87 protein-coding genes are annotated in these 93,548 nt (G+C 59.2%); 41 read left to right on the top strand and 46 right to left on the bottom strand.

What is annotated here, in order from left to right; translation table 11 throughout:
* Positions 1-176: 176 nt before the first annotated feature.
* Together WBG04_RS20815 and WBG04_RS20810 are read left to right on the top strand one after the other, a co-directional pair.
* Positions 177-3,518, top strand: a complete 3,342-nt coding sequence (locus WBG04_RS20815) for a hypothetical protein (protein WP_424316653.1) — start codon at positions 177-179, stop codon at positions 3,516-3,518.
* Between the two features lie 52 nt (positions 3,519-3,570).
* Positions 3,571-5,235, top strand: coding sequence for a tail fiber domain-containing protein (locus tag WBG04_RS20810; RefSeq protein ID WP_424316652.1), 1,665 nt, complete (start codon positions 3,571-3,573; stop codon positions 5,233-5,235).
* A gap of 34 nt (positions 5,236-5,269) precedes the next feature.
* Here WBG04_RS20810 and WBG04_RS20805 read toward each other — a convergent pair whose 3' ends face one another.
* From WBG04_RS20805 to WBG04_RS20765, 9 genes are all read right to left on the bottom strand, one after another.
* Positions 5,270-5,917 (bottom strand): RluA family pseudouridine synthase, encoded by a 648-nt coding sequence (locus WBG04_RS20805; RefSeq protein ID WP_424316651.1) that lies wholly within the window; start codon positions 5,915-5,917, stop codon positions 5,270-5,272.
* 177 nt (positions 5,918-6,094) lie between these two features.
* Positions 6,095-7,339 (bottom strand): UPF0158 family protein, encoded by a 1,245-nt coding sequence (locus WBG04_RS20800; RefSeq protein ID WP_424316650.1) that lies wholly within the window; start codon positions 7,337-7,339, stop codon positions 6,095-6,097.
* 242 nt (positions 7,340-7,581) lie between these two features.
* Positions 7,582-8,250 (bottom strand): ligase-associated DNA damage response endonuclease PdeM, encoded by a 669-nt coding sequence (gene pdeM / locus WBG04_RS20795; protein ID WP_424316649.1) that lies wholly within the window; start codon positions 8,248-8,250, stop codon positions 7,582-7,584.
* On the bottom strand, positions 8,247-10,697 hold the full coding sequence (locus tag WBG04_RS20790) for a ligase-associated DNA damage response DEXH box helicase (protein WP_424316648.1): 2,451 nt from the start codon (positions 10,695-10,697) through the stop codon (positions 8,247-8,249). Before WBG04_RS20790 ends, pdeM begins: the two co-directional genes overlap by 4 nt.
* Positions 10,694-13,360, bottom strand: a complete 2,667-nt coding sequence (locus WBG04_RS20785; protein ID WP_424316647.1) for an ATP-dependent DNA ligase — start codon at positions 13,358-13,360, stop codon at positions 10,694-10,696. The genes WBG04_RS20790 and WBG04_RS20785 overlap by 4 nt, the downstream gene beginning before the upstream one ends.
* Positions 13,360-13,737: a DUF3253 domain-containing protein gene (locus WBG04_RS20780; RefSeq protein WP_424316646.1), complete on the bottom strand. Its 378-nt coding sequence runs from the start codon at positions 13,735-13,737 to the stop codon at positions 13,360-13,362. The genes WBG04_RS20785 and WBG04_RS20780 overlap by 1 nt, the downstream gene beginning before the upstream one ends.
* A gap of 39 nt (positions 13,738-13,776) precedes the next feature.
* On the bottom strand, positions 13,777-14,205 hold the full coding sequence (locus WBG04_RS20775; RefSeq protein ID WP_424316645.1) for a TPM domain-containing protein: 429 nt from the start codon (positions 14,203-14,205) through the stop codon (positions 13,777-13,779).
* 19 nt (positions 14,206-14,224) lie between these two features.
* A complete protein-coding gene (locus WBG04_RS20770; RefSeq protein ID WP_424316644.1) occupies positions 14,225-15,022 on the bottom strand; it encodes a TPM domain-containing protein in 798 nt (265 codons plus the stop codon).
* A complete protein-coding gene (locus tag WBG04_RS20765) occupies positions 15,019-15,648 on the bottom strand; it encodes a LemA family protein (RefSeq protein WP_424316643.1) in 630 nt (209 codons plus the stop codon). The genes WBG04_RS20770 and WBG04_RS20765 overlap by 4 nt, the downstream gene beginning before the upstream one ends.
* A 112-nt stretch (positions 15,649-15,760) precedes the next feature.
* Between WBG04_RS20765 and WBG04_RS20760 the strand changes: the two genes are divergently transcribed.
* From WBG04_RS20760 to WBG04_RS20745, 4 genes are all read left to right on the top strand, one after another.
* On the top strand, positions 15,761-16,249 hold the full coding sequence (locus WBG04_RS20760; RefSeq protein WP_424316642.1) for a hypothetical protein: 489 nt from the start codon (positions 15,761-15,763) through the stop codon (positions 16,247-16,249).
* A gap of 167 nt (positions 16,250-16,416) precedes the next feature.
* Positions 16,417-16,662, top strand: coding sequence for an acyl carrier protein (locus WBG04_RS20755; protein ID WP_424316641.1), 246 nt, complete (start codon positions 16,417-16,419; stop codon positions 16,660-16,662).
* Positions 16,659-17,843 carry an FAD-dependent oxidoreductase gene (locus WBG04_RS20750; protein ID WP_424316640.1) on the top strand — a complete coding sequence of 395 codons (1,185 nt, stop codon included), beginning with the start codon at positions 16,659-16,661 and terminating at the stop codon, positions 17,841-17,843. The genes WBG04_RS20755 and WBG04_RS20750 overlap by 4 nt, the downstream gene beginning before the upstream one ends.
* Before the next feature lie 312 nt (positions 17,844-18,155).
* Positions 18,156-18,326, top strand: coding sequence for a hypothetical protein (locus tag WBG04_RS20745; protein WP_424316639.1), 171 nt, complete (start codon positions 18,156-18,158; stop codon positions 18,324-18,326).
* A gap of 61 nt (positions 18,327-18,387) precedes the next feature.
* Here WBG04_RS20745 and WBG04_RS20740 read toward each other — a convergent pair whose 3' ends face one another.
* The 3 genes from WBG04_RS20740 to WBG04_RS20730 form a co-directional block, all read right to left on the bottom strand.
* Positions 18,388-19,338 carry a DUF6268 family outer membrane beta-barrel protein gene (locus tag WBG04_RS20740; RefSeq protein WP_424316638.1) on the bottom strand — a complete coding sequence of 317 codons (951 nt, stop codon included), beginning with the start codon at positions 19,336-19,338 and terminating at the stop codon, positions 18,388-18,390.
* 84 nt (positions 19,339-19,422) lie between these two features.
* Entirely contained in the window at positions 19,423-20,040 is a 618-nt protein-coding gene (locus tag WBG04_RS20735) for a flavin reductase family protein (protein WP_424316637.1), read from the bottom strand.
* Positions 20,040-20,744, bottom strand: coding sequence for an SDR family NAD(P)-dependent oxidoreductase (locus WBG04_RS20730; RefSeq protein ID WP_424316636.1), 705 nt, complete (start codon positions 20,742-20,744; stop codon positions 20,040-20,042). Before WBG04_RS20730 ends, WBG04_RS20735 begins: the two co-directional genes overlap by 1 nt.
* 99 nt (positions 20,745-20,843) lie before the next feature.
* Between WBG04_RS20730 and WBG04_RS20725 the strand changes: the two genes are divergently transcribed.
* The 12 genes from WBG04_RS20725 to WBG04_RS20670 all read left to right on the top strand — a co-directional run bounded on the left by WBG04_RS20725 (position 20,844) and on the right by WBG04_RS20670 (position 34,346).
* The gene (locus tag WBG04_RS20725; RefSeq protein ID WP_424316635.1) at positions 20,844-21,431 is read left to right on the top strand and encodes a hypothetical protein; all 588 of its coding nucleotides are present in this window, start codon (positions 20,844-20,846) and stop codon (positions 21,429-21,431) included.
* An 18-nt stretch (positions 21,432-21,449) separates the two neighbouring features.
* On the top strand, positions 21,450-21,734 hold the full coding sequence (locus WBG04_RS20720; protein ID WP_424316634.1) for a hypothetical protein: 285 nt from the start codon (positions 21,450-21,452) through the stop codon (positions 21,732-21,734).
* A 48-nt stretch (positions 21,735-21,782) separates the two neighbouring features.
* Complete coding sequence (locus WBG04_RS20715; RefSeq protein WP_424316633.1) at positions 21,783-22,100, top strand: DUF2007 domain-containing protein; 318 nt, start codon at positions 21,783-21,785, stop codon at positions 22,098-22,100.
* Positions 22,101-22,282: 182 nt separating this feature from the next.
* Positions 22,283-23,374, top strand: coding sequence for an undecaprenyldiphospho-muramoylpentapeptide beta-N-acetylglucosaminyltransferase (murG, locus tag WBG04_RS20710; RefSeq protein ID WP_424316632.1), 1,092 nt, complete (start codon positions 22,283-22,285; stop codon positions 23,372-23,374).
* On the top strand, positions 23,371-25,671 hold the full coding sequence (gene murC / locus WBG04_RS20705) for a UDP-N-acetylmuramate--L-alanine ligase (RefSeq protein WP_424316631.1): 2,301 nt from the start codon (positions 23,371-23,373) through the stop codon (positions 25,669-25,671). Before murG ends, murC begins: the two co-directional genes overlap by 4 nt.
* 2 nt (positions 25,672-25,673) lie before the next feature.
* Complete coding sequence (locus WBG04_RS20700; protein ID WP_424316630.1) at positions 25,674-26,597, top strand: D-alanine--D-alanine ligase; 924 nt, start codon at positions 25,674-25,676, stop codon at positions 26,595-26,597.
* Between the two features lie 3 nt (positions 26,598-26,600).
* The gene (locus tag WBG04_RS20695) at positions 26,601-27,569 is read left to right on the top strand and encodes a cell division protein FtsQ/DivIB (RefSeq protein WP_424316629.1); all 969 of its coding nucleotides are present in this window, start codon (positions 26,601-26,603) and stop codon (positions 27,567-27,569) included.
* A gap of 30 nt (positions 27,570-27,599) precedes the next feature.
* Entirely contained in the window at positions 27,600-28,799 is a 1,200-nt protein-coding gene (gene ftsA, locus WBG04_RS20690; RefSeq protein ID WP_424316628.1) for a cell division protein FtsA, read from the top strand.
* Between the two features lie 11 nt (positions 28,800-28,810).
* Positions 28,811-30,499, top strand: a complete 1,689-nt coding sequence (locus WBG04_RS20685; RefSeq protein ID WP_424316627.1) for a cell division protein FtsZ — start codon at positions 28,811-28,813, stop codon at positions 30,497-30,499.
* 214 nt (positions 30,500-30,713) lie between these two features.
* Positions 30,714-31,790 carry a response regulator transcription factor gene (locus WBG04_RS20680; protein ID WP_424316626.1) on the top strand — a complete coding sequence of 359 codons (1,077 nt, stop codon included), beginning with the start codon at positions 30,714-30,716 and terminating at the stop codon, positions 31,788-31,790.
* Between the two features lie 473 nt (positions 31,791-32,263).
* The gene (locus tag WBG04_RS20675; RefSeq protein WP_424316625.1) at positions 32,264-34,099 is read left to right on the top strand and encodes a Na/Pi cotransporter family protein; all 1,836 of its coding nucleotides are present in this window, start codon (positions 32,264-32,266) and stop codon (positions 34,097-34,099) included.
* A complete protein-coding gene (locus WBG04_RS20670) occupies positions 34,086-34,346 on the top strand; it encodes a hypothetical protein (RefSeq protein WP_424316624.1) in 261 nt (86 codons plus the stop codon). The genes WBG04_RS20675 and WBG04_RS20670 overlap by 14 nt, the downstream gene beginning before the upstream one ends.
* Before the next feature lie 297 nt (positions 34,347-34,643).
* Here the strand turns inward: WBG04_RS20670 and leuD are convergent, their stop codons facing one another.
* The 3 genes from leuD to leuC are packed head-to-tail and all read right to left on the bottom strand — an operon-like array spanning position 34,644 to position 37,673.
* The gene (leuD, locus tag WBG04_RS20665) at positions 34,644-35,246 is read right to left on the bottom strand and encodes a 3-isopropylmalate dehydratase small subunit (protein ID WP_424316623.1); all 603 of its coding nucleotides are present in this window, start codon (positions 35,244-35,246) and stop codon (positions 34,644-34,646) included.
* A gap of 46 nt (positions 35,247-35,292) precedes the next feature.
* Positions 35,293-36,225, bottom strand: coding sequence for a TraB/GumN family protein (locus WBG04_RS20660; protein ID WP_424316622.1), 933 nt, complete (start codon positions 36,223-36,225; stop codon positions 35,293-35,295).
* A 23-nt stretch (positions 36,226-36,248) separates the two neighbouring features.
* The gene (gene leuC / locus WBG04_RS20655; RefSeq protein WP_424316654.1) at positions 36,249-37,673 is read right to left on the bottom strand and encodes a 3-isopropylmalate dehydratase large subunit; all 1,425 of its coding nucleotides are present in this window, start codon (positions 37,671-37,673) and stop codon (positions 36,249-36,251) included.
* An 809-nt stretch (positions 37,674-38,482) separates the two neighbouring features.
* Here leuC and WBG04_RS20650 point away from each other — a divergent pair.
* From WBG04_RS20650 to WBG04_RS20640, 3 genes are all read left to right on the top strand, one after another.
* Positions 38,483-39,484, top strand: a complete 1,002-nt coding sequence (locus WBG04_RS20650; protein ID WP_424316621.1) for an aspartate-semialdehyde dehydrogenase — start codon at positions 38,483-38,485, stop codon at positions 39,482-39,484.
* A gap of 98 nt (positions 39,485-39,582) precedes the next feature.
* Complete coding sequence (locus tag WBG04_RS20645; protein WP_424316620.1) at positions 39,583-40,467, top strand: polyprenyl synthetase family protein; 885 nt, start codon at positions 39,583-39,585, stop codon at positions 40,465-40,467.
* A 79-nt stretch (positions 40,468-40,546) separates the two neighbouring features.
* Complete coding sequence (locus tag WBG04_RS20640; RefSeq protein WP_424316619.1) at positions 40,547-41,233, top strand: zf-TFIIB domain-containing protein; 687 nt, start codon at positions 40,547-40,549, stop codon at positions 41,231-41,233.
* 13 nt (positions 41,234-41,246) lie between these two features.
* Here WBG04_RS20640 and WBG04_RS20635 read toward each other — a convergent pair whose 3' ends face one another.
* The gene (locus WBG04_RS20635) at positions 41,247-42,215 is read right to left on the bottom strand and encodes a 6-phosphofructokinase (RefSeq protein ID WP_424316618.1); all 969 of its coding nucleotides are present in this window, start codon (positions 42,213-42,215) and stop codon (positions 41,247-41,249) included.
* Between the two features lie 281 nt (positions 42,216-42,496).
* Here WBG04_RS20635 and WBG04_RS20630 point away from each other — a divergent pair, with 281 nt between their 5' ends.
* Positions 42,497-43,564, top strand: a complete 1,068-nt coding sequence (locus tag WBG04_RS20630) for a lipid A deacylase LpxR family protein (protein WP_424316617.1) — start codon at positions 42,497-42,499, stop codon at positions 43,562-43,564.
* A gap of 23 nt (positions 43,565-43,587) precedes the next feature.
* On the opposite strand, the gene WBG04_RS20625 is transcribed toward WBG04_RS20630, so the two are convergent.
* Positions 43,588-44,463 carry an ADP-ribosylglycohydrolase family protein gene (locus WBG04_RS20625; protein WP_424316616.1) on the bottom strand — a complete coding sequence of 292 codons (876 nt, stop codon included), beginning with the start codon at positions 44,461-44,463 and terminating at the stop codon, positions 43,588-43,590.
* 436 nt (positions 44,464-44,899) lie between these two features.
* On the opposite strand from WBG04_RS20625, the gene WBG04_RS20620 reads away from it, so the two are divergent.
* The 5 genes from WBG04_RS20620 to WBG04_RS20600 are packed head-to-tail and all read left to right on the top strand — an operon-like array spanning position 44,900 to position 47,756.
* A complete protein-coding gene (locus tag WBG04_RS20620; protein ID WP_424316615.1) occupies positions 44,900-45,532 on the top strand; it encodes an RNA polymerase sigma factor in 633 nt (210 codons plus the stop codon).
* On the top strand, positions 45,513-46,082 hold the full coding sequence (locus tag WBG04_RS20615; RefSeq protein ID WP_424316614.1) for a hypothetical protein: 570 nt from the start codon (positions 45,513-45,515) through the stop codon (positions 46,080-46,082). The genes WBG04_RS20620 and WBG04_RS20615 overlap by 20 nt, the downstream gene beginning before the upstream one ends.
* 8 nt (positions 46,083-46,090) lie before the next feature.
* A complete protein-coding gene (locus tag WBG04_RS20610) occupies positions 46,091-46,576 on the top strand; it encodes a hypothetical protein (RefSeq protein WP_424316613.1) in 486 nt (161 codons plus the stop codon).
* An 8-nt stretch (positions 46,577-46,584) separates the two neighbouring features.
* Entirely contained in the window at positions 46,585-47,262 is a 678-nt protein-coding gene (locus WBG04_RS20605; protein WP_424316612.1) for a DUF1573 domain-containing protein, read from the top strand.
* A gap of 11 nt (positions 47,263-47,273) precedes the next feature.
* Positions 47,274-47,756: a rhodanese-like domain-containing protein gene (locus WBG04_RS20600; RefSeq protein ID WP_424316611.1), complete on the top strand. Its 483-nt coding sequence runs from the start codon at positions 47,274-47,276 to the stop codon at positions 47,754-47,756.
* Here WBG04_RS20600 and WBG04_RS20595 read toward each other — a convergent pair.
* The 7 genes from WBG04_RS20595 to WBG04_RS20565 form a co-directional block, all read right to left on the bottom strand.
* Complete coding sequence (locus WBG04_RS20595; protein WP_424316610.1) at positions 47,731-48,747, bottom strand: hypothetical protein; 1,017 nt, start codon at positions 48,745-48,747, stop codon at positions 47,731-47,733. The two genes, WBG04_RS20600 and WBG04_RS20595, sit on opposite strands and share 26 nt — an antisense overlap.
* A 392-nt stretch (positions 48,748-49,139) precedes the next feature.
* On the bottom strand, positions 49,140-50,249 hold the full coding sequence (locus WBG04_RS20590) for a type IV pilus twitching motility protein PilT (protein ID WP_424316609.1): 1,110 nt from the start codon (positions 50,247-50,249) through the stop codon (positions 49,140-49,142).
* A 24-nt stretch (positions 50,250-50,273) separates the two neighbouring features.
* On the bottom strand, positions 50,274-51,356 hold the full coding sequence (locus tag WBG04_RS20585) for a type IV pilus twitching motility protein PilT (protein ID WP_424316608.1): 1,083 nt from the start codon (positions 51,354-51,356) through the stop codon (positions 50,274-50,276).
* A gap of 8 nt (positions 51,357-51,364) precedes the next feature.
* The gene (locus WBG04_RS20580) at positions 51,365-51,772 is read right to left on the bottom strand and encodes a hypothetical protein (RefSeq protein ID WP_424316607.1); all 408 of its coding nucleotides are present in this window, start codon (positions 51,770-51,772) and stop codon (positions 51,365-51,367) included.
* Positions 51,730-52,143, bottom strand: coding sequence for a phage holin family protein (locus WBG04_RS20575; protein WP_424316606.1), 414 nt, complete (start codon positions 52,141-52,143; stop codon positions 51,730-51,732). The genes WBG04_RS20580 and WBG04_RS20575 overlap by 43 nt, the downstream gene beginning before the upstream one ends.
* A 71-nt stretch (positions 52,144-52,214) precedes the next feature.
* A complete protein-coding gene (locus tag WBG04_RS20570) occupies positions 52,215-52,661 on the bottom strand; it encodes a DUF883 family protein (protein ID WP_424316604.1) in 447 nt (148 codons plus the stop codon).
* A gap of 119 nt (positions 52,662-52,780) precedes the next feature.
* Positions 52,781-55,294, bottom strand: a complete 2,514-nt coding sequence (locus tag WBG04_RS20565; RefSeq protein ID WP_424316603.1) for an AsmA-like C-terminal region-containing protein — start codon at positions 55,292-55,294, stop codon at positions 52,781-52,783.
* Between the two features lie 53 nt (positions 55,295-55,347).
* On the opposite strand from WBG04_RS20565, the gene WBG04_RS20560 reads away from it, so the two are divergent.
* Complete coding sequence (locus WBG04_RS20560; protein WP_424316602.1) at positions 55,348-56,157, top strand: MBL fold metallo-hydrolase; 810 nt, start codon at positions 55,348-55,350, stop codon at positions 56,155-56,157.
* Here the strand turns inward: WBG04_RS20560 and WBG04_RS20555 are convergent.
* The 5 genes from WBG04_RS20555 to WBG04_RS20535 all read right to left on the bottom strand — a co-directional run bounded on the left by WBG04_RS20555 (position 56,146) and on the right by WBG04_RS20535 (position 61,877).
* A complete protein-coding gene (locus WBG04_RS20555) occupies positions 56,146-57,063 on the bottom strand; it encodes a YceI family protein (RefSeq protein ID WP_424316601.1) in 918 nt (305 codons plus the stop codon). The two genes, WBG04_RS20560 and WBG04_RS20555, sit on opposite strands and share 12 nt — an antisense overlap.
* 67 nt (positions 57,064-57,130) lie before the next feature.
* Positions 57,131-59,362 carry an ammonia-forming cytochrome c nitrite reductase subunit c552 gene (locus WBG04_RS20550; RefSeq protein ID WP_424316600.1) on the bottom strand — a complete coding sequence of 744 codons (2,232 nt, stop codon included), beginning with the start codon at positions 59,360-59,362 and terminating at the stop codon, positions 57,131-57,133.
* A gap of 99 nt (positions 59,363-59,461) precedes the next feature.
* The gene (locus tag WBG04_RS20545; protein WP_424316599.1) at positions 59,462-60,586 is read right to left on the bottom strand and encodes a fatty acid desaturase; all 1,125 of its coding nucleotides are present in this window, start codon (positions 60,584-60,586) and stop codon (positions 59,462-59,464) included.
* Between the two features lie 98 nt (positions 60,587-60,684).
* Positions 60,685-61,152 (bottom strand): ecotin, encoded by a 468-nt coding sequence (locus WBG04_RS20540; protein ID WP_424316598.1) that lies wholly within the window; start codon positions 61,150-61,152, stop codon positions 60,685-60,687.
* Positions 61,153-61,307: 155 nt separating this feature from the next.
* A complete protein-coding gene (locus WBG04_RS20535) occupies positions 61,308-61,877 on the bottom strand; it encodes a L,D-transpeptidase family protein (protein ID WP_424316597.1) in 570 nt (189 codons plus the stop codon).
* Between the two features lie 278 nt (positions 61,878-62,155).
* Here WBG04_RS20535 and WBG04_RS20530 point away from each other — a divergent pair, with 278 nt between their 5' ends.
* The 6 genes from WBG04_RS20530 (at position 62,156) to WBG04_RS20505 (ending at position 70,074) form a co-directional block, all read left to right on the top strand.
* A complete protein-coding gene (locus WBG04_RS20530; protein WP_424316596.1) occupies positions 62,156-65,788 on the top strand; it encodes a hypothetical protein in 3,633 nt (1,210 codons plus the stop codon).
* 13 nt (positions 65,789-65,801) lie between these two features.
* Complete coding sequence (locus tag WBG04_RS20525) at positions 65,802-66,575, top strand: hypothetical protein (protein WP_424316595.1); 774 nt, start codon at positions 65,802-65,804, stop codon at positions 66,573-66,575.
* Between the two features lie 131 nt (positions 66,576-66,706).
* On the top strand, positions 66,707-67,150 hold the full coding sequence (locus WBG04_RS20520; RefSeq protein WP_424316594.1) for a hypothetical protein: 444 nt from the start codon (positions 66,707-66,709) through the stop codon (positions 67,148-67,150).
* A 147-nt stretch (positions 67,151-67,297) separates the two neighbouring features.
* On the top strand, positions 67,298-69,517 hold the full coding sequence (locus tag WBG04_RS20515) for an NADP-dependent isocitrate dehydrogenase (RefSeq protein WP_424316593.1): 2,220 nt from the start codon (positions 67,298-67,300) through the stop codon (positions 69,515-69,517).
* Between the two features lie 134 nt (positions 69,518-69,651).
* Positions 69,652-69,855 (top strand): type II toxin-antitoxin system HicB family antitoxin, encoded by a 204-nt coding sequence (locus WBG04_RS20510; protein ID WP_424316592.1) that lies wholly within the window; start codon positions 69,652-69,654, stop codon positions 69,853-69,855.
* 12 nt (positions 69,856-69,867) lie between these two features.
* On the top strand, positions 69,868-70,074 hold the full coding sequence (locus WBG04_RS20505; protein WP_424316591.1) for a type II toxin-antitoxin system HicA family toxin: 207 nt from the start codon (positions 69,868-69,870) through the stop codon (positions 70,072-70,074).
* A gap of 105 nt (positions 70,075-70,179) precedes the next feature.
* On the opposite strand, the gene WBG04_RS20500 is transcribed toward WBG04_RS20505, so the two are convergent.
* The 4 genes from WBG04_RS20500 to WBG04_RS20485 are packed head-to-tail and all read right to left on the bottom strand — an operon-like array spanning position 70,180 to position 75,164.
* Positions 70,180-71,439, bottom strand: coding sequence for a hypothetical protein (locus WBG04_RS20500; protein WP_424316590.1), 1,260 nt, complete (start codon positions 71,437-71,439; stop codon positions 70,180-70,182).
* Positions 71,432-72,808, bottom strand: a complete 1,377-nt coding sequence (locus tag WBG04_RS20495; RefSeq protein WP_424316589.1) for an O-antigen ligase family protein — start codon at positions 72,806-72,808, stop codon at positions 71,432-71,434. Before WBG04_RS20495 ends, WBG04_RS20500 begins: the two co-directional genes overlap by 8 nt.
* Complete coding sequence (locus WBG04_RS20490) at positions 72,805-73,968, bottom strand: glycosyltransferase (protein WP_424316588.1); 1,164 nt, start codon at positions 73,966-73,968, stop codon at positions 72,805-72,807. Before WBG04_RS20490 ends, WBG04_RS20495 begins: the two co-directional genes overlap by 4 nt.
* Positions 73,968-75,164: a glycosyltransferase family 4 protein gene (locus WBG04_RS20485; protein ID WP_424316587.1), complete on the bottom strand. Its 1,197-nt coding sequence runs from the start codon at positions 75,162-75,164 to the stop codon at positions 73,968-73,970. Before WBG04_RS20485 ends, WBG04_RS20490 begins: the two co-directional genes overlap by 1 nt.
* A 196-nt stretch (positions 75,165-75,360) precedes the next feature.
* Between WBG04_RS20485 and WBG04_RS20480 the strand changes: the two genes are divergently transcribed.
* Positions 75,361-76,572 carry a NupC/NupG family nucleoside CNT transporter gene (locus tag WBG04_RS20480; RefSeq protein ID WP_424316586.1) on the top strand — a complete coding sequence of 404 codons (1,212 nt, stop codon included), beginning with the start codon at positions 75,361-75,363 and terminating at the stop codon, positions 76,570-76,572.
* A gap of 8 nt (positions 76,573-76,580) precedes the next feature.
* Here WBG04_RS20480 and WBG04_RS20475 read toward each other — a convergent pair whose 3' ends face one another.
* A complete protein-coding gene (locus WBG04_RS20475) occupies positions 76,581-77,447 on the bottom strand; it encodes a hypothetical protein (RefSeq protein WP_424316585.1) in 867 nt (288 codons plus the stop codon).
* A gap of 477 nt (positions 77,448-77,924) precedes the next feature.
* Between WBG04_RS20475 and WBG04_RS20470 the strand changes: the two genes are divergently transcribed.
* Together WBG04_RS20470 and WBG04_RS20465 are read left to right on the top strand one after the other, a co-directional pair.
* The gene (locus WBG04_RS20470) at positions 77,925-79,850 is read left to right on the top strand and encodes a DUF1549 domain-containing protein (RefSeq protein ID WP_424316584.1); all 1,926 of its coding nucleotides are present in this window, start codon (positions 77,925-77,927) and stop codon (positions 79,848-79,850) included.
* Between the two features lie 23 nt (positions 79,851-79,873).
* Positions 79,874-81,163, top strand: coding sequence for a DUF1501 domain-containing protein (locus WBG04_RS20465; RefSeq protein WP_424316583.1), 1,290 nt, complete (start codon positions 79,874-79,876; stop codon positions 81,161-81,163).
* A gap of 59 nt (positions 81,164-81,222) precedes the next feature.
* Here the strand turns inward: WBG04_RS20465 and lptB are convergent, their stop codons facing one another.
* From lptB to nadA, 6 genes are all read right to left on the bottom strand, one after another.
* A complete protein-coding gene (gene lptB, locus WBG04_RS20460) occupies positions 81,223-81,963 on the bottom strand; it encodes an LPS export ABC transporter ATP-binding protein (RefSeq protein ID WP_424316582.1) in 741 nt (246 codons plus the stop codon).
* Positions 81,964-81,982: 19 nt separating this feature from the next.
* Positions 81,983-83,317, bottom strand: a complete 1,335-nt coding sequence (locus WBG04_RS20455) for a hypothetical protein (protein WP_424316581.1) — start codon at positions 83,315-83,317, stop codon at positions 81,983-81,985.
* A complete protein-coding gene (gene kdsA, locus WBG04_RS20450; RefSeq protein WP_424316580.1) occupies positions 83,314-84,138 on the bottom strand; it encodes a 3-deoxy-8-phosphooctulonate synthase in 825 nt (274 codons plus the stop codon). Before kdsA ends, WBG04_RS20455 begins: the two co-directional genes overlap by 4 nt.
* 18 nt (positions 84,139-84,156) lie before the next feature.
* Positions 84,157-84,408 carry a DUF1844 domain-containing protein gene (locus WBG04_RS20445; protein WP_424316579.1) on the bottom strand — a complete coding sequence of 84 codons (252 nt, stop codon included), beginning with the start codon at positions 84,406-84,408 and terminating at the stop codon, positions 84,157-84,159.
* Positions 84,409-84,466: 58 nt separating this feature from the next.
* Complete coding sequence (gene moaA, locus WBG04_RS20440; protein ID WP_424316578.1) at positions 84,467-85,462, bottom strand: GTP 3',8-cyclase MoaA; 996 nt, start codon at positions 85,460-85,462, stop codon at positions 84,467-84,469.
* A gap of 301 nt (positions 85,463-85,763) precedes the next feature.
* Positions 85,764-86,702, bottom strand: a complete 939-nt coding sequence (gene nadA / locus WBG04_RS20435; RefSeq protein WP_424316577.1) for a quinolinate synthase NadA — start codon at positions 86,700-86,702, stop codon at positions 85,764-85,766.
* 110 nt (positions 86,703-86,812) lie between these two features.
* On the opposite strand from nadA, the gene WBG04_RS20430 reads away from it, so the two are divergent.
* A complete protein-coding gene (locus WBG04_RS20430; protein ID WP_424316576.1) occupies positions 86,813-87,691 on the top strand; it encodes an alpha/beta hydrolase in 879 nt (292 codons plus the stop codon).
* Positions 87,692-87,905: 214 nt separating this feature from the next.
* The gene (locus WBG04_RS20425) at positions 87,906-88,253 is read left to right on the top strand and encodes a MarR family transcriptional regulator (protein ID WP_424316575.1); all 348 of its coding nucleotides are present in this window, start codon (positions 87,906-87,908) and stop codon (positions 88,251-88,253) included.
* An 8-nt stretch (positions 88,254-88,261) separates the two neighbouring features.
* Here the strand turns inward: WBG04_RS20425 and WBG04_RS20420 are convergent, their stop codons facing one another.
* The 3 genes from WBG04_RS20420 to WBG04_RS20410 all read right to left on the bottom strand — a co-directional run bounded on the left by WBG04_RS20420 (position 88,262) and on the right by WBG04_RS20410 (position 90,236).
* Complete coding sequence (locus WBG04_RS20420; protein WP_424316574.1) at positions 88,262-88,576, bottom strand: hypothetical protein; 315 nt, start codon at positions 88,574-88,576, stop codon at positions 88,262-88,264.
* Positions 88,577-88,706: 130 nt separating this feature from the next.
* Entirely contained in the window at positions 88,707-89,303 is a 597-nt protein-coding gene (locus WBG04_RS20415; protein WP_424316573.1) for a bactofilin family protein, read from the bottom strand.
* A 51-nt stretch (positions 89,304-89,354) separates the two neighbouring features.
* Positions 89,355-90,236 carry a tetratricopeptide repeat protein gene (locus WBG04_RS20410; protein WP_424316572.1) on the bottom strand — a complete coding sequence of 294 codons (882 nt, stop codon included), beginning with the start codon at positions 90,234-90,236 and terminating at the stop codon, positions 89,355-89,357.
* 118 nt (positions 90,237-90,354) lie between these two features.
* Between WBG04_RS20410 and lpxB the strand changes: the two genes are divergently transcribed.
* Positions 90,355-91,479, top strand: coding sequence for a lipid-A-disaccharide synthase (lpxB, locus tag WBG04_RS20405; protein WP_424316571.1), 1,125 nt, complete (start codon positions 90,355-90,357; stop codon positions 91,477-91,479).
* A 41-nt stretch (positions 91,480-91,520) separates the two neighbouring features.
* Here lpxB and WBG04_RS20400 read toward each other — a convergent pair whose 3' ends face one another.
* Positions 91,521-91,706, bottom strand: a complete 186-nt coding sequence (locus WBG04_RS20400; protein ID WP_424316570.1) for a hypothetical protein — start codon at positions 91,704-91,706, stop codon at positions 91,521-91,523.
* Between the two features lie 16 nt (positions 91,707-91,722).
* Complete coding sequence (locus WBG04_RS20395; RefSeq protein ID WP_424316569.1) at positions 91,723-92,367, bottom strand: RibD family protein; 645 nt, start codon at positions 92,365-92,367, stop codon at positions 91,723-91,725.
* Between the two features lie 39 nt (positions 92,368-92,406).
* Between WBG04_RS20395 and WBG04_RS20390 the strand changes: the two genes are divergently transcribed.
* On the top strand, positions 92,407-92,775 hold the full coding sequence (locus WBG04_RS20390; RefSeq protein ID WP_424316568.1) for a glutaredoxin family protein: 369 nt from the start codon (positions 92,407-92,409) through the stop codon (positions 92,773-92,775).
* A gap of 24 nt (positions 92,776-92,799) precedes the next feature.
* On the opposite strand, the gene WBG04_RS20385 is transcribed toward WBG04_RS20390, so the two are convergent.
* Positions 92,800-93,447, bottom strand: a complete 648-nt coding sequence (locus WBG04_RS20385) for an ankyrin repeat domain-containing protein (RefSeq protein WP_424316567.1) — start codon at positions 93,445-93,447, stop codon at positions 92,800-92,802.
* Positions 93,448-93,548 lie beyond the last annotated feature (101 nt).

Below are 93,548 nucleotides of genomic sequence, written 5' to 3'. Positions count from 1 at the left end.
CTATGTGGGCGACTACACGGAAAGCCTTGTCAGCAGCTCGGGCGCGTCGCTCGCCAGCTTTCCCGGAAGCTTCATTCTTGTTCGCGATATTCCTTCACCACTGCCGGTGCTTTCCAAACTCGTTCCTGCTGCGCCATGAGCCTGGCCTTGATCCCATGTTGAATTTGAAGACCCTCATGAAACCGATTTCCCATGACCCATTTTCCGCGCTCCTGATGGGCTGCGTGAGTCTCGCTCTGGTTTCCACCTCGTTCGCCGCGGGTCAGTCCCGGGCGCAATTCCTCAACCTCTCGACGGCGAACTCGGCCACTCAGGCGAAGAATCCCGGCGTGGCATTCTTCGGTGGCTATATCAAGGCACCCGGCGATCCCCAGTCTGGAGCGGTCGTGTTGCAGGAATGCACTTTCGGTGAGGCATTCTCGCAGTGGTATCCCTCAGATACCTACGGAAGCGGAGTTGTCGCTGCGGCCCTGGCCGCCCTTTATCCAAGCGCCACGACAAGGCAGGGAATCGAGGACAGTGGGGCGCCGTTTCGCTACAAGTGGCTGATGCACGGTGGTGAAGGAACCGACGTCACCGCGTTTGACGCGAACCGGATTGCTGAATTGTTTACCCAGGCCGATCGTGATGCGATTGACGTACAAATCGAGATTCTGAAGAAGGCGGTGGCCGCGAGTCCCTTGGATACCAGCATTCGCAACACACTCCTCGACATCTACTACGACCTCGCGGTGGCTGAGATGCAGGCGGTCAAGCCCATGCTCGCCAGACTGGCGACGTTCCGTCTGGGTTTGGAGGTCCTGCCTCCCGACAAGTTCATCATCGATGAAGAGATCGCCACCTATGAGGAGATCACCGCCGCCATCCTCGAAGCGATCAATCAATACACCGCGCTGCTGAGCGATCCGTTCCCGGGCGTCGATCCATCCAGCCTTGATGATCGCGTCGACTTTGGCGAGATGCCGATGGGACGGTATATCTTTCTGCGCGAGCAGCCGCGCCGCAGCAGCGTGCCTTCCAAATATGCCAATGAAAGTGGCATTCAAGAAGTGCCCCAGCTGGATGAAAACGGGCAAATCGTAACGCCGGGAACCCTCTTTGATGGCTACAAGGATTTGAATACCTTGCTTCAAATCGTCGGCCAACGGCAGCAGCACCTCGCCAGTCTGGCCCGCTTGCGCGGGACCCGGAAAGCTCCGGGCGATGTCGCACTCGCCCGGCAATCCCTCACCCAGGTGGCCGGTGCGGACGTCACCCAATTGCAACTGGTCAAGAGCTGGTTCCCGGAACTGTTTCCGTCCGATCTCAATGCCTTGACGCAAGCGGAGCGCGACGATGTTGCCGCGCGATTGCAGCAGTCCGGCGTCCTGGCCTCGCTGTCGGCGATTGAACTTGGTCGAGTCGATCTGGCCTCGGTCGCGCCGCTGCTGAATGGCAACGCCAACATCCTGGGCTACGATCCAAACTTCCTCCTGCTGGTGCAGGATACGGGCAATCCTTCCAATCCCAAGGAATCCTATGATAGCTTGAAAGACCTGTTGGTCGGCACCAATCAGCCGCTCACGGTGGCGCTCGAAAAACTTGGAACCGAAGTACCACGCGCTGGTGCGAAAGGGGCCTACCTCAACTTCCAGGAAAAGGTCGACGAAGTGGGGGCGGATATCGACAACGCCGACGAACTTTTGGCCGATCGCTTCTTCGCCATTACCGGCTTCGAACCTGACGATGATCCCGGGTTTGATCTGGACGCTCCGAATCCAATGCCCGGCAGCGAGCTCGCTGGAATTCAAGCGACCATTGCGGCGCTTGATGGACAGGCGCTCCTGCGCCAAGACCTAACGGCCGAACTGGACTCTCAATTCAAGGTAGGCGCGGACGGCACGGCAAGCGGCGCAGCGCAGGCGGCGTTCGACAGTGCCGGAGAGAAAGCCGCTGCCATGAGAAAGGCTGGTCAGAAGTACAAGGACACCACCTCTTCGTTTTATGATGAAATGGTCGCGATGTCTGCAGCTTCCGCAGCGGCGCAGGCTGCTTATGAGGCGACTGCCGATACCGCCGCCGCTGCCGGGGGGGTTGGTCTTGATCCAGTGAAAATCATCGGGAGTGCATCAGCGGCGACCGTTACCGCTGCCGCAGGTGTGGTTAACACAGCGATGCAGACCGCCGCCGCTGTTTCCATCGGGAGACAAGAGCAGGCGATCGACTACGCGGCGATCGACTTTGCGGTCGCGACGGAAATCAACGATTCCGCCCTGCTCATCAATCAGGCCGCTCAGGAACTCTCCGCCATCAAGCGTGAGCAGGTGGCCAATCACATGGATCAGTTGTCGGATGCCAGTGCGCGCAATCAAGCGGCAGCACAGGAAGCGGCGCTCCTCGCGGAGCTGGCCCGCATTGTGATCAAACGAGACTCGAACGTCGCCGCCATCCGCAAGAAGTCCTATGCCGACCCCTTGCACTATCACCGCGCGGAGTTTGCGTTGATTGATGCCGACGAATCCTTTCGGACCGCCCAGCTATGGATGTTCTACACCCTGCAGGCATTGAACTACAAATGGCATGGCCAATTCGCCATTGCCCAAGGTTCGAAGTTCTACGACACCTCGACCATCTTCAAATGCCGGAACGCCGCCGAGTTGAATGATCTGCTGAGTCAGATGGTGGTCTGGGATGAGACCCGGCGTGTTCAGACCGTGAATTCCCCACGGCTCATCACCCGGATTTCACTGCGCGAACACGTGCTGGCCCGGAATCCGAACCGCCATGATCCCATTGACCCGTCCGACCCGGGAGTGCGTGGGGACGACACGACGGTTCTTCCCGCAGGGACGTCCCAGGAACTCCTGCCGACCGTGGAGTATTTCCGTAAACTTCTGGCCACGAAATATCTCGATGCCGATGGCAATCTTACCATTCCGTTCAGCACCGCCTTCAGTAATCAAAGAGTGGATCGGGTCGACGGGAACTTCTTTCGGGGGGCCACTTATGATGTAGCCGGCAATATTACCGATCCAGGATTCTGGCGTGAGAAGATTGAATACGTCAAAGTCAACATCGTGGCCGCGGACGCCCCCTCTGTCCCTGTGAATCTGGGTGGCAACCTGACCTATGGTGGGACCATGTATTTTCACACCCGGGTTCCCCCCCGCTCGGACCGCAGCATCGCCGGCCTGCAACCGGGCGATGCTCGGGGCGAGCTTCTCGTTTCACCCTTCCGGTATTGGGTCTCGCCGGACTTCAGCCAGAATTTTGTCCCCGTGTCGGAACACACCCCGTCGATCGCCGTCGCCTACAATCGGTCCTCGGCGGTCATCCAGGGCCCCGATGGCATTCAGGACAACCTTGGTCCCAATTTTCAGGTCAACGCCTTCGCCGGACGAAGCATCGCTGCGTCAGGCTGGGAATTCCAGATCCCACGAATCCACGGCAACGGTTTCGTCGTCAATGTCGACCAGATCGAGGATATCGAACTGATCATCGCCTACAAACACAGCGACCGAATTAAACCGCCCAACTGATGCCATCCGACTACCCGCCTGCCTTCGTCTCCATCCATCAACGAATCACTTCATGAAACACATCAATCACACCTTCCTGAGCCTTTTGCTCGTCGCCGGGTTCGCCCTGCTTGCACCGAACCTTGCCCAAGGGCAGATCAACTACCAGGGCCGCCTTACCAATGCCGTGGGGGCACCTCTAACAGACGGTCAATATCCCATTCAGTTCTCTCTCTGGACGGCCGCCGTCGACGGGGAACAGATCTGGGGGCCTTACATCCTCGATGGCAGCACCGATCCCGGCCACGGTCCGCTCGCTGATTTGGTGAACAGCCGCTTCAATGTCATCATCGGTAGCCGCGACACGGCCGATCGCTCTCTTACCACCAGCATGGCGACCACGCCGACGGCGTATCTCGAAATCAAGGTGGGCTCTGATGCTCCAATCTCCCCGCGGCAGATCATTCTTCCCGCTCCTCGGGCCCTTACTGCGGATATTGCGGATGCTATTCCCAATGTAACGCCGGATGCTTCAGGGGTTAATATCACTGGTGAACTGCGTGTTCCTAACACCCTGAAGGTTGGCCAAATCGACAACACCAATAGGATACTTACCAAATCCGTAGAGTTCTGGGAAGCTGGAGGTCGCGGGGCCCTGTTTCAGCAGGGAAATTCAGTCTTCAGTAGCGCATCTGCGGCTCCCGGAGAACTGGTCTTGCGCACCACCATCGGGAAGCTTCATCTCCAGACGGGAAATACTTCGGCGATGACAATCGATACGGCCAATCGAGTTGGGATCGGCACGACAACACCGACGCAGGCGAAGCTGGTGGTGAAGGGCAATGTGTCGGGCAGTGCCGCAGGTGACTCCGGCTACGCCTATGTGACCTCGTTCCCCGCTATCGATGGCCGCTTCATCAACCAAGTCACCGGAAAGTTCAGTTCGGATGTGGGCCCGACGATTATCAGTGGCACGGTTAATGGGATTCCAGCGCCGTCCAACGCCAAGCCGGCAACGTCGATCTACGCCGACGGTGCCATCTGGTCAGGCACGGCGCTGGTCAGTTCGTCGGACGAACGGATCAAGAGTATCGAAGGGTGTTCTGATGGGGCCAAGGATCTCGACACACTTGTGGGAATTGAAGTGACGGATTATCACTACAAGGACGTGATCGGCAAAGGGAGCGTTCCTCAGAAAAAGGTGGTCGCCCAGCAGGTGGAAAAGGTCTACCCGCAGGCTGTCAGTCTGCAGACAGATGTGGTGCCGGATATCTACCAGATCGCCAAAACCAAAGATGGCTGGGTGGAGCTGGCCACGGATTTGAAAATGGGCGAGCGAGTCAAACTGATCTCGGGCAAGGAAGAGGGTATTCATGAAGTGCTGGAAATTGCGGAGGGCCGATTCCGCACCGCTTTCAAGTCAGAGGACGACAAGCTCTTCGTTTATGGTCGCGAGGTGAATGACTTCCGCACGGTGGACTACGATGCGATCGCCATGCTGAACGTTTCTGCGACGCAGGAACTGGCACGTCGTTTGGAAGCCCAGCGAGCCCTTCTTGCCGCCAAGGATGCCGAAGTGGCTCAACTCCGCGAAGAGAATGACAAGCTCACCCGGAAGGTCACCGTTCTCGATTCACGCGACCAGCTCTTCGAAGCACGTCTCATCCGCTTGGAAAAGTCATCGGCCTCCGATGCTCGATCGAACGGAATGAATATTCAGACCGCGGCAACGGAATAGATCCCGTGAAAAGGAAAGCGGTCTGGACTGCCACCTACCACGCGGGTGCTGACTCGAAGTGCAGCGCTTCACCCGTCCGGGGGTGCGTGAAGCCCAGCTCGATCGCGTGCAGTTTGAGTTCCCCTGACCTACGGCCATTGCCGTAGAAAGTGTCTCCAACGATCGGAATACCCAAGCCCTTCGGGTGGGCGGAGTGCACCCGCAATTGGTGGGTTCGCCCCGTGACCGGCACGAAAGCAATCCGGGTCCTGCCATGCTCGACGCCGATTTTTTCCCAGTGGGTGATCCCGATCTTTCCATGCACCTCATCGTAGATCTGGATCGGCCGGTTATCGACGTCGAGCCGGAAGGGCAGCTCGATGGTGCCGCGATCCCCTTCAAGAATCCCATCGAGCAAGGCAAGGTAGCGCTTGCGGGTTTCCCGGTTTTCAAACTGTCGGGAGAGAATCCGGTGGGCATCGGTATTGAGGGCAAGCAACTGCAGGCCCGAAGTGTCCATGTCGAGACGATGAACCGCAGGTTGTTCGATGCAGCCGGGGTAGAGCATCCTGACGCGCGTGGCGACACTGTCCGCCTTCTCCGGACCCCTGCCGGGAACCGAGAGCATGCCGCTCGCCTTGTTGACGACCACGAAATCGGGATCTTCGTGGACGACATCGAGTCGTGTGTCAGAGGGCGTCATGGGTTCTGGATGGTAGGACTTCCCCTATGGCTTGGCCTTTCCCTTTGCAACCGGGATATGATCGCTTCCTCGTGGAAAGGCAGCTACGAGGGCTGATATTTGCGCCAATACAATCACTCACTCCGTCTGGAGAGGAGTCAACGCTTCGCTTGATACCCCTGTTTTCGGAGCGATACTCTAGCTTGGGTTGTGGAAAAGGGTTTGGTCGATAGCTGCTCGCACATCATCTGGTATTTCGGCGCGGGCGACAAATTTGGGCCACAGGGTGAGTGGTGGTTCGGCGATGAGTGATGGATCGAGATCAACATTCTGGAGGTCGTCGCACAGGTATTCCCGCCGCCCGCAGTGTTTCGCCGGACAACTCCGCCGGATGTTGGGAGCACAGTTTTTATAAGAGCAGATGCGACCAAGGTATTCGCCATCTTGGTCGCAGAGGAAGACATCGGCACCGCAATTGTCGCCGGTCTGCAGGGTCTTTCCGAGTAGGTTCCGGGTGAGCTTGGCCAGCTTTTGGAGAGGTGTCACTTCATCCACTTCAACGAGGATATCGACGTCCTTCGGAATCGACTTCGAGGTGACCAGCGAACCGATCAGGGAGATGCGGTACACGCCGGGCAGTTGGTGAGTTTCGCGGACGAAGTCCATGACGGCGCGAAGGAGATCGGGGCGTTTGTCGGGTAAGGGAGGAGGTTCGAAAATATCGATCCCCCATTCCGGTTCGATCTGGTGGGAGTGGAGCCAATCGACGATGCGTTCGCGCTTCCGTCGCGTCTCGAACCAATGCCAGCGGTGCTTCAGTTCGACGTTGCCGCCGCCAAATAGGATATTCTTGAAACGCCGGAACGCTCCCTTGCCACGAATGGCCCGCGCCAATTGCTGTCGCTGCGGATCGTCCGGCAGTGAACTTACGAATTTCTCGAGCCCGCCGTATTCCCAATCGTCGAATAAATCCTCGGGGAGGTCGATGTAGTTCTGATCACCTAACAGATTTTCAAGTTCCTCGTCACTCTCCGCTGCAACGACTTTGCCAGAGCTCAGGTCGAGGAAGGAAACACATGGTTCGTCCGAATAGCTTGGATCGAACGAGGTCACGAACTCGAAGGCCGATTCGAGTTCCAGCATATCGAGGCGGAGTGAGCGGAACGGTTTCTTCATGGCGTCATCAGTGGTTTGAAGTCCCTCTTCTTCGAGGTTGCGCTGATGGATGAGGTCCCAGCGCTCGAGTTGGTGTAATTCGATGTCATTGGCATTGGTGAGAAGCCATTCATCGAGATCGTCAATGATTTCTCCATCGATGACCGTCACCCGCTGTCTCCGCCGCTTCTGCTTGCCGCCGACAAAGTAGTTTTCCCAGATATAGTTGCCCCGGGCATCGGTGTGAATCTTGGGCTGCTTCTTTTTCTTTTTGCCTCTTCGCGCCATGGGATTTTTGCTTTTGAGGATCCTATCCTGGAAGAGTTTGTCAATTCCCCGGTGGTGGATGGGAGATGAGGGATGGGGGATGGGGGATGATCGCTTGGGTTGATTTACCGTTGTGATCTCTCGGCGTCCCAGCGGAGCGCTCCGGGTATCCTTTCTGACCCGGGAATCGGCGAAGCTGTAGGGATCTTCTTTGGCCCTCAGATCCTCTGTTCGCGTTTCTTCGAGCAGCTTGGACATGCGAACTACAAGAACATGAGTTTATGGGAAACTTGGTCTCCTGTGATTGGGTAGAGTATTTTACGGTCGTCGCCAGGCTCGACGAGCTTTCCTGATGTGAAGGTCCCGAAGGCGGGGAGGATGAGATGGCTGCTTTGTTGGAGGAAGCAGGGGACTCTCATCGAAGGGCCTTTCTTCGTTCCGATCCGGCACAGGGGATGGAGGTGGCCGGAGATGGTGGGAGTGCCTTCAACGACTTCGGCGGGGTCGTGGACGAAGTGAAGTTGTTTTATGTGGTGTGTGGAGCAGGTCTGAAGCCGGGGGATATCGGCGAGCTTGTGAGGAAGTGGATCGTGATTGCCAAGAATGAGGATGACTTTGCAAGGGAGGTCGGAGAGCCACTTGTTGAGGTTTGCCTTGAACGGGGCTGTTAGAATCGAGCGGGAATGAAAGAAGTCGCCGACGATGAGAAGCCGTTGGGTATGGAAATGGGTGACGAGTTTCGTGATCCGTACGAGATCGTCTTCACTTTCACCTTCAGGAACAGGCAGGCCGTGAGCGCGGAAGGTGGCGGATTTTCCGAGGTGCACGTCGGAAAGGATCAGGGTGTGCTCGCTTGGCCACCAGATTGCTCCTTGCGGGTGGAGTTGCAATGCTTCCCCGTGGAAGTCGATATCGAGAGAGGTCGCGGTCATGACTGGAGGGTCTTTTCGGCCTGCTGCTCAAGCTCCTTAAGCATTTCCTCCATGAGGGTCATGGCGTCCTTGGTCGAGATGACCGACGAGAGCCGTTCGGCCCACAGCGGGAAAGCCATCGGGCTGAGTCGATCGAGTTCGATCAGGCGAAAAGGTTTGTTAGAGATGCTGGTGAGGACCTCCTGCATGCGGGAGAATTCGAGTTGGCCTTCGAGAATCTCGCGTTTCGACTGATCGAGGAGCAGGTTCTCGGGATCATAGCGGTTGAAGACTTCGTAGAGCAGGCTGGCGGAGGTTTGGATGCTCCTCATTTGTTTCATCCGGCCGGGCTGGGACTGCTGGATCAGGCCGGCGACGCGGGCGACTTCGCGGAACTTGCGTCGCGCCAGTTCGTGGGTGTTGAGGCAGGCGAGAAGGTCTTCCAACAACTCTTGCGGGCGGAGGGTTTCGCGAAGGCGGGCTTCGTTGAGAGAGAGTGGGGAGGCCGAGGTGAGGCAGAAGCCGTAGTCGTTCTGGGTGACCTGGATGCTTTGCGATTGGCCATCGGTCAGGCGATGGGCGGCGAGGGTGCCGAGGCCCTCGTTCACAAGCCGGCCGGCGAAAGTATAGAAGAAGAGGTGCTCGCCCTGGCGTGAGCGGCAGTGCTCGATCTGAAGGACCTCGTCGGTCGGGACTTGCGACCACTTTCGCTGAATCTCTAACAAGTCATCGATGGCGGCAAGTTCGCGTCGTGGGGGAAGGTCGTCGCCACGGAGGCGGCGGGCAACGGCGTGGGCAAGTTCGGTGGAAAGCGGCATTTTTCCGCCTCCCCAGATGGGGATTTCACCTTTGGCCTTCTTGCTGGTGGACGGGCGGACGGTGGCGACGAGGTCGCGCACCCGGACCAGTTCAAGCAGTCGCCCAGAGAAGAAGAAGGGCGCGCCGGGTTTGAGCTTGGTGATGAATCCTTCCTCGACGGTTCCGAGGCGTTGGCCGTTTCGCAGTCTCAGGCTGATCGCGGTGTCGGAGGTGATCGTGCCGATGTTCATGCGATGCAGCTGGATCATCCGCTTGTCCGTGAAGTGCAGCGTGCCGTTCTGGCGGATGACCTTTTGATACTGCGGGTAAGCTTGAAGGGCATCGCCGCCATCGGAGATGAAGCCGAGCGCCCACTCCCATTCGGCGTCGTTGAGGTGGCGGTAGCTGTGGGTTGAAGCGATTTCACTACGGAATGATTTTTCGTCGAGCGGCTCACCGATGGCGCAGGTGCTGAGGTGCTGGACGAGCAGGTCAAGGGGCTTGTCGAGCAGTCGGCGCGATTCGATTTCACGTGCATCGAGAGCGTCCTGAGCCGCGGCGAATTCGAGGATTTCGAGGGCGTTGGTGGGAATGCAGAGCAGTCGCGAGGCCTTGCCGGGCTGGTGGCCGGAGCGACCGGCGCGCTGGAGCAGGCGGGCGACGCCTTTCGGGCTGCCGATCTGGATGACCTGCTCGACCGGGGCGAAGTCGATGCCGAGGTCGAGCGACGAAGTGCAGACGACGCCGAGCAATTCGCCATTGAAAAGGGCGTCTTCGGCGGCTTGGCGCTCGTCGCGTGAAAGCGAGCCGTGGTGGATGGCGAGGCGGCCCTTGAGCGAGGGATCGGCCTCGAGCAGCGACTGGTGCCAGATCTCACTTTGCGAGCGGGTGTTGGTGAAGATCAGGCTGCTGGACGCCTTGTGAAGGGAGGCGGCGACGCGCTTGACCAGGCGGATGCCGAGATGCCCGGCCCAGGGGAAGCGTTCGATCTCGCGGGGGATCATGGTTTCGACCTTGAGTTCCTTCTTGAGCGCGGAGTGGACCATGACGCCTTGCTGGTGTTTGGCTCCGAGCAGGCTTTGGCGGGCATCATCGAGATTGCCGAGGGTGGCGGAGATGCCCCAGGTGCGGACTTGTGGGGCCCACTGGCGAAGCCGTGCGAGGCAGAGCTCGGTCTGCACACCGCGCTTGGTGCCAAGGAGTTCGTGCCACTCATCGATGATCACGCACTTGAGGTCGGCGAGCTTGCTACGAGAGTCTTCGTAGGTCAGCATCAGCGAAAGGCTCTCGGGTGTGGTGACGAGAGCGAAGGGCAGCTTCTCGCGCAGTTTGGCCTTGCGGTAGGATGAGGTGTCGCCGGTTCGCAAGGCGACTTCGAGCGGTGAGCCGAGTTCGGTGAGAGGTTCCTGAAGCGAGCGGGCGGTGTCTTTTGCGAGGGCCCGGAGGGGCGTGATCCAAAGGACCTGGCATTCCTTGGATGGCTTGGTTGCGGTGATGGCCTCACTGACCGGCCCCATCCAGACGGCGAGGGTCTTGCCAAGGCCAGTGGGGGCGTGGAGCAGCCCGGATTTCCCTTCCGCGTAGGCCTTCCAGGTCTCTTTCTGGAAGTCGGCCGGCTTCCATTTCCGCCGGGAAAAGAAGGCCTCAGTGGATGACGGTTGGGTTTTCACGAGGCGAGGGTGCGGGCGAATTGGAGGGTGTCGATGTCCTCCGGAGACTTGTCGCGCCGGATCGCCTTGATGCGCGGGAAGCGCATCGCGAGGCCGCTGTCGTGGCGCTTGCTGGGACGGATCGAGTCGAAGGCGATCTCGAGGACGATTTGCGGGTCGACGGTGTGGGTGCGGCGCTTGGTTTCGATCGTGGTTTTGCGGAAGTGCTCGGTGAGTTCCTCGATCTCCTCGTCGGTCAGGCCGCTGTAGGCCTTGCCGATGATGCGAAGCTGGCCGTTGCTGTCATCGCGCACGGCGAAGGTGTAATCGGAAAGCACGCCCGCCCGTTTGCCGTGGCCTTGCTGGGCGCGGGTGACGACGCAGTCGAGGGTGACTTCCGCCTTCTTGAGTTTCAGCCATGACTGACCACGCCGGCCAAAGTGGTAGGGGCTGTTAGTGTCCTTGGCGAGCAGTCCCTCGTTGAGGCGGGCCCGTGCCTGCTTGAAGTGGGCGTCGATTTCTTCGGGGCTGTGGGCTTGATGAAGTTTGGCGGACTCGAAGGGTGCGGAGAACGGGATGCGGTCGAGTTCGGCCCGGCGTTTCATGAGCGGCTGCTGCCAGATGGCGACGTTTTTTTGCGAAAGCAGATCGAAAGCAATGAAGCGGACGGGGATTTCCTGCGGGTGGAAGAGGTCGATCTGGCCGCGGTTTTTCTGCTTCTTTCCGAGGCGTTTCTGAAGGTCGAAGAAGGTGAGCTTTTTCCCCTCCTCGTAGGCGATGATTTCCCCATCCAGCACGCAGTCGGGAAGCTTGGTCGCGGCGGCGATCAGGTCGGGAAACTCGGCGTCGAGCGAGCGCAGATCGCGTGAGAAGAGGTGGATGTGGCTGCCCCGTTTGTGCAGCTGGGCGCGGATGCCATCGAACTTATCCTCCAGCCAGACGGCTCCATCGGGAGTGGCGAGTTTTTCGAAGATGGCCGCGGCATCGGGTGCCGGCGAGGCGAGCATGACCTTCAGCGGCGTGCCAACCTGAAGATCGGCTTGGTGGAGCTCGCCATGTTTTGCAAGCAGAGCAGTTTGACCGAGGTCGCCGCTGAGCATGTGGGCGCGGGCGACTTCCTTGGGGTCGGCGGCAAAGGCATCGGCGATGGCTTCTTCCAACAGGCCTTCGCGGCTGCCGATGCGGAACTCACGGGTGAGCACGCGGAGGACGAACTCGACTTCAGCGGGAGGCAGGCCGCAGAGGGTGGTCGCGAGCTGTTGGACGGCGTCGAGCTGAATGCTGGTGGATTGAAGTCTTTCGACCAGCGAGCGAAGATCCTCAGTCGTGAACGAGGCCTGGGATGTTTGCTGCTGGCGGTGAAGGCTTGAGAGAATGCGGGCAGTGCGTGCGGGATCCTGCTGCTGTTCGGAAATCGCACGGTACTCGGCGAGAGTGATCGAGTAGGCTTTGAGAAGTGCGAGCCGGATCGAGGCGAAGCCGAATCCGAGTTTGAGCGAGCGCTCGGAAAGCCAGTCGACGAGGGTGCGCAGTTCGGAGTCGGGGAGCGGGGAAATCAGCGCGGCGAGGAGTTCCTTTTTCTGCTTCTTCGAGGGCAGGGCGGCAATTTCATTGAGGCGTTCATTCAGCAGGCTGAGCGGGCGGTCATTCGCGATCACTTCGGTCGGCGCTTCAAGGCTCTCACGGTGCTTGGGGATGAGCTCGAGTTGGTCGTCGGTGAAGAGTGACCAGGCCTGCCTGCCGGTGGCCCGCAGGTCGGCGGCGAACTCGCGGGTGGAACCGTGAATGGTGTAGATGCTCGCCGGGTCGACGGCTTCGACGAAGGCGAGCAGTTCCCGGTAGTCGGCGTGGTCGGAGAGCGGGAAGACCTCGTCGACCTGGTAGCGGTAGCGTGCGTTCGAGTGAATGCCCCAGCCGCTGATCATCGCGGTTTGTTTGTTCTTCAGTCGGCGGATCTTGGTCGAGCGCACGGCGCTTGGGGGACAGATGATGGCGTGATTTTCAGGAATCGGGGTGCTGATTTTTTCCGCCTCGGGAAGATCGATGCCAAGCTCGCGGCAGGCATCGTTCATTTCGATCACACTTGGATGGGCTTGAAAGGGGAGGTGGTTCTCGCCGAGAAGTGAGGAAAGCTCCTGAGCCTTGCCGAGCGAATAGGCGCAGAGGATCGGCACCTCGCCCGAATCGAAGGCGGCTTGAATGAAGCGGACGATGGATTTTTCGACTTCACTGCGGGCGGGAAAGACATACTCGGGTCGGCCGTAAGTGGTTTCTATCACCAAGGTGTCTGCCTTCACGGCCGGGGCGGCGGGGCAGGTTCGGGTGGCCATGGTTTTGAAATCACCGGTGAAGAGCAGCGATTGATTGTCGCTGATCCGGCGCAGATGGAGCATCGAGGATCCGATGACGTGGCCGGCGGGGTAGAGGTGAAGTTCGAAGCCATCGAGCCGCAGCGCTTCGCCGTCTTCGATGACGGTTAGAGTCTCGCGCTTGAGGCCGAAGCGCCGATGAAGGAGGTGGGCGGTTTCGGGTGAACAGATCGCCTGCTCGGGACGCGAGTGATGGTCCGCATGGGCGTGGGAGATGAAGGCGCGGGTTTGACGGCCACGGGGGTCGAGCCACAGGTCGAGCTCCGGCAGGTAAATGCCAGCCGGTCGCGCCTGGATCTGGATCTCGTCGGGCATCAGGAAAAGTCAGGGCCCCTTCGCAGTCGGATCGGGCCTTTGGCGGTGGAAGGATCGACGGTGTGGCCTTGCTGGACGATCTCGATTTTTCCTGTGGCGACGAGTCGGCGTGCGGCCTGGCGGGTGCGCTCCATCTCCGGTCGCCATGAATCTTCTCCAAAGCATTTCCGCGCCGCTTCGCTCGGGCAAATGGTTTTTCCTGATGCTCGGGATTCGAGAATCCCGATGATGGTGGCTTCGAGTTGCTGGTCCTTCGAGGTGACTCGCTGGCGGCGGCATTTCTCCGAGCAGTAGCGGATCTCGTCCCAACAGTTCTGCCACTTCTTCCGCCACTCGATCTCGCGACCGCAGCAGGCACAGGATTTGACCAATTTCATGCTCCCAACCTCGGCGATCTCCGGCCTGGCGCAACCCGGTCAATCGTAGGCGATTTCGTCGGGGAGCTCGTTGGGGTTTTCGCCGTCGGCAGGCCAGTGGTGGGCCATGGTGTCGGTCAGGGTTTTGACTCCATGAATAAGGGCTTCGCAGCGCTCACCGTTCTTGAGTTCTTCCGACATCGCTAGGGCGAGATTCTCCCAATAGTCTGGCTCAACGACGGCATTCAAGCCCTGATCCCCGAGCACGAAAAAGCGCCGGTGGCGGACCATGACGACGATCAACGCGCCATTGCGTGCCTCGGTCTTCGACATGCCCATGCGGCGGAATGCCTTCCAAGCGTATTTCTCCGGCCGGAAAACCCGCTTCGAGGAAATGACGATGCGAATTTCACCGGTGGTGCGGGTTTCCGCGTTGTGAATTTCACGGACCACCCGCTGTTCCTGCTCTTCTGTTAGAAAGTCTCTCATGCTTCGATTGCTTGGATTCTCACCATCCTCCACTTGCGCCTCCTCCGCCACTCATGCCGCCGCCTCCGCTGAAGCCGCCACCCCCGCCGAAGCCACCGCCTCCACCAAATCCACCCCCGCCTCCACCAAAGCCGCCGCCTCCCCAAGAGTTCCAACCACCATGATCGGATCCGTCGCCGGTGATGACGACGTCACGATCGCGCCACGTGGTGTAGAGAACCCACAACGCGATGACGACGATGAAGATCAGGTGGAAGGGTGGGCCTTTGGACTTCGAGTCGAGGTTCGTCTTTCCCGTTCCTCGGTATTCGCCCTTGGTCGCGGCGATCATCGCATCGACGCCTTTGGAAATGGCCTCGTTGCGTTTTCCGGCCTTCAAGCGGGGCACGATAATCTCGTCGATGATCTGTTTGCAGCGGGCATCCGGGAGGACGCCTTCCATACCATAGCCGGTGTGGATGCGGAGTTTTCGTTCGGCATCAAAGACGAAGAGGATCACTCCATTGTCTTTCCCCTTTTGGCCGGGTTCCCATTTTTCGAAGACCCGCTGGCTGAAGCCAAGCATGTCGTCGTTTTCGGGAATCCGGGAAAAGATCGCGACGAGGATCTGCGAGGAGCTTTCCCGTTCGTAGGATTCAAGTCTCGTGTCGAGCGCTCTGAAGGCCGTCGGACTCAACCAAGATGCTTCGTCATGGATATAGTCAGGCTCCGGGCTGCGCGGCAGGGTTTCGCCAACTACGATGCCTGTAATAGCGAGCCACAGGCCGACGACGAGTCGAAGAGAGATGAGCGCGATGTTTGGGTGGGCGATCCTCATTCGGCATCGCTTCCCTTGTTTCCAAAGTCGAAATCAACTTCAGGAGCTTTCTCCGTTCCGGCTTCGTTTTCGAAATAGGGTTTGGAATCGAAACCAAGCATGCTTGCGAAGAAGACGGCAGGGACCTTCTTGATGGCGGTGTTGTAGACTTTCGAGACCTCGTTGAAGCGTCCGCGCTCGACGGCGATGCGGTTCTCGGCACCTTCAAGCTGGGCTTGAAGGTCCCGGAATCCGGCGCTTGCCTTGAGGTCGGGATAGCGTTCGACGGTGACGAGTAGTCGTTGCAGTGCGCTCCCGAACTGGTTCTGGGCATCTTGAAATTTCTCGAGCATGGCGGCGCTTTCCGGGGCGTTGCTCATGTCGACGTTGACCTTGCCGACCGAAGCACGGGCTTCGATCACACTTTCGAGAGTGGATTTTTCAAAGTCGGCGGAACCCTTGACCGTACTGACGAGATTCGGGATCAGGTCAGCCCGGCGTTGATACTGATTGGCGACCTGCGCCCAGGCGGCGTCGACGGCCTGCTGTTTGCCGACCAGGCCGTTGTAAGTTCCGATGGATCCGAGCACGAGGGCTCCGATCATCGCGGCGATGACGACAACAACGATAAAAAAGGTTTTCTTCATTGATGACCATCCTATCGATCCCAATGCCTTGCTGTCGATTACTCGCCGCGGAATTAATTGGAATGCGGTTTAGATGGTTGCGTGAGGGTTGGTTGTGAGTCATTTTTCCCTGATGACGAAGTTCCTCGGATGCGCAATCGTTGGACTTTCCTCCCTTCTCCTGACTGCTTGCACCAACTACTACGAGCAGCAGCCGGAAGGGTATGTAAGTCAGACGGTGCCGGTGGGTTACACCGTGGCAATGATTGGGGGAGTCAGCTACTGGGTGAACGGCGGGCACTACTACCGCTACTGGCCGAACTACGGCTACGTGGTCGTGCGTCCGCCCTATGGACGGCCGCCTTATCAGCGTCCACCTACTCGGCCGCCTACTCGTCCGCCTCACGGGGGAAAACCGAAGCCTGAGCATCCGATTGCAAAGCCGCCAAGCACTCGTCCTCCCCAGGGAAGACCGCCGACCATTCAGCCGACGCCCTATCCCACGACCCGGCCAAGCGGTCCGTCGACGAGGCCCTCGATGCCGAGCACGCGTCCTGCGACACGTCCGATGCCTTCAGTTCAGCCGGCCCTTCGGCAGGGCGGAGGGAAACTTAGACGGTGAGGACTTAACTGTCTGAGAGCATTCCATGGAAAGGAGGCCAGCTTTCAGCGTTGGTGGCAGCGGTTGTGTGTTTCCTGGCGAACTTGCTGAGGTTTTGTTGAGATTGGAAAGAGGTTGTGACGTGCCGGGTCTTGATCCCGGCCGGGATTGGGAGAATGCTCTGCGAAATGAAGGTCCGCTGTGAACCCGAGGGGGTACTGGAGATGCTGCGCGAGGAGGGAATCCTTGAGCTGCCGTCGGACTGTGGCGTCGAGGTGGACTTGTTTGAGGCGGGTCTTGATTCGATGGCGGTGATGCAGTTGATCGTGGTGATTGAGGAGCGCTTTGGTGTGGCCTTGGGTGTAGGGGATGCCAGCCGGGAGGCGCTGGGGACGCCGACAAGTATGGCGGTAACCATCAATACCAAGGGATGAAAGTTGATGTTCTGGTGATCGGCGGTGGCAGTGCCGGACTGGCTGCGGCCGTGACGGCTTCGCGAGCGGGGATGAAAACGGTGATGGTCGAACGCCATGGCATGGCGGGAGGCATGGGAACGGCGTCGCTCGTGCATACCTTTTGCGGACTTTACTTCATTGATGGTGATGAGGCGCGACATGCGAATCCGGGTTTACCGGAGGAGTTTGCAGACCGGATGGAAATGGCGACAGGTGCCGGACCGGTGAAGATGGGTCGTGTGTGGGTGTTACCGCAGCATCCTGTTGAGTTCGCGCGGATTGCCGATGAGATGCTGCGTGAAAGTGGGGTGCAGGTATTGTTTCACTCGGATGTGATTTCGCTGGAGCCGGGATGGCGGGCGAAGGTGGCATGTCGGGGAGAGATCCGTGAAATTGAAGCGGGTGCGGTGATCGACGCGAGTGGCGATGCCGTCGGAGCCGCGATGCTCGGTTTGCCGGATGATCGGGTGGCGGCGGATCGCCTGCAGAGGCCGGCCTACGTGAGCGGGATTCAGGGCGTGGTGGGGGAGCTGGAGGGGCTGGCTTTGAGTGGTCGGCTGGTGGAAGGCGTGCGATCGGGTGATTTGCCGAAGTCGTCGCTCGGCATGCATTTCCGCAGTAGTGGCCGGAGCGGGGAGGTCTTCGGCACGCTGGATCTATCAGGTGAAGAAACCGGTGGCTATGATCCGACCGATCCAGCCTGTCTTTCCGCGCTCGAGGAAAGCGGGCGAACCGTGACGAATGCGGTGCTGGGTTATTTGAGGAAGCATCAAGAGGGGTGGGGGATGGCCTATGTTTCTCACTGGCCTGCGCGGGCCGGCGTCAGGGAGAGCCGGCGATATCGGGGAGAGGTCATCCTAACAGGTGCCGAGATCCTGGCCGGGGAGAGGTGCAAAGACGAAGTTGCCTTGGCGACCTGGCCGCTTGAGTTACGTGAAACCAATCGTGGGCCGAAGCTGCGCTATCCGGAGGGAGGGAAGGCGTCCGGTATTCCGTCCGGGGCTTTGCGGGTGGCGGGAGTCGATGGTTTGTATGTGGCCGGGCGCTGCATTTCCTGCGATCACGAGGCACAGGCGTCCATTCGGGTGATGGGCACCTGTTTTGCGACGGGCCAGGCGGTGGGTCGGATGGTAGCACGAACGGGTGCCGGATTCGGTTGAGGTACGAAAAGAGCTCGCGTCATGAAGTGTCTTTCTGAAATCAATCCCATATCCATTACTGGATCCGTAGGCTACGACACGGCAGTGAGAACTTCTGCAGCCTGCAAGCTTGATGGTCTACTGGAACCATTGTAGCCACCTGAAGAGTTGAAAACCTTGACTGACCCAAATGGCAAATGGAGCTGCAGGCCCGGCCTACACTCCCCGAAAGACTCCTCTCCCTAACTTGATCGCCCTGCCTCAGGCATGGAAATTTTGACCTCCCCATCTAGGTAGGGCGGCGTTAACGTCTCGAGTCCACCTTTCTTGCCCATGAACGTTCGCTCCATTGCCCGACTTTCCGCTCTAGTCCTTCTACTGCTGTCTCTGAGCGGCTGCCTTACCAGACGCACTGTGACGCAAGGCGGGCAGACGGTTGAGAGTGGCTATGTGGTGACGCGCCCGATCAAAGAGGCGATTCAGAACAGCAAGAAGGACCGCTGACTTGACGAAAAAAGGCTGCCCGCGATCGTGGGCAGCCTGAAAAAGCGGAGTGTCGGATCGTCTACCAGCGCGCGAGGCTGATGCCAAGCGAGACGTAGGGAGAGGGATCGGCATCGCCGAGTTGGTTGGGGAAGAGGTCGGTACCGTCGCGGGTTTGAACCTGCAGTTCATTGGCGAAGGTAAAGCCGGCCGCCGCATGAAGCCAGATTTCGCCGGCGACGTTGTAGCGATAGTAGAGTCCGGAGCGCCACGAGCTGAAGTCCAGTCTTCTGGAGGCGTTCCCCGAGTCGATGTTCCACAGGCCACCATTATTTGTGATTTCGAAGCCGATCTGATTGCGGTCGTTGATGTCGCGCCGGGCGACAAAACGAGGTCCGTAGAAGGAGACAAGCCAGTCTTCGCGGGGAGTCCAAACGAAGCCAATTCCCGGAATCACGAAGGGATCGTGGAGGATGTCCGAGGCAAAGACGCCCCCGCCAACGAGCAGCTTGTCATTCACCTGGTAGGCGGCGGCGATGGCGACATCGAGAAAGAAGTCATCGGAGTCGACATGGTCGAAGTCCGATGAGATTGAGGGACTGATCCAGGCTCCATAGGACCAGGGTGAGTTCGCTGAGGTATTCAAGACGACGATGGGAACGCCGATGCGGTAGAGGTCGCTTTCAATGTCATCAATGACGGTGCCGATGGGCGGGTTGCCGTCGAACTCGAATTGTGAGGCCTCGAAGTTGAGATAGGCAATGGCGGACCAGTCACCGCCAAGTTTGAGCGGCTTGGTCAGGAAGGCTGCAAGGCTGAGTTCCGTGAAATCAAACTCGACCGGCGAATTGTCCAGTTCCATGCCGCTGGAGTAGACGGCTCGAAAATTGAGAACATCGATGAACCGGGAGATATCGAATTCATAAGGATCCGACAGTTGCGGCTCGAGGGCGCTTTTGTCGGCCCAGGCGGGAAGGGCGAGGCCGCAGGCTAGAGCGGCGGAAATGAGTTTCAGCGATGGTCGGGACTGCATGATTCGCGAAGCTTCGCAGGTTGGAAAGGCAAAGCAAGCGTGGTGAACGCTCTTTGGAAATCAGGAGCTATCGCTATCGCGCGCTTACCTGCGGGGTTTTGCGTAGGGAAGCCGGCCGAGCGGTGACACGGTGAAGTAGGTGTCGAGGGCGGTGGAGGCGACCAATCCCATGGCGGCCAGATCGAGCGAGCCGTCGTCCATGACGTGCCCATCCTGACACTGGATCAGGGTGACCCGGCCGACGATGAGCTTGGTGCCGTTGGTGGCGATGTCGATCAGCTCTTCAAGAGTGAGGGCGATCCTCAAGGGTGACTCGGCGACGAAGGGGGCGGGGATGTCTTGCTCGAAGTGCGGTGTTAGACCACTGGCTTCGAACTCGGAGATTTCGTCCGGGTAGCGGGCGGCGCAGTGGTGAGCCTGCTCATAGATGGCTGGCGTGAGGTGGTTGATGGTCCAAGTGCGGGAATCGATGATGTTGGCCAGCGTATGGCGTTCCACGACGTCGGGACGAGTGACCATGCCGAGCAGGGCGGGATTGGAGCCCAGGTGAACGATGCTTGAGAAGGGCGCGAGGTTGGTCCGCCCTTCGGCATTGATGGTTCCGATCAAGGCGACGGGTTTGAGGCCGGGAAGGGAGGTGGCCAGTTGGACGCGTGCGAGCTTGTCCATGGTGGAGAGCTCGGAGGCGGTGATTGATTTCATCAGGCGAAGAGTCGGGTTGAAGAGAGTCCGCCATCCGGACGGAGGGTTTGGCCGGTGATGAATTTCGAGGCGTCGGAAAGGAGGAAGGAGACGAGTGAGGCGATGTCGTCCGGGTCGCCGACTTGCTGCAAGGGATGACGTTTTGCCGAGGCCTCGCGCTTGGCCTCCGAGCCGAGCAGACTACCGGCGAGCGGGGTGTCGGTGAGCGAGGGTGCGATCAGATTGACGCGGATGTGGGGTGCGAGTTCGGCTGCCAGCGAGCGGGCCAGACCTTCGACTGCGCCTTTCGCAGCGGCGATCGAAGCATGAAAGGGCATGCCCTGCGCGACGGCGACCGTGGAGAAAAGGACGATTGATGCGGGAGCGCCTTGTTTGAGCGCGGGCAGGGCGGCTTGGATGGCGTGCACGGCGCCGAGGAGGTTGATTTGGAGGTCTTTGAGAAAGTCCTCGGGATTCATGCGATGAAAAGGTTTCAGCGAGATCGTGCCGGGAAAGTAGACGAGACCGGAGAGACGCTCGGGAAGCTGTGAAGCTTCGAGGGCCGGCGCTTCGGCATCAAAGGGCAGGGTCGAGATGCCAAGTTCTTCGAGTGGGGCGGAGTGGCGGGCGGCAGCGATGAGTGTACGCTCATGATTGAGGAGGTGTTTCACGCTGGCCAATCCGATGCCGGAATTGCCACCAATGACGAGGATGGGTGAGCTCATGGTTGATCGTGTGATGGCTGGGCAGCTTGTCCAGTAGAGATCTGAATCCGAGGAGGGTTGCGTGGCTCTCGTTGACAGTGAGAGTCTGACGACTCTTTAATGAGCGCGGTGCAACGCTTCTTCCATAACCTGACGGCGATGCCAATCCTGCTGCTGCTGACGACCTGCGGGTTGACGAGCAAGGATGGCTGGAAGGCGGCAGTTGAAGTGCAGACGGCACAATTGGGCTACCGGAACTGGATCGTGATCGCGGAGGCCTCCTTTCCTGCGCATTCCCGGCCGGGCACCCGCCAAGTGAACACTTACGAACCGATCCCGGTGGTGCTTGACGAGGTCTTGAGGACTCTGGAGCGGACCGAGCACGTTCGTCCACGGATCTTCATTCCACGCGAAATGCGTGCGGTTGAAAACGATTTCGCGCCTGGGATCGATGGGTATCGCGAAGTGCTTGATGAGGCGCTCCACGGTCACGAGTTTACGGAACTGGATCAGGATTCGCTGATGACTTTGGTTCAGGATGCGCAGAAAAGCTTTGATGTGCTGGTGCTGCGGACGACTACGGCGCTGCCGTACACTAGTATCTTTCTCGAACTTCAACCGGGCTACTGGGATGGGGAGTCTGAAGAGCGCCTGCGGACCGAGATGAAGCGGAGGCGGATGGAAAAACTGGCGTCGCCGGCCCCTTGAGGACAGGTTTCCGCCGCGATGACCAAGGATGAGATACGGGCGGAGCGCGAGAGCGCGTGGATTGGGGATGCCGTGCTGGCGCTGTTTGCGAGGAACTGGGTGCTGCGCGAGCGGGGCACGATGGATGGGGAATGGTTCACCCGGCTGACTTCGAACGATTTCCTGAGTGCTTTTGGAAACCCGACGCGGGTGGAGGCGAAGATCGGGGCGATCTACAGGAAAGATGGCATTGATGCGGCTTTTGCCTGGATGGATGAAGAGTTGGTGCCGCTGTTCCGCAAACAAATGGCGAATCGCGGGTGACCGTATTTCTCTCTCGATTCGGACACGGGCGCTTGTATGAGTCTTGGGATGATCGAACTTTATCGTGATCGGGATTCGTCCCGGATCGGACATTTTCAGAGCATTCTGGAGTCGGAGGGAATCAAAACCTTTATCAGGAATGACACGCTCGCGATCACCGAGGTCTCGATTCCTGTCTTCCTGCCGGCGCTGTGCATTCTGGACCCGGCCGACAAGGACCGCGCCATTGAACTTCTGCGTGGCTTCATTGAGTCTTCCGAGAAGGCCGTGACAACGGAGCTGACCTGCAGTGCTTGTGGTGAGATCAACCCGGGCAATTTCGAAGTCTGTTGGAATTGTGGGCAGGAGATTCAGGAGGGGAAGTGAGACCGATGCGGGGTGGAGGGAATCCATGCCGCTGAGAGGCTTCGAAAGGCGAGATCGCTCGAAAAAGCGTAAAAACCCGCAGTATTTGGGTTTTGGGGATTGCTTGATATTTAGGAAATGTTGCATGTTTCGGGCAGTTCTTGGCGGAAATGGCACCGCCGGGAGTTATCGGGACAACACACATGGAATCGAATGGCGGGCAACCGGGGCTGGTGATTGCCTGCGGTGGCACGGGAGGACATCTCTTTCCCGGCCTCGCAGTGGCGGAGGCTTGGGCGGCACGTGGCGGCAGGGTGGTGCTGCTGGTGTCCGAGAAAAAAATCGATCAGGAGGCGTCGCGGAAGTATTCGCAGTACCGCTTTGAGACGATTCCGGCCGCGGTGAAACCACCGACTTTTTCGCCGAAGATGCTGCCGTTTCTCTGGGGGTTGTGGCGGACGATCGGCCGCTGCCGGGTCATTCTAAAGGACTTTGGTGCGGATGCGGTGTTGGGCATGGGGGGCTTCACTTCGCTGCCGCCGGTTTATGCCGCGAAGAAGTCCGGGCTGCCGGGGTTTGTGCATGATTCCAATGCACTGCCGGGTAAGGCGAATCGTTTGACGGCGCGTTGGTGCCGCGAGGTGTTCATCGGACTGGAGGCGGCACGCAGCCACTTTTCGGGATCCGAGTGTGTGCTGACCGGAACGCCGGTGCGCGAGGAGTTGAGATGTCTGCCGAGTCGGGGGGAAGCTGCGGCAAAGTTTGGCCTGGATCCTTCGAAGCCGACCTTGTTGGTGATGGGGGGGAGCCAAGGTGCGCGGAGGCTCAACACGATCGTGGCGGAGGCGGCTTTTGAAGATGGCGTCCAGGTGCTGCACATTGCGGGTCCGGGCGATGAGCAACGGGTGATCGATCAGGCCGGAAAGCGTGAAGGATACAAGGTGCTGGGATTTTGCGATGACATGCCGTCGGCCTACGCGGTGAGCGATGCGGTAGTCGCCCGGGCCGGGGCATCGAGCATGACCGAACTGGCCTTTCTGGGCCTGCCTTCGGTGCTGGTGCCGTTTCCCTATGCGGCCGACGATCACCAGACCTGGAATGCGAAGGTGTTCTCCGAAGCGGGTGCGGCTTATCTTGAGCAGGAAGCGGATCTGGATTCTGAGAAGCTGGCGACGCGGGTGGGGGAGATGCTGGAACCCGGAAAGCGGAAGCAGATGTCGGATGCGGTTCGAAAGCTGTCGGTGAACGATTCCGCGGACCAGGTCTGTGAAGCGATTTTGAAGGTGATTGAATGAACGAACTTTCCCAACGACTGACGAATTTGTCGAAGCCGCTGCGGATCCACCTCGTGGGTGTGGCTGGCTCGGGCATGAGTGGTCTGGCGTTGTTGTTGATGGGTATGGGTCACCGGGTCAGTGGCTCGGATCGCGTGACGAGTGGTGAGACCGAGCGCCTGCAGGGGCTTGGTCTGCGCTTTTCCTCGCCGCACACCGCCGAGGCGGTGGAGGGTGCGGATGCGGTCGTCTATTCCTCCGCCATCCGGCCGAACAATGTGGCCCTGGTGGCGGCGAAGGAGCAGGGGATCCGCTTGCTGCGACGGGCCGAGTGCCTCGCGGCGATTCTCAACACCCGCAAGGGGATCATCGTTTCCGGAACGCACGGGAAGACGACTACTTCGGCGATGGTGGCGCACGCCTTGCGGGAGGCGGGATTCCGTCCCAGTCACTATGTGGGTGCCGAGATTCCGGTGCTGGGTCAGAATGCACGCTGGTCGGATGATGGCGAATGGATGGTGGCGGAAGGTGATGAAAGCGACGGCACGCTGGCGCTCTATCGGACGGCTTGTTCGATCGTGTTGAACATTGAGGCCGAGCATCTTGATCACTACCGCAATCTCGATGAGATCAAGGAGGTGTTTCGGACACTGCTTTCGCAAACGAGCGGGCCGGTGGTTTATTGTGGTGAGGACGAAGGCGCTCGCTCGGTTTGCGCGGAGCGCGAGCAATCGGTCAGCTATGGCTGGGCGGATTGCGATTATACCGCTACCGAGATCCGTGAATTGCGAGGAGCTACGGCCTTTGCCGTATTTCACGGGAGTGAGAGGCTGGGTGAGGTGGAGCTTGGGATTCCGGGTCGCCACAATGTGCTGAATGCGCTGGCGGCGATCGCGACCTGCGATCGTCTCGGTGCCGATTTCCTTCTGGTATCCCGGGCCCTGAATACCTTTGCGGGTGCGCGCCGTCGCTTTGAGACGAAGTATCTTTCGAAGAAGCTGCGGATCGTCGATGACTATGGCCACCATCCAACCGAGATCGCGGCGACGCTCCAGACGGCGCGCCAATTGAAGCCCGGGCGGGTGGTCGTGGTTTTCCAGCCGCATCGTTTTACCCGGACTCAGGCGCTGGCGGACGACTTCGGCCGGGTGCTTGCCGCGGCGGACGAGGTTTTCGTCACCGATGTTTATCCTGCCAGCGAACAGCCGATTCCCGGGGTGAGTGGGCAGACGATTGTCGATGCGGTTCGAAAGCATGGAAAGATTCCGGTCACTTCGGTTCCCGATCTTCAAAGCGCCCACCATCAGGTTGGCAATGCCTTGGACGATGGGGATATGCTGATCACGCTGGGCGCGGGGAACATCCACGAGCCCGGAACCAAGATTGCCCGGGACCAGAAGATCCTCGAGGAGATTGTCGGCGGGCAGTCCGAAGATGAGATCTCGGTGAAACTCTATGAGCCGATGCGGCGTCACACGACGATGCTGGTCGGCGGGCCGGCGCAGTTTTGGATTGAGCCGCATACTTTCAAGGCCTTTGCGGAGGCGGCGGATTACTGTCGCGAGCGTGGCATTGCGGTGCGGGTGGTTGGTCGCGGCTCCAACCTGCTGGTTCGCGATGGCGGCATCCGCGGTGCGGTGATTCATCCGGCGGGTGGCGAGTTTGCCGAGTGTTATGTCGACGACGACGGCCATGTGGTCGCCGGTGCGGGCGTGCGCTTGAAGAAGCTTGCGAGTGTGGCTCAAGCAGCGGAGATCGGTGGCTTTGAGTGGATGGAAGGCATTCCGGGCAATGTCGGTGGTGCGCTGCGGATGAATGCCGGTGCGATGGGGATCGAGACCTTCGATCAGGTGGTGAGTGTGACTTTTCTCGACGAGGATGGTGAGATTCGGACACGGAGTCGTGATGAGATCACCGCCGAGTACCGCAACGTGCAGGAGCTGCGACGCAACTTCGCATTGCGGGCGGTTTTCAAAGGAGAGCAGGACACGGCGGAGAACATCCAGGCGAAGTGGGACGAATCACGGGCGAAGCGCCGGAAGAGTCAGCCGATCGCGGCGAGTGCCGGCTGTATTTTCAAGAACCCGGTGGAGACCCCGGCCGGGATGCTGGTCGATGAGCTGGGAATGAAGGGCCGCGAGAACGGCAAGGCGGGGGTCTCGGATGTTCACGGGAACTTCATCGTCAATCGCGGTGGCGCGGTGGCGGGCGATGTGCTGGGATTGATCGAACGAATCAAGTCGAAGGCGCGGAGCGAACGAAACATCGAACTGGAGACCGAAGTGAAAATCATCGGTGAAGACGAAAATACATTCTGATCATGTTACCTGATAATCTTCTAATTACGGTACTGATGGGCGGGCCTGGATCCGAGCGGGACGTCTCGCTTGCTTCGGGAAAAGCCGTGCTCAAGGCGCTGCTTGATGCCGGGCTGCGTGTGGAAGGTGTGGATGTGAAGGGCGCGGATTTTGACCTGCCGGAGGGCACGGGGCTGGCCTTCAACGTGATTCACGGAACCTTTGGTGAGGACGGCCAACTGCAGTCGATCCTTGAGCAGCGGGGTGTGCCGTATACTGGGGCGGGTTCGAAAAGCAGTGCGGTGGCTTTTGATAAGAATCTGGCGAAGGCGAAATTCCTCGAGGCGAAGGTGCCGACGCCGGCCTCTGAAATCATCGATGTTTCCTCCGGCGTGAAAATGCCGGAGATGGAGCTGCCATACGTGGTGAAGGCTCCGTGCCAGGGTTCGAGTGTCGGGGTCCACATTGTCAAGGATGCGGCTGCGGCGGAAGCAGCGATGGAGGATGCCGCGAAATATGGCGATGAGATTCTGGTCGAGCAGTTCGTGAAGGGCCGTGAGCTGACGGTGGCCGTGGTGGACGGGGTGGCGATGCCGGTCGTTGAGATCGTGCCACCGGATGGGGTCTACGATATGGCTAGTAAGTACCCTTGGTTGAGTGGGGCGCAGGGAAGCCAGTATTTCTGTCCGGCCGCGCTGGATGAGGCCACGACCCGCGCCGTGCAGGATGCGGCGTTGGAAGCGCATCGCTCGCTGGGTGTGGAGGTTTATTCGCGGGTTGATGTGCTGCTGGACGACGAGGGGAATCCCTTCGTGCTGGAAGCGAATACGATTCCCGGGATGACCGAGACGAGCCTGCTGCCGAAGAGTGCCGCGGCAAGCGGGATGGATTTCACCGCTCTGTGCCTGCGGATCGCTGAGTTGAGTTTGGCTTTGGGTAAAAGATGAACTATGTTTAAGCGCAAGACATCTAAAGTACGCAACCGGCATCAGGTGAAGATGCTGAAGGCGAATGTCATGTCGCCGCGGATTTTCTGGTTCGATGTGCGGCATGCGATGGCGCAGCTCTTCAGGATGACCCTGTGGCTCGCCCTGCTGGGTGCGCTTGGCTATGCGGTCTGGCTGGGGGTTCAGCATGGTTTGGTGGAGAACGAGGAGTTCATGTTGAAGCGGATCGAGCTTTCGGAGAATCCGGCGGTGGATGAGATCCGGTTGCTGAATGTGGCGGGCATCGATCCTGCGGGAAGCTTGTTCGATTGTGATGTCGCGGAGATCGAGGGGCGCTTGCGGGCGCTGCCTGAGATTTCCGACGTCGATGTGCGGCGCGAATTTCCAGGGACGCTGTTTGTTGATCTCAAGGTCCGGGAGCCGATGCTCTGGGTGGCAAACAAGGGCGCAGGCATCATGCCTCGTGATCGGATCACCGGTCTGCTGGTGGACCGCTCGGGGATCGCTTTTCCCTGTCCGCGCGGAATCTATGATGAAGCGCTGGCTTTGCCAGTGATTGCGCTTGGTGACGGCGGGCAACCGCTCAAGGCAGGAGCGAGAGTGGATCATCCGGATTTCGTTCGCGGAATGAGACTTTATTCGGCGGCCGGGGCCTACACACCGGACGCCGAGCTTTGGATCGATACGATCTGGCAGCACAAGTCGTGGGCGAGCCGGATGACGACGCGTGACGGGATGGAGGTGACCTTCGGGCACGACAATCTGAAGCGTCAGATGAGTGATTTGCTTGCCGCGGTCCAGCATGCGCGTGACAAGGGGGCGCGGATTGCGACGATCACCCTGATCGGCTCCCGCAATCTGCCCGTCACTTATCAGGAAGCTCCGCCGCCCAAGGCCATTCTGGTCGAACCGCCCCCTGTCGAGGTTCGTCCAGCAATCGACCCTGATTTGAACCATCTACTCGACCGCTGATCCCCAGTTTTTTCTTTAGGTAAATCCACCATGGCTCGCACCAAAATTCACGTCGGACTTGAAATCGGAACCAGCAAGATTTGCATGGTGGTCGGTGAGGTGAAGTCGGATGGCTCGGTCAAGATCCTCGGGGTCGGCCAGAGCAAGTCCGTCGGGGTAAGGAAGGGTGAGATCTACGATTTTCCCCAGGTCCGTGCCTGCGTGAAGGACGCGCTGGTGAAGGCGGAAGATGCCAGTGACGTGGAGGTGGGTTCGGTTTTTCTGGCCGTCACGGGAGCTCATATCCAGGGGCTGAATAATCGGGGTAGCTTCCGTCTGCCTGATGGTGAGGACTCGATCGATCCGGAACATGTGAACGAAGCCAAGGAGATTGCCCGCTCGGTCGCGATCCCGGCGGATCACGTTTATCTGCACCATGTGATCCGTCGCTTCGGAGTGGATGGTTATGAGCACGCGAGCAGTCCTATCGGCTTGTCCGGGAAGACGGTCGACGCTGACTTTCATATCGTTCACGGCATTCGCTCGCGCATTGAGAATCAGATCAAATGTGTCCGTGAGATGCCGTTGGATGTCGATGATCTGGTCTTTTCTCCGATTGCGACCGCGCAGGTGGCGCTGGATCGGGAAGCGAGGGAGCGTGGGGCGTTGGTGATTGATATCGGGGGTGGGACGACTGACTACGCGCTGTATCTTGACGGGGTGGTGGAAGCGACCGGCTGCATCCCGGTGGGCGGTGATCACATTACCAACGACATTCATTTGGTAACGGGCTTGCCGTTTTCGAAGGCGGAGATCCTGAAGGTGCGGGAAGGCGATGCCTCGGGTGATCCGGCGCGCTCGGTGGGCACGGCCAAGGTGTCGGATGAAAAAGGGTTTTCGGATGCAGAGGTGAAGCGGCAGTTGTTGAACGACATCATCCGCCAGCGTCTTGAAGAAACCCTGCGCCTGCTGCTGGCGCGGCTGCCGGAGGGGGCGATGGAGAAGGTGGGAACCGGTGTGTTCCTGGCGGGCGGCACCAGTCTGATGCGTGGCTTTGGCGAGCTGGCGTATGAAGTTTTCGGGCGGGATATTTACCGCCCTGAGCCACCGGAGTTGAGCGGTGTGCAGGCAAGTTTCAAGGACCCCCAATTTACTACAGCCCTCGGGCTGATTCGTTATGCCCAGATTGTCGAAAGCGAGCGCGCGCCAAAGCGTGGTTTGCTGAGCCGACTGTGGCCTTTCTCCCGCTGACCGATGATACCATGATTGAATTCCCACAAGACCAACAGAACACCATTCCCACTTCTTCAGTGAAGATCGTGGGCCTCGGCGGTGCCGGTGCCAACATGCTTGACCGCGTGGCCCTCGATGGCCTCGACGGTGCCGAGCTGCTGGCACTCAATACCGATATTCGCACCCTTTCCGGCTCCGTCGCCGGTGAACGCATCCAACTCGGTCGCAACCTGACCAAGGGGCTGGGAACCGGAGGCGATCCGGATCTCGGGAATCAGGCGGTGCTTGAAGCCGAGGACGAACTGCGAGCGGCGCTGAAGGGCCGGAAGATCGTATTCATCTGTGTCGGTCTCGGTGGCGGCACTGGATCGGGTGCGGCGCCGATCGTCGCTCGCGTCGCGCGCGAAGAGGGAGCTTTCGTGGTGATGTTTGCCACGATGCCGTTTGTCTTTGAAGGGCGTCGCCGGCGTGAACAGGCTGAAACGGCGCTCAACGAACTGGCGGTGCTTTCGAACGCCTTGGTGACTTTCGACAACAGTCGGATGGGCGAACTGGTGCTCGCCAAGCAGGGGATTCACGAAGCTTTCGCGGCTGCGGACCGGATGATTTCTGAAAGCATCAAGGCGGTGATCCGGCTGGTGGTGCGTCCGGGCCTGATCAACATCGGACTCGATGATCTGATGAGCGCCCTACGGACGACACGCTCGCGTTGTTTGTTCGGATCGGGCATCGCCCGCGGCAAGGACCGGGCGCAGAAGGCGCTGCGAAATGCCCTTTCGAGTCCCTTGCTTGACGAGGGTGCCCTGCTTGAAGATGCGGAGACCGTTCTGGTCCATCTTTGTGGTGGCGAGGATCTGACCTTGTTCGAGATCGAGTTGCTGATGGAGAGCCTCGGCAAGTATGTGCCGAAGAAAGCGCATGTGCTGTTTGGTGCCGCGATTGATCCAAGCATGAGCGATCAGTTGAGCATCACTTTGGTGAGTTCGCTGCCCGAGGAAAGACTGCGCCAAACGCTGCCGCAGGAAACTCGGGCAAGTGTTGCTGCTTCAAAGGTGGCAAGTCTTGAGCCCAGCGTGGGATTTGATGCGAGCGAAGAAAAGGACGAGCCCGAATCTGAGGTGATCGACTTCGTCAAGGAGCCCGAGCCTCCGGCCGAAAAAGATCCGGAACCCGAGGAAGACGAAGCGTGGCTTTCGGAGGATGAGTCCGACGAGCCTGAAGAAGTTGAGGAGTTCGAGGAAGAGTTGGAGGCTGAAGATGAGGAAGAACCTTCAGGTTTTGTTCCTGAGCCCAAACCTGAGCCCAAACCTGAGCCCAAACCTGAGCCCAAACCTGAACCCGAACCCAAAGCAATCGAAGAATCGGCAGCTGACGATGAGGAGAAACCGGTCGAGCTGACCATTGATGACGAGGCACCCTTCGCCGAGTCCGAGGTCCCGGCGAAGCCCGAGGGATCCAAGCTGCCACGACTGAATAAAGCTGAGGCGGCGAAGCGAAACTACGCCAAGCCGAGGTCGGGAGAAGACGAGATCTTCGATCAGGATCTGGAGCATCCTGATGATGAGGTGGTGGAAAAGCTTAGCCCGAAAACGGGAGATCCCCAGGCGGAGTTGAGCTTTGAAGGTGGTCCGCGTGGCAGGTTTGAGGGGGCCAGCCCAAGCGTTTTTGAGGGCGAAGATCTCGATGTGCCCGCCTTTCTGAGGAAGAAGCGGAAATAAAATCACCGCCTGACTTCAAAGAATAGCCCTGCCGGTTTGAAACCGGCAGGGCTGTTTTCCCCCCAGAAAACACACAAGCAAAAGGTGGACCTCCGATCCAAAGCCCCGTCGTTTGCGCGCTCAATCACTCGCACTTGCTGGCAATAACGACAATGCGTGTTGATACCTACGGAAAAATACGCAATCATCTCATGTCGCGCCCTTTTATTTAGTCATGCTAGGAAGCTCCTATTTTTCATTGGTTCAGTCTCTTCACGAAAGCAGTTCGTTCGAGGAGGTGGCGGACCTTTTATCAAACCATCTGCCCCGGCAGTTTACCAATGACCATGCGACAATCGCCTTGGTAGGTGATGGTCCGGTGCTGCTCGAAATTCTTGGAAACAGTCCGAGCTCGGAAGTGGCTCGGGGCGACTTCGAGTGTGTGGCGAGCCTTCTTCCAAAGCATCCTTTGCTTGGCAACATTGATCTCAGGAGTCCGGGGAATCTTGGTTTCGCCGCGAGTGACTACCTCAAGGAAGGGGAATACCGGAATTCGGAATTCAATCGCGGGCTGCCTCAACCGATGCAGGCGGACGACAGCGTGGCGGGTCGCCTGTCGACTTGCTGGGGACGTAGTACCTTGCTGTTTGTTTGTCGGGAGGAGGGGATTTTTACCAAGGAAGACCGTCAGGTGTTCGATGCCGTGCTTTTCACCGCAAGGGCGGTGCTGGAGCGGATCTCCAGCCAGAGTCTCGAAGCGCAGTTCCGGAAGTTCCTGCTCGGATCGGGCGCTGCAGCACCTACTTCACTGTTCTCCTTGGGACTTAGTAAGGAGTTGCTGCCCATGAACTTTCTGGCGCTTCGCCTTTCGGAGAAATGGTGGGGTCTTGATGAGCCGTTTCGTAAGCTCGATGACGAGGTCTACGCAATGATTGCCGCAGAAATGGACAAGGCTTGGATCGATCCGGTCGTCTCAAGCTTCCGATCGTTGGAGGTCGATCTCGGAGGTGGTCCCTTGCCACTCTATGCGGTGCCGAAAGCCGACGGTGAGGTGCTCCTTGCGGCTCCGCTTGCAGGCAGCACTCCCGTAAACTCGGATGATGCGGTAAATGCGGTGCTGACCAAGCGGCAGAAGGAAATCATGGACTGGATTGCCGAAGGAAAGACCAGTGCGGAAGCGGCGATCATTCTCGATATCAGTCCGCGCACGGTTGAAAAACATCTGGAAGCGGTCTTTCAGCGTCTCGGGGTCGAAAACCGGATTGCAGCCGTGCGGCGTTTCCTCGACCTGAAGCAAGGGCAGCGAGTCTAGTTTTTTGGGCGAGCCAATGTTCCGGGGCCAAGTTTCACGCTCTCAGACAACCGGGTTCAGCCAAGCATACTTCGGGTTTCATGAAAAACTCGTGATTGCCTGAAGGTCCTTATGATCTTCGGGAATTGCTGGTGGGAAGGTGCAGGGATTTGGTATTCTCGCACCGCAAACCCTTGCACCTGAGATGCTGCGAAACGCACCCAACCAGACTGAATTCGTTGATTTTCTCCTGCCCTTCGGGGGCAAGCTCAAGACCCTTTACCCGTCAATTGAGCCCGGTTAGATCACGAGTATCCCGCCGGTCAAATTCGACGTTTTACGGAGCGATGTGGTTCACCTTGGAATCTGCTCGATTCGCTCACTGGGCGAAAGGGGGGCGGCTTTCTGCCCATTGCTTGGATCCTCGATGTGGCCGATTTCCCGTTTTCGAATGATTGATGCGGCGGCAGAGCGGGGTTATAGATTCTGGCACCTTGTTTAAGAAAGTTCTCCTGTTCACCACACTGGCGATTCTGGCTGTTGGGTTCTGGCTTAGTCCGGACTTCAAGGAGATTGCTGCGGGTGTCGCGATCTTCCTGTTCGGCATGCTGGCGCTTGAGAAGGGCTTCCGCTCGCTCACCGGGGGCATGCTGGAGAGTCTGCTGCGGAAGACGACGGACAAGCTGTGGAAGAGCCTGAGCTTCGGGATCGTTTCGACCACCTTGATGCAGTCCAGTTCGCTGGTTTCGATCATTGCGATTTCGTTTTTATCCGCCGGGCTGATCACGCTCACGGCGGGGGTTGGGATTGTTTTCGGGGCGAATCTGGGTACCACAACGGGGGCTTGGCTGGTCGCGGGGTTCGGGCTCAAGGTGAACATCGCCGCCTACGCGATGCCGATGCTCGCCTTCGGGATCATCCTGGTTTTTCAGAAAAGCCGGGCGACCAAGGGCTTCGGCATGATTCTCGGTGGACTCGGATTTCTCTTCCTCGGCATTCATCACATGAAGGAGGGTTTCGATGCCTTTCGTGAAACCATTGATCTGACGCGCTTCGCGGTGAGTGGTTACCCGGGGGTCTTTCTTTTCGCGCTGATCGGGCTCCTCGCGACGGTGGTGATGCAGTCCAGCCATGCGACGCTGGTGCTGATCATCACGGCGCTCGCTGCCAAGCAGATCACTTATGAGAATGCGCTCGCGCTAGCGATTGGTGCCAATGTCGGAACCACGGTCACCGCCATTCTTGGAGCGATTGGTGCCAATGTGAGTGGACGTCGCCTCGCCGCCGCGCATCTCATTTTCAATCTCGTCACCGGGTTGGTGGCGATTGGGCTGATCTACAAGCTTACCCATGTGGTGGATGAGATCAGCGTCTGGCTTGGGATTGGGAAGGAAGACTACACACTCAAGCTCGCCGTCTTCCACAGTCTGTTCAACGCGCTTGGCATCCTGATCATGCTGCCCCTCATCAAACCGATGGTTTACTTTCTTGAGAAAGGAATCCGCCGAAAAGTCCGCTCGGCGGCGCAGCCCCGCTACCTGCACGGGGCCAAGTTCGGACTGCTCGATGCCTCGATCGAGGCCGTGCGGCAGGAGACGCTTCATCTTTATGACAACGCATCGGATGTCATTGCCAAGGGCTTGGGCTTGTCGCTCGAGGAGATTCTTGGCGATGGGGATCTTGAAGAGATAGTCCGCAGGAAGCGGAAGCCGATCACCATTGATATTGACGAGAGCTACAATGAGAACGTCAAAGGGCTCTATGGCGACATTGTGGAGTTCATCAGCCGCCTTCAGACGGAAATGACGCCGGAGCAGTCCAGCGAGCTCTTCTCGCTGCGCGCGGCCGGGCATGACATCGTGGAGGCGATCAAGGGCATCAAGCACCTCCAGAAGAACCTTTCCCATCACGTCGCAAGTTCGCAGGGCGAGATCCGCGAGGAGTATGAAAAGCTGAGCCTGAATCTCGCCACCGTGCTGCGTGTGCTTGATGGCGTCAGACAGCGGGGCGACGACTCCAGTGCGATTCTTTCGCTCGATGGTTTGAAGCTGGAAATGAAGCAGTATGACCGCGACTTGAGTGTGCGGATGGGTGAGTTGATTCGTGAGGACCGGATCAGTCCTTCTGTGACGATTTCGTTGATGAACGACAGCAGATACGCCTATCAGGTGACCAAAAATCTGGTAGAGATGGGCACGGTTCTCTTTTCGACGAGTGAGAGATCCGTCCGTGAAGCGGAGATGAGTGTCTCACTTGATGAAAGTGAAGTCGCTGAAGCACTCGCAAACGCCAACCCCGAGCCAGGAAGCACGACCGATGAACATCCGTAAGATCGCCGAGAAGACGATGGATTTCCTGAGTTCCGATGAGAGGAAGCGAAAGGAGAAGAAGGCCTTTCTCAAGCACGTCATCAAGAAGCTCAAGAAGCACGAGAAGGCATTGGTCGCGAAACTTGAGGACGAGAAGGACGCTGTGGAGCGCGCCAAGATTGAGAGCGAGATTGCGCTGACTCACGCGCAGCGGAAAAAGGGCTTGTTGAAACTGAGTGAGCTCAAGAAGTCGAAGAAGAAGGGGTGATTGGACCAGTGTCCCTGCGCAAGCGATCGAGACTGAGCGAACCATCCAGTGGGCATCAGAAATTGAACCGCCAGGACGCCAAGATCGCAAAGAACCTCCGGATAAGCTCCAAGAATGGAATCATCACCCGCTTCAAAGAGATCAAAACTTGGCGATCTTCGCGCCTTGGCGGTGAAAAAGGGGCTGGATCTTCGATCCATCCGCGGCACTTGTCCCCCGCGTAGGGGCCTTGGAATTGGACACCGTTCCCTGCCTTCCAGGATGTTCCAAAGAGCAGCTACGGCCCTTCGTCATGGCTCAAACGTAAGGCAGGCTGGCGGCGGTCGTCTCGATCTTGGCGTCGTTATCGAGGAGCTCTTGAATCGGGTCCCAACGACCGGCGGTAAGGGCGTCGCGGGCGGACTCGGCAATTTCGCAAGGGAACTCGAGACCAGTGGATGAGCGGACCTGCAGCTTTTCGAGGTCGATGCTGATCTCCACGGTCGGGTCGGCGTTCACGACTTCCTTGAGCTGGTCGATCTGATCAGCGGTGAGGGTGACGCAGGGCATGCCGAGGGTGGTCGAGTTGCCGAAGAAAATTTCGGCAAAAGACTGGGCGATGACGGCCTTGAAGCCGTACTTGTTCAAGGACTGAGGGGCGTGCTCGCGGGAGGAACCGCACCCGAAGTTGACGCCAGCAATGAGGATCGTGGCGTCGTCAAAGCGCGAGTCATTGAGCGGGTGATCCGTTTTCTCGCCGGTATCTGGATTGTAGCGGACGTCGTAGAAGGCGTACTCACCGAGACCATCGAAGGTGACGCATTTCATGAAGCGTGCCGGGATGATGCGATCGGTATCGATGTCAGCGCCGGGAATGTAGACGGCGCGACCGCTGAGGGAGGTGATTTTCTCGAGGGCCATGGGAATGATGCTAGGTTGGAGGTTGGTGGGAAAAGAGGAGTGATGCTTACTCGCTGATGCGTGTGATCTTATAGCCTTTTTTGGTGAGGAGTTCGCCGACGTTGTCTTTGCCGATGTAGTGTCCGGCGCCGACGGCGAAGAAGTGGGGGGTGTCGGGCTCGGTGGCCAGTTTGTCGGCGATGAACTTGGCCATGTTCCGGTTGCGATCATCGAAGAGTCGCTTGAGCAGCTTTTTTCCGAGTTCCTTGTGATCGCCTTCGGCCATTTTGGTGATCTGCTTTTCCATTTCGGCCTGGATCTTGACGTCGTCGCCGAGGATATAGGCATCGACGAGCGCCTGGGTGGGGTTTTCTCCGGCCTCGCGTGCTTCCTTCTGGGTGCGGACGCTTTCCGAGAGGAAAATGATTTGTTCCTCCTCGGTGAGGTCGTCGAAGATGCCGAACTGGTCTTCAGGTTTTTCGAGGGCTCCGGTGGTTTTGTTAGAACGGGCAGCGCGCTCCCAAAGGATCGTGTCGAGTGCTTTCGATCCCGTTGTCTGGAACTCGAGCATGGGGAGGGTGACGGCGACGGTCCAGGTCTTGAGTGATTGGAAGGGCGTGGAGTCGAGGGCCGGGTTGATGGTCTTCAATTCGGCGTCGAGTTGCTTCGAAAGCTCGACACCGATGGCGTCCTGCAGGGTCTTGCCGTCCTTGCGGATGAAATGCTGAGCGAGGCCGAGTTGGGTGGCCGCATCCATCGGCACTTCGGTATAGACCGCGTCCGAGCCATCAAAGGCCTTGTCGGCCGCCGGGTGCAGTTTGGCGATCGGGCCCTGTCCGATGTGGATGGTGCCGAAGAGCCATGAAGGCTGCTCGATACCCTTGCCTTCGATTTTCCAAAGGAGGGGCTTGTCCGGGTGCTTCTTTTCCTCAGCGTTGACGGCTCCGGTGGCGGCGATTGCGAGGAAGCCGAAACTGAGGAGGCGGGTGAATGGCTTCACGGTAAGGAGCGTGGGCGAGGGGGTCAGGCGGCGGCGGTGGAGCCCGACATGTCGAAGACCTCGCGGGCATCGGCGACCCCGCCATTGATGGCGGCGGCGGCAACCATGACAGGCGACATCAGAATGGTCCGCCCGGTGGGGGACCCTTGACGGCCTTTGAAGTTGCGGTTCGAGGATGAGGCGCAGACCTGATCGCCGACGAGTTTGTCGGGGTTCATGGCGAGGCACATCGAGCAGCCTGCTCCGCGCCATTCGAATCCGGCTTCTTCGAAGATCGTGTGGAGACCTTCCTGGCGGCACTGGTGATCGACGATCTGGGAGCCGGGAACGGCGATGGCTTGAACGTTGCCGGCCACCTTTTTGCCCTTGAGATACCGGGCGACTTCGCGGAAGTCGGAGAGGCGACCGTTGGTGCAGGATCCGATGAAGGCGACGTCGATCTTCACGCCCTTGATCGGGGTGCCGGCGGGCAGCTTCATGTAGGCGAGTGCTTCCTCGACGCTGGCCTTTTCCTCCGGAGTGGCGGCAGCGGCAGGGTCGGGGATGTTTTCGGAAACGGAGATGCCGTGATCTGGTGAGATGCCCCAAGTCACGGTTGGCTCGATGTCAGCGGCGTCGATTTTGACGATGTCGTCGTAGTGCGCGTCCGCATCCGAGGCGTAGGAAAGCCAGCGGGCAGCCGTGGCATCGAAGTCGGACATGTCGACATAGGGGCGACCGCGGAGATATTCGACGGTCTTGTGGTCGGGATTGACGTAGCCGCAGCGGGCACCGCCTTCGATGGCCATGTTGCAGACGGTCATGCGCTCTTCCATGGTCATTCGGTCAAAGACATCGCCGGCGTATTCGTAGGCGTAGCCGATGCCACCCTTGGCACCGAGTTTGCGGATGATGTGAAGAGTGACGTCCTTGGCGTAGACGCCGGGTCCGAGGTCACCGTTGACCTCGATGCGGCGGACCTTGAGCGGTTCCATGGCCATGGTCTGGGTGGCGAGCACGTCGCGCACTTGAGTGGTGCCGATGCCGAAGGCGATCGCGCCGAAAGCCCCGTGGGTTGCGGTATGGGAGTCGCCGCAGGCGATGGTGGTGCCGGGCTGGGTGATTCCTTGTTCGGGTCCGACGACGTGGACGATGCCTTGTTTGCCGGAGGCGAGGTCGAAGTAGGTGACACCGAAGTCATCGGCGTTCTCGCGCAGGGCTGCCATCATTTCCGCGGCGAGCGGGTCCTGCGGGGCGTCCTGATTAATGGTCGGGACGATGTGATCGATGGTAGCGAAGGTGCGACGCGGGTATTTCACCTTGAGTCCGAGGTCGCGCATCATGCCGAAGGCTTGGGGCGAAGTGACCTCGTGAATCAGGTGAGTGCCGATGAAGAGTTGCGTGCGTCCATCGGCGAGTTTGCCGACTGCGTGGGTATCCCAGACTTTTTGGTAGAGGCTCTTGCCCATGGTAATGAAGCCGCATTCCGTGCGGCGGGCGGGCACGTTGCTTCAGAGGTCGCGGAATGTCAAAGCGGGATCGCGCGAGGTGGCCGACCCACCGTGAGGATCGCTTGAGAATTCCGGGATTGAAGGCGATTCAGGCGCTGTCGATCCGGATGAGGGGGCACGAAAAAGCACCGACCACGTGGGGTGGACGATGCTTTCGAGAGAATCCGGGGTCGCCGGACGTGGACCCCTTACTTGGAGTATTCCACTTCGGCAGCGGCTGGAAGCTGCTGGAAGTTTGGAAGAGGGCGAAGTCCAGGTGCCTCAGGCTCACTTGTGCAGGACATGCAAGAGGTACCGAGGAAAAGGAAAGTGGTGGCACAAATGGCGGCGATAACGCGGATCATGATCGGTTTTTATGAAGTTGGTGGCTTAGGTCCACAAAAATGCGGGGTAGACCGGCAATCAGTCCACCCCGCTTTGAGTCATATTCGCTATCCGATCGAAATCGGAGCGAAAAACGTCTAAATTACTTGGACGGAGCCACGTAGGTTGGAGCGGCTGGAGCAGGGGTGCTCTCGCAGCAGGAAGTGGCAAGAAGTGTGCCGGCGGCTGCGGCAGCAAGAAGCGCGATCTTAACGATTTTCATGATCTTGTTTGTAATATGGTGTTTGGTTGCTGAGTGGCGCTAAGGCTCAAAATTGCCTCGGCGCCGCCGGGAAGCTAACGGACCGGCACGTTAGGGGGGAAGCAAAAAGAGGGGCCGGAATCCAGACGATTCAATTGCCAGACCGTATTCCAGCCCTACACTCCGCCCCCTTTCGAAAGCCATGAGTGAAGTCCCAAATGTCGCGATTGTCGGTGCTACCGGCGCTGTGGGAGAGGAAATGCGCCTCTGCCTTGAGGAACGAAATTTTCCTCTGAAGTCCCTGACCCTTCTTGCCTCCGCTCGTTCAGCAGGGAAGAAAATGACGTTTCGGGGTGAAGAACTCACGGTCAAGGAGCTGACTCATGACTCCTTCGAAGGCATCGATATCGCACTTTTTTCCGCAGGTGGCGGTATTTCGCTGAGCTATGGACCTTCAGCAGCCGCCGCAGGTTGCGTGGTGATCGACAATTCCTCGGCTTTCCGGATGGATCCCGAGGTTCCCTTGGTGGTTCCTGAAATCAATCCTGAGGCGGCAAGGAACGCGCCGAAGAAGATCATCGCGAACCCCAACTGCTCGACGATCATCGCGCTGATGGGCCTGGCACCTCTGCACGATGCCTTCGGGCTGCGCTCGATCATCGCTTCGACCTATCAGGCGGTTTCCGGCTCGGGTGCCCAAGGCATCATCGAACTGGAAGAGCAGGTGAAGGCCATCGCCACCGATCAGCCCTTCGAGATGAAGGTCTATCCGCGGCAGATCGCTTTCAACGTGATCCCGCAGGTCGATGCCTTCACCGACAACGGCTACACCAAGGAGGAACTCAAGATGCTCAACGAGGGCCGGAAGATTCTGGGTCTTGAGCATTTGAAGGTCTCATGCACCTGCGTTCGGGTGCCGGTTTACCGTTCGCACTCGATTTCGATCACCGCGCAGTTTGAGAAGCCGGTCGACGTCGCTTCGGCGCATGCGGCTTATGCCGATCGGGCGGGAGTCAAGCTGATGGACGATCCGGCCAACGGCGTCTTCCCGGTGCCGCTGGACACGACCGGCAAGGACGACTGTCTGGTCGGCCGAGTGCGCAAGAATCTGGTCTTCAACAATGCCCTCGACCTGTGGATGGTGGGGGATCAGGTGCGCAAGGGAGCGGCACTGAACGCCGTTCAAATCGCGGAGCTTTTGTGAAAGTTGGAAACGCCAAGTCGCCAAGGACGCCAAGTCTTTTGATTCAAATTTCCTCCTTGGCGACCTTTGCGTCTTGGCGGTGAATTCGGGCTATCATCATGGAGGATCTTAAAAACTATCTGAAAGACCGTGCGGCGGAAGTCGATGCGGCACTCGACCGCTTCTTGCCGAAGGCGAAGGAGAAGCCCGGCACGATTCATGAAGCGATGCGTTACAGTGTATTCGCCGGTGGCAAGCGCTTGCGGCCGATCCTCTGTCTGGCGTCCGCCGAAGCCTGTGGTGGCGATCCGGAATCGGCGATGCCGCCCGCCTGCGCCGTCGAACTGCTCCACACCTACTCGTTGGTGCACGACGACCTTCCCTGCATGGATGATGACGACCTGCGGCGCGGGCGTCCGACCTGTCACAAGGTCTATGGGGAAGGCATGGCAGTGCTGACGGGCGATGCGCTTCTAACCGAATCGTTCCTGATCTTGGCCGAGACGCCTCCGGCGAAAAGGTATCCGGCTTCGAGTTACATAGCCGACCTCGCCTTGGCCGGGGGTTCTTCCGGAATGATCGGCGGGCAGGTGATGGATCTGGAGGGCGAGGGGAAAAAGCTGACGAAGGCTCAGTTGGTGAAAATCCACAAAGCCAAGACGGCGGCCTTGCTGACGAGTTCGATCCGGCTCGGTGCGATGACGGCCAATGCCACTGAGGCAAAACTCGAAGCGCTGACGAACTTCGGTCAGGCGCTGGGTTTGGCATTCCAGGTCATCGACGACATTCTGGATGTCACGCAGTCGACCGAGAAGCTCGGCAAAACGGCGGGCAAGGACGAGGCTGTCGACAAGGCGACCTACCCCTCGATCATCGGCTTGGAAAAGGCGCGCAAGGAGGCGGCGAAGTTGACCAAGCAGGCGATGACCGCACTTGAGCCTTTCGGGAAACGAGCCTTGAGACTCCGGCAGATCGCCGAGTACCTGTTGGAGCGGGATTACTGATGGATCCGAGGAAGTCGTTCCAAGCGGGGCGGGAAATCGTAGTTGAGCTTTCTGAGGCTTCTTTGCGAAGCTGACTTCCATGAACTGCACCAACTGTGGCGGTCGCTTGGAGGGGAATCTGACGATCTGTCCTTTCTGTCAAAGCCGACAGGACTTCGATCTGGCTCAGGTTCATTTCCGGAACCTCGGAACGCAAGGGAATCTGCCTTGTCCGGGGTGTGAGAGTTCGCTTGAGGTGATCGAGTTCGAAACGGTGCCGCCGATCCAGATCGAGCGCTGCGGATCTTGTCGCGGGCTGTTTTTCAATCCGGGCGAACTGGAGGCGCTACTGGAAACGAAGATCGACCAAGCCGTCTGGGTGGACGGCCAGCGATTGCAGGAAATCGCCCGGAATTACGGCTACAACCATGTGGTGGAATATTTGAAATGCCCGATGTGCGAGGAGCGGATGAGCCACATCAACTTTGGCGGGAGGAGTGGCGTGATCGTCGATCGTTGTGGAGCCCACGGCGTCTGGCTTCAGGGTGGCGAGCTACGTCGCTTGATGGAATGGTGGCGCGCCGGGGGGAAACACCTTCATCAGAAGAACGAGTTGGAGAAGCTCGAGAAGTCGAAGCCGACGATCAGTATGAGTCGGGCATTCGGTGATTCCTCGACCTCGATGGAGCCGCTGTGGGGAGACCGGGCCTCGGGCGATCCCAAGTGGGAGGCGCTGAAGGTGGTGGGTGCGGTCCTTGGAGGGATTGCCGCAGTGCTGCTCGATTGAATGAGGTGGACGCTTATTCGGAAAGCGGGCGGCAGAGTTTCAAGATCGCCGGATCCATCTGGTAGGTGGCGTCGCAGACTTCACTGATCGGCAGGTGGCCGAAGGAGCCCTTGCGGTAGACCATGATGGCATTGTCCTGGCCTGAAATGAGGGAGTCGACGGCAGCGACGGCGAACTTGTAGGCCATGATCCGGTCGTAGACCGTTGGCGAGCCACCGCGCTGGACGTGACCAAGCACGGTGAGGCGTGCTTCCATGCCGATCGAGTCGTTGATCCAACGGGTGACGTAGTCGGCCATTTTGGTGCCCTCCGCGACGATCGCGAGGATGAAGTCCCGCTCCTCGTGATTGATCTGGTGCTTCAGGCGGGCACCGATGGAATCGAGATTATAGGGAAGCTCAGGGGTCAGGCAGATTTCGGCTCCGCTGGCGAGCGCCGAGACCATGGCGAGGTAGCCGCAATGGCGCCCCATCACTTCGATGACGAAGGCGCGTGAGAAGGAGGTGGCGGTGTCGCGGATCGAGTCGATCGACTCGCGAATCATGTTCAGCGCGGTGTCGACGCCGAGGCAGTAATCGGTGCCGCAGATGTCGTTGTCGATCGTGGCCGGAATGCCGGCGAAAGGCAGACCGAAGTCGCTGTAGAACTGGTTGAGCGCGCGGAAGGATCCGTCACCACCGATGACGAGCAGCTTGGTCACGCCACGCTTCTTGAGGTTCTGATAGGCTTGCTCGCGGAAGGAGTGCTCGAAGAACTCCTTGGAACGGGAGGAGCGGAGAACCGTTCCGCCACGGTGAAGGATGCCTGAAACAAGCGAACGATCGGCTTCGACGATCTTGTCGTTGATCAGGCCGTTCAAGCCGCCATAGACGAGCCATGGTTGGAGACCTTGTTTGCTGGCGTATTCGGCGGCGCACTTGACCGCAGGGTTCATTCCGGCGGCGTCTCCTCCAGAGGTGATGATGGCAATTCCTTCGGGCATGAAAGCATGGGAGGATCGATGGCCTCTGGCGGTCTTTAGCATGCATCGTGCCGATGTCCAAACCAAGCGGGCGAATTGCAGCCTGTTCCATGACAAGGTGGCAGAATGAATCGACCCGCTAGTCAGCAGAGACAAGTTGATGAAGCCTATCCTTCTAATAACCAGTGTATTGTAATTGGCTTGAGCTTGGGGCGCTGCGACTGCATTAGGTCTTTGCTGGCACGGCTCCACCTTCTAGAACCGAGGCGACCTGGCCTTCAGCTCCGAGCTCCCGAATTTGCATGAGTATCGATCCCTTTCGCTTGATTGCCCCGCTGTTCTGCCTCGGCCCGCTAGCGATGGCTGGAGTGGAGCCGCCGGAAGTGGATCAGGAAGGCTACCTCACCTTCTATTTGGACAATGATTTATTCGGTGGAGAGGACCGCGATTACACCAACGGAGCGAGGCTTTCATGGATCTCGGGAAATCGGGACATCGGGGAATTCGGACTTGTCCGAGGATTTCTGCGAAAGCTCTCGGGCGATGCGGAGAGCTTTCGCGCGTTCCAGGCCCTGACGGGTTTCGAGGATCCTGAAGCGATTCGATACAATTTCGGGCTGTCGCTGACGCAGTTGATGTTCACACCTGACGATCCATATCCCTACACCCAGCCACCCGGGCAGCGCCGCTACGCCGGCTGGTTGGCGCTGGGGGTGTCGCTTCACGTGAAGGACGATCGGATCCTCAACTCGGTGGAGCTTTCGGTGGGAACGACGGGCGAACATGCCTTCGCCGAACCCACTCAGGATTTCGTGCATAGCGCGCAGGGGATTCCGAAGTTCAACGGCTGGGACAATCAAATTCCCAACGAGATCACCGTCGACCTGAGCTTTGTTCAGAAGCGTCGGCTCGATCTGGCGAATTTTGGCTACAGGGCGATCAGGATTGATGGCTTGGGCGAGTGGGGAGCTCGTCTGGGATCTTTCCAAACGAATGCCTACGCGGGGGGCTTTTTCCGTCTGGGCTACAACTTGCCGCCCGACTTTTCGGATCCCCGTCTTTCGTCAACGGCGTATTCTCACCGCTACTTCAATACACCCATTGGCTACAGCAGTCCTTGGTCGGTATACGCGATCTTTGGAGGAAACGTGCGCCTGGTGGCATTTGATGCGACCCTCGATGGTCCGCTCTTCACCGACTTTAATACCGGGATCGAGCGGCGGCCGCTGGTCGGAGAGGTCTTCTTCGGAGGCGGTATTCGCTACAAGGCGGTTGAGTTCAGTTACGTGCATACGTGGAGAACTGAAGAGTACCAAACTCAAGGAGGGATTTCCAATTTCGGGTCTCTTTCGGCGAGGGTCCGCTTCTGATCGCGAGGATGATGCTTTACCTACTACATTTTTAGTAGGGAGATGATCTCCGCGCCGCCGCTCAGGCCGCTTGTCCAGACTTCAGGGAAGGCTTGGAGTCCATGACGGGCTCCGAGCAGGAGGCCGAGTGGCATCCCCCGGGCCGCGGAGTCGCCACCGAGGAGCGCGTTGGCAGCGAGTGCGGCGACGGGATCGGCTTCGTGTTTGAGGGCGACGGCAAGCGCCAGGGGGAAGGCTTGGCGGACGTTGCAGGCGAGTCCTATCCGGGCAGCGTTCCGAGCAAGGTCACCCTCGCTTGCTTCTCTTGCCTCGGCGAGCCAGGTGATGGCGGGTAAGCCATCGTAGGGATGAGATGCTGCTTCGTCGAAGGACTCGTCCAGGGATGCTCCTCCTCGAATGCTGATTGTCGCGCGGGCGATGAACTCGGCGGTATCAATGACCTGAGGGTCGCCATGAGTCAGCGCGGTCTGAGCCCTCGCGGCTTCGATCAGTTCACGGCCGTCGAGTGTGGCGAAAAGGGGGGACAGGCGGGCGGCTCCGGCGAGGTCGCTTGAGTCCGAGGGCTCGTTGAGACCGGCCCTGAGATTTTCGAGGGTGCGTCTGCATGCGCCATCCATGTAGGCATTGGTTTTTTCCGCCCACTCCTTCCAATCAGCTCGCCAGGAGTCGATCGACCAGCCGCGGGTGGTGACCGATCTGAGCAGAACGAGTGCTTGATCTCCGTAGTGGGTGAAGTCGCCGGCCGACTTGCCCTGATGGTAAGAACTATGCGGCTTGTCGTAATTGGAGAGCCCGGATGGATAGAGTGAGCGGATTTCTTCGGCATCGTAGATCCAGTGGGGGCCGAGGGCGAGGGCATCGGCGAAGAACGAAGGGAGGATCAGGTCGCGGGGAGTCATGACGGAACATCCCGAATCCATGAGTTGGCACAAGAGCAAAGGCGGGCTTCCTTGGACGTGGAAATTCTGGCGGGAGTGTAAGCTTTTTTGTGTAAGTTGAAGCTGCGGAAGCCAAGGACGGATTTGATCACTCTGAAGATGGTCTCGATGGTCGAGGCTGGCTTCTTGTCAACAGGCTGCGCTGTTCGAACCAAGCGATTCTGGCTTCGCAAAAGTGGCGGATGCGGGGAGATACAGGCTCAGGGAGGGGATGAAGCCCACACGAATCAAGGGGGAATGTATTCCCCAGCCCTGCCTGAATTCGATGAGACGGTGAAGCAGACATTTCAGCAGTGGTGCCCGCTTGGGTGGCTAATGGATTTGCCAGCAGCCGTCAGGGGCTTCAGGGTAAAAGGCGTGTGGCAGAGCGCCAATGGGATCCGAAGTGTCGGGAAGAATGAATAATTCCGACCCGACAACGTCGAAACATGCACCGGAGGTCGAAAACGAGGAGACCGACGAGGCGCTGGTGATCCGTGCTCAGGCGGGGGACACGAGTGCCTACGACGCCCTCGTCACCCGCCACCGGGGAAGAATTTACGCCATGATCCGCCAAATGATCAAAAACGAAGCTGATGCATGGGACCTTTCTCAAGAGTCCTTCATCAAGGCTTGGAAGGCGCTGCCTCGCTTTGAAGCGAAGGCACGCTTCACGACGTGGCTGTATCGGATCGCGCACAACACCGTCTATGACTGGGTGCGGCGCAAGCGTCCGGAATCGGGTGGGGAGTTGAATGACGAGATTTTTGGCGAAGAACGGATTGATCCGGCCTCGATGACCACTCCAAACATGGAGCGGGCCCCTGATGACGAGTTGGTCGGCGGCGAGCTCCGCGACAAGATCGAGGCCGCTTTGGGCCAGCTTTCCCCGCAACATCGCGAGGTCGTGGTGTTGAAAGATGTTCAAGGACTGGCGTATAAGGAAATTGCCGAAGTCATGGATTGTTCGATTGGGACGGTGATGAGCCGGCTCCATTACGCCCGCCAGAAACTACAAACCCTGCTGAAGGATGAATACGAAGCCCGATGACGAATTGCTGGCCCTGTGGGTCGAGGACGAATTGAATGGTGAATCGCTGAGCTCGGTGGATGCGTGGGCATCGACGCAAGCCGAGTGGGTGGAACGGCGTGAGCAGGCACGATCTTGGAAATCCTTGTCGGCGGGCGTCCTGCCAGCCAGCGAAGAGGTCCCGCATGCGGAGTTTTTCAACGCGCGTATCCGGCGGGAGATCGAGATTCAGGAGGTGCCTCAGAGCCTGCCTGAAGTGGTGCCTGCGAAGGGCACGCCACGCTGGGCGTGGTTCATGCCGGCTGCGGCTGCGGCGGGGATGGTGTTCGGATTTGTGATTGGACGCGGGGGCCCTGAGGCCGCACTCGATGAGGTGGCGGTACCAGTGGCGACGCTGGCACCGGTCCTCTACACGCCATCGAAGGGGGTCAAGGCGGAGTACATGGCGGAGGATGATGCGACGGTCATTGTCTTGGCTGGAGTCGCTGCGATTCCCGATAGTTGGGAAATCCCAGAAACGGCGGTGCTCGAAAAGGAAGGGCCTCGCACGGTATCCCGTGATTCCCGATGAGATCTTGCATGATACTGCTGCTGGGTTTGCTGATGTCCTTGAATGGACTGGCTGCTGATCCGGGTCGTGACGAGATCGCCAAGGTCCGGGTGCTGGTTTATCACGGCACGGATGGCGATCCGGAAGTGGCGGGTGAAAAGGCGGAGCCGGTTTCCGAGGAGACGGCCAAGTGGCTGGCGGCGAAAGAGAGTTTGAAATTCGAGCACTACCGCTTGTTGGGATCGGATTCCAAACCGCTGTTCCGCAGTTATGAGAACTGGGCGCAGCCGATCGGTGGGAGTGACGAAATCCTGTGTCGCTTCGAGGTTCAGAGCCGCTTGTCGAAGGATTCGGTAAGGATTGATCTGGAGCTCTGGTTGAGTCGCAAGAAGATCCTTAAATCGGGGGTGGTGCTGAAGATTGGCAAGCCGGTGGTGGTGCTGGGACCGGAATGGCGGGGTGGACGGATGATTGTCTCGGTCGAGCTTGCGCCGGCGCCAAGCAAGGGCCAATAGTGTTTCCAATGAGAATGTTGCTGCTGTTTTTTCTCGGCCTGACCTTGCAGGGAATGGCCGGGGAGTTGTCCTTTGAGAAGGTGCTTGAGGAAGTGGAGGTGCCACTTGATGGGCGTCGGGTGACGGCGGATTTCAATTTTGAAAACAAGAGCGGGGAGGATGTCTCGATTGCCAAATACAACGCGACCTGTTCCTGCATGACCGTCCAGGTCAAGGGAGGCAAACTCAGCTATGCCCCCGGAGAGAAGGGCGTGATTCGCGGGGTGTTCGACATGGCGAACTTTACCGGCACGGTCGATAAGGCGGTTCAAATTTGGCTGAATGATGATCCCGAAGACGCACCGTCGGTGACGCTAACAGCGCGGATTCACATTCCGGTGCTGGTGGACGTTGAGCCAAAGACGCTCCGTTGGAATGTTGGTGAAGAAGCCAAGAGCCAGACGATTGCCGTCACCATGAAGCACGATGAACCCATTCGGGTGAAGTCGGTGAGTTGCGCCAATCCCAACTTCAAGGTCGAGCTGAAGACGCTCGAGGAAGGGAAAAGCTATGAGCTTGAGGTAACACCCACCAATACCGACGAGCAGCGGATTGGTTTGATCAGCATTGAAACGGATTGTGAGATCGCGCGTCACAAGACCCAGCGCGCCTACACGATTGTGAGGAGCCCGGTGGGAAGTCCCTAACAGCCTAAGCCATGAAAAGCGTCACCGAACTTGGATTGATCACCGCCGTCGCGCTGGTGGCGGGTTTGGGCAACTGGCTGATCGAGGGCAAGCCTTCGGCGGATCCCGACAAGGAGCTTGAGCAGGTGCCCTTGAAAGAAGGGGAAATCGCGCTCGCACAGGTATTGAAGGACGGCGATGAGGGCATGGTGTGGATCGATGCACGGCCGACGGAAGTTTGGCGTGCGGAACGGATGCCGGACTCGATCAACATCACCATGCAGTCGGATGAGGCCCTGGGTGATCAGATCATCCGGCATCAGGACGTCTTGTTTGGAGCGAGTCGTGTGATCGTCTACTGCGACGACGTTCACTGCTCGGTGAGCCATGATTTGAGCAAGCAGCTCGAGGGCGAGTATCGGGACTTCGTTGCGGGTGAAATCCTCGTGCTGCACGGGGGGATGACCGCGCTGAGAAAGGCCGGGCTGGTTACGAGTTCCAGTCCAAGCCCTTGATTTCCATCAGCTCGATGTAGGGCTGGCTGGGATCCTCCCGGGTGTTCCATTGGAGCGTCACGGTAGCGCGAATCCTCTTTCCCCAGCGGATCCGTGAATCCGGTGTCCAGAGTTGCTCGGCGAGGCTGGAGTTCAGGCTGGCGTAGGCTCGTGCGATGGCGCGGCCGACGTTGCTTCCGGACAACTTGTAGGTGAACTTCTTGCTCGGGTTGGGGATGTTTTCTTCGAAGCAGCGGGGCATGGCCTCCATGATGACGTTGAAAGTCTGGGCACCTTCGGTGGGGGTGGAGGCGAATCGTTCAAGTCTTCCGCCGACAAGATCGAGGAAGGGGCCGACCACCACCTTGGGTTCGAGATCAGCCCGCTGACGGACGAGTACCGTGTATTCGACGATGGAACCCTCTCCACCTTGGAAGGACACCCGGAAGGGGAAATCACCGAGGTTTTCGACGGGGTCGAAGGAGGGTGTCTCCGGGGAAACGTTGATCACCTCAGGTAGCGGCATATCGAGAATCGTGCCTTCGAGCTCAGCGACGGACAACGGGGGATCGATCAGACCGAGGCGCTCATCAAGCAGGGAGGTGGCGAGGAACTCGTCAAGCACCTGCTCCGCTCGGATGGCTGTGGCACCGTCGGCAGAAATCGGGGGTGCGTCGGGAACCGCTCCGCTCGAAATCGTGGGCGATTCCGCGGCGGGAATATTTTTGGCGGCAGCCGGTTTTTCGGGATAGATGGGTTGGACTTTCGGCGGTGAACCCGGTGGCGGCTTGGAGATGCGGCGGAGCGTCTCACCCGGGCCGCCCGGGAGGAAGTGGTAGCAGAGCATGTAGACGATCGTGCCGCCAGCGATGATGAAAAAGAGCGGGATGAGGACGCGGCTAATACCAAGTCCGATATCTGCCGAGCGTGATCGACTTCGAGTTGGGGCGGTTTGGCTCCTTCTCCGGGATTCGTCACGCGTGGTGTGGCGTGTGGCGATCGCCTTGCTCACCTGACGTTCAGGAATCGCTCGTGGTTCAGGTCGGATGTTTCCGGCAGGAATTTCAACCGGCTGCTGGGGGACCGGCGGGGTGATCGGAGCAGGGGCTGGAGCGGGCGCCGGGAAGGAGGAGACTGGAGAGGGGACGGCAACCGGGAGCTCCGTCGCGACTTGGCGTGCGGTCTCAGCGACGACGGGATTGGGGGCTTGGATGGTAGCCGAGCATTTGGGGCAAGGGCCCGAAATGCCCGCCATCGAATCCGGTACCGTGAGCCGGACGCCGCAGGAAGGGCAGGAGAATGAGATTACGCCGGAGGTCATCGATTGGATCAGCCGTCTTGACAGCTGGGTTTATCGAATAAGGGGAAAAGCGTCAATGCCCCGACCTTCATGAAAATCGATGACTAGTGGTCCATCGGGCTCTCACCCGAAGCGTCACCCAAATGGGCTTGTGCAGGAGGCAGGAACTTCTTGAAGCGAGTTTTGTCGATCGCCTTCATGTAGGCTTCCTCCGGAGAGATCATGCCGGCCTGAAGTTTGGCCCAGATGGCTTCATCCATGAACTGCATGCCTTCGCTTTTGCCGCCCGTAATGACATCGTAAAGCTTCTGGGTGGCTCCTTCACGAATGATCGCGGACACAGCAGGCGTCGCGAACATGATTTCGTGGACCGCCGTGCGTCCGGGCTTGTCGATCCGCTTGCAGAGAAGCTGGGCGAGCACTCCGCGGAGCGAGGCAGCGAGCATGGTCCGCACCTGGGACTGCTGGTCGGCGGGGAAAACGTCGACAATCCGGTCGACTGTTTTGCGGGCGTTGTTCGTGTGGAGGGTTCCGAATACGAGCAGGCCGGTCTCGGCCGCGGTCAGGGCGAGCGAAATGGTTTCCAAGTCCCGCATCTCACCGACCAGCACGATATCGGCATCTTCACGCAGGGCAGCTCTCAGGCCGTCGGAGAATGATGGGGTCTGGATCGGCACCTCACGCTGGGTGAGGATTGATTTTTTGTTCTTATGGACGAACTCGATCGGCTCCTCGACGGTGATGATGTGGCGGCTGTAGTTCGAATTGATGTAGTCGAGCAGTGCCGCAAGGGTGGTGGACTTGCCCGAGCCGGTCGGGCCGGTGACGAGGATCAGGCCGGAGCGGATGTGGGCGAAGCGCTTGACGACCTCCGGCACCCCCAGTTGTTCGAGCGACATGATCTCGGTGGGGATCAGTCGGAAGACGGCGGCGAGGCCGTGGTTTTGTTTGAGGTAGTTGCAGCGGAAACGCGACTCCTCATCCATCGAGTAAGCGAAGTCGAGGTCGCCGGATTCCATGTAGATTTCCCATGCCTTCGGATCACAGATCTCCTTGAGCATCCGGTGGATGAGGTCGTGCTCCAGGACCTCCTCGCCTTCGATGGGGGTGACGGCCCCGTGGACTCGGGTCTTGGGTGGTTGCCCCTCGGAAAGGTGGAGGTCGGACCCTCCGGTGGCGACGAGGTGTTGGAAGAGGCGGTCGATTTCGGCCATGATGATTCTGGGTTGGAGGGTTTTTCAGGATTGAAAGAAGGCCTCCATCTGGACCTTGTCTTCGGAGCGATACATGGCCTCATCCTTGGTAATCAGACCCTTGATGTAGAGTTGTCTGAGCGATTCGTCCATGGTGATCATGCCGACGTTCTTACCCGTCTGCATGACACCCGGAAGCATGAAGGTTTTGCCTTCGCGAATGCAGTTGGAGACGGCGGCTGTATTGACGAGCAACTCGAGCGCCATCACCCGGCCTTCGCCATCGGCGCGTGGTACGAGCTGTTGGGAAAGGACGCCACGCAGCGACTCGGAAACCATGATGCGGATCTGTTCGCGCTGATCGGTTGGGAAAACGTCGAGGATCCGGTCGAGCGTCCGCGGACCGTTTCCGGTGTGGAGGGTGCCGAGGACGAGGTGACCGGTTTCCGCCGCGGTGAGGGCGAGCTGGATCGTTTCAAGGTCGCGCATTTCTCCGACCATGATGACGTCGGGATCTTCCCGCAGGGCGCCGCGCAATGCCTTGGCGAAGGATTCGGTATGCAGGTGGACTTCGCGTTGGTTGACGTGGCAGCCCTTGGACTCGAAAACGTATTCGATGGGATCTTCAAGCGTGAGGATGTGGTCCTCGCGGTCGGAATTGATGAAATCGACAAGCGCGGCGAGCGTGGTGGATTTTCCTGAACCCACGGCACCGGTGACGAGGATCAGTCCGTTTTGATACCGGGTCAGCGGTAGGAGGTGATCCATCGGCAGCTTGAGGTCCTCCATGCTCCGGATGGTCGAGTCGATGATCCGGAAGACCATGTCGAGGCCGAGCCGTTGTTTGACGACGGAAGCCCGGAAGCGGCCTTCTTCATTGGCGTAGGCGAAGTCGACATCGCCTTTTTCCTGAAGGCGTTCCCATTCGCGATCCTGAAGGAATGAACGCACGAGGCGCTCGGTGTCCTCAGCGGTGAGCGGGTCGTGATCGTCCCAAATGGGCTGAAGCTGGCCGAATCGCCGCCAGGCGGGCGGGAAGGTCGCAGCAAGGTGGACATCGGAGCAACCGTATTCGCGACCAAGGCGGAGATACTGGTCGACGTGCTCGAGCACTGTGTGTTCAGACATGATTGGGTTTAGTTAGAGGGACGGGACGGAGACTTGGAAAGCGGCAAGTGTGTCTCCTGTGAGGGATGGGGCCATCCGGTATGGCCTTTGAGTCGACGTTGTAACTCCCCCACGATCAATCCTCGGATGGCAGGCTTGATCATGGTGAGCAATGCGGCGGTGAGGAGTCCAATGATTCCCTTGGCCTTGGGTTTCGCCTTTTTTCTGCGACGGAAAACCCGGCTGGCGAGCAGACCCACACCCATTGAGCTGCCGAACCAGGCAAGCGGGTTGTGTGAGACGGAATGCTTGATTCTGGAGGGAATATCGAGCGTGCGCCGGAGTTGGGCGACCTGAGTCTCCACACTGCCGCGGGAACCCTCAATGCGCCGGATCAGTTCTGCGATTTCGGGTCGTTCTTTAGGGTCTCGAGCCATGCTTGATCTTTTGAAAGTTCGGCGCGTGTGAGGGGGAAGGGAGGGGCGGTCGGTTTCTTGAGCAATACTCCGGCGATGATGGCCGTCAGCAGGTAGAGCCCGGCGAAGACGAGGGTGACGGCATACCATGGCCAGTCTTGGCTCATTGAAATCCAGCCGATGAGGCCCACGGTAAGGAGGCACCAGAAGAAGATTGCGCAAAAGAGGATGAGGGCAAGGAGCGCGCCCCGCTTGAGCGCCTCTTGGCCGGCGTCCCGGGCTTCATACTTGAGCAGATCAATCCTTGCCGTGATGAAAGTGGTGGCCGCAGCCGCCCAGCCCTCGTCCTGAGGATTCTGGTGAGGTGGGGATTCGGGAGCGTCGTCACTCATGGATCTACGAAACCGGGCGCGCTCCGACATGGGATCGAAGGCGCTGAGGGGGATTCGGCACGGCGGCTTGTTTAGCGGCGCGAAATCAGGCCGATCAAGAAGCCGACACCGAGAGCACCAAGGACACACTTCGTCGGATTTTCACGGATGTAGTCCTCGGTGGTGATGTGGATGTCCTTGGCCTTGTCGCGCGTCTGGTGCCACTGCTCGTCAGCAACGGTGCGCAGATGGGTGGCTTTCTCTTCGGCGGCGTGTCGAAATGCGGTGGCCTTTTCGGTCGCGGTGGCCTTGAGGGCCTGGGCTTTGTCCGTCGCGACATCTCGGAATTGCTGAGCGGACTCAATGGCTTTGGACTTGAGTGCCTTGGCTTGTTCGGCGGTGTCGTGAGCCACTTCCCTGGCGCGTTCACCGGCAGCGGCGCGGAGATCGTCCGCAGCCTTGGAAACGGAAGGGGAGGGATTCGGAGAAAAGGCGGCTTCAGGGTCGATGGACTGTGGTTTGGCGAAATTGTCTGACATGGTCGGGATAGGTTGAGAGTTGAATAGGAGAAAATCTCCAAAGGAAGAGTGCCACTGAAGCAGTAGCCGTGCAAGGCATGACTTTTTGGGAATCGAGCCGGGCGCGACGGCTGGTGAGATCAGTTCTTCTTGACCGGGTTTATGCGGAGAGCCTTGGGTGGCTCGAGCAGCGTTTCTTCCTGCTGGGCGGGTGCTTTGGTGAACATGACTTTGGTCCACTCGGGTTCTTCAATCGGGCCAATTCCGCGAAATTGGAAAAATCCATAGAGGGGGCGCAGCGGCAGGGTGATCACTCCGAACAGGCCGCGAGCATTCATGCGCACGGTCATCTGCATGGTTTTTTTGCCCAAATCGACGATGGCGTCACCCGTGAGGACGATCGAGGAGGTGGCAGTGCGGAAATCGAGGGTGTTCAAGATGCCCTTCTCCAGACTAAAGGTGCAAAATGCCTCATTGGCTTCCTGGAATCCCGCCTGTCGCCGCCCGAGGACGGCGGAGATGACGGTGGAAAGAGGTCCGAAGATGGGGACTTCGAAGAGTTCACCATTTTCCAAAGCGATATGGCCGGCGCCGCTCAGCCCGGAGACATTCTGGCCGAGCAGGGTGAAGTCGAGACGTCCTGTGACCTGGCCTTTGGGCTGGCTTTCGAATTCGTAGGCTTTGGCGAGGCCCGGCAGCGAGATTCGGGTCCAGTCGAGTTCGCCGGAAACGCGCGACTCGCCCTGTGTGCGACTGGCGAGCGTGCCGCGAACGAGACCGCCGAAGAGTCCGAAGCTCAAGTCGCTGATCTCGACCTTTTCCGGCAGGACGCGAACGGTACCTTGAGGGGCTTCTGCTTCGAGAAGAGCTCCGAGAAATTCGTAGTCCGCATTTTTCCTGGTCGCGAAACGAACGGTGAGATCGGTTTTCGGAATTCCGTGTTTCACTCCAATGACGCCATCCGCCTTGAGACCTGGATTACTATGAAAGCCGTATTTCTCGAGATTTTCGGCAAGCGACGGCAGGAAGGTGCGGACGATCGGACCCGGCCACGCCGCACCCGTCAGTTTGCGGATGGTCACGGTTCCGGGTTCGCGATCGTAGCGGATGAGGTCGACGGAGATGTCACCGGTGGCGGGGCCACCGTGGGCGATGCGCAGCGGGTAGTCGCGATAATCGAATTCCACTTCGCCGTCGATAAAGTCGAGACGTTCGTGGCTGAGATCGAGGGTGACCCGCGCGCGGTTCGCGGGAACGCCTCGGTAGCTGATATTGGTCGCGGCCGCGTTGCCCTCGAAGGTCCAGGCGTGTTTGTCGCCGGGAACAGCCGAGCCCCTGAAGTCGATGGCGACGGTGGTGTCAGGCGTGGCGGTGAAAGTATTCAGGATGGTGCCAAGCGGCTGGATCCTGACCGCGTTCTGCCAGAACGATGGGGGAAGATCGGTCTTGGCCTCGTAGAGGACCTTTTCCGGCGTCACGAACACCCGGCCATCAAGAGCCTGCTTGCCGTCCTCGATTCTGAGGTCATCGAGGAATAGCTGGCTGCCATCCCATGAGAAGGCGCTGGCAACCCGGTCGGCGGAGAGGTGCTCGAAGTGGGGTTCGGTGAGGTCGAACTGCCCCATGAGCTTCAGCTTCCATTGGTCGTCGACTTCGGCGAATGTGCCACTCGCGCCGATGGATGGTGCTTTGCCCAAGTCTGGCATCCGCTCGGGAAGCGGAAGATCGAGGCTTTGAAGCAAGGCGGTGATGTCAAGACTCGAGTTCATCTCGAAGCTTCCGGTGCGTCTCCAGGTATCAAACTCCAGTCTACCCAAAAGGTGGCCATTTTGAGTCCTGAGATCGGCCTCGTGAACGGCGATGGTTGAGCCGCGCAACTCCGCCTGGATGTTGAGGGAATTGATTATCAGAGCGTGGGTTTTCAGGCCGGTTCCCTGGACTTCGATGGTCGCGCGCATGGTTGAAGGCTCCTCGAGGTCACCGCTGGCCTTGATTCGGATGACCGGAGGTTTGCTACTTTCGGGGCCCCACTTTTCGAGCGCCTCGATGATCGTATTGAAAAGTTTGCGGCGCTGGGCCCGAGCCAGCTCGATTTCATCGGGCGTCGGGTGGGGACGCGGAAGGTAGCGTTTGATCAGTCCATCAAACTCAAGGCGAACGCCTCCGACCATGCCACTGGCATTCTTGATCTCGACCTGGCGTCCTTTTGACATCTGGATCCGGCCTTCGGCCTGGGTGATTTCGAGGGTCTCGGAATCGGGGATCATCGGATCGGCCGCCAGCGAGATCCGGGCTCCGGCCAGATCGATCCGGTCAATTTCGACTTCCCCACGGGAAAGGCGGGTGCGGTCGACGTCGAGCAGCAGCTCGTGCATCCGGGCGACCACCCGGTGGCGGGAGCTATCGGCATAGATCACGATCTCGCCGGCTTCGATGCCGCGCAGCGGGCGGTAGCGGAGGCTGGCGACATCGGCATGAAGTCCCCGCGCGGAGAGGGCTTCCTCGATTTTCGTGCGCCACGCTTCCGGGAGGCCGGTGTGGTTTGCCCACCAAAGGCCGCCGACCGCCGTCAACACGGCCAGAAAGCCCAACAGGGCGATCGCCACGCGTAGTCGATGGATGATCCGGATTCGCTTCAAACCTGAAAGCATCATGGCGCGCTGGTTTCAGCTTTCAATCCCGGGATGGTCCATTCCACTCTCTGGCCATGCGTTTCGCGGTTTTGGGAAGTGGGAGTGGCGGGAACGCGGCCGTCGTCGAATCCGGTGGAACCCGGGTGCTGATCGATGCCGGCCTGTCCGCCAAGCAACTGCTGCTGCGCATGCGGCGGATCGGAATCGATCCCGGTGCCCTCGATGGCATTTTGCTCACCCATGAGCACGGTGACCATGTGTCGGGTCTGCGGGTGCTGATGAAGTCGCTGGCGGTGCCGGTTTTTGCGACGCCATCGACCAGTCATGTCGTGCGGGAAAACCTCGGACCGATCAGCTGGAAGCTTTTTGAAAGCGGATCGTGCTTTGGGATCGGCGATCTCGAGATCGAGTCTTTTGCGGTGCCGCACGATGCGGTCGAGCCGGTGGGATTCGTCTTTCGCCGGGATGGTCGCGCGATCGGCCTGCTCAGTGATGCCGGGCACGTCACCCAGCGGGTTCGCGACCTTCTCAGTGGGGTTCAGGCGCTTTTCATCGAAGCCAATTACGACGATGAATTGCTGGAGGCGGACACCAAACGTCCGTGGTCGACAAAACAACGGATCGCCTCGCGGCACGGACATCTTTCGAATGCCCAGGCGGCGGCTTTGATCAAGGAACTGGTGCCAGCGGGCCTGAAGCGGGTCGTGCTCGGCCATCTCAGCCGGGATTGCAACACCCCCGAGGTGGCGATCGCTGCGATGCGGCAACTTGGTGTCGAGGTCGCCTGCGCCTGTCAGCACGAGCCGACGGATTGGCACCACGCCGAGAGCGAAGCGGATCGGAATGCCGGGATCGCTTTTGCGAAGGACGAACTATTCGGTTGAATCGGGGCTTTTGGTCAGAATTCTTGCCTGAAATTCGACCAGATCGTTGACCAGGTGGCCGGCGAGTCGGTCAAAAAAGCGGCCGGAGCCGTAGAGGATTCCCCATTCGGTTCGGTCGATGGAGAAGGCGGCTTGGGCGGCCGGGTTGCCATCCGGACCGGGACCTCCGGTGGCGGTGAACTCGATCGGTTTGGTTTTGCCGCGCAGGGTCAGCTCGGCCTTGATCATCAGGTTCGGGCTGCCGGGCGTGGCGTCCGGCACGTGGAAGGATGAGGTGATCACCAGGCGTCCGGTGGGATGTTTTTCGACATCGAGGAAATCATGGTCCTGAAGGTGCCGGATCAACACGTCGTGGAGTTCGGTGTCGGCGAGGTCGGCGCACTTGAGCGTCTTGAAGTCAAACTCCATGCAACCGCCGGTCAGGTCGCCCTTTTTGAAATCGAGATGACCTGAGCTGAGGTCGACGGTGCCGTAATGGCGGTTGATGAGGTTGCGGCCGATCCATTCGAGGCGGCATTCGTCGAGATTGAGATCGAAGCGGCCGTGGGGAGGGCTCGGATCGGCGGCGGGTGACGGGCCTTGCTCGACGGGATGGTCGTCGTCGTGCCACGAGCGGATGCCTCCCTTGAGGACGAGCACCTCGGTGTAGCCGGCCCGCTCGAGCTTTTCGGCGGCCATTCCCGCTTCGGCACTCTTTTCGGAAGCGCCATAGATCACGATGGCCTGCTGCTTGTCGGGAGCTGATTCCGGCAGCCGCTCGCGGAAGGCGATTTCAAAGACGCAGTTGTGGACCGATCCGGGAATGCGGATGGCTTGATGATCGTCGGCGAGGCGGACGTCGAGCACTCGTGGCGGGGAGTCCGACTGCAGAAGTTTGGCGAGCTTCCCGGAGGACAGGCTTTTCATATCACCACCATGGGAAGAGAGTTCCCAAAAGGCAAATCATCAGCGCTGCGTTTCGCGTTGCCTGAAATCACTGTCCCAGCTGCCGCAGGAATTGAGTGGCTTGCGGGTGATCGGGTTGTCGGCGGACCGCTTCCTGGGCGGAGTTGATCGCATATTCCGCGTTGCCCATGCGCAGGTAGATGGTGGCCATCGCGTAGGGGGCATCGGGGTTGGTTGGTTCCAGTGCGGCGGCTCGTTGCAGGCTGTTGACGGCATCCTGTGGCTGGCCTTGGCTGTTTTGGAGAAGTCCCAAGTTATACCAAGCGCGGGCGAAGTCCGGCTGGATGCGGACGGCTTCGGTCAGCAGCTCGGCGGCCTTGGCGGGATTGCCGACCTCTGCTTGGGCGAGCGCCGAAAGATAGGGGATCTCCGCGTTGTCCGGTGCAAGTCTGGCGGCTTCCTCGAGCCATTGCAGCGAGTCACCGGTCCGGCCGATCCCGCTCAGGAAGACGGCGAGGTCGCGGCGCGGGACGGGCGAGCTGGGGTCCCATTTGGCGGCGCGCTGGAACCACTTTTCGGCGTCAGGGATGTCGCCGCGTTTGACGGCGAGGCGAGCCATGGTCATGGCGCCGGTGGGTTGATCGGACTGGTGGTCAGCCATCGCCGAAATCTCGGCGAAGACCGGATGATCGATTGAAAGATTCTCCAGTGACGACCAGGCGGCTTCGACGCGTACGGCTTTGATCGGGTCGGTGAGCAGCTTTTCCAGCATCGGGCCCTGGTCGCCGCGGCGGCCGATGAGCAGCGCCGCTGCGGTGCGGGCGAGCGGCCCGCCATCGTTGGCGCTGCGGTTGGCGCGTTGGACGACGCGGCTGTCGGAGGCCCAGGGTGCCATCAAGCGGAGCAGGGTCGCCTGCCAGGCATCGATCTCCTCGACGTCGAAGCTTTCGATCAGCAGGTCGAGAGCGCCGGGTCGTTGTTCGTTGGCGGCGTGGACGGCACGCGTGCGCTTGCGGCCGACGGCGTTCATGTCCTCGCCATACCACTTGTGGGTCCATTCGATCTGCCAATCGAGGCCCTTGTCCGAGTGACAGTCGTTGCAGGCATTCGGGGTGCCGAGCTCTTTGGTGAGGAGGGGATCCGGGCGGGGAAAGCGATGATCACTGCGCGGGTCGCGGCCCATGTAGGTGCGCTTGGGCATGTGGCAGTCGACGCAGCTGGCTCCTGACGTGCCCGGAGCATGGAAGCTGTGCTCGACGGGGTTGATGACGGTGGCTTCGTTGGCACCACCGCCGTGGCAGGTCATGCAGAGGGCGTTCGAGCGGACCGCGACTTCGCCGCCGATCGGATTTGCTTCATGCGGGTCGTGGCAATCGGTGCAAGCGATGCCCTTGTGGCCCATCCGGGAGAGGAGGAAGGAATTGTATTTGTAGACCTCGTCGAGCTGCTGACCGTCGGGATACCAGAGACCGGGTTGGCTCGGGAGCGCCAGTGAGTAGTGGTTATTGAAGTCGTCACCGATCGAGAATTTCTCATCGAACTCGCCGCGGCGGGCGTGACAGGTGGCACAGGACTCCATCCATTGCTTTTTCGTGTATTTCCGAGCGGGATCGATGATGCATTCGTCGCTGCCGTGATTTTCCCGCGATGGGCCATGGCATTGGGCGCAGCCGACGCCCTGTTCGACCCAGGTGGTGTGGTAGCCATCGGTCTCGGGGTCATGTTTCTTTTCAAGGCCGGTAAAGTGGCAGTAGGCGCATTGCGAATTCCAGTTCATGCCGCGCTCGGTCCAGTGGCCCCATTCGCCGGGGCTGCGCTGGTCGTCGCCGTAAATGCTGAACCATTCCTTCTTTACCGGATCCCAAGCAAGGTCGGGAACCTGGTAACGACCGTCGCCCGTGTGCAGCAGGTATTGGATGAGTGGATCGACCCCGATCACCATGCTCGGCTTTGGGTCGCCGGGTTGGGTGACGTCGCTTCCCGTGTGCGACCATTCGATGCGTGGGTTCTCGGCGGTTCCGGTGAATTTCCAGTTGGCATTGCCAAGGGTGACTTCGAACCCGGCGAAGGCCTCCTCGTCGACCTCATTGCCGAAATCCCGGTGGGCGAGGGCGTGGTGGGATTTCTTCCACGCTTCGGTGGCCTCCTTGTGGCAGCCCGCGCATTCGGAGGACTTGACGAGCGGACCCTTCGGCCGCGGGGGCATGGTTTCCGCAGCACTCTCTTGCGCAGAAACCTCGACGTTTTCCGGGCCTTCCTTCTGGCATGAGAAGAGGAGCAAGCCGAGGGCGGCCAGAATCGTCCGAGGTAGGAGGGGCATGGGATGGAGGTAGATGATTTGGTGAATTCAGACCAGCATTGGGTCAAAAAAATGCCGGTTCCGCGTTGGCGGAACCGGCATGAAAAGGTGAGCTGAAAATCAAGCGAAGGCGGGGAGGCGTTCGGCGCGGATTTCGGCAAGGTGTCCGAGAAACTCACGGGTGTCGACCTGCCAGCGGCTGAGGGCCTTCTTCGAAAGCTCCACCTTGTTGGCCAGAGCGGCTTCGAGTTCATGATAGCTGGCGGCAAGCCTTTCGAGGAGCTGGTTAAGGGCTTCCGTGGCTGACTCGCGCCATGCGGCATCATCCGAGGCGGCGATGCGTTCCAATTCGGCTTCGGCGCGGCGGCGGGCTTCGGTCATTTCAGCAAGCACGATCCGGGAGTGGGGGACGCGGCGCAGGTTTGATGCCAGACCGAGCTTTGAAAGGGTCCAGATCGCCCACTTGGTGGGATCGAAATTCCATGGCTTCACGCCGTTGCGGTAGTCGTGTTGAAACTCGTGGTGGTAGTTATGATAACCTTCGCCGTAGGTGACGAGGGACATGACGAAGGAGTCGCGGGCGCTGCACTTCGTCGAGTATGGCTGGTTGCCGATGGTGTGGCACAGCGAGTTGATGAAGAAAGTGCACTGCTGGACCACGAAGATGCGGAAGGTGCCGACGATCAGGAATCCGCCGAGAGCGCCGACAGGACCGGCGACAAGGTAGCCGACCAAGGTGGGCAGAAGCAGTCCGACGGTCAGGGCAATCAGCTTGTCCCACTTGTGCTGCCACATCACCAACTTGTCCTTGCGGAGGTCGGCGACGTTGTCGAGCGGTGGCTCGGGTGTCCGCTTGAAAAGAATCCAGCCGATGTGGGCCCAGAAGAAACCTTGGGAGATATCGTAGGGATCGTCGTCGTGGTCGGTGTGCTTGTGATGGCGGCGGTGGTCGGAGCACCAGTTGAGCGCGGAGTTCTCAAACGCGCAGGCGCCGAAGACCAGGGTGAAGAGACGAACGGGCCACTTCGCTTTGAACGAGAGGTGGGAAAAGAGCCGGTGGTATCCAAGCGTGATGCTCATACCGGTGGCGATCAGGTAGAAGACGGTCATGCCGATCAGCACCGGGTGGAGATCGTATTTCCAAAGGTAGATTGGGGTGCCGATCAGGGCGATCAGACAGATCGCCCCAAGGAAAGCGGAATTGGTCCAATCGACTCGCTTGGGGATTTTAGGAAGCATAGACATAAGATTCGGGCGGGTTACTAATGGGTAATGGGAATGAGGTCAACCTCATGTGAAGTCTCAATTTCGGCTGTTTATCCGTAAATCCACGAAGAAACAGCTCAGCCTTTCTCCATTGCGGTGGCGTCAGCGTCGGCTCGCCACAGGCGGTAGCGGACCTCGACTCCCTGAGGAGCATAGACTACCACCGGAAGCTTGCTGTTGTAGCGGATCAGGTAGGGATCGCCACCGATTGCGATAAAGCGCTCAACCTTAGGTGCTTCTGGTGGAGCAGCCATCAGTGTGCCAGCCATGGGTCCGATTTTTTCCAGAATATGGTAGGAGTAGCCCCAGCCTTCAATCGATCTGGCTTCAATCAAACCACCGAAAAAGTAGCTGTTGGCGGCATCGGTTTTGACCGTTTTGCCAAGGATGAGCTCAACCTTGTAGAGGCTTTCGTCCTTTTCAGCTGGAAGCTGGAGCACGTGGCGAACCATCCCTTTCTCGGCCGCGGGGTAGGCTTCGAGCGGGGGGGCGGATGAGACGGTCGACATCAAGGAAAGAAAAAGCAGTGGAATCAGGCGACGCATGAACTGAGAGGGCTGACGAACGGAATTCGAAGGTTTTTTGTTAAAGGCAGAACGCTTTGGTGAAGAATTAGAGTCCTTCCAAGGGGATTTTAGCACGGATCGGACCTTGGTGCGATGGGATTTATCTGCGGGTTCCGGGTAAGAAGAGGAACGGCTCAGGGTTCGATGATGACCTTCGTGCCAACGTCGACCGCATCGTGAAGCACTGGGGCGAGAGTCTTGGGCAGGCGGATGCAGCCGTGTGACGCGGGAAATCCTGGCTCGGGGATGATGCCCGCGTGCATGCCAATGCCCCAATTCGTGAGGCGCATCCAATAGGGCATTGGAGCGGGAACGTAGACGCAGCCTTCGGGGACAGGGGTGCTTGGCTGGGCATCGCCGATGACGACATTGCCAAACTCATCCTCGATCCAGCCGTAGGCGTTGGAATATTTATCGACGATCTTTTCGGTGATCTTGAAGGTCCCTGTCGGTGTTCGGTGACCTTCCTTCCCGGTGGCCACATACGACCATCCGATCGGTCGATCGCCGCGCGTGTAGAAGGCGCGTTGGGATGCAAGGCTGATCCGGATCTCAATTTCTCCCGGGCCCTGGTCATCCCGCCAGTCGTAGAGGACGGGTTGCGCCTTCCTCACCGGCTCGTGCCGATATGGCGAACAGGAGTTGAGCAGGATGGCTGGGAGAAATCCAACGAGGAGGAACCTGAATGGGAAACGAGCGGTCATGAAGCTGCGAAGCCGCGAACCTTCAGGGACAGAATCCAAGACCTGCTCGCAGCCCTTGTCCTTCATTCAGAACAGCGAGAAAGTCAATATTTTCGGAGGATTCCGTGCGGTATCAGAGGGCTGGCTTCAGACGCTCCCGTTCAAGGCAATACGCTAGTCCAGGAGCGGGTTCTGCCGGGTTTATCGAGGAAAAACAGGCATCCTGCAGGGCTAGGGCCTGACGGGTTGGGTGATCCAAAAAGCCTCGCGTTCTCCTCGTTTCAGTGTAGAAATATCACGTGCAACCCCCTGAAACCGTCAGGCGCTCTCCGCGTACGCAACAGCGTGGCTTTGCCTTGCTGGCTTGCATGCTGGTGATGTCGCTGCTGGTTTTGGTGGTGGTGGCCCTTTTGAGCCTGTCGGCGGTGGAATTGCGCAAAGCGACGGCCGATCAGGATTTGGCGGCCGCCCGCGCGAATGCCCGCATGGCATTGATTCACGCGATTGGGCAGCTCCAGGCCGAACTGGGGCCGGATCAACGCGTCTCGGCCACGGCGGGGATTCTGGATCAGTCCGGCTCGCCGAACTGGACCGGAGTGTGGTCGACTCAGCCAGCCGACGGTTCCTCGTACTGGATCCGCGATGAGAAGACCGGGAGTTTGATTGATCGGCGCGATGAAGAAGGCTGGGATGCCAGGTCAGAGGTCCGTTCGTGGTTGGTGAGTGGGGAGGGCGATCCGGCGGTGCCGCTCGGCCGCGATGCGGGCGTCGAACTCGTGGGGGCTGGCTCCGTCGATGACGCGGAGGCGATGGTCACGGTGCCTCTGGTGAAACTCGATGAGCAGCAGGGTCGACGCGGCGGGCTGGCTTGGTGGACCGGTGATCTTGGAGTCCGGGCAAACGTGGCGACTCCGGATCGCTACGGCGAAGAGGAGGTCGATCCTTTGCTGCCCGGTGAAGGCCATTATCGATTGATGGTTTCCCAGCATGCCGAACCGGCGCTGATGGGTAAGGGGATCGAGCTTGAGGCTGCCAAAAGAAGCTCGCTCGCGACGCCCAATTCAGTCGCCTTGCTCGGGGCTGGGAGTCGGGATTGGTCGCGGAAACACTTTCACGATTTCACCACCTCGTCTCGCGGTCTTCTTACGGACGTGCGCGATGGCGGACTGAAGTCCGATCTAAGCGCCTACTTCGAGAGCGATGGCCAGATCTCCAGTCTCGGCGATCGACCGGGCCTGAGAGATGATGAGTCGATGATCAGCGGCGGATTGGTGACCCGGCGTCAACTTGCCGGCCCCCGTTTCGGGATGCTGAGGGATTGGGTCACGCAAGCCGTCCCCTTCTCGGGCCGGGAAGTCGCAGCCCGCGCGCCGGCCACGGATGCGGACGGTGGGCGTAAGAGCGAAGATTACGCGCAATGCAATGAGAACCCCGTGCGACTGATCGGAAATACCACAACCAGTCTCAATCCTGTTTTGGTCGAGGCGTCCAATTTCGTGCAGATCAGCACCTACCCTCTGAGCGAGGAGCCACCGGTGGAGTATCAGATGAGGCATCACCTCTATCCCCGGGTGGTTTTTTGGAATCCCTACAACGTCGAGATGCGATCGGATGACATGATGGTCATGATTCAGGGAAACGGACGCTGGGAAATGTGGACGGAAAACGAATACTTCAATCGGTTTGGGAGGCTGGTGAAGGATCGGACTCCCTGGATCTCCTTCGAAGGGGGGCGCAGCACCTCGTTCTATGAGGCGGAGTCCGGCAAAGCGGCACCGTTGATGGCTTCGGCGGGTTACAATGACCCCTACATGGGTTCCTACTACTTCATGGTACCGGCGACAAGCTTCGGTCCTGGCGAGTGCCTCGTTTTTTCGCCCGAGGGTTCGGCCGAGTATGATGGGCTCAGCGTCTACAATTCGGGTTCTTACGATCTTTCTAGTAATCGCTTGAGCTGTGAGGTGGCTCCAGACCCCTCGCGCAGCTATTATGTCTCGGCTTCCGATCTCGGTGGAGGTCTAAACAAGCGCCCTGTCCGCTTCTGGCATGCGCCCATCTATATCTGGAGTAGCATTGCCCGAGACGGGAAGAATAACTTCAATGGGGTCGAGAATCAATCGGACGACACGCGGGTGGTGGTTAAGAAGCTGGAAGGAAGCGGTCCGGTCACCTTTGATCGTTTCGACGAACTACCCCAAGTATCGTACATTTCTGCCTCGCTCCAGTATGGCGCCGGCAAGGAGCCGCGGATTGCCTGGGACGACGATCGTTTGATGGATGTTGAGCTATTGTCCAAGTCGAGCCCCAGTCCGACCCTGGAGCCAGATCCCCGGACCCGCGAGGGCATTCGCCTGCGCTGGTTTGAAGAGCCGCTGTCAAATATCCTCAACTCGGGTGGTCTCGCGGATCAGGAACAGGTTTTTCAAGAAGCCTTCTTCGCCAACTGGAACCCGAGAGCGGCTTTTTCCGTCCGCTCACCCTGGGAAAATCTTGGAGGTACGCTGCCAAGTAGCGGATCAGGTGGCGGACCTTGGTTCTTCGGTTTGTACACGAGAGATCTCGGGGACAGTGCCGTTGGATGGGGAAGTCAGGAACCGGTCTTTCGCGACGGCCGCTACCATGGCAATCCGTTCGGGCTCCCGCAGGAAAGCTCAGGCAGCCACGTCTTGTTCGAACTGCCTCGCCAGGAGACGGGAGTCGTTTCTCTCGGACAACTGCAGAACGCCCAAATTTCCCAGTTCGTCTGGCACCCTTCGTTTGCGATCGGCAACTCGTTGATCGATCCCCGGCTCGGCTTGGAAAACTCGAATCGCACGATTCCACCCTCCGGTTCTGATGATGAGGACGCGAAAGGAGGCTTCCATCCCGATGTGATCGGTTGGTCCGTTGACGACGAGCGCTCGCTCAGCAAGGATGACTGGGCCAAGACGGGTCGCGCGATGCTGCAGGGCGTCCCCGAAGAAGATCACGTGGTTTACGATCTTTCCTACGAAGCGAACCATGCCCTTTGGGACCGTTTCTTCGTCTCCAGCGGTGATCGCATGGCGAAAGGAAAATTTGCTGATGATCCTGCCCTCAATCCGCTCCCGAACGGACGCATGAGCTTGGTTTCTTCCACGCGTGGTCTGGCAAGTGGTGATCGTCTCAACGATTTCCATCGGGCGGCCTATCACCTGTCGGTCGACGGTGCCTTCAACATCAACTCGACGAGTGTCGAGGCGTGGAAGGCGATGCTGGCGGCGACCCGTGGTGCCGCTGGGGGCGAGGGAACACCTTTCGGGCGCCTGCTCGATCGTGTTGCTGGACCGGACGCCGGGGTGGGCGCTGATGGTCAGGGAGGTCTTTGGACATCATTCAGGATGCTCGATGATCGCGAAGTCGAGAGGCTGGCCATCGCCATCGTCGAGGAGGTCAAGCTGCGCGGTCCGTTTCTTTCGATGAGTGACTTCGTCAATCGGCGTCTCGGTACGGACGAGCTTTCCCGCAAGGGAGCCCTGCAAGCGGCGATCGACAAGGCGGGCATCAACGAGTCCTTCAACGCTGCCTATCCGATCAACAACCAGGAGCCGCTCGAGGATTACGATCATCCCGACAACATCCGGGATGCCACTCGGCTTGAGCAAACCCTCAAGCCGGAGAGTCAGGCGTGGGGTGCCCCGGGTTTCCTGACTCAGGGTGATGTGCTGCAAGTGCTGGCACCGGCCCTCAGCGCGCGATCCGATAGCTTCATCATCCGTGCCTATGGCGAGACTTCCAACGCGTCCGGCGAAGTGCTGGCGCGCGCGTGGTGCGAGGCCGTGGTCCAGCGCACTCCCATTCCGGTGAAGCCGGACGCGACGGGCTTGAATTCCGCGGATCTGGGTGAGGCGGGTGACTTCGGTCGACGTTTCATCGTCACGGGATTCCGCTGGCTCCGCCCGGACGAAGTCTGATTGTTTGGTGCCCATGCGATTCCTATGTTTTCTCTTAGCCGCGGTAGTCGGTCTGCCTGGCCTTGGTGCGGAAGAAGAGCCGAATCCTGCCAAGATACCGCCACGCCAGATGCGTCTGCTGACGGTTGGAGAAGAGCCTCCGTTTCGTCAGGAAATTCGTGATGGGGTGCGCTACCAACTGCCCGCTCCTCCAGGGAGCCTGCCGCCGTCGGCGCTGGCAGTGATGTCTCTTTCGAAGGACGGGACGGAGAAGGAAAGTGGTCTCTTGCGACTCCGGATAGGGAACATCAGTGCGCCGGTGACCGTGCCCGGAGGGGCTGGGCAGCTTGTTCTGCGACTGCCCGACACGGAAGCAGGCGGCGAGCCCTGGCATCGGATCCAGAGACCTGAAAGCGGGGACTTCCTCGTCGTCATGTGGAGGGGGGCGGAGAACAATACCTGGGAGAAACCTTCTTCTTTTCTCGTGTCGACCCGGCTTCCGGCAGGGCAAGCCAGCTTGATCAATGTTGCGTCCGGCCCGGTCGCGGTGGTCTACGATTCGGAAAAGATCGCGCTGCCACGCTTGAAAATCCTGAGACGTCCCTTGCCTCCCGGGAAGCCCTTGGGATTTCAGGTCGGGCTGCCGCAGGGCAACACCTTGCAGCGGCTGGTTTCCCGATCGCTCGAACAGCCACCCGGCCATCATAGTATCGTGGTGTTCTACCGAGCCGATGGCGAGCGGCCGCGCAGCCCGCTGGGGATGGAGGTGGTTCGCTTGAAGGCGGAAAGCTTGCCGGGAGCGGAATAGTCACCGCCAAGGGTGCCGCTATCGCTGCCGCCGGGTGGCTGGTCACTGTCTTCGAGTGGAGTTCTTTTCGCGGATCGGCGTTGGACTCACGACAGGTCTTGAGTGAATCTTCAGTAGAGACCATCAGAACCATGCACCGTCTTCTCCTCATTCCGCTGCTCGCCTTGCCCTTCTCCTCTTGCATGCCGGGGACCTACGCCCGGGACTTCGCCAAAGAGACGGCGACCTATCCGAAGCCCGCGACTTCGCCTGAAGGTCCGTGGATCGGCGAGTGGAAAAGCGAGGTCAACGGGCATCAGGGGCCGCTGTGGTGCCTCGTCCATCCGACCGAAGAGAAACCAGGCCACTACGATTTCCGCTATCGAGCCGGGTGGGGCTTGGTGAATTTTGGCGACTACGTCCATACGGTTGCGACGGTGCCTGACGCCGAGGGCAACCTGGTGCTGGACGCGAATATGGAGCTGCCGGCGGGCTTTGGGACCTACTCGGTTCAGGGAAAAGTGACGGCTGAGAATTTCAAGGCGACCTACGAATCCAAGGGCGATCGAGGCACGATGATCCTCAAGCGGCCGTAGATCGGGGCCGGGACAGCCGATCGGCCAGGTGCCGTCGGCGGCTTGGGGAGAAGCGGTGAATCTTGTCTTACCCAGAGGGCAAATCCTTTGACCCGGCACGCCGTGTGCACTAAACGCTCGCCCGACCCAACCAGTCCGGCTGCCATTATGTCCCAGGTTCCCACCATCATCTACACCCAGACCGACGAAGCGCCCGCGCTCGCCACTCATTCGCTGCTTCCGATCATCCGGAAATTCACTTCGTCCTCGGGCATCGCCGTAGAAACCCGCGACATCTCCCTGGCTGGAAGGATCATTTCCCAGTTCCCCGAATTCCTGAAGGAAGATCAGCGGATCGGCGACGCGCTCTCCGAACTGGGCGATCTCGCCAAGACTCCTGAAGCGAACATCATCAAGTTGCCGAACGTTTCCGCCTCGGTGCCCCAGCTCAAGGCCTGCATCGTCGAGCTCCAGTCGCAGGGCTACGCGCTCCCCGATTTTCCGGATGAGCCTTCGACCGACGAAGAAAAGGACATCCGCTCCCGCTACGACAAGGTCAAGGGCAGCGCCGTGAACCCCGTGTTGCGCGAAGGAAACTCCGATCGTCGCGCGCCGAAGGCCGTCAAGGAGTACGCCAAGGCAAATCCCCACCGCATGGGTGCCTGGTCAAAGGACTCGAAGACGAAGGTCGCAACCATGGGCAAGGACGACTTCGCTTCGAACGAAAAGTCAGTGACCATCGGGGAGGCAACGACTTTCAAGATTGAGTTTGTCGCCGAAGACGGAACCGTCACGACGCTCAAGGATGCCGCCCCTCTGCTTGAGGGTGAGGTCCTCGATGCGACGGTGATGCGCAAGCAGGCGCTCATTACTTTTCTGGGTGAGCAGATCGCCCGTGCCAAGGAAGAGGGCGTCCTCTTCTCGCTGCACATGAAGGCAACGATGATGAAGGTCTCGGATCCGATTATTTTTGGTCACTGCGTGCGTGTTTTCTTCCGTGACCTGCTGACCAAACACGGTGCGGAGATCGATCAGCTTGGCGTTGATTTCAACAATGGCTTCGGCGATCTGATTGCCAAACTCGACAAGCTTCCCGCCGAAAAGAAAGCGGCGATCGAGGCCGATATCAAGGCCTGCTACGAGCACGGTCCGGCGCTGGCGATGGTCAACTCCGACAAGGGCATCACCAATCTTCATGTTCCGAGCGACATCATCATTGATGCTTCGATGCCGGCGATGATCCGCGATTCCGGGAAAATGTGGGATGCCGATGGCAAACGTCAGGATACCCTCGCGGTGATTCCCGACTCGTCCTACGCCGGTGTCTATCAGGCGACGATCGATTTCTGCCGCGAGAACGGTGCTTTCGATCCAACTACGATGGGGACCGTACCAAACGTCGGTCTGATGGCTCAGAAAGCCGAGGAATACGGTTCGCACGACAAGACTTTCCAAGCTCCGGGGAAAGGAAGCATCCGCGTGGTTGACAGCAGCGGGGCGACCTTGCTCGAACACGATGTCGAGGCCGGCGACCTCTGGCGTGCCTGCCAGGCGAAGGATGCGCCGATTCAGGATTGGGTGAAGCTCGCCGTCACCCGTGCCCGTGCTTCGAATACTCCGGCGGTTTTCTGGCTCGATGAAAACCGGGCTCACGATGCCGAACTGATCAAGAAGGTCGGTCAGTACCTGGGTGATCACGACACCGATGGTCTCGAAATTCTGATCATGTCGCCGGAAGAGGCCGCAACCTTCACCTGCGAGCGTCTGAAAAACGGCGAAGACACCATTTCCGTGACCGGAAACGTGCTGCGCGACTACCTCACCGATCTCTTCCCGATTCTCGAAGTCGGCACTTCCGCGAAGATGCTCTCGATCGTGCCGCTGATGAATGGCGGCGGTCTGTTCGAAACCGGTGCCGGGGGCTCCGCTCCGAAACACGTGCAGCAGTTCGTCGAAGAAAATTATCTTCGTTGGGATTCGCTCGGTGAGTTCCTCGCGCTCGTGGTGAGTCTCGAGCATCTCGCCGGAAAGTACGGCAACGACAAGGCGCAGGTGCTTGCCGACACGCTTGACGATGCGACCACCAAGTTCCTGCTGACCGACAAGTCACCGACTCGAAAACTGGGTGGCATCGACAATCGCGGTTCCCATTTTTATCTCGCGCTTTATTGGGCCGAGGCGCTTGCCGCGCAGGACAAGGATGCCGACCTCAAGGCGGAGTTCGCCCCGATTGCCGGGCAGTTGGCATCCGGTGAAGAAGCGATCGTAGCTGAACTGATCGGCGTCCAAGGCAAGCCGGTCGATATCGGTGGCTACTACCAACCTGACGTCGCCAAGACTTCGGCCGCGATGCGTCCGAGTGAGACACTGAACGCGGTGATTGGGTAAGCGTAAGGAGCAGCGCGGACAACCCTGTCCGCCTATTCATTCCAAGGGCTCTGAGGGGCCGGGTAGTAGTGTCCACCCTCGATGGGCCCAACTCCCGCCTTGCGGTATCGATAAGCTCTTGGCATGGTTTCCTTATGAAGACCATCCACTACACCCTTCACCGAGAGGATGACGACTTCGTCGCTCAGTGTCTGGATTACGATGTCTCCAGCTTCGGCAGCACCGAGCAGAAAGCCTTGGCAAACCTCAAGGAAGCCGTGGAGCTTTACCTTGAAGACAGCGACGAGCCAACTCCGAAGATCAGTCAGGTGAGTTCCGGCGAGTTGTCCATTGCATGAGGTCAGGGAACGATGCCCAAGCGCCTCTCATCGACCGAATTCATTCGCATCATCGCTGAACACGATTTCCACTTTGTATCGAAACGGGGAAGTCACGCCAAGTATCGGGACACCATCGGGCACACAGTGATCGTTCCTCATCCGAGAAAGGATATTCCCATCGGGACTCTTCGGTCGATGATCCGTCAAAGTGGGCTTTCGAAAGAGCTCTTTGAGTGAATCTTCGAGCTTTTCGGGAACTGCCTAAGAGTCTGTTGCCGTATGAAATTTCCCGAATCTGTTGGCTGGATTCTTCGCCCATAAGTTACAGGCTCCTTCTTCGTATCAACGGTTTTTGAGCAAGTCGGCGGTGATTCGGTCAAAGCGCTCGATGCTGTGAGCTTCGTTGAAGGCGTCGTAATCGGGGTCGAGCGGCTTGCCCTCCCAGTTGGTTCCGGCAAGGAGGTGCTCGATGGCCTCGAAGGCCTTGGCACTATCGCCTTCAGGGATGGTGAGTCCGGTGCGGAAGTGCTCGAGGCGGTGGCCGATGCACTCGCCCGCGGTGGCAATGCAGGGAAGATGGAATGCAGCCGCCTTGCTGAGCGTGCCGCTGCTTCCTTGAAAGCCTTCGAAGGCCGCCCAGGCGATGTCGAAGGATGAAAAGAGCGAGTTGAAGTCGGCTTCCGTCGGAATGCGCTCGGCTTCGGGGTCGAAATGAATGCTGTCGATCTCACCACCTTCGATGCGCTTCAGGATGGCTTCGATGAAATCCCTGTCCTTGTCCGAATAGGCGTCTCGATCAAAGATGCCGGCGAAGGCAAAGTACCACGGAAGTCGTAGTTCATGGGCCTTGAGGGCGACACGAAGCATGTTGAGTGTTCCCTTCCGGGCTTCCAGTCCGATGAGCCCGATGATCTTGCGGTCGCCGGCCTTCTGGCGGATGACCCGGGTGAGTTCGGGTTCTTCGTCGGGGAGGAAGGTCTGGGTGACGTCGGGGTAACCGATCACCGATTTCCCGGTGAAGTCCTCCATGCCATCGATGAACCTTTCGTCCAGCACGCCGATGCTCTGACAAAGTGTGCTCTTCAGCAACGCGTCACCCTTGGCAAGCATGGTGAGCGGCCCGCATGCGGGGGCGGAGCCTGAACGGTGATGGTGATTTCTCAGATAGAGTCCGCTCCATGGCCGACCGATTGTAATCTCCGGAACCGAAGCGAACGGAAGAAATCGCAGGTAGGAGTCGATGTAGGGAAAGAAGACAAGGTCCGCATTCCAGCCGGTGCTGGACTCCGCATCATCAAGAGCATGGCCCGCATTTCTCCAGCGCTCGAAGGTGCGAAGAGGGTCACCTTCAAAACGGCCGCCGAACCAACTGCGTCCGCCTGTTGGGAGTCGATGGAGTGACACCCTCTCCGTCCAGTCGGGCATGTCACCGACGGCTGCGGCGATTTCCCGCCGGGCGGCTTCGGGGTCCTTGCAGAGGCCAATGACCCGGGCTCCGGCGCGCAGGAAGGAGCTGGTGAAATGACCGAAAAATACCGGATGGTGACCGATCCACAGGGGATTGATCAGGGCTACCGTCTTGAGTTGGCTGACTTCAGACATGTCCGGGTTGGTGACTGGAGTGGATCCACGAAGCGCGGATATTGAAGGCCTGTGGCAGGCCGACCATGAGTCCGATGAAGATGGAAGCAAGGCGTTCATCAAAGGGATTGGTGGTGATGGATTGACTGAGGACGCAGCAGACGGAGATGAAGGGAAGGAAAGCAAGCCAGTAGTCAGGTCCCGGGTGGCTGGCGTTGTCCCGCGCGGCAAGCAAGCTGAGAACCATGTTTCCGATGAAAAGGGCGACGTAGGCAACGAACGCGACAACGCCTCCCGAGAAGAGGGCGTAGGTCCAGACCGAGTGACCGGCAAACCAGACATCTTCGCCGAGCACCATGTCTTCCGGGTAGACGAGATAGATCTCGGGCATGTAATCGGGATCCCAATAGTAAGAGGCTCCGATACCATGGCCATAGAGGTAGTGGATCGGATCCTTGTTGAGGATCTCGAAGATCGCCACCGCCTCGGCTTCACGGGTCAGCCAGGAGATGTCGGCCGTTGTGTTGCGGTCGGCGGAGTGGTGGAAAAGCCGCTCGTTCCAACGTTCGATCAGAAGTGGTTGGACGATGGCGACGGCACCAATCGCAAGGACCGCGAACACCGTTACGAGAATCACCGGAGAAAGGCGCCGAGGGGCATCGCCCAAGCGAAAGGCCCGCCAACGGGTGCCGAGCATGAAGCAGAAGGTGCTGGCCAGCGCGGATGCCATGATCGGTAGCAGCAGCGAGCGGGTGATGGTGATCATGATGCCGGTAAACAGCACGCCGGTGGCAAGCAGGATGGTCCAATGGAAGCGGGAGCGGAGCAGCAGGCCACAGCCAATGAAGGCGGCGATCCAGTTGTTCGCGGAGCTCTGGACTTCGACCCGGGCGGTCTCCATCGTCACGCCCTTGAAGAGGAATCCCTGAACGATCCGCCAGACGACATTGGTGCAGGCGGCGACGAGTATGGGTGCGACAATGCGGCTGGGGCGAAGTCCCATGCAGGCGGCGATGTGCGCGTTGACGATCCCGGCAAAGCAGAGACCGAGGGGAAGCACAATGCGCAGAGAGCGGCCAATATCGACGCCTTGAAGCAAGGCATTGCTCACCATGAAGGCGAGGAAAGCCCCCCATCCGGCGATGAACCAGGCACCCGGCCGAACCAGAAGGTGGCGCCAACCGAGGTAGAGGATGCCGAGGGTTGAAAACGCGGCGAGAGAAAGGAAGAGCAGTTGATCGAGCCCGGCTCCACCACTGTCGGCACGCGCGTCGCTGGCGCGGTAGTCCAGCGCAAAGGACATGATGAAAACCCAGAGCAGGCGTTCGACCCAGATCACCTGAGGTGACTGGGGAACGTGAACTGGATCTTCGGTGTCGCTCAGGATCATGCGCAAAGGGCGTCAGCGAGGCGCTTTCCACGAGCGCTCCAGTGGAAGGCATCGCGGCAGTGGGCGAGCGACGAGGCGGCTGTTTGGTTGAGAAACCCGAGGTCGTCGATTTTGTTACTGACGATTTTCACGAGACCTTCGGTGGTATCGGAAACCAAGGCATCGATTCCCGGCTTCAAGGGGAGACCACTGAGAGCGGGTTCGAGGGCGGCGAGTGGCAGGCCGCGGAAGATGTAGTCGAGCGCCTTGAGTTTGAAGCCGCCGCCGAGGGCCTCGGGGATCAGGCCGATCCTGGCATCGCGAAGATAGCGCTCCATCGATGGGACATTGGCTTCAAATCTCGCCCAAGGAAACTCTTTGGCGAGCTGGACGAAGTAGTCCGGGTCGCTTTTTCCTACCACCAGAAACTCGATGCCGGCTTTCGGGAAGGGGGCGTTGGCGGCGGCGAGAAAGGCTTCAAGGTTCCGCCGTTTTGCGAGCCATTCGAAAGTTCCCGCAAGTACGACGCGGCGCGGAGTTTCGGAAGTGATCAAGGGAAGATCAGCGCTGGGAATGGGGCCGTCGTAGCCGGGTGTTAGCTGAACGTAGGTCTTGTCGCCAAATTCGCGTCGGAAGTTAGATTCGTCACGCGGGGTGATGGCGGAGATGATCGAGGCCCGCTTGCAGAGACGGCGTTCAAGCTTCGCGTAGTTGGAGGCGTCACGCTTCAGGGCGAGCTGGAAGGCGAACGATCCTTCCCGGCTGGCGGCGACCTCGTTGCGGACGATCGCCTCGTGATTGTGGGCGACGTAGAGCACGGGGGTCTGTTCGGGCAGGTCGTCGAGTGCCCAAGCGGATGCGGCCTGATCGATGACGATACGATCGAAGCGACCTTTGGCGAGTTGGCGCTTCAAGGCGGAGCGCATCGATGCACTACCCAGTCGATGCGCGTCGCTCGGCAGGGATGAAAGAAGACTGAGGGGGTTCTTGGGCGGGATCGCACCCTGAATGTCCCATTTGATGCCGTCAGCAGCCTCGATATCGCCATTTCCGCGATGGGTGAGCACGGTGAGATCGACCCTCCCGGTGGCGGCGAGCGAGCGCAGCAGGCCGAGGGAATAGATCAGGTCACCGCTGTCGGCGGATCGCGGATCCTGGCGGGTGATCCAGAGGCAGCGCATTAGATGGCGAGGATACGTTCGAAATTCTCAGCGGTCCGATCAATGGGGAAATGGTTTTCGGCGTAGCGACGCGCGTTTTTTGAAAGGCTCTCGCGCAGGGCGGGCGAGCTGCGCAGATTCTCGGCAGCAGCGAGGAATCCGTCGAGGTCTCCGGGTGCCACCGTCAGGCCTGCTCCATTTTCCAGGGTGAAGCGGGCGCAGAGGTTGGAGGGTGGGACGGCGAGCAGAAGCGGACGTCCGGCGCAGAGGTAGCTGAGGGTCTTCGAGGGAACGGAAAACACACCGGCATCTTCTTCGAGCAAGCCGATCAGGACATCCCCGGTCGCCATCACACTGGGCAGCTCGTCATAGGGTTGGTACGGGAGCACTAGTAGATTCTTGAGGTCAGCATCGGCGGCTTCCTTCTTCAGCCACTCGGCGCCGATCCCTTCGGAGGTGATGACGACACGGACGTTGGAGTCATTGCGATAGCGTTTGGCAAGCTCCAGCAGCATTGCCGGGTTATGCTTCATGCCGATGGTACCGGTGTAGAGAAAAACGAAGCGGTTGTGAAGGCCGTGGCGGATCGCCCATTCATTGCCCTTGACGCATGTGGGGATTTCTTCGATGGCGGCCCAGTTGGGAACGACTTCAATTTGCTCGGAAGAAATGCCGAACTCGTCGGCGAGAATCGGTGTGAAGTCCTCGGTGATGGTGACGATCCGGCTGCTGAGTCGGAACTGCTTCGCATCGAGATGCCGGTAGTATTTGCCGATCAGCGATCCGATGAGCGGGATCTTCTGGCGGAGCAAACGGTCCACGGCGAGGCTGTAGAAGTCCTGGACCCAGTAGTAGAAGCGTCCGCCAATTTCGACCGTGGCGCGGGTGATGGGCTCCTGAGTTTCCGTGGGGGTATTGCCCGAAAGAACGGCGTCGGGTTTCCACTCGCGGATGAAGTCGGCGGCGGCGTGCCCATAGCGGACCTCCATGTTGCGGCGGCGGACGAAGGAATACTTGTAGCGGACGTAGTTGGGATCCATCGGGATCTCGTGAAACTCGAGCGTCGGTGGATCGTCCGGACGGCGTTTGAGGTCGCCGCGCGGGGTTTGCAGGGTGCTGGCAAAGGCATGCACAACTTCGTGACCGCGGGCTGCGAGAGCCCTGCTGAGCGAAGTCTGAAACGGATGACCAGCGTAGTCGTGGACCACGATTCTCATAATTCGGGGGGGGAGGGAATGAAAGGCCGCAGGAGTGCGAGCGGCAGACATTTTAGAAAACCTAAGGACTTGGTCAATCCCGCTGCCGTACGCGATCGGGGAGGCTCGTGCAGGTGTATTTGCCCCCGTGATGTAATTGTAATCAACCATCCTTGAGGCTCGCGGTCCGCAGGCCTTTCGGATAACAGCAGGGGAGATGGTAGCGATCCTCGGAATTTTCCTCCTCCTGCTTGTCGCATTCGGCATGTCCCGCAAGCGTTCGGCGATCCGCTGGCGGACCGTGGGTCTGGCATTCATGTTGCAAGTGTTGATCGGCGCTCTGGTCTTCTACGCGCCGTGGGGAAGAGCGGGCTTGCAGTGGGTTTCGGCGAAAGTGTCGGCGGTGATCTCCGCGGGGAATGAAGGGATTGCCTTTGTTTTTGGTCCTTTGGTTGACGCGGAATCAATCGGCTTCGTCTTCGCGTTCAAAGTCTTGCCGGTGATCATTTTCTTCTCATCGCTGATCGCGGTGCTCTATCACTTGAAGGTGATGCAGGTGATCATCGCGGTGCTCGGTGGTGCGCTGCGCAAGTTGCTGGGCACCAGTCGGGCGGAATCCCTTTCGGCAGCGGCGAATATTTTCGTCGGTCAGACGGAAGCGCCCTTGGTTGTCAAACCCTACATCGCCAGCATGACCCGCTCGGAGCTTTTTGCCGTGATGTGTGGTGGCTTGGCCAGTGTGGCGGGATCGATTCTCGCGGGCTATGTCGGGCTGGGTGCCGAATTGAAATACCTGATCGCGGCCTCGTTCATGGCAGCTCCTGGCGGGCTCCTATTTGCGAAGATCCTTGTGCCCGAAACTGAGAAGCCTTCGGAGGTGACCCTCGATTGGAGTGAGGGTGACGACAAGCCGGTCAACGTCCTCGATGCGGCTGCTTTGGGTGCCGGCAGCGGCATGAAGCTGGCGCTGAACGTCGGGGCGATGTTGCTCGCGTTCATTGGCTTGATCGCGCTTCTGAATCTGATGCTGGGTGGCATCGGTTCCTGGTTTCAGCGACCGGATCTGACGCTGCAGCAGATCCTTGGTGCGGCCTTTGCGCCACTTGCTTGGGCGATCGGGATCCCATGGAGCGAGGCGCAGCAAGGAGGGAGTTTGATTGGCCAGAAACTGGTGCTGAACGAGTTCGTCGCCTACGGGCAGTTCAGGGAGTGGAAGGAACTGATGGCTCCGCGGACTCAGGCGATCGTCACCGTCGCCCTGTGCGGCTTCGCCAATTTGTCGTCAATCGCGATCCTGCTCGGCGGCTTGGGCGGCATGGCACCCAGCCGACGGGGCGAGATTGCCCGCTTTGGTTTGCTGGCGGTGATGGCCGGGAGCTTTTCGAATCTCATGAGCGCGGCGATCGCCGGCTTGTTCTGGGTCGCTTGATTTGGAGATCAACGAGGTCGGCGGCGATTCATCATCAGCAGGCTGAGACTGCCCAGAAGCATGATGCTCGACCCTGCTTCGGGGACCGAAATGAGCGGAGTGCCTTCGACTCTCAGGCTGATGATCGATTGATTGGTCTGACTGTTCTCGGAGTTGACCCAAAAGATCACGCTGTCGTCGGGAGCGTAGTCCGTTCCACCCCAATTGTCGGATTCGGCCTGAGTGAACCAGCTGTTGACTAGCGCGATGATCGCGTTGGAATCGTTCTGCTGTTGAGTGAGGCCAATATTATTACGGATGTAGTAATTCCCGCTTTCTGATGACACGCTGGGATTAGCATCGTAGAGCACTTCCCAGATGCCAGCCTGCAAGGAAGCGCCTCCAAGTTCGCCGGCAGCGCGGGCATCGTCATAGAAGGTCTCGATCATGTAAGCGGCCCGCTTGAGGCTTCCGGAGATGTAGAAATTCACGCCGTCGGCTTGGAAGCGGGAGTTTGCCGCGGCGAAGGAAAGGGGCTGATAGTCGAAGGTATCGGAGAGACTGGAGGAGGTCAGGAAGGGCGTTTCGGAGTCGATGCAGAAGCCGACGAATCCTCTGGCTCCGCCGTAGAGGCCGTCTCCGTCCATGCTTGCCATGCCCCTGGCGCCTGGTGCCGCATCGGAAAGGATGCCCGGTTCGGTCGGAATGAGTGCCATTTCCCCGATGTAGCCGGAGTAGTTACTGCCACCGAGATGGTCGAAAACGGTGCCACCGAAGAGGGCGGCGTTGACGTCCGTGGAGTCACCCTGGGCGCTCCAGAAGTTGACGGTCTGGGCCGCGTCTGAGATTGAATTTAGAGTAAGAAGGATGGCGACGAAATTCGTTCGGATAGACATTGGCGAAACAGGTGGGACTACCCTTCCAATCGCCAAAATAGCTTCGTATTCGCAGATATTTTTAAAAACTTAAAAGTCTGGATACCCTTTAGTCTTTCCGATTTGGAAGCCTTGTTTGACTCCGGAAGGTGATCGTCGTTTCCTTCGGCTCGCAGGCTACGCGAGGCTGGAATTCTAAGTAGTTGATTTTGAGTAGGTCGCGGGATTTGTCGGCGCTGGCGTCGGGACGAGAGGGAATGCCGCTCCTGCTACGGGTTGGATGAGTGGCTGGCGGTGGAGGAGAGGTTCATGGGAACCAGGTAGCTTGGGCCGGGTATGAGGTGAAAAAGTTTGAAAGGATGCTAAGATTTCGATGGTTATCTCTGTTTACCCATCAATCCCGCCTCAGTTTTTACCGATCGCCCCGCGATCGCGTATTTCGGGGTCTGAAATTGACCGTCGAACCCACTACTCCTACGTTTCGGAAATTTAGTATTTATGAAAAACCTCTGCGCAAGCTATCTCGCGACGTCGATGCTGCTGCTGACCAGCGGCCCGGTCTTCTCCGCCGAGTCGGCGAACAAGGCCGATAATCCGGAATTTGTCCGCAAGGCGGCCTTGAAGATCGATACCTACGTGGCCGGATGGTATCGGCAGAAGAAGCTGCCGGTGCCGGATGTGACCGACGATGCGACTTTCCTGAGGCGGGCATTTCTCGTGGGGATCGGACGGGTGCCGACTGCGGAAGAGGGACTGTTTTTTCTGGAAATTGATGATGAGAACAAGCGGACCGAACTGATCGACTATCTGCTCAATTCCCCGGGCTACGCGAGCCACATGACGAACTGGATGTTCGATCTGTTGCGGATCACGGATGAGATGGACGATGTGTATTCCGGGCGGAATCCCTACCGTGCCTGGGCAGCTGATGCCGTCGCCGAAAACATGAGGTGGGATGAATTGACCACCAAACTGCTGAGTACTTCGGGTTCGTTGTGGAAGGAGGATCAGGCGGCGGTGGGCTACTACCTGCGCGACAAGGGGATGCCATTGGATAACCTGGCGAATTCGATGCAGATTTTTCTCGGCACCCAGATGGAGTGTGCGCAATGCCATGACGATCCTTTTGGCGAGACCGAGCGGCATGATTTCTATGAGCTTGCCGCCTTTACCGAAGGACAGAATTACGTGCCCTTGGCGGGCAAGATAAGACCCCTGTTCGACGAATCGCGTTTGGAGGAAAACCGCGGAAAACCAAAAAGCGCGGTGATCGACATGATCCGTTATCAGATTCTCGAGCAGACCTTGGTGGGCGGTGGCTCGGGGCGCATCAAGCTGCCGATGGATTACCAGTACCGCGATGCGCAGCCCGGGGAGTTGATCGGCGGGCGCACACCGTTCGGAAAGACGGTGCGGATGTCGGACCGAAGCTCAAGTGACGACGGCCGTAAAAAGCTTGCCGAGTGGGTCACGACGAAAACCGAGGGACAGTTCGAAGCAGTCATGGCCAATCGCCTGTGGCAGCGCGTCATGGGTCGCGGGATCTACGAACCGATCAGCGAGTATGTGCCTGCGAAGGATACGAACCTGCCCGGCTTGATGAACTATCTCACCGAGTTGATGGTCGAACTGGATTACGATCTCAAGACCTTCCAGAAGATTCTGCTGAACACGAAGACCTTTCAGTTCGTGCCGAATCCGAATCCGGCGAAAGTGCAGAATGGAGATGACTTCCACGGCCGGCAGCTGACCCGACTTTCAGCCGAGCAAATTTGGGATTCGCTGATCACTCTGGCGGGAGGAAACCCGGATAAGAAACCGAGAAGGACTCTCGATGATCGCGCCCATACGCGCCAGGCGGGGATCATTCCCGGAAAAACGATGGCCCAGATCACGGATGAGGTACTCAAATTGAAGACGACTGCCGAACTCGACGCGTATTGCGATGAGCTCACCGCGCTTCTTGGAGGTAGCGGCAAGCGGAAAAAGGGTGGAGACGATTCGATGATGATGACCCAGGAAATAAGAAGCTATGGCAAGGGAGCCCAGGTTCGCGCGTCCGAGCTGCCGAGCCCGGCACCGAATGACCACCTCCTTTTCCTCTTTGGCCAGTCTGTTCGGGATACGGTCAACGGAGCCAATACCGAGCCCAATGTCGGGCAGGTGCTTACCTTGATGAATGGTTTCGTCCAGGATCAGCTGGTGAATAATCCGAACGCCCACATCTACAAGAGCCTTGAGGGCGCTTCCAGTCCGACCGAGAAGGTCCGGCGTCTCTATGTTGGCATTCTCAGTCGCCCGCCAAGTGACGAGGAAATGTCATGGATGATGGACGAAGTGAAGATCTCCGGTGATACCGACGATGCCTATCGCAATATCCTTTCCGCACTCGTGATGTCGTCCGAATTCCTGTTTCTTCAATAAAACCCACACCCTAAGAAAAGATCATGAAAAAGTCAGAAGCCAACCGCTTGAACGAACTGGATCGCCGGAAGTTCATGTCCTATGCTGCCAAGTGCTATCTTGGGGTGAACCTCTTTCCGATGCTCGGATCGAGTGTCGGCAGCGCCGCGGAAATCTCCGGTGCGAAAGCCAAACGGGTGATTTATCTCTACATGGGTGGTGGCATGAGCCATGTCGATACCTTCGACCCCAAACCGAAGAAGAAGGACGTCATGGGCGAGACCGAGGCCATCGCGACCAGCGCGGATGGTATCCAGATCGGTCATTATTTGCCGAAGACCGCCAAGGTGATGGACAAGGTGTGTGTCGTGAATTCGATGACCTCGAATCAAGGGGCGCACGAGCAAGGGACTTATGTCATGCGGACCAGCTATCCGCCTCGTGGAACCATTACTCATCCGACTCTCGGTGCCTGGACCCTGAAACTTGCCGGTCGCCTGAATCCTGACATTCCGGGCTACGTTGCCATCAATGGCGGCGGTGGTGGCGGCGGATTTTTTGGGGCCAAGTATGGGGCCGCTCCGATCGGCAATGCCTCACAAGGGCTCAAGGACAGCCGCAAGCCGGGTGCGGTCGGGGATGATGATTTCGAGCGCCGTCTTTCGCTGGCGGACCGCCTGAACAAGCAATTCCACGAGCGCTATGAAAACTCCGAGGTCAAAGGTTACGAGGAGCTTTATTCCGAAGCCGTCCGCTTGATGAGCAGCGAAGACCTGAAGGCCTTCAATATCGGAGGTGAGACGGATGCCGCCCGGAAGCATTACGGCAGCGGCCGCTTTGCCCAAGGCTGCATGCTGGCACGCCGGCTGGTTGAGCACGATGTGCGCTTCGTCGAGGTCTATCTTGGTGGATGGGATACCCACTACGACAACTTTGCAGGAGTCGAAGCTCGCTGTGCGGAGTTTGATGCTGGCTACTCGGCCCTCATTTCCGATCTCGCAGCGCGTGACTTGCTCAAGGATACACTTGTGGTGGTGGCGACCGAGTTTGGACGTACTCCCGAAATCAAGGCCGAGCACAACAACGGCCGTGATCACCATCCTTCCGCGTTCACTTGTTTGTTGGCGGGTGGTGGTGTCAAGGGGGGCTTCAAGTACGGTGAAACCGATGCAAGCGCGTCAAGGATCAAGGCGAACCCGGTACCAGTTCAGGACTTCAATGCGACCATCGCTCACGCGCTCGGCGTGCCCCATGATCTTGTAATCATGTCGCCAACCAAGCGGCCCTTCAGGATGGCGGACAAGGGATCTCCGATCAAGGATGTCTTTGCCTGATTGGCCGTGCCTTTCTAAGCTCGGTGTTTGGAAAAGCGCTCCCGCGAGGGGGCGCTTTTTTACATCCTGAAGTCCTCGCCGAGATAGTGCTTCCGCGCGATGGGGTCGTTGACGAGTTTGTCCGACGGTCCTTCGAGAATCACTTTGCCATCGTGGATCAGGAAGGCGCGATCGACGATGGAGAGGGTTTCCCGGACGGAGTGGTCGGTGATGAGGATCGCGAGGCCATCGCGTTGGCGGAGCTCTCGAACAATGCGCTGAATGTCTTCGACCGCAATGGGGTCGATGCCGGCAAAAGGCTCATCAAGCATCAGCAGCTTGGGTTCGGTGCAAAGAGTCCGGGCGATGGCGAGGCGTCTTTTCTCTCCGCCGGAGAGGGTGATGGCAGTGGACTTCCGGACCTTGGTGATCTTGAAACGTTCAAGCAGGCTTTCGGCCCGTTCGAGACGTTGTTTCCGGTTGAGATCCTTGCGCGTTTCGAGCACCGCGAGGAGGTTGTCGAGCACGCTGAGTTTGCGGAATACGGACTCCTCTTGGGGGAGGTAGCCGAGGCCAAGGCGGGCACGACGGTGCATGGGCAGGCTGGAAATATCCTGAGAACTGAAGCGGACAGTGCCGGCGTCGGGCGGGACGAGTCCCGCAATCATGTAAAAGGATGTGGTCTTTCCTGCTCCGTTGGGACCCAGCAATCCGACGATTTCGCCGGGGGCGACGCTCAGCGTGACGTTGTCGACCACGGCGCGCCCGCTGTAGCACTTGCGCAGGCCTTCAGCGACGAGCAGGGGGTCGGGGATCGGCATCGGGGTAACCATCGACGTACTATTTCTTCTCTTTGAGTTTCACGAGGCCTTCAGTCTTTCCGAAAGTCTCGCCGTCGCCGGTATTCACGTTCATCCGGATGTAGCCATTGGGATCCACGACCTGACCGCTGACCGAGTCTGAGATAATCCAGGGCTGGCCGCCGCGAATGATGACTTCGTTGGTTTTGAAGTCGTAGACGATCTGTCGACCCGAGGCCTTGGCGCTCTTGTCACCGGGGTCGGTTTTGATTTTCTCGATGACAATGGTTCCCGTCGCCACGATTTTTGAAGGGTCACCGAAACTCGATCCTCCGAGGAGCTTGCCGGCTTCTTCTTCGTCGATCTTTTCTGGTTCGGAGTTGCCGGCCTTGTCCTTCTTCTTATCGAAGAAGACCTTCACTTCATCGGCACCATCGAGAGTGAATTCGGGGTGCCTCGCTTTGACGTTCTTGAGGAAGACGAGAAGGGCATTCTCCGAGTCGAAGTAGATGCCATCGTCGGCACTGAAGGTGGCGAGTTGTTTGCCGGAAGGGAATTCGGGGTCGGGGACTTTCGCGCTGAGGTCGGGAATCTTGCCTTTGGGCACGTCGACGGCCGCTTTCGTGAGGAACTCTCCGAGGGTCTCGTCGGCCTGTTTGGACTGAGCGTCCGACTTTTCGAGGCTCTCGGCGGCTTCTTTGGCAGCGGCAGCGGCGTCGTCCTCTACCGATGCGGCAAGGTTGTTGAGACCGATCAGTTGTTTCTCGCTGAGCTTACCTGGCTCTTCAGCCTGGGTGCCAGCGGCGGCGGCGATCATGGCTCCGGCGACGACTGAGCGAGTCTTGGATGAGGATTTCATGGCACTTTGGTTCTCGATCAGAGTTTTTGCTTCGGCGGGGCCATTGAGGAAACCGCGCGACCCCTTGAGGTCATAAACGAGTCCGCTGCCGTTTAAATTCAATTCGTCGGAAACGAGTGAAACGGGATCGGTCGAGCGGAGGATCTTTTGGTCTTCGAGATGGGCGGAGACGAGGTCGATCCTGCCCTTGGGGCTGCGGTCGGGATTGTAGAAATCGATGCGCAGCGTCTCGGCATTGACCAATCCCCGGTTGACCATGGTCAGTTTGGCGGCGCGCACCACGGAGGTCAGTCGACGGGATTCGTCGTACTGCGGCATCATCACCCCTTGGAGGACGCTGCCTTCGATCAGCATTTCCATGGCCGGGAGGCCTTCGTCGTCCTCTTCCTCCTTGTCGAGGGGATTGATGATCTGACTACTCGCAATGGCCACCATGCCGAAGGAGAACGCCGCCAACCAAAGGCTGGAACGATGGGCATGGGCTGGAGAGGCGGATTTCACAAGGAGTGTGATCAAGCACCGTGGGCGGCGTGATGGACGGCAACCAGATTCACGATGAGATCTTCGAGAAATTCGAGGGGGATTTGGTTTGGTCCATCGGAAAATGCGTTGGCAGGATCCGAATGGGTTTCCATGAAGAGTCCGTCCAACCCGGTGGCGACGGCGGCGCGAGCGAGCACCGGCGCCAGTTCGCCATCGCCGCCGGTGGTGCCGCCAAGACCGCCGGGTCGTTGGACCGAGTGGGTGGCGTCGAAGATGACGGGAATGCCTTCCTTGCGGATCCAGTAGAGGGAGCGCATGTCGGCGACGAGATTGTTGTAGCCGAAAGTGGTGCCTCGCTCGGTGATGAAGAAGGCGTGGCAATCGAAGGAGCGGAGCTTGTCGGCGATATTCACCGTATCCCAAGGTGCCAGGAACTGGCCTTTCTTGACGTTGACGGCGCGGCCGGTCTTGGAGGCGGCTTCCAGCAGGTCGGTCTGGCGGCAAAGAAAGGCGGGGATCTGCAGCAGGTCGACGTATTCCGAAGCGATTTCGGCTTGTTCGGCGGTGTGGACGTCGGTGGTAACCGGCACGCCCAGCTCTTTGCCGATGGCGCCGAGGATCCGGCAACCTTCCTCGACACCGGGGCCGCGGAAGGAGCCGACCGAAGTCCGGTTGGCTTTGTCGTAGGATGCCTTGAAAATGAAGGGGATGCCGGTGTTGTCCGCGATCTCCTTCACCGAACGGGCCATTTCCCAGGCGAACTCCTCGGACTCGAGGGCGCAGGGACCGAGAATGAAGACGGGAAGCGGTCCGCCAACCGGGACGGAGCCGATTTGAAAGGGTTCGAAGTGCATGGCGTGGAGAGGAAGGGATCAGGTTGATGCCTTTTCGTACAAGGGCTGGAGGTTGGCAAGGGCGGTCGAGAGCAGCCTTTCTTCTTCAGCGGTCAGGTTGCCTTCGGTCTTGATCTCGAGCATTTCGAGGGAATCGATGACCGATTTGGCGGCACGTAGATTGACTTGCTTCTCGCCGGTGGCGGGATTGGGGAGTTGGCCGAGGAAAAACCCGGCGTTTTGCGCCTGGAGGAGGACGAAGTCATTGAACCGGGGATCGGCGGAGGGCATGGGAGGAAGAGACCAGATTCAGGAGGTCTGAGACCAGACTGAAATGTGCGGGATCGAATTAGCCGCCAAGATAACTCATTTCAGCCTTGGGTCGGTCCGATTGGCCACGCTCTTCGGAATAACGGTCGGTGCGAGCGGACCAAAGGGAGGCGACCGCTTGTTGGAGCTCGGTGTCCTGATCGAGACGGCGGATCATTTGCCGGATGTCATGTCCTTCGGCGGCAAAGAGGCAGGTGAAGAGTTTGCCCTCGGCCGAGAGGCGGAGGCGGCTGCATCCACGACAGAATGGCTGGCTGACCGAGGCGATGATGCCGATTTCAGCGGAGCCATCGGCGTGCTGCCAGCGTCTGGCCGTCTCGCCGGAGTGCGTGGGTGGAAGTGAGCTGAGGGGGAATTCGCTTTCGAGGACGCTCAGGATCTCGGCGGCGGGGACGACCTGCTCCATTTGCCAGGCGTTCGATTCGCCAACGTCCATGAACTCGATGAAGCGGAGGGTGAGTTGGTTCTCTTTGGCCCAGCGGGCGAGCGGGAGGATTTCCTGTTCGTTGACGCCACGCTGGACGACGGCATTGACCTTGACGGGCAGGCCGTAGGTCTGGGCGGCGCGGATGCCGGCGAGGACGCGGTCGACTTTGGCACCGATACCATTCATGTGAGCAAAGATGGCGGGGTCGAGGGCGTCGAGGCTGACGGTGACGCGTTTGAGCCCGGCGAGCGCGAGGGCCTCGGCATGATGGGCGAGGAGAACACCGTTGGTTGTTAGAGCGATGTCTTCGATACCTTCGATGGCGGCGAGCATGCCAATGAGGTCATCGAGTCCACGCCGGAGCAAGGGTTCGCCGCCGGTGAGGCGGAGCTTGCTGACGCCGAGAGGGACGAGCGCTCGGGCGATGCGTTCGATTTCCTCGAAGCGGAGAATCTCGTCCTTGGGAAGGAAGGCGTAGTTTGGACCGAAAACCTCCGACGGCATGCAGTAGCGGCAGCGGAAATTGCAGCGGTCGGTCACCGAGATGCGGAGGTCACGGAGAGGGCGCTGGAGTTGGTCGGTGGTCATGGTGGAGTGGCGCTTTCCCAAGCGCCATGAGTGGGCAAGGCGGCTTTCAGGCGCGCGTTTGCCTCGAACGTGGGCTCCATAACCTATTTTCACTCGATCTCAATCCGTGGTATCGGTTCTTTTGGAGCGTCGTGGACCGTGGACTGCGTGCAGCCCGCTGCCGCTGTCCGTGTGACAGCCCTGCTGTCCATGGCGACGAATCGGTGGTAGCCCGGTTCGCAGCAGGGCTGCATTGCCCAACAGCGGCAGCAGGCTGCACGCAGTCCACGGCCTCTGGCAGAGGAGCGGGTTCGGGAATACCTTACTTTGACTGCTCGAGCATCTTGAGCAACGGAGCTTCGGCGCGCTTGCGGATATCTTCGGGGAGCTCGACTTGCGGGCTCAGGTTCAGGAGGCAGTCGTGCAGCTTGGCGAGGGTGTTCATCTTCATGTAGCGGCAGTCGGCGCAGGCACAATGGTCGGTCGGGCCGGGGATCAGGTTCTTGTCCGGGGCCTCCTTGCGCAGGCGGTTGAGCATCCCGCTTTCGGTGACGACGATGATGTTCTTCACCGGCGCTTCCTGACAGTAAGTCACCATTTTTTCCGTCGAGCAGACCTCGTCGGCGAGCAGTCGAACCGCCTGCGTGCACTCGGGGTGAGCCACCACGAGGGCGTCGGGATACTCGGCCTTGATCTTGTTGATCGATTCACGGGTGAACTCGACGTGGACGTAGCAGTTGCCTTTCCAGAGATCCATCTTGCGGCCGGTCTGTTCCATCACCCAGGCGCCGAGGTTTTCATCGGGGACGAAGAGGATGGGTCGATCGGCGGGTGCCTTGTTGACGATCTTGACCGCGTTGCCCGAGGTGCAGATGACATCGCAGAGCGACTTCACGTGGGCCGAGCAGTTGATGTAGGCAATGACGTAGTAGTTCTTCTCCGCGTTGTTGTTGAGAAAGGCTTCGAGCTCGGGGCCGGGGCAGCTTTGTTCGAGCGAGCAGCCGGCGTCCTTGTCGGGGAGGACGACCGTCTTGCTGGGGTTCACGATCTTGGCGGTTTCCGCCATGAAATGGACGCCGCAGAAGCAGATCACATCGGCGTCGGTGTCCTTGGCCTGATACGCGAGACCGAGGGAATCTCCCACGTAGTCGGCGATGTCCTGAATGTCGCCAGTCTGGTAGTTGTGCGCGAGAATGATGGCGTTTCTTTCCTTCTTGAGCTGAAGGATGGCTTCCTTGAGGTCCAGGGCGGCGGTCGGCATGCAAGGAATGTCGGACGCTGAGCCTGGAATGTCGAACGAGGAATGATCGTGATTGATGAGGAATTGTGGCAGGGATGAAGGAATCGGGCGGAGGGTCCCGTTTACCCCGGATGCTCAAGCAATGGTTCGGAGGGTGGTTGGTGTTTTTTTGCCTGATTTCGGTGGTTTTCGGCGGGACGGAGTATGCGCTGGGGCCGGACTCTCGGAAAAAGTCCGGTGTGCCCGAGGGGAAGGTGACCCGCCATGAGTGGAAGTCGGAGATCTATCCGGGAACGATCCGTGAGTATTTCGTCTACGTTCCGGCCCAGTATGATGGCAAGTCCGCGGCGGCGGTGATGGTGTTTCAGGATGGCCACGCCTTCGTGAAAGAGGACCAGGGATATCGCGTGCCGGTGGTGTTCGATAATTTGATCCACGAAGGCAAAATGCCGGTGACAGTGGCGATCATGATCAATCCGGGGGTGTTTGGTGACAAGTTGAGTGGACCTCAGGGATGGGATAAGCCGAAGGAAATGCGAAGCAATCGCAGCGTGGAATACGATACGCCGGATGGACGGTATGCGGAATTTCTCGAGGAGGAGATCCTTCCGGAGGTCGGCAAGTGGCTGGATCTAACAGATGATCCGGAGATGCGCGCGATCTGCGGAGACAGTTCAGGGGGAGTCTGTGCGTTTACGGTGGCGTGGGAGCGTCCTGACCTGTTCCGGAAGGTGGTGAGTCATATCGGCAGCTTCACCAACATCCGGGGGGCTTATCATTATCCCTATCTCATTCGGAAGTCCGAGAAGAAGCCGCTACGCGTGTTCCTTCAGGATGGTTCGGGTGATCTGGATAATGTCCATGGCAGCTGGTGGTTGGCGAACCAGCAGATGGAAGCGGCCTTGAAGTTCGCCGGCTGGGACTACAAGGCGGTCTGGGGTGATGGCGGGCACAACGGTCAGCACGCGGGTTCCATTTTTCCTCAAACGCTTTCGTGGCTCTGGAGGTAGAGGCTTTTCGGAGGAAAAAATGACGACCAACGCCATGCTGGCCCCATTGTCGGAAAAACTCCGAGGCCAGCATGGGCCCTCCAGGGGGGTTAGAGGCTGTGTCAAGAGCAGCCCTGTTTGACAGGGCCAGGAGAGTCTTACTAGGATGGGGAGGGAAGGGGAAGGACGGGTGCTTCTCCGCACCTATTGGAGGGTCATCAGCCAACCGCAAACCATGCACGAGAAGCAATCCGTCGAGCACCTGGCCGTCGAGCACGCCGCGAGATGCTACCAAGTACTGGCGAAGCACCTACCAGTAACGACAACATTGGCAGAGCTGATCGTTTTGACAGAGATCGCCAAGGGTGCCTACTCAGGCGCTCCGGTCACGGTGAGTGACATCGTTCGCAGCAGTGGGATCAGTCGCTGGGCGGTCAGTCGGATTGTGATTCGCTACACGGAAGGGGGAGCGATTCTTGAAACGAAGGACCCGGCGGACAGCCGACGGAATTTGCTGACTTGGACGCCTCAGACTTTCAAGAATTCCAGCAAGTGGGCGTCTGACTGGGCGGCGCTGATGTGAGGCGTAACCTACTCGCTTTGGTCGAATCGGGATTCTGCTTCGACGGAGAGGACGATGTAGTGTTTGGCCCGCCGACCGAGGGCCTTGATCAAATCATCACGGCTTGGCGATGGGCCGTCGCTATGAATGATGAAGTACCGTTGATTTGCCTTAGGTGCGTCCTCGCGGGGTAGGATCTTGACTTCGGTGACGAGAGGAAGCTTCTCCCAGATGCGTTGCATGGCGAGTTGGCGGGTGCGGCAGCCGGCACCGTCGACAAGTGCCCGGCAGCTGTCCGCGAAGCAGCCTGTGGCAAGCATCAGCAGAATCGCAATTTCCTTCATCGTTCCAAGCTAGGCTGGAACGGCGAAGGTGCCAGTCCGAGATTCTGGTTTTGGGATTCCAGGCTCCAAAAAAATCGCGACCCAGCCGATGGGCGGGGTCGCGTGGAGAGTCGGAAATTCCGTGCTAAGTTCAGGATTTGATTCCGGCGAGGTTGCCTTGCTGGCCGCCGCTCTTTTGACTGTCCTGCTGGCCCTTGTTCCCTTCGTTCGAGGGCTTTTGCGGGGACGAGGAGGCAGCGGCAGGGGTTGACGGCGTGCCGACCGTCGACTTACCGACGAAGATGGCACCCGCTTCGATCGAAAGGGTCTTGGCCTTGATGTCGCCGACGACTTCGGCACTGGCCTTGAGTTCGACGCGGTCACTGACGGTCATGTTGCCGTGAACCTTGCCGTAGACGACGACGGTGGCGGTTTTGATCTCGGCCTTGAGGCGGGCGTTTTCCCCGACCGTCAGATTGCCGTCCGAGCTGATTTCGCCCTCGATCTTGCCGTCGACGACGAGGTCGTTGGTGAACTTGACCGAGCCTTTGATATCGACGTCGGAGCTGAGAACGTTGCGCGAGGCCGAAGGGGGCCGTTGCTGTTGGGGCGCGGGGCTCTGCGGTGCCGCGCTGGCTGGAGCGGGACTGCTTGTAGCAGCCGCAGGTGCTGCCGGTGCCGGGGCGGGAGCTGGGGTGGAACTCTCGGGCTCTTCAGCGGGCTTCTGCCCGATGACTTTTCGAAACATGTTGTTGCTCACGGTACTGGAATCAGGTGGTTACTCGGGCCAAAGTCAAATTCATTTGTCGCTGTCAGGCGAGGACTCTTTTTCCTCAATGGGAGATTCTTCGTCGGCTTCGGCGGGGGCGTCTGTTTCCGGCACAGAAATTTCCGGAGTCGGCGGGGGCGCTACTGCATCTGGCATGCCAAGAGAAAGGGGGCCGCCTGGATTGGTCGGAAGCTTGGTCGGATCGAGGTCGAAGTTGCCGACGTCGCTCGTGTCGCTGGTGTCTTCTTCAGGAGCAGGAGGGTCGATTTCCACCGGCATCTTGAATTCGACGAACTGCATCGCTTTGCCCGCGGCATCGGCCAGCGGGTTTCCCGGATAGCCGTCGATGGCCCGGCTGAAGTAGTCCTTGGCTTTCTCGATATCGCCTTCGGACTTGGCGATCTGGCCGAGGGAAACGAGGGCGTAGGGTGCGTAAAATTCGGCTTGGGGGCGGTCGAGGATGTTTTGGAAGGCGGCTTTGGCTTCCTCGGTCTTCCCCTGACTGGAAAGCCGGGCGGCGAGTCGGGCGTAGGCGGGCGAGGTGGCCGGGTGCTCGGGATTGGCGGCGATTTCCGCCCTCAGGGTGGCGATGGCGGCGTCTTGTTCGCCTTGCTCCCACTGGAAATCGGAGAGCAGCACGGCGGCACTCGCGACGGAAGGGGTGCCTGGATGATTCGTCATGACCGCCTCGAGGGCAGCGGTATCGTCGGCGGCGACCAGGGCGTTGCCAGCGGTGAGATCGTTCCCTTCCCGGATGCCTTCCTTGACGACCCAAGCGGCCAAGCCGAGGGCGATGAGGATGCCGAGGACGATGAGCTTTTTCTGGTGGTTATCCAAAAAAGTTTCGAAGCCGGACGGCCCGTGGGATATTTCGGCAATGGGGCTGGAATCTGGGACGGTCTTTTCGGCCATAAGGTGAATCGCGTTGCGGGGGGCGATTAAGGAGCCGAGACCGGGGAAATCAATGACGAATTGACGGTTGATGACGGCGATTGATCCGCAGGGGGTTTCTGAACTAGCTTGTCCCCGGATGAGCGACTCCCTGTATGTCATTGCCGGAGAAATGAGTGGAGATGCCCACGCTGCCGGACTTTTGCGCGAACTGGTGGCGATGCGGCCGGAAATCCAGATCCATGGCGTGGGAGGCCCCAAGATGCAGGCCGTCGTCGGAGAGGGGATCCGTGACTGGCTCGATCAGTCGGCGGTGATGGGCATTGTCGAGGTCCTCAAGCACTACAAATGGTTCAAGGAGCGCTTTTACGAGATGCTCGACGAGGTGAAACGCTTGAAGCCTCAGGTGCTGTTGCTCGTCGATTACCCCGGCTTCAATTTCCGCTTTGCGGCGGCCGTGCGCAGGGAACTCCCGCAGACCAAGATCGTGCAGTATGTGTGTCCTCAGGTCTGGGCTTGGAAAAAGGGCCGGATTCCCAAGATGGTCGGACTCTTCGATGAGGTGCTTTGTCTGCTGCCATTCGAGCCGAAGATTTTCGATGGGACGGGCCTGAAAGTGAGCTTTGTCGGTCATCCGCTGGTGGACGAGTTGGAGGAAGAGCGGATCACCATCGAGCGCGACCCCAAGTTGGTGGCGTTGATGCCCGGGAGTCGCGAGGCGGAGGTGGAAAAGCTTTTCCCGATGATGCTGGACGCGGCCGAGCGACTGACCTCTTCCCACGAAGGCCTGCGTTTTGAAGTCCCCGCCGCGACCAAGCGTCTGCAGTGGCGGATGGAAGAGATGGTGAAGGGCAGGCGTCTTGAGGGGAGCCTTTCCATTCGTTCCGGGTCTGCCCATGAGTTGATGCAGCGAGCGACCTGCGGGGTGATCGCCAGTGGGACGGCGACGGTCGAGGCGGGCTACTATGGCATGCCTTACTGCCTCGTCTACAAGCTGGCCTGGCCGACCTACATGGTCGCGAAGGTGGTGGTGAAAATCAAAGACATCGGCTTGGTGAATATTCTGGCCGGTGAGCGAGTGGTCGAGGAGTTCGTGCAATCCGAGGCCGATCCGGTGCATGTTTCGCGCTCGCTGGGGCGCTTTCTTTCCGACCCCGAGCATGTCGCGAAAACCCGGGAAGCGATGCAGGAAGCCACCGCCAAATTGGGAGGAGTCGGAGCCCATCAGCGCGCGGCGGCCGCGGTTTCGGCGTGGTTTGGGTAGGCGACCGGACGTGTTCCGGCTTGCCTCCGCCGTGGGAGGCGCTAAACCCGCCGCAGATGAAAGCTTTTTACCTGCTCGCCGCCGGCCTGTTCCTTGCTGCCGTTTCTTGTGAGCGGCACAGTTGGGAGGAAACGAAGATCCTTCATGAGACTCACAGCGATGAGCATGCGGATCATGGTGAAGGCCATGAAGGTCACGATCACGCGGACCAAGAAGGTCACGATCATTGATTGGTGAGATCGTTCAGGCAGGGGCTTGATCCGGAACCTGGCGTTCTTTCCTGCGGTAGCTGAGAAAGCACTCGCCGAGTTCTTCACGCGGCTCGAAGTGGTGCAGCTCAAAGTGTCGCGAAGCCGGTAGGAAATCGCCAGGCAGGCCGGTGATGCCCGGTGCGTTTTTTCCGCCGAATAAACGGTGTCCGGCCCAGGTGAGGTGGATCTCATCAATCGCATCCATCTCGGCGAGTTCGTGGACGAGTTCTCCACCGCCTTCGCAGTGGAGGCGCTTGACACCGTGGCTTTGGCGAAGCGCATTCAAAAAATCTGTTAGAGACCCGAGATGGTAGGTCGTTTCCGGGACCTGCACCGCGACGGGCTTCGCTGAAAGGAGATGAATCTCTCCACCCTTCGAGTGAAACAGGGGATGGCTCGCGTCGAATTGGCCGCTGCGCGAAACGATGCAGCGCAAGGGATGATACGGGGTGATCATGGTCATTCGGTCGGCTTCCATCGTGCCGCGACCGACCATGATGGCGTCGGCACCTTCGCGCAGCTTTTTGAGTCGCTGCAAGTCCGCCTCCGAGGTCCAGCCCGAGGGCGTGTTTGCGACGGAGGTGATTTTGCCATCGGCGGAAATGGCGAAATTCACGGAAAGATAGGGGCGTTTCATGGAGCTTGCGATTGGGCCAAGTCAGGCTAGGTTCCGGCCATGAGCAATTCCAAACCTGAAATCACCGCTTATCTGAAGACTTTTTGCGGCTGGAGCGAAGGCGTCCGGGCCATCATGCGGAAGTATGAACTCGATTTTGAGGAGAAGGACATCATCAAGAATCCGGCCTTCCGCTGGGAGATGGAGCAGAAGAGCGGTCAGCCGCTTTCCCCCTGCGTGGTCGTCGATGGTAAAATGCTGGCCGACGTTTCCGGTGAGGAAGTGGAAGCTTACCTGATTGAAAATGGTCTGTTGGAAGCCAGCGAGAAGCCGGCGGACGCGCCGATTGACTCCGCCTGCACCGACGAGCAGCACGAGGCCATGGCGCGCGGCGAGCTTCCCGGAGCGAAGATCAAGTTCGTCGAGTGATCGGCGGTGAGGCCGGTGCCTCCGTCACTTCGAAAGCGCGTCGATCGCTGCCTGGTTTTTGTATTCCTTTGCGAGGTCGAAGGCAGTGACGTCTTGTTTTGATTTGATCGAAGGGTCGACGCCGGCAGCGAGTAGCACTTCGATCAGCTCAGCGCTGCCACCGGTGGCGGCTTCGTGAAGCGGTGTGCCACCGAGTTCGCTGAGAGTCATCGGATCGGCCCCACCCTTGAGAAGGGCCTTGGTTGTTTTGATCTGGTTCTTGGCGGCGGCGTGGTGGAGCGGCGTCCAGCCGGTTTTGTCGAGCTCGTTGGGTTTTGCCCCCGCCTTGATCAGGGGAAGGATGATCTTGTCGTTATTGCGGGTGACGGCCCAGTGGAGCGGGGTGCGCTTCGATGAGTCGATGCGATTCGGGTCCGCCTTGAGATCGATCAGGACGAGCGCGATCTCGGTCTGATTGCGGAGAATGGCGAGGTCGAGCGGTGAGCGGGTTTTTGGGTCGGCCGGGTTCAGGCAGCTTGGGTCAGCCGCGACGTGCCGTTTGACATCCTCGACATCTCCTTTGGCGATGGCGGTTGCGATGTCCTTGCGGGTGGGTGCTTTCTCGTCCTCTGCCTGGGCAGGCAAACAGAGTGCGACAAATACGATGGCGAAAAAGGGATGGAGCAGCTTCATGAAATTGTGGGGATTGACACGAATGATCGATGAATCAGGCGGGCTGGCCACAAAATTATAACCCAGGAATCGTCAAAGCACCTTTGGAGATTGACGTTTGC

The organism is Haloferula sp. (assembly GCF_049672945.1).
In the GTDB taxonomy this organism is placed as follows: Bacteria; Verrucomicrobiota; Verrucomicrobiia; order Verrucomicrobiales; family Akkermansiaceae; genus Haloferula.
Note: the sequence above shows the minus strand (reverse complement) of the source record. Positions and strands in the feature narration are given on the sequence as shown.

Coding starts and splice junctions, on each gene's coding strand:
- WBG04_RS20775 (WP_424316645.1), bottom strand. CDS start 14,205: ATGAGAGACTTTCTAACAGAAGAGCAGGAACAGCGGGTGGTCCGTGAA.
- WBG04_RS20695 (WP_424316629.1), top strand. CDS start 26,601: ATGTTTAAGCGCAAGACATCTAAAGTACGCAACCGGCATCAGGTGAAG.
- kdsA (WP_424316580.1), bottom strand. CDS start 84,138: ATGCACTTCGAACCCTTTCAAATCGGCTCCGTCCCGGTTGGCGGACCG.
- WBG04_RS20420 (WP_424316574.1), bottom strand. CDS start 88,576: ATGAAGGAAATTGCGATTCTGCTGATGCTTGCCACAGGCTGCTTCGCG.
- WBG04_RS20725 (WP_424316635.1), top strand. CDS start 20,844: ATGAGCGCGGTGCAACGCTTCTTCCATAACCTGACGGCGATGCCAATC.
- WBG04_RS20750 (WP_424316640.1), top strand. CDS start 16,659: ATGAAAGTTGATGTTCTGGTGATCGGCGGTGGCAGTGCCGGACTGGCT.
- WBG04_RS20445 (WP_424316579.1), bottom strand. CDS start 84,408: ATGCCCTCCGCCGATCCCCGGTTCAATGACTTCGTCCTCCTCCAGGCG.
- WBG04_RS20585 (WP_424316608.1), bottom strand. CDS start 51,356: ATGTCTGAACACACAGTGCTCGAGCACGTCGACCAGTATCTCCGCCTT.
- WBG04_RS20765 (WP_424316643.1), bottom strand. CDS start 15,648: ATGAAGAAAACCTTTTTTATCGTTGTTGTCGTCATCGCCGCGATGATC.
- WBG04_RS20565 (WP_424316603.1), bottom strand. CDS start 55,294: ATGATGCTTTCAGGTTTGAAGCGAATCCGGATCATCCATCGACTACGC.
- WBG04_RS20525 (WP_424316595.1), top strand. CDS start 65,802: ATGCGATTCCTATGTTTTCTCTTAGCCGCGGTAGTCGGTCTGCCTGGC.
- WBG04_RS20700 (WP_424316630.1), top strand. CDS start 25,674: ATGTTACCTGATAATCTTCTAATTACGGTACTGATGGGCGGGCCTGGA.
- WBG04_RS20490 (WP_424316588.1), bottom strand. CDS start 73,968: ATGCGCTGCCTCTGGATCACCCGCCAGGATCCGCGATCCGCCGACAGC.
- lpxB (WP_424316571.1), top strand. CDS start 90,355: ATGAGCGACTCCCTGTATGTCATTGCCGGAGAAATGAGTGGAGATGCC.
- WBG04_RS20720 (WP_424316634.1), top strand. CDS start 21,450: ATGACCAAGGATGAGATACGGGCGGAGCGCGAGAGCGCGTGGATTGGG.
- murG (WP_424316632.1), top strand. CDS start 22,283: ATGGAATCGAATGGCGGGCAACCGGGGCTGGTGATTGCCTGCGGTGGC.
- WBG04_RS20780 (WP_424316646.1), bottom strand. CDS start 13,737: ATGAAATTGGTCAAATCCTGTGCCTGCTGCGGTCGCGAGATCGAGTGG.
- WBG04_RS20485 (WP_424316587.1), bottom strand. CDS start 75,164: ATGAGAATCGTGGTCCACGACTACGCTGGTCATCCGTTTCAGACTTCG.
- WBG04_RS20425 (WP_424316575.1), top strand. CDS start 87,906: ATGCACGAGAAGCAATCCGTCGAGCACCTGGCCGTCGAGCACGCCGCG.
- WBG04_RS20630 (WP_424316617.1), top strand. CDS start 42,497: ATGAGTATCGATCCCTTTCGCTTGATTGCCCCGCTGTTCTGCCTCGGC.
- WBG04_RS20560 (WP_424316602.1), top strand. CDS start 55,348: ATGCGTTTCGCGGTTTTGGGAAGTGGGAGTGGCGGGAACGCGGCCGTC.
- WBG04_RS20815 (WP_424316653.1), top strand. CDS start 177: ATGAAACCGATTTCCCATGACCCATTTTCCGCGCTCCTGATGGGCTGC.
- leuD (WP_424316623.1), bottom strand. CDS start 35,246: ATGGCCCTCGAGAAAATCACCTCCCTCAGCGGTCGCGCCGTCTACATT.
- WBG04_RS20650 (WP_424316621.1), top strand. CDS start 38,483: ATGAGTGAAGTCCCAAATGTCGCGATTGTCGGTGCTACCGGCGCTGTG.
- WBG04_RS20680 (WP_424316626.1), top strand. CDS start 30,714: ATGCTAGGAAGCTCCTATTTTTCATTGGTTCAGTCTCTTCACGAAAGC.
- WBG04_RS20385 (WP_424316567.1), bottom strand. CDS start 93,447: ATGAAGCTGCTCCATCCCTTTTTCGCCATCGTATTTGTCGCACTCTGT.
- WBG04_RS20620 (WP_424316615.1), top strand. CDS start 44,900: ATGAATAATTCCGACCCGACAACGTCGAAACATGCACCGGAGGTCGAA.
- WBG04_RS20810 (WP_424316652.1), top strand. CDS start 3,571: ATGAAACACATCAATCACACCTTCCTGAGCCTTTTGCTCGTCGCCGGG.
- WBG04_RS20500 (WP_424316590.1), bottom strand. CDS start 71,439: ATGTCTGAAGTCAGCCAACTCAAGACGGTAGCCCTGATCAATCCCCTG.
- WBG04_RS20755 (WP_424316641.1), top strand. CDS start 16,417: ATGAAGGTCCGCTGTGAACCCGAGGGGGTACTGGAGATGCTGCGCGAG.
- WBG04_RS20615 (WP_424316614.1), top strand. CDS start 45,513: ATGAATACGAAGCCCGATGACGAATTGCTGGCCCTGTGGGTCGAGGAC.
- WBG04_RS20770 (WP_424316644.1), bottom strand. CDS start 15,022: ATGAGGATCGCCCACCCAAACATCGCGCTCATCTCTCTTCGACTCGTC.
- WBG04_RS20685 (WP_424316627.1), top strand. CDS start 28,811: ATGATTGAATTCCCACAAGACCAACAGAACACCATTCCCACTTCTTCA.
- WBG04_RS20395 (WP_424316569.1), bottom strand. CDS start 92,367: ATGAAACGCCCCTATCTTTCCGTGAATTTCGCCATTTCCGCCGATGGC.
- WBG04_RS20785 (WP_424316647.1), bottom strand. CDS start 13,360: ATGCCCGACGAGATCCAGATCCAGGCGCGACCGGCTGGCATTTACCTG.
- WBG04_RS20475 (WP_424316585.1), bottom strand. CDS start 77,447: ATGTCTATCCGAACGAATTTCGTCGCCATCCTTCTTACTCTAAATTCA.
- WBG04_RS20735 (WP_424316637.1), bottom strand. CDS start 20,040: ATGAAATCAATCACCGCCTCCGAGCTCTCCACCATGGACAAGCTCGCA.
- WBG04_RS20625 (WP_424316616.1), bottom strand. CDS start 44,463: ATGACTCCCCGCGACCTGATCCTCCCTTCGTTCTTCGCCGATGCCCTC.
- WBG04_RS20510 (WP_424316592.1), top strand. CDS start 69,652: ATGAAGACCATCCACTACACCCTTCACCGAGAGGATGACGACTTCGTC.
- WBG04_RS20415 (WP_424316573.1), bottom strand. CDS start 89,303: ATGTTTCGAAAAGTCATCGGGCAGAAGCCCGCTGAAGAGCCCGAGAGT.
- WBG04_RS20760 (WP_424316642.1), top strand. CDS start 15,761: ATGACGAAGTTCCTCGGATGCGCAATCGTTGGACTTTCCTCCCTTCTC.
- WBG04_RS20805 (WP_424316651.1), bottom strand. CDS start 5,917: ATGACGCCCTCTGACACACGACTCGATGTCGTCCACGAAGATCCCGAT.
- WBG04_RS20430 (WP_424316576.1), top strand. CDS start 86,813: ATGCTCAAGCAATGGTTCGGAGGGTGGTTGGTGTTTTTTTGCCTGATT.
- WBG04_RS20590 (WP_424316609.1), bottom strand. CDS start 50,249: ATGGCCGAAATCGACCGCCTCTTCCAACACCTCGTCGCCACCGGAGGG.
- WBG04_RS20390 (WP_424316568.1), top strand. CDS start 92,407: ATGAGCAATTCCAAACCTGAAATCACCGCTTATCTGAAGACTTTTTGC.
- WBG04_RS20800 (WP_424316650.1), bottom strand. CDS start 7,339: ATGGCGCGAAGAGGCAAAAAGAAAAAGAAGCAGCCCAAGATTCACACC.
- lptB (WP_424316582.1), bottom strand. CDS start 81,963: ATGCCGATCCCCGACCCCCTGCTCGTCGCTGAAGGCCTGCGCAAGTGC.
- WBG04_RS20520 (WP_424316594.1), top strand. CDS start 66,707: ATGCACCGTCTTCTCCTCATTCCGCTGCTCGCCTTGCCCTTCTCCTCT.
- murC (WP_424316631.1), top strand. CDS start 23,371: ATGAACGAACTTTCCCAACGACTGACGAATTTGTCGAAGCCGCTGCGG.
- WBG04_RS20640 (WP_424316619.1), top strand. CDS start 40,547: ATGAACTGCACCAACTGTGGCGGTCGCTTGGAGGGGAATCTGACGATC.
- WBG04_RS20645 (WP_424316620.1), top strand. CDS start 39,583: ATGGAGGATCTTAAAAACTATCTGAAAGACCGTGCGGCGGAAGTCGAT.
- WBG04_RS20495 (WP_424316589.1), bottom strand. CDS start 72,808: ATGATCCTGAGCGACACCGAAGATCCAGTTCACGTTCCCCAGTCACCT.
- WBG04_RS20610 (WP_424316613.1), top strand. CDS start 46,091: ATGATACTGCTGCTGGGTTTGCTGATGTCCTTGAATGGACTGGCTGCT.
- WBG04_RS20635 (WP_424316618.1), bottom strand. CDS start 42,215: ATGCCCGAAGGAATTGCCATCATCACCTCTGGAGGAGACGCCGCCGGA.
- WBG04_RS20470 (WP_424316584.1), top strand. CDS start 77,925: ATGAAAAACCTCTGCGCAAGCTATCTCGCGACGTCGATGCTGCTGCTG.
- WBG04_RS20480 (WP_424316586.1), top strand. CDS start 75,361: ATGGTAGCGATCCTCGGAATTTTCCTCCTCCTGCTTGTCGCATTCGGC.
- WBG04_RS20670 (WP_424316624.1), top strand. CDS start 34,086: ATGAACATCCGTAAGATCGCCGAGAAGACGATGGATTTCCTGAGTTCC.
- WBG04_RS20515 (WP_424316593.1), top strand. CDS start 67,298: ATGTCCCAGGTTCCCACCATCATCTACACCCAGACCGACGAAGCGCCC.
- WBG04_RS20410 (WP_424316572.1), bottom strand. CDS start 90,236: ATGGCCGAAAAGACCGTCCCAGATTCCAGCCCCATTGCCGAAATATCC.
- WBG04_RS20745 (WP_424316639.1), top strand. CDS start 18,156: ATGAACGTTCGCTCCATTGCCCGACTTTCCGCTCTAGTCCTTCTACTG.
- WBG04_RS20730 (WP_424316636.1), bottom strand. CDS start 20,744: ATGAGCTCACCCATCCTCGTCATTGGTGGCAATTCCGGCATCGGATTG.
- WBG04_RS20555 (WP_424316601.1), bottom strand. CDS start 57,063: ATGAAAAGCCTGTCCTCCGGGAAGCTCGCCAAACTTCTGCAGTCGGAC.
- WBG04_RS20570 (WP_424316604.1), bottom strand. CDS start 52,661: ATGTCAGACAATTTCGCCAAACCACAGTCCATCGACCCTGAAGCCGCC.
- nadA (WP_424316577.1), bottom strand. CDS start 86,702: ATGCCGACCGCCGCCCTGGACCTCAAGGAAGCCATCCTTCAGCTCAAG.
- WBG04_RS20400 (WP_424316570.1), bottom strand. CDS start 91,706: ATGATCGTGACCTTCTTGGTCCGCGTGATCGTGACCTTCATGGCCTTC.
- WBG04_RS20505 (WP_424316591.1), top strand. CDS start 69,868: ATGCCCAAGCGCCTCTCATCGACCGAATTCATTCGCATCATCGCTGAA.
- moaA (WP_424316578.1), bottom strand. CDS start 85,462: ATGACCACCGACCAACTCCAGCGCCCTCTCCGTGACCTCCGCATCTCG.
- WBG04_RS20605 (WP_424316612.1), top strand. CDS start 46,585: ATGAGAATGTTGCTGCTGTTTTTTCTCGGCCTGACCTTGCAGGGAATG.
- WBG04_RS20545 (WP_424316599.1), bottom strand. CDS start 60,586: ATGTCTATGCTTCCTAAAATCCCCAAGCGAGTCGATTGGACCAATTCC.
- WBG04_RS20600 (WP_424316611.1), top strand. CDS start 47,274: ATGAAAAGCGTCACCGAACTTGGATTGATCACCGCCGTCGCGCTGGTG.
- WBG04_RS20550 (WP_424316600.1), bottom strand. CDS start 59,362: ATGCCCCTCCTACCTCGGACGATTCTGGCCGCCCTCGGCTTGCTCCTC.
- WBG04_RS20540 (WP_424316598.1), bottom strand. CDS start 61,152: ATGCGTCGCCTGATTCCACTGCTTTTTCTTTCCTTGATGTCGACCGTC.
- WBG04_RS20575 (WP_424316606.1), bottom strand. CDS start 52,143: ATGAGTGACGACGCTCCCGAATCCCCACCTCACCAGAATCCTCAGGAC.
- leuC (WP_424316654.1), bottom strand. CDS start 37,673: ATGGGCAAGAGCCTCTACCAAAAAGTCTGGGATACCCACGCAGTCGGC.
- WBG04_RS20740 (WP_424316638.1), bottom strand. CDS start 19,338: ATGCAGTCCCGACCATCGCTGAAACTCATTTCCGCCGCTCTAGCCTGC.
- ftsA (WP_424316628.1), top strand. CDS start 27,600: ATGGCTCGCACCAAAATTCACGTCGGACTTGAAATCGGAACCAGCAAG.
- pdeM (WP_424316649.1), bottom strand. CDS start 8,250: ATGACCGCGACCTCTCTCGATATCGACTTCCACGGGGAAGCATTGCAA.
- WBG04_RS20715 (WP_424316633.1), top strand. CDS start 21,783: ATGATCGAACTTTATCGTGATCGGGATTCGTCCCGGATCGGACATTTT.
- WBG04_RS20535 (WP_424316597.1), bottom strand. CDS start 61,877: ATGACCGCTCGTTTCCCATTCAGGTTCCTCCTCGTTGGATTTCTCCCA.
- WBG04_RS20580 (WP_424316607.1), bottom strand. CDS start 51,772: ATGGCTCGAGACCCTAAAGAACGACCCGAAATCGCAGAACTGATCCGG.
- WBG04_RS20465 (WP_424316583.1), top strand. CDS start 79,874: ATGAAAAAGTCAGAAGCCAACCGCTTGAACGAACTGGATCGCCGGAAG.